At 61.1% G+C, this 112,043-nt stretch carries 104 protein-coding genes and 11 pseudogenes (2 of these 115 running past the window's edge); 54 read left to right on the forward strand and 61 right to left on the reverse strand.

Annotation, left to right across the window (positions count from 1 at the left end):
* From ACZZZP_RS13915 to ACZZZP_RS13925, 3 genes are all read right to left on the reverse strand, one after another.
* Positions 1–855, reverse strand: the 5' portion of a protein-coding gene (locus ACZZZP_RS13915; protein ID WP_463383112.1) for an amidase. Its footprint begins 849 nt before the window's first position; only the first 855 of its 1,704 coding nucleotides appear in the window; its start codon is at positions 853–855; the stop codon falls past the left edge of the window.
* Between the two features lie 105 nt (positions 856–960).
* Positions 961–1,173, reverse strand: a complete 213-nt coding sequence (locus ACZZZP_RS13920; RefSeq protein WP_463383113.1) for a DUF6434 domain-containing protein — start codon at positions 1,171–1,173, stop codon at positions 961–963.
* A 175-nt stretch (positions 1,174–1,348) separates the two neighbouring features.
* Positions 1,349–2,167, reverse strand: a complete 819-nt coding sequence (locus ACZZZP_RS13925) for an alpha/beta fold hydrolase (protein WP_463383114.1) — start codon at positions 2,165–2,167, stop codon at positions 1,349–1,351.
* 239 nt (positions 2,168–2,406) lie between these two features.
* On the opposite strand from ACZZZP_RS13925, the gene ACZZZP_RS13930 reads away from it, so the two are divergent.
* Positions 2,407–3,465: a putative urea ABC transporter substrate-binding protein gene (locus ACZZZP_RS13930; protein ID WP_463383115.1), complete on the forward strand. Its 1,059-nt coding sequence runs from the start codon at positions 2,407–2,409 to the stop codon at positions 3,463–3,465.
* On the opposite strand, the gene ACZZZP_RS13935 is transcribed toward ACZZZP_RS13930, so the two are convergent.
* From ACZZZP_RS13935 to ACZZZP_RS13950, 4 genes and pseudogenes are all read right to left on the reverse strand, one after another.
* The gene (locus ACZZZP_RS13935) at positions 3,466–3,714 is read right to left on the reverse strand and encodes a DUF1145 domain-containing protein (protein ID WP_463383116.1); all 249 of its coding nucleotides are present in this window, start codon (positions 3,712–3,714) and stop codon (positions 3,466–3,468) included.
* 89 nt (positions 3,715–3,803) lie between these two features.
* Positions 3,804–4,721 (reverse strand): DUF1254 domain-containing protein, encoded by a 918-nt coding sequence (locus ACZZZP_RS13940; RefSeq protein WP_463536600.1) that lies wholly within the window; start codon positions 4,719–4,721, stop codon positions 3,804–3,806.
* Between the two features lie 58 nt (positions 4,722–4,779).
* Positions 4,780–5,184: pseudogene (locus ACZZZP_RS13945) on the reverse strand (DUF1254 domain-containing protein); the annotation flags it as partial.
* 1 nt (position 5,185) lies between these two features.
* On the reverse strand, positions 5,186–6,973 hold the full coding sequence (locus ACZZZP_RS13950) for an alkyl/aryl-sulfatase (protein ID WP_463383118.1): 1,788 nt from the start codon (positions 6,971–6,973) through the stop codon (positions 5,186–5,188).
* A 96-nt stretch (positions 6,974–7,069) separates the two neighbouring features.
* Here ACZZZP_RS13950 and ACZZZP_RS13955 point away from each other — a divergent pair, with 96 nt between their 5' ends.
* Entirely contained in the window at positions 7,070–7,978 is a 909-nt protein-coding gene (locus ACZZZP_RS13955) for a LysR family transcriptional regulator (protein ID WP_463383119.1), read from the forward strand.
* Between the two features lie 279 nt (positions 7,979–8,257).
* Here ACZZZP_RS13955 and ACZZZP_RS13960 read toward each other — a convergent pair whose 3' ends face one another.
* A complete protein-coding gene (locus ACZZZP_RS13960) occupies positions 8,258–9,106 on the reverse strand; it encodes a cache domain-containing protein (RefSeq protein ID WP_463383120.1) in 849 nt (282 codons plus the stop codon).
* Between the two features lie 127 nt (positions 9,107–9,233).
* Between ACZZZP_RS13960 and ACZZZP_RS13965 the strand changes: the two genes are divergently transcribed.
* A complete protein-coding gene (locus ACZZZP_RS13965; RefSeq protein ID WP_463383121.1) occupies positions 9,234–9,662 on the forward strand; it encodes a hypothetical protein in 429 nt (142 codons plus the stop codon).
* 4 nt (positions 9,663–9,666) lie between these two features.
* On the opposite strand, the gene ACZZZP_RS13970 is transcribed toward ACZZZP_RS13965, so the two are convergent.
* Positions 9,667–10,200: a cytochrome b gene (locus ACZZZP_RS13970; RefSeq protein WP_463383122.1), complete on the reverse strand. Its 534-nt coding sequence runs from the start codon at positions 10,198–10,200 to the stop codon at positions 9,667–9,669.
* On the reverse strand, positions 10,197–11,276 hold the full coding sequence (locus ACZZZP_RS13975; RefSeq protein WP_463383123.1) for a catalase family peroxidase: 1,080 nt from the start codon (positions 11,274–11,276) through the stop codon (positions 10,197–10,199). The genes ACZZZP_RS13970 and ACZZZP_RS13975 overlap by 4 nt, the downstream gene beginning before the upstream one ends.
* Positions 11,277–11,445: 169 nt before the next feature.
* On the opposite strand from ACZZZP_RS13975, the gene ACZZZP_RS13980 reads away from it, so the two are divergent.
* Entirely contained in the window at positions 11,446–11,958 is a 513-nt protein-coding gene (locus tag ACZZZP_RS13980) for an RNA polymerase sigma factor (RefSeq protein WP_463383124.1), read from the forward strand.
* A complete protein-coding gene (locus tag ACZZZP_RS13985; RefSeq protein ID WP_463383125.1) occupies positions 11,955–12,713 on the forward strand; it encodes an anti-sigma factor family protein in 759 nt (252 codons plus the stop codon). Before ACZZZP_RS13980 ends, ACZZZP_RS13985 begins: the two co-directional genes overlap by 4 nt.
* 142 nt (positions 12,714–12,855) lie before the next feature.
* On the opposite strand, the gene ACZZZP_RS13990 is transcribed toward ACZZZP_RS13985, so the two are convergent.
* Positions 12,856–13,743, reverse strand: coding sequence for a LysR substrate-binding domain-containing protein (locus ACZZZP_RS13990; protein WP_463383126.1), 888 nt, complete (start codon positions 13,741–13,743; stop codon positions 12,856–12,858).
* A gap of 142 nt (positions 13,744–13,885) precedes the next feature.
* Between ACZZZP_RS13990 and ACZZZP_RS13995 the strand changes: the two genes are divergently transcribed.
* From ACZZZP_RS13995 to ACZZZP_RS14010, 4 genes are all read left to right on the forward strand, one after another.
* Positions 13,886–15,139, forward strand: a complete 1,254-nt coding sequence (locus tag ACZZZP_RS13995; protein WP_463383127.1) for an NAD(P)/FAD-dependent oxidoreductase — start codon at positions 13,886–13,888, stop codon at positions 15,137–15,139.
* A gap of 147 nt (positions 15,140–15,286) precedes the next feature.
* The gene (locus ACZZZP_RS14000; protein ID WP_463383128.1) at positions 15,287–15,499 is read left to right on the forward strand and encodes a hypothetical protein; all 213 of its coding nucleotides are present in this window, start codon (positions 15,287–15,289) and stop codon (positions 15,497–15,499) included.
* A 142-nt stretch (positions 15,500–15,641) separates the two neighbouring features.
* Entirely contained in the window at positions 15,642–16,232 is a 591-nt protein-coding gene (locus tag ACZZZP_RS14005; protein ID WP_463383129.1) for a hypothetical protein, read from the forward strand.
* 180 nt (positions 16,233–16,412) lie between these two features.
* Positions 16,413–17,663: an FAD-dependent oxidoreductase gene (locus ACZZZP_RS14010; RefSeq protein ID WP_463383130.1), complete on the forward strand. Its 1,251-nt coding sequence runs from the start codon at positions 16,413–16,415 to the stop codon at positions 17,661–17,663.
* Between the two features lie 9 nt (positions 17,664–17,672).
* Here the strand turns inward: ACZZZP_RS14010 and ACZZZP_RS14015 are convergent, their stop codons facing one another.
* From ACZZZP_RS14015 to ACZZZP_RS14035, 5 genes and pseudogenes are all read right to left on the reverse strand, one after another.
* Positions 17,673–19,451, reverse strand: a complete 1,779-nt coding sequence (locus ACZZZP_RS14015) for an ABC transporter ATP-binding protein (RefSeq protein ID WP_463383131.1) — start codon at positions 19,449–19,451, stop codon at positions 17,673–17,675.
* Positions 19,444–20,046 carry a DsbA family protein gene (locus ACZZZP_RS14020; RefSeq protein ID WP_463384718.1) on the reverse strand — a complete coding sequence of 201 codons (603 nt, stop codon included), beginning with the start codon at positions 20,044–20,046 and terminating at the stop codon, positions 19,444–19,446. The genes ACZZZP_RS14015 and ACZZZP_RS14020 overlap by 8 nt, the downstream gene beginning before the upstream one ends.
* 102 nt (positions 20,047–20,148) lie before the next feature.
* Positions 20,149–21,073 (reverse strand): annotated as a pseudogene (gene trhO / locus ACZZZP_RS14025) (oxygen-dependent tRNA uridine(34) hydroxylase TrhO); the annotation flags it as partial.
* Positions 21,074–21,370: 297 nt separating this feature from the next.
* Positions 21,371–21,664: a BolA family protein gene (locus tag ACZZZP_RS14030; protein ID WP_463383132.1), complete on the reverse strand. Its 294-nt coding sequence runs from the start codon at positions 21,662–21,664 to the stop codon at positions 21,371–21,373.
* Between the two features lie 12 nt (positions 21,665–21,676).
* A complete protein-coding gene (locus ACZZZP_RS14035; RefSeq protein ID WP_122495045.1) occupies positions 21,677–22,207 on the reverse strand; it encodes a DUF2059 domain-containing protein in 531 nt (176 codons plus the stop codon).
* Positions 22,208–22,526: 319 nt separating this feature from the next.
* Here ACZZZP_RS14035 and ACZZZP_RS14040 point away from each other — a divergent pair, with 319 nt between their 5' ends.
* From ACZZZP_RS14040 to ACZZZP_RS14050, 3 genes are all read left to right on the forward strand, one after another.
* Positions 22,527–23,540, forward strand: a complete 1,014-nt coding sequence (locus ACZZZP_RS14040) for a DUF2804 domain-containing protein (RefSeq protein WP_463383133.1) — start codon at positions 22,527–22,529, stop codon at positions 23,538–23,540.
* 109 nt (positions 23,541–23,649) lie between these two features.
* Entirely contained in the window at positions 23,650–25,044 is a 1,395-nt protein-coding gene (locus tag ACZZZP_RS14045; protein ID WP_463383134.1) for a class II fumarate hydratase, read from the forward strand.
* Complete coding sequence (locus tag ACZZZP_RS14050; RefSeq protein ID WP_122495039.1) at positions 25,037–25,657, forward strand: NAD(P)H-dependent oxidoreductase; 621 nt, start codon at positions 25,037–25,039, stop codon at positions 25,655–25,657. The genes ACZZZP_RS14045 and ACZZZP_RS14050 overlap by 8 nt, the downstream gene beginning before the upstream one ends.
* Before the next feature lie 109 nt (positions 25,658–25,766).
* Here ACZZZP_RS14050 and ACZZZP_RS14055 read toward each other — a convergent pair whose 3' ends face one another.
* Positions 25,767–26,720, reverse strand: coding sequence for a DMT family transporter (locus ACZZZP_RS14055; protein WP_463383135.1), 954 nt, complete (start codon positions 26,718–26,720; stop codon positions 25,767–25,769).
* Positions 26,721–26,992: 272 nt separating this feature from the next.
* Here ACZZZP_RS14055 and ACZZZP_RS14060 point away from each other — a divergent pair, with 272 nt between their 5' ends.
* Entirely contained in the window at positions 26,993–27,229 is a 237-nt protein-coding gene (locus tag ACZZZP_RS14060; protein WP_463383136.1) for a DUF6316 family protein, read from the forward strand.
* A gap of 157 nt (positions 27,230–27,386) precedes the next feature.
* Here ACZZZP_RS14060 and ACZZZP_RS14065 read toward each other — a convergent pair whose 3' ends face one another.
* Both ACZZZP_RS14065 and pap read right to left on the reverse strand, forming a co-directional pair.
* Positions 27,387–28,571 carry a thiolase family protein gene (locus ACZZZP_RS14065; protein ID WP_463383137.1) on the reverse strand — a complete coding sequence of 395 codons (1,185 nt, stop codon included), beginning with the start codon at positions 28,569–28,571 and terminating at the stop codon, positions 27,387–27,389.
* Positions 28,572–28,722: 151 nt separating this feature from the next.
* Positions 28,723–30,209: pseudogene (gene pap / locus ACZZZP_RS14070) on the reverse strand (polyphosphate:AMP phosphotransferase).
* A gap of 86 nt (positions 30,210–30,295) precedes the next feature.
* On the opposite strand from pap, the pseudogene mnmC reads away from it, so the two are divergent.
* Positions 30,296–32,315: pseudogene (gene mnmC, locus ACZZZP_RS14075) on the forward strand (bifunctional tRNA (5-methylaminomethyl-2-thiouridine)(34)-methyltransferase MnmC2/FAD-dependent 5-carboxymethylaminomethyl-2-thiouridine(34) oxidoreductase MnmC1).
* Between the two features lie 95 nt (positions 32,316–32,410).
* Positions 32,411–33,952, forward strand: a complete 1,542-nt coding sequence (locus tag ACZZZP_RS14080) for a sensor domain-containing diguanylate cyclase (RefSeq protein WP_463383139.1) — start codon at positions 32,411–32,413, stop codon at positions 33,950–33,952.
* 31 nt (positions 33,953–33,983) lie between these two features.
* Here the strand turns inward: ACZZZP_RS14080 and gstA are convergent, their stop codons facing one another.
* On the reverse strand, positions 33,984–34,589 hold the full coding sequence (gstA, locus tag ACZZZP_RS14085; protein WP_122495025.1) for a glutathione transferase GstA: 606 nt from the start codon (positions 34,587–34,589) through the stop codon (positions 33,984–33,986).
* A gap of 145 nt (positions 34,590–34,734) precedes the next feature.
* Between gstA and ACZZZP_RS14090 the strand changes: the two genes are divergently transcribed.
* Positions 34,735–35,136 (forward strand): winged helix-turn-helix transcriptional regulator, encoded by a 402-nt coding sequence (locus ACZZZP_RS14090; RefSeq protein WP_463383140.1) that lies wholly within the window; start codon positions 34,735–34,737, stop codon positions 35,134–35,136.
* Complete coding sequence (locus ACZZZP_RS14095; protein WP_463383141.1) at positions 35,133–35,759, forward strand: HD domain-containing protein; 627 nt, start codon at positions 35,133–35,135, stop codon at positions 35,757–35,759. Before ACZZZP_RS14090 ends, ACZZZP_RS14095 begins: the two co-directional genes overlap by 4 nt.
* On the opposite strand, the gene ACZZZP_RS14100 is transcribed toward ACZZZP_RS14095, so the two are convergent.
* On the reverse strand, positions 35,748–36,224 hold the full coding sequence (locus ACZZZP_RS14100) for a GNAT family N-acetyltransferase (protein WP_122495019.1): 477 nt from the start codon (positions 36,222–36,224) through the stop codon (positions 35,748–35,750). The two genes, ACZZZP_RS14095 and ACZZZP_RS14100, sit on opposite strands and share 12 nt — an antisense overlap.
* A gap of 1,167 nt (positions 36,225–37,391) precedes the next feature.
* Between ACZZZP_RS14100 and ACZZZP_RS14105 the strand changes: the two genes are divergently transcribed.
* Positions 37,392–38,555, forward strand: coding sequence for a methyl-accepting chemotaxis protein (locus tag ACZZZP_RS14105; RefSeq protein ID WP_463384719.1), 1,164 nt, complete (start codon positions 37,392–37,394; stop codon positions 38,553–38,555).
* A gap of 50 nt (positions 38,556–38,605) precedes the next feature.
* Here ACZZZP_RS14105 and ACZZZP_RS14110 read toward each other — a convergent pair whose 3' ends face one another.
* From ACZZZP_RS14110 to ACZZZP_RS14120, 3 genes are all read right to left on the reverse strand, one after another.
* Positions 38,606–40,153, reverse strand: a complete 1,548-nt coding sequence (locus ACZZZP_RS14110; protein ID WP_463383142.1) for a TerC family protein — start codon at positions 40,151–40,153, stop codon at positions 38,606–38,608.
* A gap of 211 nt (positions 40,154–40,364) precedes the next feature.
* The gene (chrA, locus tag ACZZZP_RS14115; RefSeq protein WP_463383143.1) at positions 40,365–41,696 is read right to left on the reverse strand and encodes a chromate efflux transporter; all 1,332 of its coding nucleotides are present in this window, start codon (positions 41,694–41,696) and stop codon (positions 40,365–40,367) included.
* A 1,406-nt stretch (positions 41,697–43,102) separates the two neighbouring features.
* Positions 43,103–43,345, reverse strand: coding sequence for a DUF3077 domain-containing protein (locus ACZZZP_RS14120; RefSeq protein ID WP_463384720.1), 243 nt, complete (start codon positions 43,343–43,345; stop codon positions 43,103–43,105).
* Between the two features lie 687 nt (positions 43,346–44,032).
* On the opposite strand from ACZZZP_RS14120, the gene ACZZZP_RS14125 reads away from it, so the two are divergent.
* From ACZZZP_RS14125 to ACZZZP_RS14185, 13 genes and pseudogenes are all read left to right on the forward strand, one after another.
* On the forward strand, positions 44,033–45,586 hold the full coding sequence (locus ACZZZP_RS14125) for a DUF6531 domain-containing protein (RefSeq protein WP_463383145.1): 1,554 nt from the start codon (positions 44,033–44,035) through the stop codon (positions 45,584–45,586).
* A 15-nt stretch (positions 45,587–45,601) separates the two neighbouring features.
* A complete protein-coding gene (locus tag ACZZZP_RS14130) occupies positions 45,602–48,415 on the forward strand; it encodes an RHS repeat-associated core domain-containing protein (RefSeq protein ID WP_463383146.1) in 2,814 nt (937 codons plus the stop codon).
* 7 nt (positions 48,416–48,422) lie between these two features.
* Entirely contained in the window at positions 48,423–48,842 is a 420-nt protein-coding gene (locus ACZZZP_RS14135) for a hypothetical protein (protein WP_463536601.1), read from the forward strand.
* Between the two features lie 351 nt (positions 48,843–49,193).
* Positions 49,194–50,009, forward strand: coding sequence for a hypothetical protein (locus ACZZZP_RS14140; RefSeq protein WP_463536602.1), 816 nt, complete (start codon positions 49,194–49,196; stop codon positions 50,007–50,009).
* The gene (locus tag ACZZZP_RS14145; RefSeq protein ID WP_463536603.1) at positions 49,990–50,613 is read left to right on the forward strand and encodes an RHS repeat-associated core domain-containing protein; all 624 of its coding nucleotides are present in this window, start codon (positions 49,990–49,992) and stop codon (positions 50,611–50,613) included. Before ACZZZP_RS14140 ends, ACZZZP_RS14145 begins: the two co-directional genes overlap by 20 nt.
* Before the next feature lie 29 nt (positions 50,614–50,642).
* A complete protein-coding gene (locus tag ACZZZP_RS14150; RefSeq protein ID WP_463536604.1) occupies positions 50,643–51,002 on the forward strand; it encodes a DUF4279 domain-containing protein in 360 nt (119 codons plus the stop codon).
* A gap of 176 nt (positions 51,003–51,178) precedes the next feature.
* A pseudogene (locus tag ACZZZP_RS14155) lies at positions 51,179–52,563 on the forward strand (IS4 family transposase).
* A 345-nt stretch (positions 52,564–52,908) separates the two neighbouring features.
* Complete coding sequence (locus ACZZZP_RS14160) at positions 52,909–53,715, forward strand: DUF6531 domain-containing protein (protein WP_463536605.1); 807 nt, start codon at positions 52,909–52,911, stop codon at positions 53,713–53,715.
* A gap of 93 nt (positions 53,716–53,808) precedes the next feature.
* Entirely contained in the window at positions 53,809–54,252 is a 444-nt protein-coding gene (locus ACZZZP_RS14165; protein WP_463536606.1) for a hypothetical protein, read from the forward strand.
* A 259-nt stretch (positions 54,253–54,511) separates the two neighbouring features.
* A complete protein-coding gene (locus ACZZZP_RS14170; protein ID WP_463383150.1) occupies positions 54,512–57,214 on the forward strand; it encodes an RHS repeat-associated core domain-containing protein in 2,703 nt (900 codons plus the stop codon).
* A 529-nt stretch (positions 57,215–57,743) separates the two neighbouring features.
* Complete coding sequence (locus ACZZZP_RS14175) at positions 57,744–58,109, forward strand: hypothetical protein (protein ID WP_463383151.1); 366 nt, start codon at positions 57,744–57,746, stop codon at positions 58,107–58,109.
* Positions 58,110–58,282: 173 nt separating this feature from the next.
* Positions 58,283–58,450: a polymorphic toxin type 33 domain-containing protein gene (locus ACZZZP_RS14180; protein WP_463384721.1), complete on the forward strand. Its 168-nt coding sequence runs from the start codon at positions 58,283–58,285 to the stop codon at positions 58,448–58,450.
* A gap of 24 nt (positions 58,451–58,474) precedes the next feature.
* A complete protein-coding gene (locus ACZZZP_RS14185; protein WP_463536607.1) occupies positions 58,475–58,720 on the forward strand; it encodes a hypothetical protein in 246 nt (81 codons plus the stop codon).
* 133 nt (positions 58,721–58,853) lie between these two features.
* Here the strand turns inward: ACZZZP_RS14185 and ACZZZP_RS14190 are convergent, their stop codons facing one another.
* A complete protein-coding gene (locus tag ACZZZP_RS14190; RefSeq protein WP_463383153.1) occupies positions 58,854–59,552 on the reverse strand; it encodes a hypothetical protein in 699 nt (232 codons plus the stop codon).
* Between the two features lie 155 nt (positions 59,553–59,707).
* Positions 59,708–60,622 (reverse strand): SDR family oxidoreductase, encoded by a 915-nt coding sequence (locus ACZZZP_RS14195; protein WP_463383154.1) that lies wholly within the window; start codon positions 60,620–60,622, stop codon positions 59,708–59,710.
* A 136-nt stretch (positions 60,623–60,758) separates the two neighbouring features.
* Here ACZZZP_RS14195 and ACZZZP_RS14200 point away from each other — a divergent pair, with 136 nt between their 5' ends.
* The gene (locus tag ACZZZP_RS14200; protein ID WP_463383155.1) at positions 60,759–61,640 is read left to right on the forward strand and encodes a LysR family transcriptional regulator; all 882 of its coding nucleotides are present in this window, start codon (positions 60,759–60,761) and stop codon (positions 61,638–61,640) included.
* On the opposite strand, the gene ACZZZP_RS14205 is transcribed toward ACZZZP_RS14200, so the two are convergent.
* From ACZZZP_RS14205 to ACZZZP_RS14235, 7 genes and pseudogenes are all read right to left on the reverse strand, one after another.
* The gene (locus tag ACZZZP_RS14205) at positions 61,637–62,794 is read right to left on the reverse strand and encodes an arginase family protein (RefSeq protein ID WP_463536608.1); all 1,158 of its coding nucleotides are present in this window, start codon (positions 62,792–62,794) and stop codon (positions 61,637–61,639) included. The two genes, ACZZZP_RS14200 and ACZZZP_RS14205, sit on opposite strands and share 4 nt — an antisense overlap.
* 10 nt (positions 62,795–62,804) lie before the next feature.
* The gene (locus ACZZZP_RS14210) at positions 62,805–63,956 is read right to left on the reverse strand and encodes a M24 family metallopeptidase (RefSeq protein WP_463383157.1); all 1,152 of its coding nucleotides are present in this window, start codon (positions 63,954–63,956) and stop codon (positions 62,805–62,807) included.
* A 75-nt stretch (positions 63,957–64,031) separates the two neighbouring features.
* Complete coding sequence (locus ACZZZP_RS14215) at positions 64,032–64,886, reverse strand: ABC transporter permease (RefSeq protein ID WP_122494984.1); 855 nt, start codon at positions 64,884–64,886, stop codon at positions 64,032–64,034.
* Positions 64,883–65,746 carry an ABC transporter permease gene (locus ACZZZP_RS14220; protein ID WP_463383158.1) on the reverse strand — a complete coding sequence of 288 codons (864 nt, stop codon included), beginning with the start codon at positions 65,744–65,746 and terminating at the stop codon, positions 64,883–64,885. Before ACZZZP_RS14220 ends, ACZZZP_RS14215 begins: the two co-directional genes overlap by 4 nt.
* A gap of 1 nt (position 65,747) precedes the next feature.
* Positions 65,748–66,863, reverse strand: coding sequence for an ABC transporter substrate-binding protein (locus ACZZZP_RS14225; RefSeq protein WP_122494980.1), 1,116 nt, complete (start codon positions 66,861–66,863; stop codon positions 65,748–65,750).
* 79 nt (positions 66,864–66,942) lie between these two features.
* Positions 66,943–67,566 (reverse strand): ABC transporter ATP-binding protein, encoded by a 624-nt coding sequence (locus tag ACZZZP_RS14230; protein ID WP_463536609.1) that lies wholly within the window; start codon positions 67,564–67,566, stop codon positions 66,943–66,945.
* Positions 67,567–67,631: 65 nt separating this feature from the next.
* Positions 67,632–68,042 (reverse strand): annotated as a pseudogene (locus ACZZZP_RS14235) (ABC transporter ATP-binding protein); the annotation flags it as partial.
* 172 nt (positions 68,043–68,214) lie between these two features.
* On the opposite strand from ACZZZP_RS14235, the gene ACZZZP_RS14240 reads away from it, so the two are divergent.
* A complete protein-coding gene (locus ACZZZP_RS14240) occupies positions 68,215–69,066 on the forward strand; it encodes a LysR substrate-binding domain-containing protein (RefSeq protein ID WP_463383160.1) in 852 nt (283 codons plus the stop codon).
* Between the two features lie 52 nt (positions 69,067–69,118).
* Here the strand turns inward: ACZZZP_RS14240 and ACZZZP_RS14245 are convergent, their stop codons facing one another.
* From ACZZZP_RS14245 to ACZZZP_RS14265, 5 genes and pseudogenes are all read right to left on the reverse strand, one after another.
* A complete protein-coding gene (locus ACZZZP_RS14245) occupies positions 69,119–69,268 on the reverse strand; it encodes a cupin domain-containing protein (protein ID WP_463536610.1) in 150 nt (49 codons plus the stop codon).
* Positions 69,269–69,293: 25 nt separating this feature from the next.
* The gene (locus ACZZZP_RS14250) at positions 69,294–69,485 is read right to left on the reverse strand and encodes a hypothetical protein (RefSeq protein ID WP_463536611.1); all 192 of its coding nucleotides are present in this window, start codon (positions 69,483–69,485) and stop codon (positions 69,294–69,296) included.
* 25 nt (positions 69,486–69,510) lie between these two features.
* A complete protein-coding gene (locus tag ACZZZP_RS14255) occupies positions 69,511–70,626 on the reverse strand; it encodes an NAD(P)/FAD-dependent oxidoreductase (RefSeq protein ID WP_463536612.1) in 1,116 nt (371 codons plus the stop codon).
* Positions 70,627–70,669: 43 nt separating this feature from the next.
* Positions 70,670–70,789: pseudogene (locus tag ACZZZP_RS14260) on the reverse strand (FAD-dependent oxidoreductase); the annotation flags it as partial.
* Positions 70,737–70,910 carry a hypothetical protein gene (locus tag ACZZZP_RS14265; protein ID WP_463536999.1) on the reverse strand — a complete coding sequence of 58 codons (174 nt, stop codon included), beginning with the start codon at positions 70,908–70,910 and terminating at the stop codon, positions 70,737–70,739. The gene ACZZZP_RS14265 and the pseudogene ACZZZP_RS14260, both read right to left, overlap by 53 nt.
* A gap of 162 nt (positions 70,911–71,072) precedes the next feature.
* Here ACZZZP_RS14265 and ACZZZP_RS14270 point away from each other — a divergent pair.
* Positions 71,073–71,873: pseudogene (locus ACZZZP_RS14270) on the forward strand (helix-turn-helix domain-containing protein); the annotation flags it as partial.
* Positions 71,874–72,192: 319 nt separating this feature from the next.
* Here ACZZZP_RS14270 and ACZZZP_RS14275 read toward each other — a convergent pair.
* The 4 genes and pseudogenes from ACZZZP_RS14275 to ACZZZP_RS14290 form a co-directional block, all read right to left on the reverse strand.
* Positions 72,193–73,035, reverse strand: coding sequence for a methyl-accepting chemotaxis protein (locus tag ACZZZP_RS14275; RefSeq protein ID WP_463384722.1), 843 nt, complete (start codon positions 73,033–73,035; stop codon positions 72,193–72,195).
* A 63-nt stretch (positions 73,036–73,098) separates the two neighbouring features.
* Positions 73,099–73,230: pseudogene (locus ACZZZP_RS14280) on the reverse strand (hypothetical protein); the annotation flags it as partial.
* A 158-nt stretch (positions 73,231–73,388) separates the two neighbouring features.
* Entirely contained in the window at positions 73,389–73,742 is a 354-nt protein-coding gene (locus ACZZZP_RS14285) for a hypothetical protein (RefSeq protein ID WP_463536613.1), read from the reverse strand.
* Positions 73,730–74,185, reverse strand: a complete 456-nt coding sequence (locus tag ACZZZP_RS14290) for a hypothetical protein (protein ID WP_463536614.1) — start codon at positions 74,183–74,185, stop codon at positions 73,730–73,732. The genes ACZZZP_RS14285 and ACZZZP_RS14290 overlap by 13 nt, the downstream gene beginning before the upstream one ends.
* Before the next feature lie 234 nt (positions 74,186–74,419).
* On the opposite strand from ACZZZP_RS14290, the gene ACZZZP_RS14295 reads away from it, so the two are divergent.
* From ACZZZP_RS14295 to ACZZZP_RS14325, 7 genes are all read left to right on the forward strand, one after another.
* Positions 74,420–74,566, forward strand: a complete 147-nt coding sequence (locus ACZZZP_RS14295; protein WP_463536615.1) for a hypothetical protein — start codon at positions 74,420–74,422, stop codon at positions 74,564–74,566.
* Positions 74,559–75,125 (forward strand): DUF6630 family protein, encoded by a 567-nt coding sequence (locus ACZZZP_RS14300; protein ID WP_463536616.1) that lies wholly within the window; start codon positions 74,559–74,561, stop codon positions 75,123–75,125. The genes ACZZZP_RS14295 and ACZZZP_RS14300 overlap by 8 nt, the downstream gene beginning before the upstream one ends.
* 193 nt (positions 75,126–75,318) lie before the next feature.
* A complete protein-coding gene (locus tag ACZZZP_RS14305; protein ID WP_463536617.1) occupies positions 75,319–75,693 on the forward strand; it encodes a hypothetical protein in 375 nt (124 codons plus the stop codon).
* Positions 75,694–75,720: 27 nt separating this feature from the next.
* Positions 75,721–76,290: a hypothetical protein gene (locus ACZZZP_RS14310; RefSeq protein WP_463536618.1), complete on the forward strand. Its 570-nt coding sequence runs from the start codon at positions 75,721–75,723 to the stop codon at positions 76,288–76,290.
* Positions 76,291–76,321: 31 nt separating this feature from the next.
* Positions 76,322–78,451 carry an autotransporter family protein gene (locus tag ACZZZP_RS14315; RefSeq protein WP_463536619.1) on the forward strand — a complete coding sequence of 710 codons (2,130 nt, stop codon included), beginning with the start codon at positions 76,322–76,324 and terminating at the stop codon, positions 78,449–78,451.
* Positions 78,439–79,098 (forward strand): alpha/beta hydrolase, encoded by a 660-nt coding sequence (locus ACZZZP_RS14320; RefSeq protein ID WP_463536620.1) that lies wholly within the window; start codon positions 78,439–78,441, stop codon positions 79,096–79,098. The genes ACZZZP_RS14315 and ACZZZP_RS14320 overlap by 13 nt, the downstream gene beginning before the upstream one ends.
* Positions 79,099–79,103: 5 nt before the next feature.
* Complete coding sequence (locus ACZZZP_RS14325) at positions 79,104–79,343, forward strand: hypothetical protein (RefSeq protein WP_463536621.1); 240 nt, start codon at positions 79,104–79,106, stop codon at positions 79,341–79,343.
* On the opposite strand, the gene ACZZZP_RS14330 is transcribed toward ACZZZP_RS14325, so the two are convergent.
* Both ACZZZP_RS14330 and ACZZZP_RS14335 read right to left on the reverse strand, forming a co-directional pair.
* The gene (locus ACZZZP_RS14330; protein ID WP_463383166.1) at positions 79,303–81,366 is read right to left on the reverse strand and encodes a hybrid sensor histidine kinase/response regulator; all 2,064 of its coding nucleotides are present in this window, start codon (positions 81,364–81,366) and stop codon (positions 79,303–79,305) included. The genes ACZZZP_RS14325 and ACZZZP_RS14330 overlap by 41 nt on opposite strands.
* Positions 81,367–81,516: 150 nt before the next feature.
* Positions 81,517–81,876, reverse strand: coding sequence for a MerR family transcriptional regulator (locus ACZZZP_RS14335; protein WP_463383167.1), 360 nt, complete (start codon positions 81,874–81,876; stop codon positions 81,517–81,519).
* Between the two features lie 72 nt (positions 81,877–81,948).
* Between ACZZZP_RS14335 and ACZZZP_RS14340 the strand changes: the two genes are divergently transcribed.
* Positions 81,949–82,356, forward strand: coding sequence for a hypothetical protein (locus ACZZZP_RS14340; RefSeq protein WP_463383168.1), 408 nt, complete (start codon positions 81,949–81,951; stop codon positions 82,354–82,356).
* On the opposite strand, the gene ACZZZP_RS14345 is transcribed toward ACZZZP_RS14340, so the two are convergent.
* The 6 genes and pseudogenes from ACZZZP_RS14345 to ACZZZP_RS14370 all read right to left on the reverse strand — a co-directional run bounded on the left by ACZZZP_RS14345 (position 82,334) and on the right by ACZZZP_RS14370 (position 88,196).
* Complete coding sequence (locus ACZZZP_RS14345) at positions 82,334–83,119, reverse strand: MmgE/PrpD family protein (protein WP_463536955.1); 786 nt, start codon at positions 83,117–83,119, stop codon at positions 82,334–82,336. The genes ACZZZP_RS14340 and ACZZZP_RS14345 overlap by 23 nt on opposite strands.
* Positions 83,016–83,708 carry an MmgE/PrpD family protein gene (locus ACZZZP_RS14350; RefSeq protein WP_463536622.1) on the reverse strand — a complete coding sequence of 231 codons (693 nt, stop codon included), beginning with the start codon at positions 83,706–83,708 and terminating at the stop codon, positions 83,016–83,018. Before ACZZZP_RS14350 ends, ACZZZP_RS14345 begins: the two co-directional genes overlap by 104 nt.
* Before the next feature lie 30 nt (positions 83,709–83,738).
* A pseudogene (gene leuD, locus ACZZZP_RS14355) lies at positions 83,739–84,348 on the reverse strand (3-isopropylmalate dehydratase small subunit).
* 1 nt (position 84,349) lies between these two features.
* Positions 84,350–85,774, reverse strand: coding sequence for a 3-isopropylmalate dehydratase large subunit (gene leuC, locus ACZZZP_RS14360; protein WP_463383171.1), 1,425 nt, complete (start codon positions 85,772–85,774; stop codon positions 84,350–84,352).
* Between the two features lies 1 nt (position 85,775).
* Positions 85,776–86,798: a phosphoglycerate dehydrogenase gene (locus tag ACZZZP_RS14365; protein WP_463383172.1), complete on the reverse strand. Its 1,023-nt coding sequence runs from the start codon at positions 86,796–86,798 to the stop codon at positions 85,776–85,778.
* Between the two features lie 114 nt (positions 86,799–86,912).
* Positions 86,913–88,196 carry a CitMHS family transporter gene (locus ACZZZP_RS14370; protein WP_463383173.1) on the reverse strand — a complete coding sequence of 428 codons (1,284 nt, stop codon included), beginning with the start codon at positions 88,194–88,196 and terminating at the stop codon, positions 86,913–86,915.
* A 234-nt stretch (positions 88,197–88,430) separates the two neighbouring features.
* Between ACZZZP_RS14370 and ACZZZP_RS14375 the strand changes: the two genes are divergently transcribed.
* From ACZZZP_RS14375 to ACZZZP_RS14405, 7 genes are all read left to right on the forward strand, one after another.
* The gene (locus ACZZZP_RS14375; RefSeq protein ID WP_463536623.1) at positions 88,431–89,363 is read left to right on the forward strand and encodes a citrate/2-methylcitrate synthase; all 933 of its coding nucleotides are present in this window, start codon (positions 88,431–88,433) and stop codon (positions 89,361–89,363) included.
* The gene (locus ACZZZP_RS14380) at positions 89,327–89,632 is read left to right on the forward strand and encodes a citrate/2-methylcitrate synthase (RefSeq protein WP_463536624.1); all 306 of its coding nucleotides are present in this window, start codon (positions 89,327–89,329) and stop codon (positions 89,630–89,632) included. Before ACZZZP_RS14375 ends, ACZZZP_RS14380 begins: the two co-directional genes overlap by 37 nt.
* 278 nt (positions 89,633–89,910) lie before the next feature.
* Positions 89,911–91,689, forward strand: a complete 1,779-nt coding sequence (locus tag ACZZZP_RS14385) for a DUF1302 domain-containing protein (protein WP_463536625.1) — start codon at positions 89,911–89,913, stop codon at positions 91,687–91,689.
* 10 nt (positions 91,690–91,699) lie between these two features.
* Positions 91,700–93,058 carry a DUF1329 domain-containing protein gene (locus ACZZZP_RS14390; RefSeq protein ID WP_463383176.1) on the forward strand — a complete coding sequence of 453 codons (1,359 nt, stop codon included), beginning with the start codon at positions 91,700–91,702 and terminating at the stop codon, positions 93,056–93,058.
* A gap of 121 nt (positions 93,059–93,179) precedes the next feature.
* Positions 93,180–93,935 carry an acyclic terpene utilization AtuA family protein gene (locus tag ACZZZP_RS14395; RefSeq protein WP_463536626.1) on the forward strand — a complete coding sequence of 252 codons (756 nt, stop codon included), beginning with the start codon at positions 93,180–93,182 and terminating at the stop codon, positions 93,933–93,935.
* Entirely contained in the window at positions 93,841–94,563 is a 723-nt protein-coding gene (locus ACZZZP_RS14400) for an acyclic terpene utilization AtuA family protein (protein ID WP_463383178.1), read from the forward strand. The genes ACZZZP_RS14395 and ACZZZP_RS14400 overlap by 95 nt, the downstream gene beginning before the upstream one ends.
* Positions 94,563–94,871, forward strand: coding sequence for a DUF4387 domain-containing protein (locus ACZZZP_RS14405; protein ID WP_463383179.1), 309 nt, complete (start codon positions 94,563–94,565; stop codon positions 94,869–94,871). The genes ACZZZP_RS14400 and ACZZZP_RS14405 overlap by 1 nt, the downstream gene beginning before the upstream one ends.
* Before the next feature lie 147 nt (positions 94,872–95,018).
* Here ACZZZP_RS14405 and ACZZZP_RS14410 read toward each other — a convergent pair whose 3' ends face one another.
* Positions 95,019–96,458: an HD domain-containing phosphohydrolase gene (locus ACZZZP_RS14410; protein WP_463383180.1), complete on the reverse strand. Its 1,440-nt coding sequence runs from the start codon at positions 96,456–96,458 to the stop codon at positions 95,019–95,021.
* A gap of 88 nt (positions 96,459–96,546) precedes the next feature.
* Between ACZZZP_RS14410 and ACZZZP_RS14415 the strand changes: the two genes are divergently transcribed.
* From ACZZZP_RS14415 to ACZZZP_RS14425, 3 genes are all read left to right on the forward strand, one after another.
* Entirely contained in the window at positions 96,547–97,317 is a 771-nt protein-coding gene (locus ACZZZP_RS14415) for an alpha/beta hydrolase (protein WP_122450345.1), read from the forward strand.
* A gap of 143 nt (positions 97,318–97,460) precedes the next feature.
* On the forward strand, positions 97,461–97,949 hold the full coding sequence (locus tag ACZZZP_RS14420) for a hypothetical protein (RefSeq protein WP_122494938.1): 489 nt from the start codon (positions 97,461–97,463) through the stop codon (positions 97,947–97,949).
* Positions 97,946–99,151: a hypothetical protein gene (locus ACZZZP_RS14425; protein WP_463536627.1), complete on the forward strand. Its 1,206-nt coding sequence runs from the start codon at positions 97,946–97,948 to the stop codon at positions 99,149–99,151. The genes ACZZZP_RS14420 and ACZZZP_RS14425 overlap by 4 nt, the downstream gene beginning before the upstream one ends.
* A gap of 208 nt (positions 99,152–99,359) precedes the next feature.
* Here ACZZZP_RS14425 and aauR read toward each other — a convergent pair whose 3' ends face one another.
* The 6 genes from aauR to ACZZZP_RS14455 form a co-directional block, all read right to left on the reverse strand.
* Positions 99,360–100,685, reverse strand: coding sequence for a two-component response regulator AauR (gene aauR / locus ACZZZP_RS14430; protein ID WP_463536628.1), 1,326 nt, complete (start codon positions 100,683–100,685; stop codon positions 99,360–99,362).
* Positions 100,682–102,583, reverse strand: a complete 1,902-nt coding sequence (gene aauS / locus ACZZZP_RS14435) for a two-component sensor histidine kinase AauS (RefSeq protein WP_463383182.1) — start codon at positions 102,581–102,583, stop codon at positions 100,682–100,684. Before aauS ends, aauR begins: the two co-directional genes overlap by 4 nt.
* Before the next feature lie 248 nt (positions 102,584–102,831).
* Entirely contained in the window at positions 102,832–103,566 is a 735-nt protein-coding gene (locus ACZZZP_RS14440; RefSeq protein WP_463383183.1) for an amino acid ABC transporter ATP-binding protein, read from the reverse strand.
* Positions 103,563–104,234, reverse strand: a complete 672-nt coding sequence (locus tag ACZZZP_RS14445; protein WP_122494929.1) for an ABC transporter permease subunit — start codon at positions 104,232–104,234, stop codon at positions 103,563–103,565. Before ACZZZP_RS14445 ends, ACZZZP_RS14440 begins: the two co-directional genes overlap by 4 nt.
* 3 nt (positions 104,235–104,237) lie before the next feature.
* A complete protein-coding gene (locus ACZZZP_RS14450; RefSeq protein WP_463536629.1) occupies positions 104,238–104,981 on the reverse strand; it encodes an amino acid ABC transporter permease in 744 nt (247 codons plus the stop codon).
* Positions 104,982–105,094: 113 nt separating this feature from the next.
* Positions 105,095–106,009, reverse strand: a complete 915-nt coding sequence (locus ACZZZP_RS14455; RefSeq protein ID WP_122494925.1) for a glutamate/aspartate ABC transporter substrate-binding protein — start codon at positions 106,007–106,009, stop codon at positions 105,095–105,097.
* Between the two features lie 403 nt (positions 106,010–106,412).
* Between ACZZZP_RS14455 and ACZZZP_RS14460 the strand changes: the two genes are divergently transcribed.
* Entirely contained in the window at positions 106,413–107,585 is a 1,173-nt protein-coding gene (locus tag ACZZZP_RS14460) for a hydroxymethylglutaryl-CoA reductase (RefSeq protein ID WP_463383185.1), read from the forward strand.
* Between the two features lie 74 nt (positions 107,586–107,659).
* Here ACZZZP_RS14460 and dctA read toward each other — a convergent pair whose 3' ends face one another.
* Both dctA and ACZZZP_RS14470 read right to left on the reverse strand, forming a co-directional pair.
* Positions 107,660–108,970, reverse strand: a complete 1,311-nt coding sequence (gene dctA / locus ACZZZP_RS14465; protein ID WP_463383186.1) for a C4-dicarboxylate transporter DctA — start codon at positions 108,968–108,970, stop codon at positions 107,660–107,662.
* A 110-nt stretch (positions 108,971–109,080) separates the two neighbouring features.
* A pseudogene (locus ACZZZP_RS14470) lies at positions 109,081–110,244 on the reverse strand (mandelate racemase/muconate lactonizing enzyme family protein); the annotation flags it as partial.
* Positions 110,245–110,345: 101 nt separating this feature from the next.
* Between ACZZZP_RS14470 and ACZZZP_RS14475 the strand changes: the two are divergent.
* On the forward strand, positions 110,346–111,215 hold the full coding sequence (locus tag ACZZZP_RS14475; protein WP_463383188.1) for a LysR family transcriptional regulator: 870 nt from the start codon (positions 110,346–110,348) through the stop codon (positions 111,213–111,215).
* A gap of 48 nt (positions 111,216–111,263) precedes the next feature.
* Here ACZZZP_RS14475 and ACZZZP_RS14480 read toward each other — a convergent pair whose 3' ends face one another.
* Together ACZZZP_RS14480 and ACZZZP_RS14485 are read right to left on the reverse strand one after the other, a co-directional pair.
* Positions 111,264–111,989: a ferritin-like domain-containing protein gene (locus tag ACZZZP_RS14480; protein WP_463383189.1), complete on the reverse strand. Its 726-nt coding sequence runs from the start codon at positions 111,987–111,989 to the stop codon at positions 111,264–111,266.
* On the reverse strand, positions 111,986–112,043 hold the 3' portion of the coding sequence (locus tag ACZZZP_RS14485; RefSeq protein ID WP_463383190.1) for a hypothetical protein. The gene runs 1,118 nt beyond the window's last position; the window shows 58 of its 1,176 coding nt (coding positions 1,119–1,176); its start codon lies beyond the right edge, outside the window; its stop codon occupies positions 111,986–111,988. Before ACZZZP_RS14485 ends, ACZZZP_RS14480 begins: the two co-directional genes overlap by 4 nt.

A 112,043-nucleotide genomic window follows, 5' to 3' on the forward strand; every position in this document is an offset into this window, starting at 1 on the left:
GCCCAGGCGTTTGCCGGCCAGGGCTTGGGGGCTAGCAGCGAGCGCCGGGTAAGACGCCGGACGCACTTCGGCGACGCTGGGGATTGGCACCCACGGTTGCAGACGCCAGAGGTCGCCACGGGTGTCGGGGTCTTCGGCGACGATTTGCTCGAGCACTTCCAGCAGGTCGGCCATGGTGCGGGCGTAGGGCACCACCACGTCCATCGTCGGCGTCAGCGGCCAGTTGCCGCGCACGGAAATCAGCCCGCGCGACGGCGTGTACGCGCACAGCCCATTGTTGGAAGCCGGGCCACGGCCGCTGGACCACGTTTCTTCTGCCAGACCAAACGCGGCAAAGCTGGCTGCCGTCGCGGTGCCAGCGCCATTGGAAGAGCCGGAGGCGAACGGCGCGGTCAGGTAAGCGGCGTTATACGGGCTTTCGGCACGGCCGTAGACGCCGCGTTGCATGCCGCCGTTGGCCATGGGCGGCATGTTGGTTTTGCCCAGGCAAATGGCGCCCGCTGCACGCAAGCGCTCGATGGTGAAGGCGTCGCGCTGGGCCACCAGGCTGGCAAATGCCGGACTGCCGGAAGCGGCGGTCAGGCCTTTGACCAGGTAGCTGTCTTTGGCGGTGTAGGGAATGCCGTCGAGCGGGCCGAGGGTTTTGCCGGCGGCGCGGCGGGCGTCTGAGGCGTGGGCTTCATCAAGCGCGGCTGGGTTGCGCACGACGACGGCATTAAGGGCAGTGGCGGTGTTGGCGCCGTCGTAGGCGTCGATGCGTGCGAGATACGCCTGCACCAACTCGACGGCAGTGGTGCGGCCGCTTTCGAGCGCGGCGCGCAGGTCGGCGATGGACGCTTCGGTGACTTCGATCATGCTGGCCTCATAGCGTTGGCAAATGAGCGCGCGGCGCAGGGGCCTCGTGCTTAGGCTGCCTATTCTGCCTCAAGGCCAGGGGATGACAACTCTGTGGAATGTCGGCTATCGCTTGCCGAACCGCTGGCTCCATTCGGTGACGACTTCGCCCAGGGTCAGCGGCGCGCCGCTGCGGATCCAGGCTCGGAATTCGCGATTGAGGGTGAATTGTTCCCCGCAGTGCTCAATGAAAAAACGGCGGACGTTTTGCGTAACGCGAAAGTTTTTGCGCAACGGGGTTCCGGTGGTGAGGGGTTCGGAGTGCCAGTCGAAAGCCATGGTGCTGCTCTGCAAAATGAAGGGGCGCTCGTTGTACCGCAAAGCAGATACGCGCTAAAGGCTCCGGCCTGTTTCCAGCGCATTCTCAGAACGGACGGGCGCAGCGCACGGGCAGCGTCCGTAGGCTAATGCCCCGTATGGGGGCGTTAGCCTACGGCAGGTGCCTGTGCGGGAATCAGCCGGCGATAAAGCTCAGCAGATCTTCGTTCAACTGCTGCGTGTGGGTCGCGGCGAAACCGTGGGGCGCGCCTTTGTACACTTTCAGCTCAGCGCCTTTGATTTGCTGCGCGGCCAGCTTGCCGGTGGTTTCGAACGGCACAATCTGGTCGCCGTCGCCATGAATCACCAGGGTCGGCACGTCGACTTTGGCCATGTCGGGGCGGAAGTCGGTGTCGGCGAACGCGGTTACGCAATCCACGGTGCCTTTGAGTGAGGCCAGCAAGGCGATGTTCAGGGTTTGCGTCAGCACACCCTCGGAAACCACTTGGCCCTGGTTGGTGCCGTAGAACGGGGCGGCGAAGTCGGCGATGAACTGCGCGCGGTCTTTAAGCAGGCCGGCTTTGATGCCGTCGAATACCGAGGCGTCCACGCCTTCAGGGAACGAGGCACTTTTGCCGAAGATCGGCGTTACCGCACCGAGCAGCACCAGCTTGGCGACACGGGCGGTGCCGTATTTGCCGATGTAACGGCTGACGTCGCCGCCACCCATGGAGAAGCCCACCAGGGTGATCTCTTTAAGGTCCAGGTGTTCGATCAACTGGGCAATATCGTCGGCGAAGGTGTTGTAGTCGTAGCCGGTCCACGGCTGGCTCGAACGCCCGAAGCCGCGACGGTCGAAGGCGATGGTGCGGTAGCCACGGGAGCTCAGGTACTCCATTTGGTATTCCCACATGTCGGCGTCCAGCGGCCAGCCGTGGCTGAACAGCACCGGCTTACCGCTGCCCCAATCTTTGTAGTAAATCTCGGTGCCGTCTGTGGTGGTGAATGTGCTCATGCATCTCTCCTGAAGGGTCCGTTTTTCATCTGAACAAGGCGCCGGTAGCGCCTGTACCGCCAGCTACTATCCGCCTGCAATGTGACGACGAATTGCACGGCTGTGCTGGGTTGCGTTTGGCCTGTAGAGGTAAGCACGTGTTCGCAATTTTTGCGTTGCGACCAACGTCGATGATGGCCCTGCGATAAGCTCGCGGCGCGGCCGAGTGGCCCACCCTTTTTCTGCTGCTGGAGCTTTTCATGCGCCCTTCCCCTTCCCTGGCCACGGCCTTTTTTCTGCTGCTGGCCGCGCTGGGCAGCAGCACCAGCGCCGTGGCAAAGGACCACTTTCGCGTGTGCTGGAGCGACTACTCGGGCGCGTTGCCCTGGGGCTATGCGGCGCAGCAAAACGTGCTGGCGCGCTGGGCGAAGAAGTACGGCATCAGCATTGATGTGGTGCGCGTCGACTCCAGCAGCGATGCCGCCAAGCAATACGCCGCCGGCCAGTTCGACGGCTGCACCATGAATGCCCTGGAGGCGCTGACCGTGCCTGCTGCGGCCGGCATCGACACCACCGCGCTGATCCTCAGCGACTTCTCGGCTGGCAATGACGGCGTGCTGCTGCGCGGTCGCACTCAACGCGCGCAAGACCTCAAAGGCAAAACCGTGCAGGTGCAGGAAAATTCGGTGGCGCATTACGTGTTGGTGCGCGCGCTGGAGTCGGTGCAGTTGAGCGAAGAGGACGTCACCCTCACGCCGCTGACCGACGAAGGCGCCGCGTTTGCCAGCGGCAACGGCGATGCGCTCGCCCTGTCCAACCCGGCGTTGGCGCCGCTCCAGGCCGGCAGCAACCGCACGTTGGTGTTCAGCTCGCACCGCCTGCCCGGCGAAGTGGTGCACCTGTTCGCAGTGAATACCGACACCTTGCGCGCCAACCCGGCGCTGGGTCGTGCGCTGACCGGCGCCTGGTTCGAGCTGACCAAACGCATGAGCGCCAGCGACGACAAAGGCGCCGCCACGCTGGCGGCCATTGCCAAAAGCGCCGGCACCGACCTGCCCGCTTATCAGGACCAACTGAGCAAAACCCGCTCGTTCTACACGGCGCGCAGCGCCGTGGCTTTCGCCGAAAGCCCGGCCCTGCCGGCCGCCATGCAGCGCCTGGCAGACTTCGCCTTCAGCCACGGCATGCTCGGCAAAGCCACCAGCGCGCAGAGTATCGGCGTGTCGTTCGCCAACGGCGTGGTCAACGGCAGCCCGGCCAATATCAAGCTGCGCTTCGAGCCGGCGTTTATGCAGGTGGCGGCGGACGGAAAGCTGTAACTAGCGCGCCAAACCGCGCAAATGCAGAAAGCCAAACAGCAGCACCTGCATACGCTCCAGCCAGGGAAACGCCTGCTGCTTGAGGCGATTGTTGAACAGCAGCGCCTCGCCGGCATGGGCCAGCAGCAACACGCCGGTCAGCAGCAACAGCGGCCGATGCAACGGTTCGCCGAATGGGTAAATGACATTGAGCAAGGCCATCAGCCAGAACATGGCGAGCGCGCCTTTGAGAAACGACAGTAGGTGCATGGGGGACTCCTTTTATTTGAGTTGTCCCCATCAGTTTGCCGGCTGAGCCGCCCTTTGCTCTCCCGCACTTTTGATTAGCCGACTGGCCGCTACGGCGCCACCCGTTCAATGGCCGGCATGTTCCAGGCGCCCGACAGAATGGTCGGGTTCGGCCAGTACAGCCGCGCAGTCAGGGCGAACCCACCGCTTCGAGGGATGGGCAGCCAGTTGCCTTGCCAGGGCTGCGCCGGGGCATCGCTTTGCAGATACAAATCGAGCGAGCCGTCGGCGTTGCGCTGCAGGGCATCGCGGTCGCCGAGGGCGTAGCGGTTCAGCGGGTTGTCCACCAGGTAGCCGTCCATGTCGTAGACGGTGACCGACCAGAACGCCCGCACCGGCGGCAACTGCCCAGCGGCGAAATGCAGACGGTAGCGCTGGCCGCCTTGCAGCGGTTGGCCATCGGCGTCTTGCATGGCGTTGGGGTAGATAGCGTCTTCGGCCAAGTTGGCGCCGAAGCCAGCCATGGCCACAGCGGCCCGCAGCCCATAGTCGCTGCCGTAACGGCCCACTTCGGCCGGCGGCACGCGCCAGCCGTTGCGCAGTTCACGGGGATGCTCCACGGCGCGTTGCAGCCCACGCTCGGCCAGCCAGGTGCCCAGTTTTATCGCCGGGCCCTGTAACCCATTCCACTCGGCCACCGGCTGCCCCGGCTGGACGCCTAGCCGGGCCAGGCTTTGTAGCGCTTGCTGGTCGGCCGCCGCCGGCGGGTTGTCGGTCATCAGCCGGGCCAGACGCTCGAAGAAATCACGCGGTGGCATGGCGCGCATTTGGTACAGCGGCGGCGTGCCCCGTTCGCTGCGCGGCGGCGGCACGAGCGATTCCTGGCGGATGCCTTGCTGCCAGTCGGCCAATGGTGTCAGGCGCACGCCTTTCTGAATGCCGTACACGGTGGCGTAGTCTGCCGCGCCGTTGGTTTGGATGCGGCCCAGCAGCCAGGCCAATGCGGTGGGCGAGCGCAGCAGGTGCATGCCGGTGGGCACCTCGCCCGCCCAGTTCGGCCCCGCCAGCAGGTAAATGCCCGCCCCCCGTTCCCGTGGTGCGGGGGCCGAGGGAGGCATAGACGTTGGTCCAAGCGTCGAGAAACTGCATCACGTTGTAGCGCTCGGTGGCGGGCAGCTCGAACACCAGCGCCTGCTCGCGCAAGTCGAGCCAGGCCACCGAGTACAGGGTGTCGACGTTGGGCCGAACGATTTCGCGAAAGTGCGCGTCGGGAAATTTCTGCACATGCACCAGGTGTTGCAGCGGCGCCAGGCCTTTACTAAAGGCGTCGCGGCTCAGCTCGCTGATCACCAGCGGATAGCCGTACAGATAACCCTGGGCCGCATCGCGAATCACCTGGCGCTGGCTGAACAGCGCGCCAGCGGCCAGCAGCAGAACCGCCAGCAACGCCAGCACTACCCGCACCCAGCGGCGGGACAGGAGCGCGCCCATCTCAGCGCACCGTCAGGTTGATGGGGCTGTCGGCGAAGTCAAAGCAGCCGAGGAAGGTTTTGATGTCGAGCAGGTCGCCGTCCACCTTCACGTCGCCCAACACCGCGCCCTTGAGCAGGCTGTTCTGGCCGCTGATTACGGTGTCCAGGTAGGTCTTGTCGAGGGTCAGTTTCAGCGTGGTGCCGTCTGGAATACCGCTGTGCAATTGCACCACGCCACGGCGAATTTCCAGCGCCCATTGTTCGTTGATGTCGGGGAAACTGAAGCCGAGGGTGAGGTTTACGTCGTCGGCTTTGTCCGGGTCGATGCGGGTGACCCAGTTTTGCAGGAACACTTTCACCGGCAGGTTTTTCAACATGTCGGGCGAGAGGAAGGTGCCGCGCAAACGCTTGGCCATTTCCGTGAGTTGGGTTTCGCCCAGGGTGCCTTCCAGTTCCATGGCGCTGGTGAGGTACCAGTTGCGCCAGTTGATGTTCATTTGCGCGTAGCCCAGTTTGCGGAAGCTGCGGGCCTTGATGTCCCGCGCCAGTTTGTCGTCGTGGTCGATGCGGATTACATAGGTGGCCAGCTCGGCAGCCCATTGGTAATCGCCTTTCAGATACGCATCGCCAGCGGCCAGCAGCACCTTGTCGTGGCCGCCCATCAGCTCGACCATGCGCGTGGCTTTCTCTACCGGAGGTATCGGGTTGAGGTCGACCGGGTCGCCTTTGAACCAGCCCAGGTAACCCTCGTAAATTTGCCGAACGCTGTGGCTGACGGTGCCGTAGTACTCGCGCAAATACGGGGTGTAGCCGGCCAGGTGCGGCGGCAGTTTGACCTTCTCCACCAGTTCGTCCGGGGTCAGGCCTTTGTTCATCCAGCGCACGGTTTGGTCGTGAATGTAGGCAATGCCATCGCGGGTCATGCGCAGCACTTCTTCGACGTTTTCAGCGCCGCTGACCGGGCGGCCGTGGGACGGCACCATGAAGTCGGCGTGGAACTCGCGCAGTAAATCGAGGCTGTTCACCCACGCCACCGGGTCGCGGAATTTCGCCCCACGCAGGGTGTGGATGTTAGGCAGGGTCGGGCCTTGGTCCACTTCAGCGCTGAGCAGCACGCGGCTGTCGGGCAGGTACATGACAATCTCGTCCGGCGCCTCGCTCGGTGCCCAGCGCAGTTGCACGCGCAGGCCGGCAATGGTGGTGTCGAGCGTGTCTTTGAAGGTGATGGTCGGCGCAATAAAGGTGCTCTGCCCGCCCACGGCAATCGGGCCGATGCCGCCGTTCATGTCTTTACGGTCGGCCTCGTTCAACGCCGCACCAAAGGTGTAAGCCGAGCGCATGGCCAGAATCGGGCCGACCAGCGCACCTTGGGTTACCACGTTTTCCAGCAGGGTTTCGTGGGCGTAAATCTGCACCTCGCCGCTTTTCACCTGCTCTTCCGAGACGAAGCCTTTCACGCCGTTGATGTGGTCGGGGTGGAAGTGGCTGTAGACGATGGCCTTCACCGGTTTGTCGGTGATTTTGCGGAATTCGGCGAACACCTTGGCCGACTCTTCCGGCGACTCGCCGGCGTCGAAAATGATCAAGCCTTCGGGGGCGATCACCATCACGCTGTTGGCGATACTCCAGCCTACGGCTGAGTAAACCGAGTCGGTGACTTTGTAGATTTGCTTGTTGAAGACCTTGGTGTGCTCGGCCAGCTCGGTATTGATCGACGGCTGAATGGTTTCGGCAGGCAGCGCTGCCAGGGCAGACAACGGCAAGGCGGCGGCCAGCAGCAGGCCGCTGAAGCGAGTAAGTGCGCGCATGAGAAATGTCTTTTGTTGTTATGGACGCATGCACCTTGGCAAAGGCAGACTGATAATTCCAATGCAAAATTATCCACTTTCCGATGCGAGAACCGCATGAACGATCTGCGCCAGCTTCGCCATTTTGTTGCCGTTGCCGAACACGGCCACTTCGCCCGCGCGGCCGAGGCGGTCAACCTCAGCCAGCCAGCGTTGTCGCGTAGCGTGCAAGCATTGGAAGCCAGCCTGGGCTGCCAACTGCTCGACCGTGGCCCACGCCAGGCGGTGCTCACGGCCCATGGCAAGTTGGTACTAGAACACGCGCGCCGGTTGTTGGAAGCCAACCGCTCGCTGCACAACGCCGTTAGCCAGTTGGGCAACCTCGAAGCCGGCGAGCTGCGCCTGGGCGCCGGCCCCTACCCTGCTGCGCACTTGGTACCCCGGGCGCTGGGCAAGCTGGTGAGCCAGTACCCGAAAATCCGCGTACAGCTGGCCATCGGCGATTGGCGCAGCCTGCGCCAGCGCCTGCTTGATGAAAGCGTGGAGCTATTTGTAGCCGACTGCCGCGAACTGCAAGGCGACCCGCTGCTGACCATCGAACCGCTGAAACCGCGCACCGGCGTGTTCTTCTGCCGCCCCGGTCACCCGCTGCTGCAACAGCGCGACCTCACGCCCGAAGCCCTCGCCGCCTACCCGCTGGCGGGCACGTTGTTGCCCGAGGAAGTTAAAACCGCCCTGCGCCAAGTCAGCGGCCGAGAGCAATTGCTGGGCATCGAGTGCGACAACTTTATGGTGCTCAAAGCGCTGGTGGCCTGCAGCGACGTGATCAGCCTGTCGCCCTGGGACGTGGTGGCCGAAGACGTCGCGGCCGGGCGCCTCGACATTTTGCCGCTGGCCAGCGATCGCCCTGCCCAGCAATCGGCCTACGGCGTAGTCATGCGCGCCGGGCACAGCCTGTCGCCGGCCGCGCAAGCGATGCTGGAAGAGATTCGTAGAGAGGATGAAGTGGCACAAGCCGCCACCTAAAAGCGCCCCGACTTGCCCAGCTCAGCCCTGTAGGAGCTAGCTTGCTAGCGAACCCTGCAAACAACATTTTCGAATACCGTTCGCAGGGTTCGCCACCAAGGTGGCTACTACAAAATGCAGATCAAGCACTCTGTAGGAGCGGCTTTAGCCGCGATGCGCTTGGGCGGATATCGCCATTTTCAGGCCCGGCCAATCGCGGCTGAAGCCGCTCCTACAGAAAGCGGATCAAAAATTCGTTTTGCAGGGTTCGCCACCAATTTGGCCCCTACAAGTCGTCGATCAGCGCGAGTAATACCCCACGGCCACCAGGTAGTTGCCGACCTTTTGCAGGTACGCATGTTTGTGTTCGTTGCGTTCGGTCACGGGGTTGCGCCAGAGGTATTCCAGTTCGCCGTGGCCGTCGGCGTTCACGGCATCGAGCATGCGTTGGCCGATGGCGGCACCGTCGGGGGCTTTCAGGTTGGCGAAGTCGGTGCCGATCAGGCGGCGGTTGTAGCCGTGGGCGACGAAGCGCTTGCTGGTGAGGTCGACCACAAAGACGTACAGGTCGTCTTGCAGGTAGCGCGGGTCCAGGTCGTTGATGGCGGTGAAGGTGGTTTTCGCGTCTTTGTCGATGGCGGCCGCCGCTTCGGTGAGCAGTTTTTTCGCTTCTTCTGGCTTGGCCCGTGGCAAGTAATAACCGACGGCGAGAATGCGGTCGTTGATGCGTTGGAAGTAGGTGTGTTTGCGCTCCACTTTGCCGTCCTGGCGGTTGACCCAGCGGTATTCGGCTTCGTGAATTTCGCCTTCCGGCTCGCTGATGGCGCGGGCGAAGGCGGTTTTGGTGTCGGCGTCCAGGGTGGCCGATACGTCGCGCCCCACCAGCATCACCGACGGGCCACCACTGGCGAGCATCACGCCCTGGGTGTTGACCACGTACACGTACAACTGGCCGGTGACGAATTCTCCCTGGCGGCTGAAGGCGGCCAGCGCGGCGTCGCCGTTTTTCTCGTAGTAGTCCACCGCTTTGAGCAGCAGCGCCTTGGCGTGTTGGGCTTCTTGTTGGTACGCCGCATCGGTCTGCGCGAACGCCTGATAGCCAGGCACCAACAGCGACAACACCAACAGCACACGGGTGAGCAACGTCATGGAAGAACTCCGCAGGGTTTGAATGGCTTGCAGTGTAGACGCGCGCCCGACCATTCATCCAACCCGCTGAACCAAAGCGCGACGGCTGTTTCACAACTCAACACCACAACAACAAAGGCCGCCCGCCATGAAAGCCCGACTGCTTGCCCTGCTCTTTTCCAGCGTTGCCTCCACCGGCGTGTGGGCCGAAGCCTGCATGGTCGACACCCGCGCACAGAGCGCGGCGGTGCCGATGGTGGAAGGCAAAACCTGCTACGAATACCAAGGCGCACCGGCCGGCAGTCTCGACTGGTCGTGCAGCAACGAAAGCAAAGAGACCCTGGCCACCAACAAGCACAAAGTCGCTAGCTGCCCGGCAAAACCCAGCGGCACCTGCACCGCCACGCTCACCCAGGAAGCGCTGGCGAACCAGCGTTCGAGCAGCAAGGACAAAAATGCCGACTCGGTGAACATCCCCAAAGGCGCCAAGGTACTGACCTATTACTACGACCTCAAAGACGCATCGCAGGCGCGCACCGATTGCGAAAAAGCCGGCGGCCAATGGGGCATTGAATAGCCGCCTACTTCGGGCCGCGCGCCATGCTGTGAAGCACGTGGTCGCGCCGCACCCAAGCGTGAAACAAGGCGCCGGCCAAATGCAGCAGCACGGTGGCGAACAGCAAATACGCGAGGTAGCGATGGGCCTTGCGCAGCACGGCGAAGGTCGGCGCGTCGGCGGGCAGCAAGGCCGGCAATTGCAGCGCGCTGCCCAGCATGACCGGATCGCCCGCTGCCGAAATCATCGCCCAGCCTACCAACGGCAAGGCCAGCATCAGCGCATACAGCAGCACGTGCGACAGTTTGGCGGCCAGCGCCTGAACAGCGGGCAAATCGGCTGGCAATGGTGGCGTGGTCGAGCTGAAGCGCACCACCAGCCGCACGATCACCAGCAGCAAAATGGCGATGCCCAACGGCTTGTGCAAATTGATCAGCCACTGATGCCGTTCCGACACCGAGGCCACCATGCCCACGCCCACAAACAACATGGCCAGGATCATTACGGCCATCAACCAATGCAGCACGCGCGCGGGCAAAGAAAAATGTTGAGCGCTCATGGGCGGGACTCCTGCGAAGCACTGGCGGGCAAGGAATTGACTTCACCCGTGCGGCGTTTATACGAAGCCGCGTAGGCGGCGGAACGGGCGGCGAGCAACGGGTCGTCGGAGCCTTCGATGCCGCTGGGCAAAATCAGCGGGTCGTAGTTGATGTCGCGGCACTCGCCGTTGTCTTGCGCTTGCTCGCGTTCGATTACCAGCGTGCCGGCCGTGACGGTGCGGTGTTCGCCGCTCCAGGCTTTGCTGGCGTCGTTGCTCGGGTCGCCGGGGTTGGCGAGCGTCAGCACTAAGTCCCAACGCTGCGCGCCCGCCGCCAGGCGCTGCTGCAAGTCGGCGAGCAAGTAGTTCTCAGCCTGCGGCGCCACGCTGTCCGCCGGGGTGGTGGCGACCATGCTCCAGCGCACGGTCTGGCGTTGGCCGGCGGCGTTGGTGAGGTAGAAGGCGTTCACGCTGTTGTAGGTTTCGGTGACGAAACTGGCGGCCGGCTTCGCGGTTTTCGCCCAGGCCAGAAACGCACCGGTTTCCGGGTGCGAGGCGAAGAAAGCGCCGGCCTTTTGTGGGTCGGGTTTGCCGGTAGCCGGATCTGGCGCGGTGGCTTGCAGCAAGCCAAAAAATGCCTCCGGCGTACCCACCGGAAACACCGGCATGCTGTTCATGCCGGTGCGCCATTGCTGACCGTTGGCCTGCTGGAAACGCAGCGCCATGCTGCGTAACGCCGCTGCGCTGTCGGGTGAATAAGGGTTACCCGTCGGCAAGGAAAACCGCCCCTGCACCGGCGTGCGGGTGGCGCTGAACACCTCGGCAGACGACAGCGACGCCGCCGCGCCGCTGCTCTCGAAGTAGCCCGTTACGCACACGCCTTTGGGGTGATTGCGGCGAAAGCCGGGATGCTCGCCGTTGTTCTTTTCCAACACGTCGACCACCCGGTCGGGGGTCAGGCGCTCGGGGCTGAAATAGCCGCCGGTATACGCCAGCGCGCCCACCAGCAGCAGCGCCACCGCGCCAATGGCGCCGAAGCGCAAGGCCAGGCTGAGCGGGCTGAGGGGCGGCCGCGGTTGAGGGTCGTTTGGTGCCATGGGGAACTCCAGAATCAGGCGAAGGTGCAGTCAGACGCCCCGCCTTCGGGTTTATTCCCTGGCAACGAATTATTTATTTTTGTGGGGTGGCGGGAATAAAGTCGGCCCTGCGTCGTCTCCCGTTCCACACGCTATTTTTCTAACGCCACGTTCTGGAACCTGCACCGCCATGCACGGTATCGATGACCAACTGCGCGACCTGCTGCCTCGACTGCGGCGCTTCGCCCAGTCGCTGACCCGCAACCCCACCAGCGCCGATGACCTGGTGCAAGCCAGCCTGGAAAAAGCCCTGGGCGCCTGGGCCGGCAAGCAGCCTGAGGGTGACCTGCGCGCCTGGCTGTTTGCGATTGTGTACCGCCAGTTTCTCGATGCGCACCGCAGCGCCAGCCGTTACAAGCGCGTGCTCGAACTGTTTACGGGCAGCCAGGACGACCATTACGCGCCGTCCGCCGAACGTACGGTTGTGGCGCAAACCACCCTCGCTGCCTTCGAACGCCTGCCCCATGAGCAGCGGGCGATTTTGTTGTGGGTAACGGTGGAAGGCCTGCGTTATCAGGAAATTGCCGAGATTCTCAATGTGCCGATTGGCACCGTGATGTCGCGTTTGTCCCGCGCGCGCCAGGCGTTGCGCCAGCTCAGCGACGGCGAAATCACCTCACCAGCCTTACGGGTGTTGAAATGAACGAGTTGCCTCCATCCGAACACGAGCTGCACGCCTACGTTGACCGCCAGCTCAACGAGGCCGACCGCGACCGCGTCGCGCGTTACCTCAGCGCCCATCCGGAACTGGCCGAGCAGGTACGCGCCTGGCAACTGGATGCGCAGAACCTGCGCGCCGCCCTGAGCGGCGGCCTGCACCTAACGCCCAACCCGCAGCTGGACCCCGCCGCCATTCGCCACAACCAGCGTCGGCAGCGCGGCCGGCAGTGGGCGACGGCCGCGGCGCTGGTTGTTGCCGTCAGCCTGGGCGGCTTTGGCGGCTGGCAGGCGCGCACCGTCAACTTGGCCAGCCATATGCTGCCTATGGCCGACGCCGTGCAGGCTTACCGCATGTTCGCCCTTAAAGACGGCATGGCCAACGACTGGACTCTGGCGACCAGCACCGATGCGCAAAGCTGGCTGGACCGCCATTTCGCCCGCGCCGACCGCATTCCCGACCTGGCCGGCGCCGGGTTTACGCCCGTGGGCGGACGAATGATCAGCACCGAACAGGGCGCGGCGGCGATGTTGGTGTATGAGGATGCCGATGGCCGCAAGGTGAGTTTTTACATTCGCCCGCCGGGTCCGCAGCATTACCTGCTCGACCGTGGCGCGCGGCGCGATGGCGAGTTGCAGGCGGATTATTGGTCCAGTGATGAGTACAACTACGCGCTGGTGGCGCCGGCGGATGATCCGGCGGTAGAGCCGGTTCGGCGGGGGTTGGGGCGGGCGATTTGATGTTTTCTTGTGAGGATCAAGGGCCCCTCACCCCAGCCCTCTCCCGCAAGCGGGAGAGGGGGCTGACCGCGTGCGACGGTCGTACAAACGCCACCCCTTCTCCGCTACGCCGGCCGGGCTGGGGGCGAGGGGCTTCTAATCGTCAGCACTGCCCCTCGAACCACTCCAGAATCACCTCCCGCGCCGGATGCGCCGCCCCCTGCGCACTCAACCACAACGCATACACGCCGCCGGTCTTTAGCGGCTGCCCAAACGGCACCATTAAACTCCCCCGCGCCAAGGCATCCTGCGCCAGCACCTGATCACTCACCGCCACGCCCAATCCCCGACTCGCCGCGTCCAAGGCCAGATCGTCCAGATTGAACTGGAGATGCTGAAAGCCCTGCCCCGCCTCTTCGCCGTGCGCCTGCAACCAGGTGGTCCACTCGAAGCGGCTCGGCGAACCATGAATCAGCGGATGGGCTGCCAACTCGGCCACCGAACGCGGCGCTGGCAGTCCTGTGGCAAGTGTCGGCGCACACACGGGGATCAGGTATTCGTCAAACAGTGGCAACAATTTCCGCTCATCCAGCCCGTCGCGCAGGTACAGCACGTAGGCGTCGCAGTCGCCATCGGTGGCCACCGCTTCACCGCCCACGGTTTCAATCGATAGCGCCAGGCGCGGGTGCGCGGCGTAGAAGCTGGTCAGCCGGGGCAATAACCAGCGCACGGCCAACGACACAAAAATGCGAATTCGAAACGGCCGCTCGGCGGTGGCCGGCAGCAGTGAACGCTCCAGCGCGGTCAGCTCGGCGAGTAGGCGTTGCGCCACGGCCAGCACCTGCTCGCCGCTGGCGGTCAGTGCGACTTGTCGGCTGCTGCGCTCGAACAACGCCACGCCGTAGTGTTCTTCCAGTTGTTGAATCTGCCGGCTCACAGCGCTTTGCGTGAGGTGCAGGCGCGCCGCCGCGTCAGTGAAGCTGCGGGTATCGGCGACGTGTACCAGGGCGTTTAGCGCGGGCAGTGAGGGCACTCGGCGGATCGGTTCCATGGCGCGTCCATCTATGCGTTGAGTGAATAGCTGCATGAATTCTTAGCGTTGGAGTGTACCGCTGCTTTTGCCTATTTTCGCTGCTTTTGCGGCCATTCACGCTCAGGTCGAGCATGCGAGCGGCGCATAACGGGAGAGTGACATGACAGAGTCGCGCGGAACGGCGTTGGTGGTGGGCGCGGGTGTGGTGGGCATCGCCACGGCCTTGTGGCTGCAACGGTTTGGCTGGCAGGTAACGCTGCTGGATCGACAACCGCCCGGCACCGCCACCTCCTTTGGCAATGCCTGTACGTTCGCCACCTACGCCGTAGAGCCGGTGGCGACGCCCGGCATTTGGCGGCAGGCGCCGGCGCTGTTGTTCAAGCCGAATTCACCGTTGCGGGTGCGCCCGGCCTACTTGGGCAAAATCGCGCCGTGGCTGTGGCAGTTTATCCGCCACTCCAGCGAGCAGCGTGTGCACGCAATCAGTCACGATTTGCGCACCTTGCTCACGCCCTGCATGCAGGCCTGGGCCACGTTGTTTGATGACGCGCAGACGCACGATCTGATTCGCCATGACGGCTCGCTGTATGTGTTCGAGGCCCACGAGCGGCCTGTTGCCCAGGAAATGGTGGCGTATCACCAGGCGTTCGAGGTGCCGATTCGCCTGGTCGAGAATTCGGAGCTGCATGCTTTGGAGCCGGCACTGAATGCTCGCGCGGCGTTGGGCGTGGAGCTGCCGGGCGTGAGCCGCACGCTCGACCCGTATGCACTGAGCGTGCGGTTGTTCGAGCGTTTTCTTCAGCACGGCGGCCGCTTTCTGCGCGGCGAATTGCTCGCGGTTGAACGCAGCCCCGCCAGCGCCGAGCAGATGGTGGCGCGGTTGGCCAGTGGCGAAACGCTGACAGTAGACCGCCTTGCCCTGTGCACCGGGGCTTGGTCCAAACAGCTTGCCGACACGCTCGGCGACACATTGCCGCAAGACACCGAGCGCGGTTACCACGTGCTGTTCGAGCAAGCCGGCGCGCTGCTGAACCGGCCGGTGTGCTGGGGCGCCGGTGGCTTTTACCTGACGCCCATGGCGCAGGGGTTGCGGGTGGCCGGCACGGTGGAATTTGCCGGTACGGCGGCGCTGCCGGATCCGCGCCGCTATCGCTACCTGGCCAATGGCGCGCGGCACTTTCTCAATTTGCAGCACGAGCCGAGTTCGCAGTGGATGGGCTTTCGCTCATCGATGCCCGACAGCAAACCGGTGGTGGGCGTGGCGCGGTTGATGCCGCAGGTGTTTTACAACTTCGGCCATGGCCACGTCGGCTTAACGCTGGCGTCGATCACCGGCAAACTGGTGGCTGAACAGGCCAGCGGCGTGGCCCCGTCGGTGCCCTTGGCGCCGTTTTCGCCGCGTCGGTTTGCGTAAGCATTTGCGCCGCAGCGCTCTGGCGCACGGCATGTAGCCTCCATCAATTTCAGCGATATCAACTACCAACACCATGCGTTTCTCAAGGCGGCGGCGAGCACGGAAACTTGGCCCCGAAGTCACTCACAACCCTTTGAGGAACACACCATGAAAACCATCGTTACCGCGTCTTTGCTCACCGCGTTGTTAACCGGCACCGCCTTCGCTGGCGCCGACATTAACCACGATTATCAAGCGGCCACTGCCAAGCAAACCACCGAGCAAAGCAAAACCACCAAAGCCGATGACACCACCCAAGCCGTCGACAAAAAACTCGATAGCGAAGAGCAACGCTGGGGTCAGCCACGCTGGTGGCATTGATTGATCCGTTACATCACCGGGGCGCCAATTGGGCGCCCCGGTCGTTTCTGCGGGGCCGGTTGACCATTGGTCCTGTTTATCGAACATCGGCGAAACGCCACCACTCCACTTCTAGGTAACTCACAGAAATGGAGCATCAACGATGAGCAAATTACCTTTTACTGCCGTGTTACTCAGCGCAATTATGGCCGCCTCCTCCGCCTCGCTGGTGATGGCAGCGACCGTCACCCCGGGCAACGGCGTGGGCGCACCGGAAGCCGGCACCACTGGTGAAGGCACCGGCAACTCGGCAACCGGCGCCAACGCACCGGGCACCGGCACCGGCACGGGCGCAACCGGCCAAGGCACCACCGGCACCGGCACTGGCGCCCCGGGTGGCGCGGCAGGTGCGACCGGCAATGGCACCTCCGGCACGGGCACCGGCATTGGTACCGGCACCGGCACCACCGGTTCAGGCGCAGGCGCCACCGGCACAGGTGGCACGGGCATCGGTACGGGAACCGGCGCGACTGGAACAGGCACCGGCACCGGCTCGACCGTACCCGGCGGTAGCGGCGGCAGCGGCGGCAGCAGCTCGGGCAGTGGCGGCACTGGCTCCGGCGGCACCGGCACAGGCGGCACCGGCACCAGCGGCACAGGCGGCGGCATGGGCGGAAGCTCCGGCGGAACCGGCGGTGGCGCTGGCGGCTCGGGCGGCGCAGGCGGTGGCGGCGGCGCCGGTGGCGGCAGCTAATGCCGCAACGCAGTAGAAAATGGCCAGCGGGGTTCGCCCTTCTGGCCAATTTTTTTGCCTGTGATTAAGTCGCCAAACCCCAGGCTTACCCCTTAGGCGGTTTACCGGTATAACGGCAGCGCTGCCGTGCAGCTCCCCTTTCCAAGGACAGGCCCACCGTAGTCGGGCCGGAGACTTACCGTGATCAAACCCCTGCGTATTGCCATTGTCGGCGCTGGCCCTGCTGGTCTTGCCGCCGCCTTGTATCTGCATCGCAGCGGCCATCAGGTGACGGTGTACGAACGCTTCGAGCACGCCTCGCCCGTGGGCTCGGGGCTGATCTTGCAGCCCACCGGGCTGACCGTTCTCGACGACCTGGGCTTGTTCGACGCTATCTCGCAGCTGGGCAGCCGCATCGACCGCTTGTACGGCGCCGACGCGCTGACCGGGCGCACGGTGCTCGACGTCGGTTACGCCGCCATTAAGGGCGACCGCCATGGCATTGCCGTGCACCGCGCCGCCCTTTTCCATGTGTTGTTCCAGGCCGTCACGGCTGAAGGCATCGCCGTCGAAACCGGGCTGGATGTGCAAAGCCTGGAAACCCGAGGCGACTTGGCCTGGCTGGTTGGCGCCAACGAGCGCAAGGCAGGGCCGTTCGATTTAGTCGTTGATGCCAGCGGTTCGCGCTCCCGGCTCAAGGCGTTTTGCCTACAACCGAGCGAACCCAAGCCGCTGCTGTATGGCGCGTTCTGGGCCTCGCTGCAAGCCGACGCCGCCGCGCAGACCAGCACGGCGCTGGTGCAGCGTTATCAGCGCGCGACCACCATGATCGGCGTGCTACCGATTGGCAAAGCGGAGCCGGCAAGCGCGCCGATGAGTGCGTTTTTCTGGAGTACCAAGCCGGATCAGGTCGACACGTTGAAGCGCGCAGGCATTGAGCGCTGGAAGGACGGCATCGCCAGCCTGTGGCCCGACTGCGAGTCGTACCTGAAGCAGATCAATGGTTTCGACGACATGACCCTCGCCCGCTACGGCCATCACACCTTGGCCATGCCGGTGGGCCGCAGCCTGGCGATCATCGGCGATGCCGCGCATTCCACCAGCCCGCAACTGGGCCAGGGCGCCAACATGGCGCTGCTCGATGCCCGCGCGTTGGTGCATGCCTTGAATACCAGCGACGACCTGGCCAGCGCCCTGCCCCGTTACGCCGCCTCGCGCCGCCGCCATGTGCGCACGTTCCAGGCGCTGTCGGCGGCGTTCACGCCGTTTTATCAGTCCGACTCACGGGTGTTGCCGATGCTGCGGGATCAGGTGCTGTTCGGCCTGTCGAAAATTCCGCCAGCGCCGCAGATTCTGGCGGCCATGGTGGCCGGCACGCTGGTGGATCCGTTCAAGCCCATCGGCTTGCGCGAACGCACCTGGCAGCCGCAGGCGCAACCGGCGCCGTTGTAAACCCGGCGCTCAGTGCTGGAGGTGGCCGTAGAGCTTGGCGTACAGGCCGCCCTCGGCGATCAGTTGCTGATGGTCGCCATCTTCGGCAATGCGCCCGCCGTCAAACACCAACACCCGATCCGCTTGCTTAACGGCGGATAGCCGGTGGGCGATGATCAGCGTGGTGCGCCCTTGCAGGAACTGGCCAAGGGCCTGGTGCAGGGCGTACTCGGTGGCGGCGTCGAGGGCGGAGGTGGCTTCGTCGAGAATCACCACACTCGGCTCGGCCAGCACCATACGGGCGATGGCCAGGCGCTGACGTTGGCCGCCAGACAAGCGCACGCCGGAGCGGCCGACGATGCTGTCCAGCCCTTTGGGCAAGGCTTGAATGGTGTGCGCCAGTTGGGCGATTTCCAGCGCGCGCCAGCAAGCGTCGTCGCTGCGCTCGCGACCCATGGTCAGGTTGGCGCGCACGGTGTCGTTGAACAGCGCCGGGTGTTGCAGCACCACGGCCACGTGTTCACGCACGGTTTCCAGGCCGATCTCTTCCAGGCTTTTATCGCCGTAGCGAATGCTGCCGCTTTGCGCGGTATACAGGCCCAGCAGCAATTGCACCAGGGTGCTTTTGCCACCGCCGCTGGCGCCGACAATGGCCACTTTTTCGCCGGGCGAAATATTCAGGTTGAGGCCATCGAGCACCGGCTCATCGTTGTACGCAAAGTTCAGCCCACGCACCTCGACGCCCACGGTGGGTTTGCCGGCAAAGGGATTAGCGCCGCCGGCGTATTGCGGCTCGTCGGCGCGCGCCAGCAGCTCGTTGATGCGCGTTAGCGCGCCACCGGCGGCGTAGTAGGCGTATTGCAGGTTCAGCAGTTGTTCGACGGGGCCGATCATGAACCACAGGTAACTGAACACCGCGAGCATCTGGCCAATCGACAAGTCGGAAAACAGCACGGTGAGCATCGCTGCCGCGCGAAAAATGTCGATGCCGAACTGGAACAGCAACCCGCTGGCGCGGCTGGAGGCGTCGCTTTTCCATTGCGAGGCCACGGCGTAATCGCGCACTTCCTGCGCACGCTGGCCGAGGCGGCCAAGGAAGAAACCTTGGCGGTTGCCGGCGCGCACTTCCTGAATGGCTTCCAGGGTTTCGGTGAGCGCCTGGGTGAAGCGCGAGGTGCTGTCGTTCTCCAGCTTCTTCAGGTGCTTGACCCGTTTGCCGAGCTGCACCGTGGCGTAGATCACCAGCGGGTTGAACAGCAGAATCAGCAGCGCCAGCTTCCAGTGCATCCACATCAGAATGCCGGCGGTGCCGGTCAGGGTGAGCATGGCGACCAAAAAGCGGCTGAGGGTTTCGCCGACAAATTTGTCCAGGGTGTCGAGGTCGGTGACCAGGTGCGTGGTCACCGTGCCGCTGCCCAGGCTTTCATATTCGCCGAGGGAAATGCGCTTGAGGCGTTCGATCAGGCGCACGCGAATGCGGTACACGATGTCTTTCGACAGCCGCGCGAACAGTCGGGCCTGCAGCACGTTGAAGATCAACGCCGAACCGCGCAGCATCAGGGTGATCGCCACCATCAGGCCGATGTAGCCGACCGCGCTCTGCCAGGCGCTAGGTAGCGCGTGGTTCATTACCTTGAGCGCCGCGTCGCCCTGTTTGAGCAGCACTTCGTCCACCAGCAATGGCAGTAGCAACGGGATCGGCACGCTGCACAGGGTGGCGAATACGGCGACCAGGTTGGCGAGGATTAACGACTTTCTATGGCGCAGGGCCAGACGGCGGATTTCTTCCCAGCTCAGGCGATCAAGCATGGGCGCCGTGCTCCAACCAGCGCGCCAACAGCGGCGCCAGTTGTTCCAGCGGTTGATAGCCATTGGTGAGCAAGGCCAGCTGCCCGTTGCGCTCGGCCAGCACGGTGGGAAAACCGGCGATGCCGAGGTTTTGCGTCCACTCGAAATCGGCGGCGGTGGCGGCCTGCTCGGTGGCGCTGTCGAAGGCGGCAGCAAACTCGATGCGCGGCAGCCCGGCCTGTTCGGCCAGTTCCACCAGCACGGCGGCCTGGGTGACGTCGCGGCCTTCCACATAGAAGGCGTGTTGAATCAACTTCACCAGCGGCCAGGCGCTTTCTGCATCCAGATTGCGCGCAGCCACCAAGGCGCGGCAGGCGGGTTCGGTGTCGTACACGAAGCCGTCGGGCAGCGCCCCGTCAAAGGTGAAGGCCTGGCCGGTGCTAGCGTGCACCGATTGCCAATGTTCGAGGATGTAGCGTTTGGTGGTCGGTTCCAGCGCGGCGGCCGTGCCAGCGCGCAAGCCGCCGGCCACCAGATGACTGCTGACACCAGCCGCCAGCGCTTGCTGGGCCAGCGCGTCGAATACCGGAGCGAAGCCCCAGCACCAGGAACACATCGGGTCCATCACATAGATCAGACGTGCGTGCATGCGTGGGCTCCAATTACCGGGACGATCTTGATTGAGAGGCGCGGGCCGCGCGTTTAGTCGCGGCCTTTTTTCCCGTGGGTTGTAGCCCAAAGGATGGGGTTGGTTGCGGGCTTTTGCCAGCTCGATCTGCTTTTTGCCGCTCACGTGCGCCGGCCCGGGTTTTCTCGCTGAGGCTGTCCCAGCAATGCGGGCAGCTGACGCCAGGCACGTAATGCGGTGATTCACGGTCGGCGATGGAAATGGGAATGCGGCAGGCGTGGCATTGGTCGTACTCGCCTTCGCTGAGGTCGTGGCGCACGGTGACGCGGTTGTCGAAGACGAAACAGTCGCCCTTCCACCGCGTTTCTTCCTGCGGCACTTCTTCCAGGTACTTAAGAATGCCGCCCTTGAGGTGAAACACTTCGTCGAAACCTTGGCTGAGCATGTAGCTCGAGGCCTTTTCGCAGCGAATGCCACCGGTGCAGAACATGGCGACTTTCTTGTGCTTGGCCGGGTCGAAGTTGGCTTCGATATAGGCCGGGAAATCGCGGAAGCTTTTGGTTTTCGGGTCTTGCGCGCCTTCGAATGTGCCAATGGCCACTTCGTAGTCGTTGCGGGTGTCGATCAGCAGCACTTCGGGATCGTCGATCAGCGCGTTCCAGTCTTGCGGCTCTACATAAGTGCCCACTTGCTGGTTTGGGTCGACGCCAGGCACGCCGAGGGTGACGATTTCTTTCTTCAGCTTGACCTTGGTGCGGTAGAACGGCTGCTCGTCGCAGAACGATTCTTTGTGGTCGATATCGACAAAACGCTCGTCGCGCTTGAGCCAGGCCAGCAAGCCGTCGATGCCTTCGCGGCTACCGGAAACGGTGCCGTTGATGCCTTCGAGGGCGATTAACAAGGTGCCTTTGATGCCGTTGTCGAGCATGGCTTGCAACAGCGGTTCACGCAGCGCTTCGTAGTCAGTCAGGGTGACGAACTTGTACAGCGCCGCCACGACGATGGGGTGGGTCATGGGGATTCTCCAGGTGGTCACCCTCGCAAAGGGCGGACCGGATTTTGTGTCAAAAATGGCGCCGGCTGGCGCGGCGCGCATTTTATGCGAGTTTCGGGGCGTCGGCCATGCTGCGTTGCGCACGGCCCCTGTAGGAGCGACTTCAGTCGCGAAGGCCGTTATTCGGTCGGGCATTAGAGCGGCGTTTCCGGGAATCGCGACTGAAGTCGCTCCCACAGGTAGTTTGCGAGCGGCCATAAAAAAACCGCCGCTTGATCACTCAAGCGGCGGTTTCTGGTTCCGGGAACTGCGCGGGGGTTAGTGCCCGCCTGCGCAGGTCGGCGAAGCTGGGGCGGCACCGGTGGCGGCCCATTCTTCGGGTGTATAGGTATGCAGCGCCAGCGCGTGGAATTGGCCCATCAGGTCGCCCAATGTGGCGTACACCTTCTGGTGGCGCTTGACCGCATTCAGGCCAGCAAACGCTGGCGTCACCACCACGGCTTTGAAGTGGGTTTCCAGGCCACGGCTGTGCATGTGGCTTTCGTCCTGCACGTCGACGAACGAAGGGTCGAGCGCCGCCAGGGTGGTTTGAATGCGTTCACGCATAGTCATACAAGGCTCCGATTACGGCTTTTTGGCTGGGGCTGGCGCGGCTTTGGCGTCGGCCGGGGCAATTTCTTTGGTCATGTCGGCCAGCAGTTTGTTCACTTCCGGAACAGCACCTTCCAGCTTGGCTTGGGCCATTTGCGCGGACTGTGCGGTTACGCGCGGCATGGTTTCCTGCACTTTCTTGCCCAGTGGCGACTGGTAGAAGGCGATCAGGTCTTTGAGTTCCTGCTCGCTGAAGTTGGTGGTGTAGAGCTTGACCATGTCGGGCTTGAGTTTGTCCCAGGCGACAGCTTTGTCGAGCGAAGCCTTGGCTTTTGCTTTGTAGGTTTCGAGAAGGGCTTTTTTGGTTTCTGGCGCTTGGGCCTGAACGAAGCGTTGATCGAAGAGTTGATCAACTTGGGCGTAGATCGGGGCGGTGAGTTTGTCGGCGTGGGCCAGTTTCAGGAAGGTTTCAGCGTTGGCGGCGTGGCTTTTAGCGTCTGCGAATACGTTGGCGCTCAGGCAGACCATAAAGGCGGCAGTGCAAAGGGTACGAATCGGGGTCATTGGGTGTTTCCTTGGTTTTGAAAGCGGATAGAAAGAGAGAAGTAAAGGCAAATCCCGGAGGCTGGGCATTCTGCGCGTTGCTTGGACACGGCTCAAGCGCAGCGGTTGCACTGCGCTTGCCGGCGGGAAAATCCTGACAGCGGTTGAGGAGATTCCTTTGGTCCGCAAGCGAATTGCCAGCACTTGCAGCACGCCCCTTCGACGGTGCATTCTTCGCGCCAACAAATTGGCTACCCGCCGCGACACGCGCCAGAAAATGCGCCCCGTTTCCCCGGCCCGGTTTCGCCACACCCCATTGAGCAACACACGGACGTGTTCGATGAGCAACCTCAGTACCGCCCTCGTCTCCGACCCTTGGCAACCTTTATGCGATGCCAAGGGCAGGCTCCTGCCGAACGCCGTCGGCTGGTCCAGCCGCCCCCACCTGAACTGCGCCCTGCCCGGGCACTATGGCCGCCGAAAGCGCTGGAACCACTGGTGCATCACCACGCCGGATTGGATGATGGCGCTCACCGTGGCGGACCTCGATTACATCGGTTACGGCGCCGTCTATTTTCTCGACCTGCAAACCGGTCATGCCGTCGCCCACACGCAGCTGCGGCCCCTGGCGCGCGGCTGCGAGATGCCTGACACACCCTTGCAGGGTCACGTCTTCCAGCACTCGCGCCTGCAAATTCGCGTAGACGAGCACCCTGGCCGCGCCCGTCTGGTTGCCACGGTGCCGGACATTGGCGGGCAAACCTTGCAGGTGGCGTTGGACGTGCAACGCCCCGGCCACCTCGACTCAGTGAACCTGGTGGTGCCGTTTGCTCAGGGCGGTTTCCACGCCACGTCCCGGCATGTGGGGCTGCCGGCCAGCGGTGACGTGCAGTTGGGCAGCACGCAATACCACTGCGTACCCGGCAACAGCTTTGCCGCGCTGGACTTCGGCCGCGGCGTGTGGCCGCTGAACACCCACTGGACCCGCGCCGCCTTCGCCGCGCCGGGCGGTATTGCCGGCAACTTCGGTTCTGGTTGGACGGACAACACGGGCCTGTCGGAAAACGCCCTGTGGTTTGGCGGCGAGCTGCAGCATGTCACCAGCCCCATGACGATCACCGGCAACCTGCACAATCCCTCCGCGCCTTGGCAGTTAACTACCGACGATGACCACGTGGCCTTGGTGTTCACCCCGCGCCAGCAACATGTGGCGCGGCCGAAGGTGGGGCCCTTCTATGCCGAAACCCGCCAATGGTTCGGCCAATTCGACGGCGTACTGCGCGGCCCAAAAGGCGAGCGCGTGCCGGTAGACGGCGCCCTGGGTTGGCTGGGCACCACCAACGCGCGGTGGTAGCCCGCCACAGCCGCGAGCAGCGAAGCGCTGTAACGTTTTATGCGCGTTACAGGGAACCTGCCCGCCAGAGCAACGCCTAAACTGCCGGAACAGTCCGCGGAGAAGAACCATGAATCGCATTGAAACCGACAGCATCGGCGCCATCGACGTTCCTGAAGCGGCGTACTGGGGCGCCCAGACGCAACGCTCGTTGATCAACTTCGCCATTGGCCAGGAACGCATGCCGCTGGCCGTGCTGCACGCCCTGGCGCTGATCAAGAAGGCCGCCGCGCGGGTGAACGACCGCATCGGCGACCTGCCGCCTGACATCGCTCGCCTGATCGAACAAGCCGCCGACGAAGTACTCGCCGGCCAGCACGACGATCAATTTCCATTGGTGGTGTGGCAAACCGGCAGCGGCACGCAAAGCAACATGAACGTCAACGAAGTGATTGCCGGGCGCGCCAACGAGCTGGCCGGTAAAGGACGTGGCGGCAAGGTGCCGGTGCACCCGAACGACCACGTGAACCGCTCGCAAAGCTCCAACGACGCCTTTCCTACCGCCATGCACATTGCCACCGCGCAAGCGATCACCCACGACCTGCTGCCGGCGATTGCCGAGCTGTCCGGCGGTCTGGCCGAACAGGCAGCGCGGCACATGCACCTGGTGAAAACCGGGCGCACGCACATGATGGACGCCACGCCCGTCACCTTCGGCCAGGAGCTTTCCGCCTTCGTCGCCCAGTTGGGTTACGCCGAACGCGCCATCCGCGCCGCGCTGCCCGCCGTTTGCGAGCTGGCCCAAGGCGGCACGGCGGTGGGCACGGGGCTCAACTCGCCGCACGGTTTCGCCGAAGCCATCGCCGCCGAGCTGACCGCCCTTTCCGGCTTGCCGCTGGCCTCTGCGCCGAACAAGTTTGCCGCCCTCGCCGGCCACGAGCCGCTGGTGACCCTGGCCGGCGCGTTGAAAACCCTGGCCGTGGCCTTGATGAAAATCGCCAACGACCTGCGCCTGCTCGGCTCCGGCCCGCGCGCCGGGTTGGCTGAAGTGCGCCTGCCGGCCAACGAGCCGGGCAGCTCGATCATGCCCGGCAAGGTCAACCCGACGCAGTGCGAAGCGCTGTCGATGTTGGCCTGCCAAGTGATGGGTAACGACACCACCATCACCTTCGCCGCCAGCCAGGGCCATTTGCAGCTCAACGTGTTCAAGCCGGTGATCATCCATAACCTGCTGCAATCCATTCGCCTGCTGGCCGACGGCTGCCGCAACTTCCAGAAGCACTGCGTGGAAGGCCTGGAGCCGGACGCCACGCAAATGGCCGCGCACCTGGAGCGCGGGCTGATGCTGGTGACCGCGCTGAATCCGCATATCGGTTACGACAAATCCGCGCAAATCGCCAAAAAGGCCTACGGCGAAGGCACTACCTTGCGCGAAGCGGCGGTAGCGCTGGGCTTTGTCACCAACGAGCAGTTCGACGAATGGGTGCGACCAGAAAGCATGCTTGAGGCCGGTAGCCATGAGTGATGAGGTCAGGAGCGGCGCCACGCCATTGGAGGGCGACGGCAAGCGAATACTGCTGATTTTGGGCACGCCCAAGGGCAACAGTTTTTGCAACGCCTTGGCCGAGGCTTACACCGTCGGCGCCCGTGGCCAAGGCCACGTGGTGCGCCAACTGAAACTCGGCGAGCTGCAGTTCGACCCGATCCTGCGCGACGGTTACGACCAAAGCCAGACCCTGGAAGCCGACCTGCTCGAAGCCCAGCGCCAGATTCACTGGGCCGAGCATTTGGTGTTCGTTTATCCGGTTTGGTGGGGTGGCATTCCGGCGCTGCTCAAAGGCTTTTTCGACCGCACCTTCCTGCCTGGCTTCGCCTTCAAATACCGCAACCGCTCGCAGCTATGGGACAAACTGTTGACCGGCCGCACGGCTGATCTGCTAGTGACCATGGACACGCCGCCGTGGTATTTCCGCTGGATCTATGGCGCTCCGGCGCACCGGCAAATGACCCGCACCATTCTCGGCTTCTGCGGCATCAAAACCCGCCGTCTGGCGCAGTTCTCACCCATTCGGCCGTCCACCGAAACGCAGCGCCAGGCTTGGCTGCGTAAGGCCGAGTTGTTGGGTTCGAAGATTTAAAGATTTGAAGATTTCACACACTCTGTGGGAGCGGCTTTAGCCGCGATGCTTTTCGAGAGAGCATCGCGGCTAAACCGGATCGCCGGCCGGCCGCTCCGGCAGAAAGCAGTTATTCCCCCGTCGCCCGCCGCGCCCGCAGGTTGGCCATCAGCGACGGCCCAATGGCCGTCACCGCCGAGCCCAACACCACCAGCACCGCACCGACATAGGCCAGCCAATTGATCTGCTCGGGATGAACATGCTCGGGCCATAGCTGCGCGGCGGCGGCAACCGACGCAAAGGTCACCAGCGGCGTGATGGCCAGCGTTGCACTTACTCGCGAACCTTCCCAATGCGCCAGCGCTTCGGCAAACGCGCCGTACGCCACCAACGTGTTCAGGCAGCAGGCAATCAATAACCAGAACTGCAACGCGCTCAGTTGCAACACCTGCGCCGGATGCGCCCACGGCGTGAGCAGCGCTGCGCACGCCAGGTAAATCACCATCATCACTTGCATGGAATTCCAGCGGGTCAGCAACTGCTTCTGCGCCAGGCCATAAAACGTCCAGACGAAAGCAGCGAGCAAAACGGTGAGCACGCCGACGGTGTAGGTGCCCAGCGACGTCAGCAACTCATGCAAGCGCTGGTTGAAGAACAGGCCGAAGCCGAGAATCAGCACCGCCAGGCCAATTGCCTGGCCGACGCTAAAGCGCTCATGGAACAGCCACACGCTGCCCAGCAGAAACAGAATGGGCGCCACCTGAATCACCAATTGCGTGGTGCCGGGGCTGAGCACTTTCAGGCCGATCAGATACAGCACGTAATTGCCGATCAGACCCAGCACGGCCACCGCCAGCAGCACCCGGCCATTGCCGCCGAGCAATTTGAAATCCGGCAGGCGACGCGTCAACGCCAGGTACACCAAGAGCAACGAGCCGGAAACGATCAGGCGATACCAGGTCACGGTGATGGGGTCCATCACCTCCAGCACTTCTTTCAATTTGATAGGAAGAACACCCCAGAGCACGGCGGTGATCAGGGCAAGCGTCAGGCCGTAAACCCAACGGCCGGAAGAAGTGTGCATGGCAGCCTCAAGTGAGCAGAGCGCAGCAAACGCTGGCAAAGCCCGCATTTTAGGCAGCCGCTCACCCGCAAACACAGAAACAGTTGAGCGCCGTAACTGTACGGCTCGCCGCCTCTACTTGGAAAACGCCATTACGCTGACGTCAATTAAGTGGAAATACCCGTAGATGGTGGCGATCTACTTGGAAAAGGCCACCATTTATCGGCTAACGTGGCGAACAGGCAAAGTGTGATTACACTCACACAATCCGACTCGCCTATGGAGCCACACCCATGTTCAGCCAACGTACGCAGGATGCCGCCGCCGCTACCCATTACCGCAGTGAGCGGGTGAGCGCGGTGAATGGTCAGTATTTTTTCGCCACCCGCGAAGGCACGCTGGAAGGGCCGTATTTCACTCGCGTGGATGCTGAGCGGGAGATTGCGATGTACGTGCGCCGGCAGTTGCAAGGCGACGAGATTATTGAGAGCCGCACGTTTATGGATCGGCATGGGACTCTTGATCACTAGGCCTCAAGATCACCGTTGTCGTCGGGAGAATCGAGGCTAAAGCCTCTCCTACAGGACGTACGCTGACGGAGAGAATGGCGTCAGTCTTGATTGACCCCCACGTATCAACGCATAAAAAAACCGCGCCGAAGCGCGGTTTTTTGTGGGCGGCGAAACCTTATTTGTAGGTTTCGAACAGGCCTGTAGCGCCCATGCCACCGCCTACGCACATGGTCACGATGCCGTAGCGCTTGCCACGACGACGCAGTTCACGCACGAGGTGGCCGACCTGGCGCGAGCCGGTCATGCCGAAGGGGTGGCCGATGGAGATCGAGCCGCCGTTGACGTTGTATTTTTCGTTGTCGATTTTCAGGAAGTCACGGGCATACAGGCACTGCGAGGCGAACGCTTCGTTCAGTTCCCACAGGTCGATGTCGTCCACTTCCAGGCCACGGGCTTTGAGCAGTTTGGGCACCGAGTACACCGGGCCGATGCCCATTTCGTCTGGCTCACAACCGGCAACGGTGAAACCGCGGAAATATGCCAGCGGTTCCAGGCCCAGTTCCTTGGCTTTATCCAGGCTCATCACCAGGGTCATGGAGGCGCCGTCCGACAGCTGCGAGGCGTTGCCGGCCGTTACCGAACCGTCTTCGGCGAACACTGGTTTCAGGCCTTGCAGGCTGGCCAGGGTGGTGTCGGCACGGTTGCAATCGTCGCGATCGACCACGCCTTCAACGATGGATTTTTCGCCGGTGGCTTTGTCTTCCACTTGGTACTTGACGGCCATCGGCACGATTTCGTCGTCGAAAAGGCCTTCAGCCTGGGCGCGCGCGGTGCGTTGCTGGCTTTGCAGGGCGTATTCGTCTTGCTGTTCGCGGGTGACGTTGTAGCGGCGAGCAACGATTTCAGCCGTCTGGCCCATCGGATAGTAGATGCCCGGCGAGCTGACTTTCAGCAGCGGGTTGATCAGGTTGTCGGTGTTGACGCTTTTCAGGGTCATGGTGATCGACTCAACACCGCCGGCGACGATGATGTCGCTGCAGCCCGAGGCAATCTGGTTGGCGGCGATGGCAATGGCCTGCAAGCCCGAGGAGCAGAAACGGTTGAGGGTCATGCCGGCCACCTGAGTGCCCAGGCCCGACAACACGGCCACGTTGCGGCCAATGTTGTAACCCTGCGCGCCTTCGTTGGAGCCTGCACCGACGATGCAGTCTTCTACCGAAGCCGGGTCGATCTTGTTGCGTTCCAGCAGGGCATTGACGCAATGCGCGGCCATGTCGTCCGGACGGGTCAGGTTGAACTTGCCGCGAAAGGACTTGGCCAGGCCAGTCCGCACGCTGTCGACGATCACTACTTCACGCATCACGCACCTCGTTTTTATTCGGGAAAGATCAGGGCTGGAGTGCAGCTGGCCGCTAGGATAAAACCGCCGCAAGCGCCACGGCGATGATTATTCATCCCGTGTATGCGCGGCGATCCTGCCCTTTTCGACGCCTCTGGCGGGTCGTCGCTGTTCAGTCCTTGTTCAATGCGCGTTCAAGGGCGTCGTTGATCGTGCGCAGCACTTTTACCCGGGCGAAGCGTTTGTCGTTGGCCTCCACCAAGGTCCAGGGCGCCAATTGCGTACTGGTGCGGTCGACCATGTCTTCCACGGCGTCGGCGTACTGCGGCCACTTTTCCCGGTTGCGCCAGTCTTCTTCAGTGATTTTGAAGCGTTTAAAGGAAATTTCCTCACGTTCCTGGAAACGCTTCAGTTGGGTTTCCGAGTCGATGGAAAGCCAGAACTTCACCACCACCACGCCCGCGCGGGTCAGCTGTTCTTCGAAGTCGTTGATCTCACCGTAGGCGCGCAGCCAGTCGGCCGGGGTGCAAAAGCCCTCAACCCGCTCGACCAGCACGCGGCCGTACCACGAGCGGTCGAACACGGTGAATTTGCCGAGCGCAGGAACGTGCCGCCAGAACCGCCACAAGTACGGCTGCGCCCGTTCTTCTTCGGTGGGCGCGGCGATTGGCACGATGCGGTATTGGCGCGGATCGAGCGCCGCCGCCACGCGGCGAATGGCGCCGCCCTTGCCGGCCGCGTCGTTGCCTTCGAACACGGTGACCAACGAATGCTTGCGAAAGCGTTTGTCGCGCATCAGCCCAGCCAGGCGTGCCTGCTCGGCTGCCAGTTGTTTTTGGTACTGCTCTTTTTCTAGCTGTTGCGTGAGATCGAGGCTGCCCAGCAGGCTGCGGTTGTCGATGCTCACCGAGGCCGGCCCGGCGTGCGGATGGCGTTGCGTGCTTTCTTTGACCTTGAGCGCGGCTTGCAGCCCTTCCAGCAGAATTTTCGCCACCGTCAGGTTGCGGTAGTTCTCGTCGGCGCCTTCCACCACATACCAGGGGGCGTAATCGCGGCTGGTTTTGTGCAAAACGCGTTCACCGAAGCGCACGAAACGGTCATAGGTTTCCGATTGCTGCCAATCCAAAGGGCTCAGCCGCCAGCTGCGTTCGGGGTCGTCTTTCAGATTCTTCAGGCGGGCTTTCATCTGTTTCTTCGACAGGTGGAACCAGAATTTAAAAATCAGCGCGCCCTCGTCGCACAGCATGCGCTCCAGGTTTTCCGCGCCGATGATGGCCTGGTCGAGCACCGCGTCTTTGAAATGACCATGCACCCGGCCCTGGATCATCTGGCTGTACCAGTTGCCGAAAAGATGCCCATGCGCCCTTTGGGTGGCAGTTGCCGCCAGTAGCGCCAGGCCGGCGGATGGGCCAGTTCCTCGTCGGTTTGCTGGTCGAAGGTATTCACCTGAATAAGCCGAGGGTCCATCCATTCGTTGAGCAGTTTGACCGTCTCGCCTTTGCCAGCACCCTCAATGCCATTGATCAGCACGATCACCGGAAAGCGCGCCTGCTGCTGCAACTCGAATTGCGCTTCGAGCAGCGCCTCGCGCAGCGCAGGGATGGCCGCCTCGTAGTCTTCCTTATCGATGGCGTGGCCAATTTCGGCGGACTCAAACATAAAACCTCGCTCCATTCGTTAACGTGATGGGCACAGCCTAGCGGATTGCGCCGCGCTAGCCATGCCCCGCTGCCGGATCGGCTAGAATGCGCGCCTTGCCGCGCCAGAACCGATCATGTCCGACAGCCCCTCTTTCCCCCGCCACCAGCACCGCCCAGCTCGATTGGGATGAACTCGGCCAACCGCATTCGCGGGCCTATGGCGATGTGTATTTCTCCAACAGCGCCGGGCTTGATGAGCCGCGCTATGTATTTCTCGATAACAACGACCTGCCCGCGCGCTTCGCCGCCCTGCCGGAGCACGGCAAGCTGGTGATTGGCGAAACCGGTTTTGGCACCGGCTTGAATTTTCTCTGCGCCTGGGAGTTGTTTGCGCGCACGGCGCCGGCCGGGGCGCAGCTGCATTTCGTCAGCGTGGAAAAACACCCGCTCAGTCACGCCGACCTGCAACGGGCCTTGTCGCTGTGGCCGGCGTTGCAGCCGTTTGCCGAGCAGTTGTTGGAGCAATACGTGGCGCTGCATCCCGGTTTCCAACGCGTGTTATTCGATGGCGGTCGCGTGGTGCTGACGCTGTTGATCGGCGATGTGATGGAGCTGCTGCCGCAACTCGACGCTGAAATAGACGCCTGGTTTCTCGACGGTTTTGCGCCGGCAAAAAACCCGGACATGTGGTCGCCGGAACTGTTTAGCGAACTGGCGCGGCTGTCGACGCCGCGCACGACCCTGGGCACATTCACCACGGCGGGGGTGGTGCGGCGGGCGCTGAAAGCGGTCGGATTCAAACTCAAGCGTGTGCCTGGCCTGGGGCATAAATGGGAAGTGCTGAAGGGTCATTTCATTGGCCTGGAAGACGCGCCTGCTACGCCACCCTCGCCCGCCTGGTACGCCCGCCCCGCGCCGCTCAGCGGCCCGCGCACGGCTTTGGTGGTGGGCGCCGGGCTGGCCGGCTGCGCCACCGCACAAAGCCTGGCAGTGCGCGGCTGGCAGGTAACGCTGCTGGAGCGCCATGGCGAGTTGGCGCAGGAAGGCTCGGGCAATCCGCAGGGCGTGCTGTACCTCAAGCTGTCCGCCCACGGCACCACGTTGTCGCGGCTGATCGTGGCGGGCTTCGGCCATACCCGTCGGCAAATTCAACGGTTGCAGCGCGGGCAAGACTGGGATGCCTGCGGCGTGCTGCAACTGGCCTTCGACGATAAAGAAGCCGCGCGCCAGGCCAAGCTTGCGACCGCGTTTCCCGCCGACTTGTTGCATACGCTGAACCGGGAACAGGCCGAGCAACACGCGGGCATCGCATTGGCCAGCGGCGGGCTGTTCTATCCGAACGGCGGTTGGGTGCATCCGCCGGCGTTGTGCCAGTTGCTGGCCGAACACCCTGGCGTGCAATTGCTCACCCACCACAACGTGCTCGAACTGCATCAGCACAACGGCCAGTGGCACGCGCGCGATGGCGAGCGTGACGTCGCCAGCGCCAGCGTCGTGGTGCTGGCCGGCGCCGCCGATGTGCGCGCGTTTGCGCCCACCGCATCGCTACCGCTTAAACGCATTCGCGGCCAAATCACTTCGCCTGCCACAAACACCGCAGAGCCGTTCGCTGAGCACTGTGGTGTGCGCCGAAGGCTACGTCGCGCCAGCCCGCCACGGCGAACACACCCTTGGCGCCAGCTTCGACTTTCACAGCGATGACCTGACCGTGAAAGCAGCTGAGCACGTGAGCAATTTGCAGCTGCTTGACGACATTTCCAGCGACCTGGCTGAGCGATTGAATGCCCGCCAATTGCCGGTGAACGAGCTGCAAGGCCGCGCCGCTTTTCGCTGCACCAGCCCGGATTATTTGCCAATCGTTGGCCCGGTCGCCGACGCTGAGGCCTTCGCCAGCGCCTACGCGATACTGCGCAAAGACGCCCGGCAAAATCCCGACACCGCCTGCCCGTGGCTGCCCGGTTTGTATGTGAACAGCGGGCACGGTTCGCGCGGGCTGATCACCGCGCCGCTGGCCGGCGAGCTGCTTGCCGCCTGGCTGAACAACGAACCGCTGCCGGTGCCGCGTGATGTCGCCGAGGCCTGTCATCCCAACCGTTTTGCGCTGCGAAAATTGGTGCGCGGTTAGGCCGCTTCATGCCCGCGTGTGCCGAGCGCGTCACGAATGCCCGCTCGCTGGGCTACGCTTGCATCACTCACCCCTAGAACAGGCAACTCCGTGCTATGCAGCGCACGCAAACATTACACATCGATCGGCTACGCGGCCTCACCTACGGCCTGGTGTGTTTTGGTTTGACCGTGGTGCTGGCACTGGAAGGCTGGCAGCTTTATCAGTCTTATCGCCAAGCGTTTTTCCAGGCCCGTCAAGCGGCCACCAACCTGACGCGGGCCACCGAAACCCATGTAAGGGGCGCCATTCGCCAGGCCGACACTCTGGTGCTAGGCATTGTCGAACGCAGCGAATGGGAAAGCCTTTCCAGCCTGAATGCCGCGCGGATGCAGCTGTACCTCAAAGGCCAGATGACCGCCCTGCCGCAACTGCATGGGCTATTTATTTACGGCCCCAGGGGCGAATGGCTGGTGACCGACAAAGACAGCATCCCGCCCAACGCCAACAACGCCGACCGCGAATATTTCGTCTACCACCGCACCCATACCGAGCGCGGCGTGCACGTCGGCAAGGTCATCACCAGCCGCTCTACCGGCGAGCTGATCATTCCGGTCTCGCGGCGCATTAACAACCCGGACGGCAGCTTTGCGGGCGTCGCGCTGGCCACCCTCAAGCTCAGCTATTTCAACGACTTTTACGCCCAGTTTCGCACCAGCAAGGAAGACGCCTTCACCCTCACGTATGCCGACGGCACCATCCTGGTCCGTCGCCCGTACGTAGCTGAACTGATCGGCACCAGCATTGCCCATGGCCCCATTTTTACCGAGTACCTGACGCGGCAGAGTTCAGGCTCGGCGCTTATCGAATCGTCCGTCGACGGCAAGGAACGCATGTACAGCTATCAACGTTTCAGCGACTTCCCGCTGGTGGCGATTTCCGGCATTTCCGCCAAAGCCATTCGCTTGCCCTGGTGGCGGCAACTGATCGTTTCCAGCGTGGTGTTCGCACTCATTGGCTTGAGCATGTTGGCCTTTGCCCGCGTGCTGCTGCAGCAGATTTCACGCAGCGAAGTGGCTGAAAAAGAACGCCACGACGCCCACGAAGCCCTGCAGAAATTCTCGATAGAAGATGCCCTCACCGGTCTGGCCAACCGCCGCCGGCTGGACGAAGTATTGCCTCAGGAATTGGGTCGCGTGCGCCGCACTCAGGCGCCGCTGGGCGTGATCATGTTGGATATCGACCACTTCAAGCTCTACAACGACCGCTACGGCCATGTCGCCGGCGATGCGTGCATTCAGGCCGTGGCGAAAGTGCTGGCGGCCTGGGCCCGCCGTGCCGAAGACCTACCCGCTCGCTATGGCGGCGAAGAAATGATGCTGTTGCTACCCGGCTCTGACCAGGCCAACACCTTGAAAATGGCTGAAGGGATTCGCAAGGCCGTGCAGGAGCTGGCCCGCGAACACCTGGCCAGCCCACTGCAAATCGTGACGGTGAGTCTCGGCGTCACGGTGGTGTACGCCCAACAAGCCGAGCAAGACAACGTGCCCAATTTGATCAAGCAAGCCGACACCGCGCTGTACGAGGCCAAGCGTGGCGGACGCAATCAGGTGTGTGTCTACCAGGCGCCTGAGGCGGCCACCCGGCACGGCAGCTAATCACAGCGCGCCCGGCTCTTTACCGTCGCGCTTACACCAACCCTTCGGCCTTTAGCGCCTCGACCACTTTTGGCCGCGCCGCAACGCGTGCCGAAAACGCTTGTACCGCCGGCCACGGCGCCAGGGAAAAACCGACGACGTTGGCCCAGTTGAGCACGGTGAACAGGTACGCATCGGCCACGGTGAATTGGTTGCCGAGCAGGTAGTCGTTATCGGCCAACTGAGCGGTGACGTAGTCCAGGCGCTTGGTCAGCGTGGCGCTGACGGCGGCTTTCCAATCAGCCGATTGCGCCGGGTTGAACATCGAGCCCATCGGCTTGTGAATTTCCGAACCGATAAAGGTCAGCCACTCTTGCAACTGATAGCGCGCAAAGGTGCCGGCCGCCGGTGCCAAGCCGCTTTGCGGGCTTTGGTCGGCGATGTACTGCAGCAACGCCGCGCCTTCGGTCAGCAACTGGCCGTTATCCAAGGTGAGGGCCGGCACGTAGCCTTTTTTGTTGATCGCAGTGAAGTCGGCGCCGCTGGCGGTGACCTTGGCTTTAAGGTCGACCTTCTCGGTCTCGAACGCCAAGCCGGCTTCCAGCAAGGCGATGTGGGGCGCCAACGAGCAGGCGCCTGGGGAGAAATACAGTTTCATAAGCAATCCTTCACTCAGTAATGGAGCGTGGCAGGCGCGTGGGAAGCACGCGTGCACTGAGCTTAGCGATTGCTTTCTCTGGCACAAGTACCCACCTTGCGGTAAGTATGCATTTGATATCTCTGACTAATTTGGGAGCGCCTTTATGCTCGATCAGCACGACCACGCCGCCTGCCGTGCCGGCAATGTATTCAGCGTCACGTGCCCGGCACGCTACGTCCTCGATGTGCTGGCTGATAAATGGGCACTGTTGCTAATTCACACCCTGGCCCACGGCACACGCCGCACCGCTGAATTGCGGCGGCAAGTGGACGGCATTTCCGAAAAAATGCTGATTCAGACCCTGCGCCGGCTGGAGAAATTCGGCCTGGTGACGCGCACCGCGTACCCCGAAGTACCGCCGCGCGTGGAGTACTCGCTGACGGCGTTGGGTTTGTCGCTGAGCGAACCGATTCGGGCACTGGATCACTGGGTAGAGCGCAACATCGACGCCCTTAACCAAGCGCAAGCCGCCTTTGAAGAAAAGACCGTCGAGGCCTCGGCATGACAGACGCCACGCTCTCGGCCCAGCGCTGGCAAACGCTGTGGCAGCGCCTCGGTGCCAGTGCGCCCGAAGGCAGTTTCGCCACCCTCGCCGCGCATTACGCCGAACCGCAGCGCCACTACCACAACGGCGCCCATATCAACGCCTGCTTGCAGCACCTCGAGCGTTTCAAGCACCTGGCTGGCGACCTGCCCGTGGTGGAATTTGCTCTCTGGACACACGACGCCATCTACCACACCCAGCGCCAGGACAACGAAGCCACCAGCGCCGACCTGGCCGAAGCCTGGCTGCGTGAGGCCGGCTTGCCCGAGCACATCGCCAGCGTGCGCCGGCACATTCTCGCCACCGCTCACGTTGAGCCCGCCGACGCCGATGATGCGGGGCTGGTGGTGGATCTCGATTTGTCGGTACTCGCCCTGCCCGCCGACGCCTACCACGCCTACACCCAAGCCATCCGCGCCGAGTACGACTGGGTGCCAGAGGCGCTGTTCAACGCCGGCCGCGCCAAGGTGCTCAACACCCTGTTGGCTATGCCCGACCTTTACAGCCACGAAGAAATTCGCGCGCTGTGGGAAGCCAAAGCTCGGGCCAACCTGCAAGCAGAACTGGCGCGGTTACTGGCCTGACGCCGCCCGCAGGTCGCGGCTCATTAACGACTGCGGCTTGCCCCAGCGCTCGAACTGTTCAACCGTCACCCAGCCGCGTTTGGCGTAATAGTCGGCGCGGTCCTGAGTGTGCAAATACAACCGTTCCACACCCTCGGCCCGCGCCCGCTCACAGACCTTTTCCACCAGCGCCTCGGCGATGCCTTGCCCGCGCGCCTGCGGGGTCACGAACACACAGGCCAACCAAGGCCCGAGGTCGTCACGGCCGGGCAAATCGTCGGTCGCCAATGCCGCGCCGCCCAGCAGTTGGTCGTTATCGACAGCCACCACACTCGGCCAGTCGCCATTGTGCTGGCCGGCAGCAAATTCGTGCTGCCACTCAGCCAACGACTGACCGACGTACTCGTAGCTGAACTGCTCGTACAGCCAGGCGGCCATGGTGGGGCAATGTTCCATGTGCTCGTGCAACCAGAAAAACTGCGGCATGAGTAACTCCCTGAAAATGAGGTGCTGAGGGTAAAGCGCGCCCGCCGCTGTGTCATTCAGTGACACAAACGGGTGCACGGCTGCGCTTCGTTTTCGCCCGTGCGCACCAAAACAACGCGCCAGCCTGCGCCGCACCGTTGGCCGCGCCGTGCATCGACACCCCGGCCGCCCGGTCCGGAACTTGCTAGCCAAATGGCTCATTGCCAGCACCGGCAGCCCGACAGCGTTCTGTACAACGGAACGCTGGCAAGATCCTTTGAGGAGTCGTCGTTCATGCAGTCCGTGTTATCCCCTGGGATCCATCTTCTGAGCCGCTTCGGCTTTGCGCGCAAATTCCAACTGCTGTTCCTGCTATTCGCCCTGCCGCTGGCGGGCAGCTTGTGGATGGTCAGCCAAACCTTTCAAGCCAAGCTGGCGGTGATCGCCAAGGAACACAGCGGCGTGCGCCAATTACTCGCACTGGATGCGGTGGACCAGCAGTTGTCAGCTCGCCGCAACCTGGCCGCGCGCTGGAAAGCTGTCGACACCGCCCGCGTGCCCGGTGCCGATGCGCAACACGCCATCACGCAGCTCGACAATTCCATGCCGGCGTTGCGTTCGGCCATGGACAGCTTCGCCGAAACGCTGCGCGCAGAAGGCGCCAGCGACGATGTGCAAAAGCGCCTGCAAGAGCTGCTAACCGGCGCCGCACAATTGGAGTTAGCGAGCCTGCGCACGGTCGGCTGGTGGCCCGATGCGCTTGACCGTTTCACCGCCATGAAGGCGAGCTTGCAAGGCCTGCGCGACCAGATCGCAATAGACAGCGGCCTGACGCTGGACCCGTCGGTAGAAGGCTATTTGCTGATGCAGATCGCCACGCAACAGTCCCCCGAAATGATCGAACGCGTCGGTCGCCTGGCGAGCATGGGCGAAGCGTCGGTCGCGGCGGGTCAGTTCAGCCTGCAAAGCCGTTTGCAACTGCGCGACCTGCGCGCCCGCATCAATGACGCCCGCGCGCAGTTGGACAAAACCGGCGCCACCTTGCAAGCCAAGCTGCCGGCCGCACTCAGCGCGTGGGCCGACCAATACGGCGCCACCCAGCAAACCCTTAACACCGAACTCAAAGCCCTGGACGACGGCCTGTTCGGCGACACCATCAGCATGAAAGGCCCCACTTTCCAGCGCACCATGGACAGCCTGCTCAGCACCCTGTCGGCATTGCGCCAGCAGTCGCTGCAATCGCTGGACGCGCGCCTGGATTTCTACCACAACCGCGCCATTGCCCAAGCCATTCCAGTGGCCGTGGCGTTTGGCCTGTTGTTGCTGGCGGCCGTGTATTTGTTTGTGTGCCTGCAAAGCTCGATTCGCCGCAGCGCCAGCGGCATTACCACCCTCGCGCAGTCGCTGCGCGACGGTAATTTGTGCGTGGAAGTGGCGGTGCAAGGGCGCGATGAACTGGCCGCCATCAGCACCGCGCTGAACGCCGCCGTGGTGCAACTGCGCACCAGCTTGCTGGGCGTGAACCACGAGACCTACCAGCTCAGCGACGCCGTCATCACCTTAAACTCCCACTCCACCGACACCCTCGGTGAAGTGGAAGCGCAGCAACATCAGATCAGCCAGATCGCCACCGCCGCCACGCAATTGGCCGCCACCTCGCTCGGCGTGGCGAAAAGCTGCGAGCAAGCCTCGGCCAGCGTGCGCCAAACCCGCGCTATCGCCGAAGCCAGCAACCGCGACAGCGAACGCACCACCGCCAGCATTCAGGAACTCAACCAACGCCTGAGCGACACCGCCGAAGCGTTGGGGCGCGTGAGCGATCAGGGCCAGCAGATTCATTCAGTGGTCGACAGCATTCGTGGCATCGCCGAGCAAACCAACCTGCTGGCACTGAACGCCGCCATCGAAGCCGCCCGCGCCGGCGATCAGGGCCGCGGCTTTGCCGTGGTGGCCGATGAAGTGCGCAGCCTGTCGCAACGCACCCAAGCCTCCACGCTGCAAATCGCCACCACCGTGGAAAGCCTACGCAGCACCGTGCGCCAGGCGGTGGAACTAATGGAAGCGGCTTGCGGCCAAGCGCAGAGCGATGCCACTGCCGTGACCGGATTGGGCGTCAGCCTCGGTGAAATCGCCAGCGCGGTTCAAGGCGTAAGCGACACGCTGGCGCAAATCGCTACCGCCGTGGAAGAACAAGCCACCACCGCCGACGCCGTCAGCGGCAGCATTCAGCAAGTGGACCAAGCCGCCATCCGCCTGCTCGACGGCGCCCGTGCGGTCAATCAGGCAGCCGACCGTTTGAGCCAAGGGAGCCGCGCGCTGAACGACAACACGGCGCGCTTTAGTCTCGGCTAAAACAAACGAGCCCCCGCGTTTCGGCGGGGCTCGTTCTGGTTTCATTGCGGTTACTGACGAGCCAGGCGCACCCGCGTCACCCGGCGCTCCGACACCTCGATAGCCGAAAGCGTCCATCCGCCCCACTGCACCTCATCGCCAATCACCGGCAAGCGATCCAGCAGACTCATTACCAGGCCGGCCACGGTTTGGTAGTCGTCGGTGGCGCTGGCGGCAAAGCCGATGCGTTCCTGCACCAGGCTGAGGTTAAGCGCACCGCTGACCAGAAAGGCATCGCCATCGGCGACGATGTCCGGGCCGTCCACTTCGCTGGCATCGGGCAGCTCGCCGGCGATGGATTCGAGGATGTCGGTCATGGTCAAAACGCCCATGAAATCGCCAAACTCACTGACCACGAAGGCGATGTGCGTCGACTCTTTGCGCATCTGCTCCAGGGCGTTAAGCACGGTGAAGTGCTCCAGCACGTTGATGGTTTGGCGCGCCATGGTGTGCAGGTCCGGCCAATTGCCGGCCAGCAATTCCTTGAGCAACTCCTTCTTGTGCACAAAGCCCAGCGGCTCGTCGACGTGGCCTTCACGCACCAGCGGCAGGCGCGAGTACGAGGAGTTCATCAACTTCTGGCGAATGGCTTCCGGGCTCTCGCCTACGTCGAGGTACAGCACCTCGGTGCGCGGCGTCATCACCGCGCGCACCGGGCGCTCGGCCAGTTGCAACACGCCGCTGATCATCACCCGCTCGCGGCGGTTGAACGCTGGCTGCGCATCGTCGCCCTGCACCAGATCGGCAATATCTTCGCCCACTTCGTCCACCGTCAACTCACGCCCGCCAAGCAAACGCATCACCGCGTGGGCGGTGCGCGCGCGGCGCGGCAATGTGCCTTGCGCCGAGCGCTGGCGACCCCGGCGCGCCAACTGGTTAAACAGCTCGATCACAATCGAGAAACCGATGGCCGCGTACAGGTAACCCTTGGGAATGTGAAAGCCCAACCCTTCGGCCGCCAGGCTGAAACCGATCATCATCAAAAAGCCCAGGCACAGCATGATCACCGTCGGGCGTGCGTTAACAAACGCGGTCAGCGGCTTGCTCGCCACGATCATCACGCCGATGGACACCACCACCGCAATCATCATCACGCTCAGGTGTTCCACCATGCCGACGGCGGTAATCACCGCGTCCAACGAGAACACCGCATCAAGCACCACAATCTGCGCCACGATAGGCCAGAACAGCGCGTAACCGGCGCCGGCCGAGCGTTCGGCAATGTGGCCTTCGAGGCGCTCATGCAACTCCATGGTCGCCTTGAACAGCAGGAAGATACCGCCGAACAGCATGATCAGATCACGGCCCGAGAAGCTCTTGTCGAACACCTCGAACAGCGGCTCGGTGAGCGTCACCATCCAGGAAATACTGGCCAGCAAGCCCAGGCGCATGATCAGCGCCAGCGACAGGCCGATCAGCCGCGCCCGGTCGCGCTGCTCCGGCGGCAGCTTGTCGGCGAGGATGGCGATAAACACCAGGTTGTCGATGCCCAGCACCAGTTCCAAAACAATAAGCGTGAGCAGGCCTAGCCAGGCCGTGGGGTCAGCTATCCATTCCATGTTTAGAGAACCTGCATCGAAGAACGGCGAGGGTGAGCGGCGCGATGGCGCGGCGGGGCAGAACGAGGCGTTAACGGGGAGCGGCTAAAACTGGGAGGTTCCTGAAGCGTGTTCATAAAGGCCAAGTGTGATTTCGGGCGGCCATCCTACCCAATAAGAAACCGTCGCACCGCTGGCCAAGTATTGCGGAATTTGTATTGGCTCCTTGGCGTTAATGGCGCAGCAAGTAAACCCCTAACCCCACCACTGCGCAGCTAAACAGCACCCGAATCACGCCCCACTTGAAGCGAAACAACGCCACCGCCGCCGCAACCGCGATCACCGCCGACGGCCAACCCAGCGAGCCGTCAAAGCCTGTGGGCCACAACACGTGGTAAGCGAAAAACACCGCCAGGTTAAGAATCACGCCCACCACCGCTGCGGTAATCGCGGTTAACGGCGCGGTGAATTTCAGCTCGTTGTGCGTCGATTCCACCAGCGGCCCGCCCGCCAGAATGAACAGAAACGAGGGCAGAAAGGTAAACCAGGTAACCAGCGCAGCTGCCACGGCGCCCGCCAAAAACGCGTGCTCGGCACCAAACACCGGCTGCACATAAGCGCCGACAAACCCGACAAACGCCACCACCATAATCAGCGGACCCGGCGTGGTTTCGCCGAGCGCCAGGCCGTCGATCATCTGCGTCGGCGTCAGCCAGCCGTAATGGCCCACCGCGCCCTGATACACGTAGGGCAACACTGCGTACGCGCCGCCAAATGTCAGCAGCGCCGCCTTGGTGAAAAACCAACCCATCTGCGTGAACGTGCCGTGCCAGCCATACAGCGCAGTCAGCAGCCCCATCGGCAACGCCCACAGCCCAGCGCCCACTACCAGCAACACGACCAGGCGCGACCAGCGAAAGCGCGCGTGCTCGGGCGTGGGCGTGTCGTCATCAATCAGCGCCGGCCCGAACGACTGCTTCGCCGCCCCATGCCCGCCACCGACAGTGAACACGCCCGGCGCTAGTTTGCCGCCCACATAACCCAGCAACGCAGCCGACAGCACGATCAACGGAAACGGCACGCTCAGGGCAAAAATCGCCACAAACGAGGCGGCCGCGATGCACCACAGCCAATTGTTCTTCAACGCCCGCGAGCCGATGCGATGGGCCGCCTGCACCACAATGGCCGTGACCGCCGGCTTGATGCCATAGAACAAACCGGCCACCACCGGCACCTCACCAAAGGCGATGTACACCCACGACAGCGCGATCAAAATAAACAGCGACGGCAACACAAACAGCCCGCCGGCAATCACCCCGCCCCAGGTGCGATGCATCAACCAACCGATATACGTCGCCAACTGCTGCGCCTCGGGGCCGGGCAGCACCATGCAGTAATTCAACGCATGCAAAAACCGCCGCTCGGAAATCCAACGCCGACGCTCTACCAATTCCTGATGCATGATCGCGATCTGCCCGGCCGGGCCGCCGAAACTGATGAAGCCGAGTTTTAGCCAGAAGAGCAGGGCTTGGAATAGGGGGATGGTGGGCGCTGGGTTGGTCATGGGAGCGTCGGGATTGGGGCGGTGTGAGGTGGCTGAAGATAACGCACTAATAAGGCAGAAATGTAGCGTGGGGGTTGGGTCGGTTTGAGGAGTCTGAGGCGCTGCTGGTTTCGGTGCTCGGCTCGCAACTCTGGATTCCGAAGTGTCGGACCACCGCCTGCGCGGGAATGACGGAGTATCGATCAAGCACCTCCGTCATCCCCGCGCAGGCGGGGATCCAGAGTCTTTCAGGAGACGCAGATACCTCCGCGAGCCTCGATCCCAATCGTCGGACCGCCGCCTTCACGGGGGATAACGGAAAACTCAATAAAACCTCCGCCATCCTCGCAAAGGCGAAGCCCCATCCCCATCCACGCTGCTACGCTACGCCCACCTCGGCCACCGCCCGTTCCCCCAAATGCCCAACCCCCTAGCCCACTTCCACACCCCAAGCCCCACCCCTACCCCCACGCGACACCGCGCCCATGCTTCCGGAAGAACGCGCCCGGGCCCAGGAGTGCGCCGCCAGCGAGCGCTTCAGTTGGCTCACCGTCTGCGTAGCGCCACTGTGCTTCGGCCCGATACTGCCCTTCCTCGTCTACATCGTCGGCCTGTTGCTCTACCGAACCCTGTTCGACGCACGCCTGGACATCGACCACATCCTCGAAACAACTTACGTCTGGCTAGTGCCGGCCACCCTGCTCTTCACCGCCGCCTGGTTGCTGCTCAACATCCGCCATGCCAAGCGCGACGCGACCAAACGCTACTGGCGAACCTTGCCCGAGTGCGGCGAGGTTGAACTGGAGCGCCACACGTTAGTGACCGCCACCAATCTGTGGTCCAACGCCTACGACCCGGACTGCAACACGCTGTCCATCTGGAACGGCGAACGCCTGGAAGACGCCTACGACAGCGGCATCACCCAATGGCTGCTCGCAACCACAACCGCCGGCCACTGGCTGGTGCTGAAAAAACACTACCCCGGCACCTTCACCTACGCCCGCGAAGCCAAACAGCCTGCACCCGAACACCACTTGCAACCCCACACCGAGGTCGCTATCGCCTTCGCCCCCAGAACCAACCTGACCCTCGGCCAACGCTTCGATGGCGCGCCCATTCCCGTGCAAAACACTGCCTACTGGCTGAGCACCGACGAGCTTCAGCGCCTTACCGAAGCAGCACACCACTGGGCCTTCGCGCCGCCCGAGCAGTACGGCGTTGTTAATGCGCAAGACGCCGCGTGGCTGCAGCAACTGGTCGACAAGGCAAAAAGCTTCCTAACCACGCGGTACGCACCCCACCACCCTGGCTCACCCGCCTGCGCAAACAAGACGCCAACCGACCAAGCTGGACATTCACAGCGGCCCCAAATCCGGGGCACTAAAAAGGGGAACACCTCGTTCCCCCTCTTGCACGCAACGAAAACCCTACGCCGCCCTTCTACCCTGGCAAGCCTTGGTGAGCGCCTTAGCCATTTCACTCAGGGTTTGCACAATGGCCGACTCCTGACTTCTGTCGATAAACGCATCGGCAGCCGACAGGCGTTCGACGTACAGCATCAAATCCGCCGCACGCTCCAGGGCATTTTCAACCGGCACGCCGGCATTGACCGCGAACAGCGGAATGTCATCGAGATTGTCGAAGGGTTGGTGGGTGGTGACTTTTGACATGTCATTCAATTGTGAAGCTCCTGCTGTCTAGTGGAGCCGCCACAAATCGTCGCCAAACAATTAGGGTGGCAGCTGTACGCAGGTTGGCGAACCGGGGACAGAGGAACCCGGCATACCCGAAGGTATCCCGCGCACAGCCGCCATAAACACCTAGCAACAGACACAAAAAAAGCGCTGCTATTAGGTGAGAGCGCTGTGCGCCTCATATCTACTCGGATCGCCAAACCCGGTCGCTGAATTGGCAGCGACGGCGGGACTATAGAAGCCACTTCCCTACCCTGCAACGGGTTTTTCCGGCGCCGCCGCCTTGCAGGACATATCCCTCACGGAATGCGTAAAGAGGATGAGCGAGAATTCTGTTGGTCGTTCACAGAATTGACGCGACAACTCGTTCCACCGTGGACAGCGAAGCGGGCGTTCATTAATGTCCGAAGGGTCACCCGGCCACTGTCTAAATTGCCGGTTACAGGGAATGTGTTCGACGTGGAAAAGGGAGTTTTCTGATGGCGTGTTTGGTTCACATGGGCGCGTTAATCCCGAATTGCGAACGTTCAACCCCCGTCATAGAAGCCGCAGGCTCGGACTCGCATCGGCGTAGCGCGGCGCGGGCCTCATCGGCAGAAAAAATCCCCTTGCCCAGCGGAAATGCTGGCGCTCATTACCCCGATTAATTGAAACGGAATTCGTATGAATATTAAAAGAATTTTCGCGTGTGCCGCGACGGCGCTTTTTTGTAGCGTTTCTGCAGAAGCATCGCTTCCCACAGTTCCGGTTATTTACGGAGCGCCCTATCAAATAAACTCTGCGTATAACCACAGCGTAAGCAACGAACCCACAGTGGATTCGGCGATCGCCCACTGGTGGGTAAAATACAAGGCTTACTGGGGAAAGACTGACGCGCAATGCTCTTATACGGTAAAAAATTATTCTAACGTCAACCCCGGCGGAATGCTGGCGCTTATTACGTTAGGAGGCCAATGCGGCGGCGGTGACGGGGTTTTCGGAACCGTGAAATGCCCATCGGGTTATTCGCTCTCCGCTAATACCTGCGTGCTGCAAAACACTGAACAACTGGATAAAGCGAAGGGCACCAGTTGCAATAACGCCGGCGGACCGATTAATTCGGCCAACGGCAATAAAAACAAAGTTCAATTCGACTTTACAGGTCCAGCGCCATTCCCCGTAATTATTTCAAGAACTTACAACTCCAATGATGACAGTTCAATAAACAGCGGTCTTTTCGGTCATAACTGGAGCTGGAACCACGGAGGAACCCTTACAAAGACTACGTTATTGGGAAAAGAATTCATCACTATCGACACGGAGGGTGGAAACAAAATCCGCGCGATACTCGAAAATGGCCAATGGCGCACTGACGAAGATGTGCATATAAACGTTGTAAAGTCGTCATCAGACTATTCGATTACCTTCCCTAGCGGAAGAAAAGACACTTACAACCTTTCCGGAAACTTGGTGCAGAGCGAAATATCGCCTGACTACAAACTAATCTATACCTATAATACAAGCGGTCTACTCGCAAAAATATGCAACCCAACAGGTTATTGCCTACAACCCATATTTAACCTAAAAGGAATGGTTTCAAGCTTTAAGGCCGGAGCCGTGACGGTTCTTTCTTACGAGTATGACGACTCAAATCGACTGACAAAGGCGAGCGATCAATTTTCTAACGCTCGGGAATACCTTTATGAGGACATTCGTTTCCCTTTTGCACTCACCGGAATCCGCGACGAGCGCGGCATACGGTATTCGACGTATACGTATGACGAACATGGAAAAGGCATTTCCACTGAATTGTCTGGCGGTCAGGAGAAATATAGTTTCGCTTATAACAATGACGGAAGTACGACGGTCACCAACCCTCTGGGCAAGACGACCAGTTATACGTACCAACTTATTCATGGCATAAAGAAAGTCGTCGCTGTGCAGGGGCACCCATCAACTAATTGTGCAAGCTCTAACAAATCATATTCCTACGACGCTAACGGGAATCTGGCGAGCGCCACCGATTGGAAAGGAAACGTAACGAATTACACGTACAACGAGCGGGGCCTCGAAACCAGCCGTATTGAAGCCGCCGGTACGCCTCAAGCGCGAACTGTTACAACGACTTGGCATCCCACGCTCAACTTACCGCTAACCGTAACGGAAGGCGGCCAAGTCACCACGTACACCTACGACGCGCAAGGTCGCCAAACCAGCCGCACGCAGAGTGCGCTTTAAGCCAAGGACGGACTTATGAATAACCGTTTTTCCCGCGCGAGCCTGCTTTCGCTCGCCCTCAGTAGTGCCCTGTTTGGTGGCCAGGTTCAGGCTATAGAACGTAGCGTTTCCTACACCTATAACGCGCTCGGCCTGGTGGAAACCATCGACGGCCCCCGCACCGATGTGTCGGACGTAACCACTTACGCCTACGACGCCCAAGGCCATCTCACCTCCGTCACCAATGCCCTCGGCCACGTCACGTCGCTGAGCAACTTCGACGTTCTCGGTAACCCGCAAACCATCACCGATGCCAACGGCGTGGTCAGCACCCTCGCCTACACGCCGCAAGGCTGGCTGAGCAGCGTGACCCACGGCGGCTTCACCACCACCTACGCCTACAACGCGGTAGGCGACATCACGCAACTTACCCAAGGCGACGGCAGTTCTCTGACCTACACCTGGGACGATGCGCGGCGATTGGTTGCCGTTACCAACAACCTCGGCGACAAGGTGGAATACGACCTTGACGCCATGGGCAATCGCACAGCCCAACGTCTGAAAGATGCCAGCAACAACCTCACCCAACAGCACCAGTGGGTGTACGACGAACTCGGTCGTTTGATGCGCTCAGTGGGCGCTGCAGGTCAGAACAATCGGCAGCAATACGACCTGAACGACAACCCAACCCTTAGCACCAACCCGCTGAACAACAGCAACAACAAAGCCTACGACGCCCTCAATCGTCTGGTGCAAAACACCGATCCATTGAACGGCGTAACCGGCTACGAATACGACGCCCAAGACAACCTCACCAAAGTGCAAGACCCGCGCGGCGTCACCACGCAATACCGCTACGACGGTCTGGGCAACCTCACCCAACAAATCAGCCCCGACAGCGGAACCAGCACGTTCGAGCACGACCCCGCCGGCAACATCACTAAGAAAACCGACGCCCGTGGCGTGGTCACCACTTACACCTACGATGCCCTCAATCGCATCACTGCCAGGCGCTATCCAGCCAAGCCCACGCTGGACGTGACCTACGCCTACGACATGACCGCCGAAGGCAACAAAGGCATCGGGCATCTCACTGCGCTGTTGGATTCATCCGGCCTGATCGGTTTTATGTACGACGCGCGCGGCAACCTGGTCAGCCAGTCCCGCTCGGTGAAAGTGAACAACGTCGACCGCTTCGAAAACCTGGCTTACAGCTACGACGGCGCGAACCGTTTGAGCGGTATCGGTTATCCGGGGTTTGTGGTGACGTACCCGCGCAATGCAGCGGGCCAGGTAACCGGCGTTAGTTTGGCTATCGGCAGTCAGCCGGCCACCAGCATTGCCAGCAACATCAGCTATCTACCGTTTGGGCCGTTGAAAAGTTTGACGTGGGGCAATGGCATTCAGCTGAGCAAAAAATACGACCTCGACTACCAGCTCACTCAGCAAGATGTGGGCGTTTGGCAAACCAAACTACCGTACGATGCAAACGGCAATATCACCCGCCGCGACCACACGTTCTTCGGGCCGATGCGGTTTGAGTACGACGCGCTTGATCGTCTAACGGTGGAGAAAACTGCAACCAACCGCCGCCTATACAGCTATGACGCCACCGGCAACCGCACCCAACGTCAAAGCTTCACCGTTAACGCCAACGGCGCCGAAACGCTGAACGCTACGCAAGCCTTAAGCATCTCGTCCAACAGCAACCGTTTGCAGCAGTTGGACGCAACCACGGTAGCTCTTGACGCGTCTGGCAATACCCTCAAACAAAACACCACACGCACTTACGTTTATGACGAGCAAGGCCGCTTAACCCAAACCCTCAACCCCACCGTTGTGTATGCAGACTACCGCTACAACGCCCTCGGCCAACGTACAGTCAAACGCGCCTACCTAAACGGAGCACTGGATTACACCGTCACCTTTCTTTACGGCGCAGACGGGCAACTGCTGGGACAAGTGCGCTACAACAACCAAGGTAAAATTTCGCTCGCGCAGTACTGGATCTGGCTCGACGGAATGCCCTTGGCCGGGCTCGAGTTTAGGTACAGCACCACCGGTGCGGTAACGAGCACTAGCCAGTATTACCTGCACAGCGATCACCTCAACGCTCCCCGTATGGCGACAAACCAAGCGCAAACGTTGTTGTGGACATGGAACAGCGACGTGTTTGGGGTGGGGTTGCCAAACAGCGACGCGGACGGTGATGGCATCCACCTGGATATCCCGCTGCGGTTACCAGGGCAACAATATGACGGGCATAGTGCTCTGAACTACAACTACTTTAGGGATTACGACCCCGATACGGGGCGGTATGTGCAGAGTGATCCGATTGGGTTGCGGGGTGGGTTTAATACGTATGGGTATGTGGAAGGTAACCCGATAGTTTATTCCGATCCTTACGGCCTCAGCGCTAACCTGTTCGATATTCCAACAGTTTGGTGGTTGCCAGAAATAGTTATTCCTGGGATCAGCAGCGGTGCGGCGGCGATTGGTTCTGGTCTCGCCTGTATGGTCTATTCAGAGAAGCTGGGAAATGGTGAATGCCCAACCGGAGGCTGTTATTACGCGAAAGACAGAACAGATAAGCCGAAAACCAAGGCCTCTAATTCCGACCCTGAAGACATCGTAAGAACACCATCCACTCACCCGGACGATTTCGTTTCAGCAGGAAACGGAGACAAAAAGAACACTTTAACTGGCGAGATATGGTCGCCAAGTAACACCAATCACTCCGGCTCAGAAGGTGGAGAATGGAAAGTAGGACCTAAACCCGGAGTACCACCGAAGCCAGGCAACAAAATAACTGTTTCGGCAGGCGGAAAAATTATAAAAGTTGACAAGTGAGCGCAAAATGGAAATTACCAAACAAGTAGATCTAAATAGCTACACCTACTCCAAAGGATATTGCGGATTCTTCGCATATAAAAACAAGAACATCAAAAGAGGAGCTAACATCGCGCTGAATTTCCTATGGTCTCGTTTTGAAGACCAACCTTTCCCCGTTGAAATCTTTAGCACCCTGTGGACGAGTTGCAACGATTCTGATCTAAAAATAAATTACGAATATTCAGCCGATGAAATAAGGCAAATTTTATCTCCAGCGTTAACTTCTCTTCCGCCGTTTGTGCTAAGGAGAGACTGCGAACCTGAAACTTTCCAAAAAATCGCTCTGTCCCCCACGACGGAGAAAGGACTTTATGGGGCATGCTTTTCGGTAATGGCCTTAGGTGGTATTCGGGGCCATCTTTTTTATCCATTTGAAGCACGATGAAGTCTTACTCTATCCTCACGACGACGTTGGATTTGGTGTGATATCTACCACTCCAAACACAGACAGAGCTGTTAGCTTTCTTGAGTCTGTAGACTTATCAGAATTTGAAGTCACAATGAGACAAGCGAACAATAAAAATGAAGCTTGAACAGCTACATCTCAGTGCAAAAAAGGGGACGAATTTATTTAACTGCCCTAAATACCTTCGGTTAATAAACCCACCCCTATTCCGCTGACAAAAAAGTAAATTTATCTGGATCGTTCTAACTCAGAGTCGCTAATTGATTTTCTTCTTCGCTCTTTAACAGTGCCAGCAACATCAGCTATCTGCCGTTCGGCCCGCTGAAAAGTATGACGTGGGGCAACGGCATTCAGCTAAGCCGCCAATACGACCAGGACTATCAACTTGCCCAGCAAAACGTCGGCTCCTGGCAAAGCACCTACAGCTTCGATGCCAACGGCAACATCAAAGGCCATCAACACAGCCTTTTCGGTTCGCTCAACTACAACTACGACGCCCTTGACCGTCTCACTGAAGAAAAAGCCGCCACCCAGCGTAAAACATACAGCTACGACGCCACTGGCAACCGCCTGCAGCGCCTGAGCTACACCACCAACGCTTCAGGCGTGGAAAGCAAAACCGCCACCCAAACCCTGGTAACCGCCACCGACAGCAACCGCCTAAAAACCAGCAGCGGCGCTGCCATTACCCTGGATGCCGCCGGCAATACGCTTCAACAAAGCACCAGCCGCGTGCACGTGTACGACGAACAAGGCCGACTCAGCCAAGTACTCAACCCCACCGCCCTGTACGCCGACTTCACCTACAACGCCCTCGGCCAACGCACCAGCCGCCGCGCCTACCTCGGCAGCGCGCTGGACCAAACCATGACCTATCTCTACGGCGCCGACGGCCAACTGTTAGGCCAGGTTCGCTACAACAACCTCGGCAAAAAAGCCCTGGCGCAATACTGGATCTGGCTGAGACGGCATGCCCCTGGCTGGCTTGGAATTCAGATACGACACCAACGGCGCAGTCACCAGCACCAACACCTATTACCTGCACCCCGACCACCTCAACACACCCCGCTTGGCCACCAACCAGGCGCAAGTGCTGCAATGGAGCTGGAACAGCGATGCCTTTGGCGTGGGCGCACCGAATGGTGATGTGGATGGCAATGGCGTAGTGCTGGATATCCCGCTGCGCTTTCCAGGGCAGATGTTTGAGGCGTATAGCGCGCTGAACTACAACTACTTTAGGGATTACGACCCCAACACCGGGCGGTATGTGCAGAGTGATCCGATTGGGTTGCGGGGAGGGTTGAATACATATGGATATGTTGGCGGGAATCCTATTAGCCGTATTGACCCCACCGGGACATTCTATTTTTGTTTAGTACCAGGTGTTGGTTGGACTATATGCGCAGCAGCAGCTGAGGCAGTAGGATCCGCATGCGGCTATGTCGCCACTGCCGTAGGCGGAGCGCTGCTTGGTGGCTATTTTGCTCAGGAGTTTGGTCGCGAGAAGAAAGGGCAAACCAAACCCGAAGTCGGAACATGCCCTGACTGCGGCGGGGATACTAGTAATAAACCCGGGAAAATTGCTTCAGATCACGGGCTTAGTAAAGGCGAAGTGAACGAACAAATACACGACTTAAAAGGTGGTGGACTCAATAACAATCCTGACGTAGAGGTTTGTCGAGATTGCGGAGAGGTTTTCCCCCAAACTGGTAGCGGCGGCCTCGGCGATAGCATTGGGAACATAAAGTAATCATGTTAAAAATAAAATTGACTCTACGAGTGTTTTCCGAACATCACACTCTTTCCGAGCTTTCTCAAGCATTGGGAGAACCCGACAAGGGTTTTTCTATAGGCGATGAATACGGCAAACCTAATAAAAAAGAGAAGCCACCTTGTGGTCAAAAAAAAACATCTCTCGCAGAGACGGAAACCCTAGAATTGCATATAGGCGAAATGATCTCTCTTATATCTGCAAAATCCCAAGACTTGGATCCCCTACGCCAGAACTGCAAACTTGATTTTTTTTGTATGCTGAGAAGTGATAACGGTCAAGGCGGGACATCCCTATCTCCCCAGATCATGGGGGAGCTTAACAGACACGGAATTGGAATAACCTTCGATATATATTGCGACGAATAGAGACATTCCCGAAAAAAACCGGACAGGTTTATTCAATCACTCAAATCCAGAGCCGATTAATAACCCTGTCCCGAATGGCACTTACTTAACGCTAACCATCTGATTAGAAACAGAAAGGCCGCTCTTGGTCTACGGTGATAGTTGCGAACACACACCAAGACCAAGGAGCAGCCCACATGAATCGTAGGCGCCAAAGCATCATTCATCAACAGCAAAAAGCGCAGCGGCACTCGACTAATACCGATGCTTACGCCTTCTTCAATTTGCTCACCGGCCCTGATCTATTTGACTGCGTTGACTCCTTGTTGCCATTTCATCGGGAGCGTCAGTTCCCGCCCACCGAAACACTTTCAATGCTTATGGCCCAAGCACTGAGCGCGGATCGTTCCTGCCAAAAGGCCGTTAACGACATGGCTGTGAAGCAAATGATCGGCGGCTTAACGCCGTGTAGTAGGCACACCGGAGGCTACTGTCGAGCACGTCAGCGGCTGCCGGTGGAGATGGTTTCGACCTTGCTGCGAAGTATGGAAAGCATGATTAGCGCATACTCCGCGAAGGCTTGGCGCTGGATGGGCCGCCCAGTAAAACTCGTCGATGGCACGACAGTATCGATGCCGGATACAGCAGCAAATCAGACGGCTTATCCACAATCGCGGGGGCAGAAACCAGGTCTCGGTTTTCCGATTTGTAGAGTGGTTGGGCTTATCTGTCTTTCCAGCGGTGCGGTCCTAGATGCAGCACTGGGGCGTTTCCGAGGTAAAGGCGGTGACGAACAAACGCTGCTGCGCTCGATGCTCGACACGTTGAATGAGGGCGATGTCTTAATGGGCGATGCGTATTACGCGACTTACTTTCTACTGCATGAGTTGCAGCGCAGAGGTGTAGATGGGGTCTTCGAGCAGTACGGTGCACGCCGGCGCAGCACCGACTTTGAGTTAGGTAAAACCTAGGCACATGCGACCACCTGATTACGCTAGAAAAGCCCAGAAATCGACCCTGTTGGATGAGCCAAACGTACTTCGAAAAAGTACCCGACAGGCTAGAGGTTCGGGAGCTGAAAGCGGGCGGAAAAATACTGGTCACAACACTGCGCTGCCCGAATCAAACACCCAAGGCAGCCCTGAAAACGCTATACAAAGACCGTTGGCACGTCGAGCTAGATTTGCGCAATCTCAAGAGCACGATGGGCCTGGAAATGTTGAGCTGCAAAACACCAGCGATGGCTGTGAAAGAGCTCTGGGTTTATCTGCTGGCTCACAATCTGATCCGCTTGATCATGGCTCAGTCGGCTTCGTTAGCCGACTGTATGCCCCGTGAGTTGAGCTTCAAACACAGTCTTCAGTTGTGGCTGGCGTGGCGGCAATTTGATGAAGCAAACAGGTTCGACGACCTGCTCGGCTTGCTGACTTTAATTGCTCAACAACGCGTTGGTAGGCGGCCCGGGAGGGTCGAGCCCAGGGCACTGAAGCGAAGGGCTAACGCCTACCCGCTATTGATCCGACCACGTCATGCTGCACGCGCTGAGGTTAGGAAGAATGGGCATCCAAAAGCAGTTAAGTAAGTGCCATTCAAATCTGTCCCCTTTTCCCTTATATTTGTTTAAGACCGTCACAAAGTCTCGGCGGTGGGCTTGTGGTCGTCGATGCGATGATGGAAAACAGAGCGCTCTAGGATGGACATCTCAGTTACGGATGCGCTTTTTTATGATCAAGGCTGATCTTCAGATGGTTTTTGGCCAATACCACCTTCAAGTTCTCGATAATCCCCCCATGTCGGGACGTATCGAAGGCACGGCGATGGTTTTTCAAGACAACGAATAACCTCGTTTTGTACTTAGAACATCGTTCGTTTTTTAGAGAGTTTGAGTCGGAACTCTGGGCGTTTAATTTTTGCATATGGATTTGATATGAAACGACAAAACCAATTATTGGCTGGGCTTTTCGCTTTTATCAGCCTTGGCTATTGTTCAAGCGTCCTAGCGGCTCCGTATACCTGGTACTGGGACGGAAATTGGTCTGATCCCCACGCAAAAAATGCCACTCCTGAGGTCGCATGCGATACTTTCTTGAAGTATATAAATGATCGTGGGACTGGTGGGGGGCTGTATGAATATAAGCTGCACTATTTAGTGAATGCTACAGAGGGAAATGTTCCGCAATACGAATGTCATTACCAAAGTTTTTCGACAAGTACCGGGCAGGCTGTTGGGCATGGCGGCACACGGATATTCAGAGAAGGAGATGAGTGCCCTTCAGGCACCAGCCTAAATCCTGCTAGTAAAACATGCCAAGACGACTCTATTTCTCAGGTTGAAAAGCAGCAGGGTAACCCGGATAACCCTCAGATATGTAATTCAACGGCCGCCAGTAATACCCCGACCAAACTCGTGAGTGACCCGATCAACTTCGCGATAGGCAATACATTCCAGGAAGAAACCGACTTTGCTCCCACGGGCGCCTCACCTATTTCTTTTACTCGCTACTACAACAGTGTCAGCGGTCTCTGGAGCCATACCTACTCCGCCCATTTAGAGATAGATGGATCCGCAGTTACGGTGGCGCGCGCCGATGGCAGCCAAGCAGCCTTTGTCGTTGCAAATAACGTCGGTGTGCCTAAGGGGAAGAATTGGGTAAGTTGGTGCGATCTGGAGGTAACTGGCTTTACAAATCGGCAGCCAACCAAAGCCAGACGTTTGATAGCAGTGGTCGGTTAATCGCTATAACCAACTCTAACGGCAATACCCAGACACTCACCTACGGCACGGCAACAAGCGTCACTCCAGTAACTGTGACAGACAACCTCGGTAATGCCTTGGCATATTCTCAAGACAGTCAACTTCGCCCAGCGGGAGCTGCATGCTGCCGGCCTCGATATTACATATGCGTATAACAGCGCCGGCCAGTTTTATCGACTCAACAGTGTTCGAAACGGCCAGACTGAAAGTCGCACTTATCACTATGAAGCAGCCGGTAAACCTAACCTGCTAACCGGCATTACTGATGAGCGCGGAGTACGCTCCGTGACTTGGGCTTACGACGATCAGGGTCGCGCTATATCCAGTGAAATGGCCAACGACATTGGCAAGATTTACATCAGCTACGGAACCGACGGATCGTCGACTGTAACCAACGAGTTAGGCAAAAGAACGCTGTATCGCTATCAGGTAATCCGGGGAGTTAAATACATTGTGTCTGTTGGGGGGGGAACCCTCCGCCAATTGCCCCGCCAGCAACGCTACCTTTACCTATAACGACCGAGGACAAGTCCTCACGAAAACCGATGCCAAAGGCTTCATCACAACCTACACCTACAACGACCGAGGCCTCGAAACCACCCGCACCGAAGCCACCGGCACCCCCCAAGCCCGAACAACCACAACCACTTGGCACCCAACCTTCTTTTTACCGCTAACCGTCACCGAAGGCGGCCAAGTCACCACCTACACCTACGACGCGCAAGGCCGCCAAACCAGCCGCACGCAAACTGCGCTTTAAGCCAAGGACGGACTTATGAATAACCGTTTTTCCCGCGCGAGCCTGCTTTCGCTCGCCCTCAGTAGTGCCCTGTTTGGCGGCCAGGTTCAGGCTGTAGAACGTAGCGTTTCCTACACCTATAACGCGCTCGGCCTGGTGGAAACCATCGACGGTCCCCGCACCGATGTGTCGGACGTAACCACTTACGCCTACGACGCCCAAGGCCATCTCACCTCAGTCACCAATGCCCTCGGCCAAGTCACGTCGTTGAGCAACTTCGACGTTCTCGGTAATCCGCAAACCATCACCGACGCCAATGGTGTGGTCAGCACCCTGACTTACACCTCACAAGGCTGGCTCGCCTCGGTAACCCGCGGAGGCTTTACCACCACCTACGCCTACAACGCCGTTGGTGACATCACGCAACTCACCCAAGGCGATGGCAGCTCTCTGACCTACACCTGGGACGATGCGCGCCGATTGGTTGCCGTGACTAACAACCTCGGCGACAAGGTGGAATACGACCTCGACGCCATGGGCAATCGCACTGCCCAACGCCTGAAAGACGCCAGCAACAACCTCACCCAGCAGCACCAGTGGGTGTACGACGAGCTCGGTCGTTTGCTGCGCTCAGTCGGCGCGGCGGGCCAGAACAATCGTCAGCAATACGACCTGAACGACAACCCAACCCTTAGCACCAACCCGCTGAACAACAGCAACAACAAGGCCTACGACGCCCTCAATCGTCTGGTGCAAAACACCGACCCATTGAACGGCGTAACCGGCTACGAATACGACGCCCAAGACAACCTCACCAAAGTGCAAGACCCGCGCGGCGTCACCACGCAATACCGCTACGACGGTCTGGGCAACCTCACCCAACAAATCAGTCCCGACAGCGGAACCAGCACGTTCGAGCACGACCCCGCTGGCAACGTCACCAAGAAAACCGACGCCCGCGGCGTGGTCACTACGTTCACCTACGACGCCCTCAATCGCATCACGTCCAAGCGCTATCCAGCCAGCCCCGCGTTGGACGTGACCTACGCCTATGACATGACCGCCGAGGGCAATAAGGGCATCGGGCATCTAACAGCGCTGCTGGATTCATCCGGTCTGATCGGCTTTATCTACGACGCGCGCGGCAACCTAGTTAGCCAATCGCGTTCAGTGAAGGTAAACAACGTCGACCGCTTCGAAAACGTCGCCTACAGCTACGACGGTGCGAACCGTTTGGGCGGTGTTGGTTATCCGGGGTTTGTAGTGACGTATCCGCGCAATGCAGCGGGGCAAGTAACCGGCGTTAGTTTGACCATCGGAAACCGACCGGCCACCAGCATCGTCAGCAACATCAGCTACCTGCCGTTCGGGCCGTTGAAGAGTCTGACGTGGGGGAATGGTGTCCAACTGAGCCGCCAATACGATCTCGACTACCAGCTCACGCAGCAGGACGTTGGCATTTGGCAGACCAAATTACCGTACGACGCCAACGGCAACATCACACGCCGCGATCACACGTCTTTCGGGCCGATGCGGTTTGAGTACGATGCGCTTGATCGCCTTACCGTCGAGAAAACGGCCACCAACCGCCGTGTCTACAGCTATGACGCCAACGGCAACCGCACCCAACGTCAAAGCTACACCGTGAACGCCAACGGCGCCGAAACGCTGAACGGCACGCAAGCCTTAAGCATCTCGTCCAACAGCAACCGTTTGCAGCAGTTGGACGCAACCACGGTAACCCTCGACGCGTCCGGCAATACCCTCAAACAAAACACCTCGCGCACCTACGTTTATGACGAGCAAGGCCGCCTAACCCAAACCCTCAACCCCACCGTTGTATATGCAGACTACCGCTACAACGCCCTCGGCCAACGTACAGTTAAACGCGCCTACCTAAACGGAGCACTGGATTACACCGTCACCTTTCTTTACGGCGCAGACGGGCAACTGCTGGGGCAAGTGCGCTACAACAACCAAGGTAAAATTTCGCTCGCGCAGTACTGGATCTGGCTCGACGGAATGCCCTTGGCTGGACTCGAGTTTAGGTACAGCACCACCGGTGCGGTAACGAGCACTAGCCAGTATTACCTGCACAGCGACCACCTCAACGCTCCCCGTATGGCGACAAACCAAGCGCAAACGCTGTTGTGGACATGGAACAGCGACGTGTTTGGGGTGGGGTTGCCAAACAGCGACGCGGATGGTGATGGCATCCACCTGGATATCCCGCTGCGGTTACCAGGGCAGCAATATGACGGGCATAGTGCGCTGAACTACAACTACTTTAGGGATTACGACCCGAATACGGGGCGGTATGTGCAGAGCGATCCGATTGGGCTTGAGGGAGGGCTGAATACGTACGGATATGTCTATCAGAATCCTATCCTGTACAAAGACTTGGACGGCCTCAAACCTTGCCCTGCGGGAATGGTGCCAGAGGGCACTCCATGCTATTTAGATGATGGTGACGGACAAGGGAGTGGCTATCACTTCGAGGGTAAATGCGCCACCGGCGACTGCTCAGCAGGTCTCGAACCTACTCCGCCAGATATCCGAGGCGAAGAGCAAATGAAATGCGACAATTGCCAGTTTACTTGCAGTGTTGCGACGCTACTTGCCCCTGGTCCTACCATTCCGAAGACCATTCAAGAATTTGTTAAATATGGTGCCTCCTACGGCGCGACCACCACTTATTGCAATTGGCTATGCAGTGAAGAATGTAAAAACTGCAAATGACTTTAGGAACGCGGCTTGGAGGGTTTTAGATTGGAATCGAATAGCTTTAGATTTAAGGTGATAATTATTATTGCAGGGATTTTTCTTCTTCCTGTTTTTTGGTGGATTTCGACAAAAAATAGGAGGGGTAATTGGCTTAAAGGATGGTGATTATGTCGAGTATAGATATTTGCTAGGGGCAGTTTACTTTTTGTATTTGGTTGTCGTAACGGGTATTTATAAATGGTCTAGGTCTTTCAGAGGTTCTGGTTCGAGTTGATTGAGGTCGGTACTTTTTTACTTCTGAAAGTCAAGCCCTGTTGTTAATTAAATAACAACAGGGCTGAATGGCACTTACGTAACGCTAAACACCTGATTAAAAACAGAAAGGCCGCTCTTGGTCTACGGTGATAGTTGCGAACACACATCAAGACCAAGAGCAAAAAAAGGGGACAGATTTATTAAACCACTCTAAATTAGAGCCGAATAATAAATCCGTCCTCTTCCCCCCTTGCCATTAAATACAATGCCTCCTACAAGATGAGGCCGGATGATCATGATAATTAATGAACAAGATTTGGCAGAGATCAAATCCGCAATACTTTCCGGTGTGACTGTCGGAGTTGGATCGCTAGTACTTATATTTGGTGAGAGAGCCTCTATTATAATTCAATGTGGCTTTATAGTTGAGGAGGCTGAGGATACGCGCTATGGGCACGGCGAGCAGACTGAAACAAGTTTGCTACTTTTTGCCTTTTTGAATTCACGAGTTTTGCATGTGTCAATTAATAATGATAAAACCTTGATTTTAGCATTCGAAGGTGCGAAAACTTTGATCCTTATACCTGAGCGAAGTCGCCTTGAATCATACGTGCTGGCCACTCGACTGGGAATTTGCCCAGTTGCTTTGGACTAGATGAACAAAAAAGGGGACAGTTTTATTAAACCACTCTAAATTAGAGCCGAATATTAAATCTGTCCCCTTTTGCTCACATTGGCGCAGGTCTGGGGGCAGGACTTGGATGGTATCTAGGCGACAAGGTTTTTAACGAGTCTTCTGATGACATCGTATCGCCTGGGGATAAAAAGCTGTCACCCGGAGAAATCGACAAGCTCAAAGAGGTTGGCATTGACCCACATGACTTGAAACCCTCGAAGAATGGCTCAAGATACGATCTCTTTAAAGATAAAGATGGGAATATTACTGTCAACCGAAAGCTGGAAATGGCCCAGGCGAACCAACTGGCATCAATATAAACAACTACTAACCTGGAGGAAGCAATGAAAAATCATGTTCGATTAATAGTCACCAGCAAAGAATTAACTCCGAGTGAAATAAAGCTAATCACTGGAGCATTAGGAGGCAGGTGCTGGGCTGCCGGCGACAAAAGGAATAAATCTAATATAATAGAACGTGACAACGGAGTAATTATAAACTCCGAAATAAATGGCGCGATGGACATTAACTTGCACATCGAAGATATAGCAGAAAAAAGGGGACAGATTTATTTAACTACTCTAAATTAGAGTCGATCAATAAATCCGTCTCCTTTTCCCGATTAAATTTCTGTCAGTCCTTTAATTGATGCGACAAGCTGGGGCCGCGCGGAAATTACCTGCCCTCTCGAGAGCGGCCTAAAAGACCGCCCCCTTAACGCACTTACTTAGCCGCCGCCTGCGCACCAGCCGCCTTATTCAGCGCCAGGTGGTTAGCGATGCACATGTCAAACGCTTCCACCAAAAACAGGTTGGGTTTGCCGGTTACGGGCGGCACCAGGCAACGGCTGGCTACGCGTTTGCCGAGCATTTCGGTGTCGATGTAGATGACATTCACCGGCGACTTGCTGGGGTTTTCTTGCTCGGTGAAGTAGGCGCGGGTGTATTCCTCGTCGCCAGCGGTTTTTTCCAGTTGCCCGCTGTCTACCGGCGTCGTGACCACTTGGCTCGACGGGTAGTCAGGCGTGCCCATCACCGCCACACCAATCGGGCCGGTAAGGCCGGCGACGATTGAGGTTTTACGCAGTTGCGATTGCAGGTTGGCGTAGGTGACGAAGTGCAGCACTTTGATGGTGGGCTGGTTGGCCAACTCCGGGAACGACTGGTACGCGCGGTGCGCCAGAAGGCGCGGGCCGGTCGGTTTGGTCGCGTCGTCGGCAACGCGGTAAATGGCGTAGGCATCGCTGGTGATCATCAGGCTGAAAATTTCTTTCTCAGACTCGGTCTTGGGGCGCAGGTCTTCGATGGTGATTTTGTCTGACTGTTCGATGCCCGGGAACGTGGGCGGCGGCACGGTAGGACCGCTGGCGCAGCCGGCCAGGGCCAGTGCGGTAAAGGCGAGTAGCGTTTTGGTGGGGTGCATGAAGACGTCCTGTTGTCATGGGTTTTATCGGTACAGCGCGGGCGATGCTCGCTTAATCGCCCGTAATATTCAATTGCCATTACTGCGGCGAATTGACCGCTACATGGTGTCAGTCCGGCGTGGTCAAACACCCCCGCATCAACCCCTCGGTAAACTCAAACGCCGTCACCCGCCCTCTCCTCCCCGCGCTCAAGGTAAACGCCTGTCCCGCCCACAATTTCCTGCACGAAGCTTTCGTAGCGGCGCAGCGGTCGACCGAGGATGCTTTCCAGGCGTTCCAAAGCACCCGGCGCCGCTTGCATGCCATGGGTCTGGATGGCGGCCATCATCAGCCGCAGGTCGTAGGCCAGCCAGCCGGGCATAAAGGCGCCCATTTGCTGTTCGAAGGCGGCTACATCGTCGCCGCCGTAGGCGATCGGGCGGCCGAGGGCGTTGCTCCAGATGGCGGCCACTTCGTTGCCGGTAAACGCCTGCGGGCCGACCAGTTCGAGCGTCAGGCTTTCGAGCGCAGTGGCGGCGCGGTCGCGGCGCAGCAGTTCGGCGACGGCGATGTCGGCAATGTCACGGGCGTCGATCATGGCCACGCCTGCCGCACCGATGGGCATGGGGTACACGGCGTAGTGTTCGATGGCTTGCTGCACGGTGTATTCGTTTTGCATGAAGTACGCCGGGCGCAGCACGGTGGCGGGCAGGTGGTGGGTTTCGATCATTCGCTCCACGGTGTGTTTGCCGGTGAAGTGCGGCACCTCGGTGAAGCGGTCGGCGTGGATGACCGACAGGTAAACGATGCGTTCGATGCCCGCTTCCTTGGCCAGGTTCAGGGTAATCAGGGCTTGGGTCACTTCGTCCGGCGTGACGGCATTAAGCAGGAACAAGGTGCGCACCGAGGCCAGGGCGGCGCGCATGGAAGCGACGTCGGTGAGGTCGCCGACCACTTCTTTAACGCCCGCTGGGAATTGACCTTTGCCGGCTTGGCGAACCAGGGCGTGAACCTCGGCGCCCGCGTCGCTGAGGCGTTGGATGATCAGGGAACCGACGGTGCCGGTGGCGCCAGTGACGAGAATGCTCATGGTGTATCTCCGCTTGAATGAAGGGGTACGCGAGCAACATCGGCTGACCTTGCTGCGTTGACGCCACAGTAGGTCGTTGCGAAATCAAAACAAAGACGCCACCATCGAGACTCCTCGTTTCAAATATGGAACAAACATGGACCTTAACGCGCTTATCGATTTCGCTCTCGTCGCCACTAACGAAGGTCTGGGCAAGGCCAGCCGCGCCAGCGGACGGTCCAAGGCCACCTTATCGCGGCGCATCGCCGAGCTGGAGGAGCAACTGGGCGTTCGCCTGGTGGAGCGCAGCGCACGGGGGCTAAAGCTGACCGAGGCCGGCGCGTTGTTGATGGCGCGAACCGAGGGGCCGCTGGGGGAAGTGGCCGAGGCGATGACCGCCGCGCGCGAAGGTTTGTCGACGCCACGGGGACGCTTGCGCGTGGCGGCGCCGGCACTGTTTTCGCAGTTGGCGATGGGCCGCATTGGCGCCGAGTTCTGTGCGGCTTATCCGGAAATCACGCTGGACGTGGTGGCCGAAGACCGCCTGGTTGACCTTGTCGAGGAGCAGTTTGATGTGGCCATCCGCATCAACCCCAGCCCGGACAGCAACCTGGTCGGCCGCTGCTTTGCCAAGGATCGGCTAGTGGTGGTGGCGGCGCCGCACATTGCCATGCCCGCGCCAACGGCCGGCGCGGTGCAGCCGGTTGCCAGTGTGGTGTTCAGCAATTTTCAGCCGACGCAGTGGAATCTCGACGATGGCCGCTTACTGCTGGAGCCGATTCCACGGCTGAAGTTTTCTTCGTTTCTGATGATCCGGGATGCGGCGATTGCCGGCGCTGGCGCGGCGTTGATTCCGCAGTCCATCGCGTGGGAGCAGTTGGCGCGCGGTGAGTTGGTGCAGTGGGGAATTGTGTCGCGCGCCGACGCCGAGTTATGGGTGCTGCACACGTCACGGCGGCTGGCGGCGCCAAAGGTGCGCGCGTTTGTGGACTTTATTTGTGCGCGCTACCCGGACCTCTCCCTGGTGTTGCCGGGTTAAACGGCTCGGCAGGCAACGCTCCGCCGAGCCGTTGTCGTTGTCGCTACAAAGGAAAGTCCCACCCCTGCCCCGTTCAATGCCACGGCCAAGGCCTGAATATCGGCCCCACTTCGCGCCGCGAATTCCGGCATATAGGCCAGCGGGTCCGGCAGGCTGCTGGGCTGGCCAAGAAACCCTTCGCTGGCAGCATGCAGGCAGTAGGCGCTGTAGGCCGGGTTGTAGCCGCCCTCTTGCACGACCAGCAAGCGCCCGCCGCACAGTTCATCGGCCAGCACCCGCGCACGCTGGGCCAGGTGGTTGAAGCCTTTCATGGTCAGCAACTGGCGGCCGTTGGGGTCGAATTGCGAGGCGTCGAGGCCGTTGGCGATGATCAGCAGCTGCGGCGCAAACGCGCGCACGGTGGGCTCGACAAAGCGCTCGAACGCCGCCGCATAGCTGGCATCGCCGGCGCCCATGGGCAACGGAATGTTGAGGTTGCTGCCCTCGCCCGAGCCTTCGCCGCGCTCGTCCACGCCACCGGTTTGCGGGTGGCTCGGGCCCCAGGCGCCGTGGTCCATGTGCAGGGAAACGGTGAGCACGCTGGGGTCGGCGTAGAACCCGGCCTGGGTGCCGTTGCCGTGGTGCACGTCCCAGTCGATGATCGCCACCCGCTCCGCGCCGGCGGCCCGCGCGGCTTGGGCAGCAACCGCCACGTTGTTGAAGAAGCAGTAGCCGTCGGCCATGGCCGGTGCGGCGTGGTGGCCTGGCGGGCGCACCAGCGCCATGGCCGGGCGGCAACTGGCGAGGGTGCGTTCCAGCGCGGCAATGCTGGTGCCCGCCGCTGCCAGCAAGCCGGCCAGGCTACCGGTGTTCATCAGCGTGGTGCTGCTGAAGCGGCGGCCGTCGGCGTCGGCGCTTTGGATGTCACGCAGGTACGCGGCGGTGTGAAAGCGCAGCAGTTCCTCTTCGCTGGCGTGGCGGCCGGCGTGCCAGGCCAGCTGTTTTGCCACCGGGCCGTTGCGCAGCACCGCGCGCATGTTGACCAGGCGCGGGCTGCTTTCGGGGTGTTGGGTCTGGTGGTCCAGCAACGCGCTGGGCGGCGCCTCGAACACCCCGAAACCGGTGTCGTGGCGCAGCACATCGTCGTGCCAGAACACGTCCATGGTTGCAGTCATGCCGGGCTCCTCAGTCGATCACGTGCAGTTCAGGTGGGATTTCCGACAGGCTCTGCGAGCCGTCTTTGCCGCACAACACCGTGTCGCCGAGTTTCAGGCCAAAGCCTTCGCTGTACAGCGACAGGTTGGGTTCGATGGAGAACGACATATTGGGCTGAAACACGTGGTCGTCGGCCTCATCGACCATCATCGCTTCCAGCCAGGTTGGAGGGTAGGCCAGGCCCAGGCTGTAACCGATGCGGTGCACGCGGGTGCGCGAGAGGTCGATGCGGTCGAGAATTTCGTTGCACACGCGGTTGGCCTCGCCCACTGGCGTGCCGGGTTTGGCGATGTCGATGGCGGCGTTGAAGGCTTCGGTGAGCAGGGTCGACACTTCGCGCACCCGCGCGGTGGGTTTGCCGATCACAGCGCTGCGCATGAGGATCGCGTGGTAGCGGTTGCACACGCCGGCGTGTTCCAGAATCACCACGTCGCCGGGGCTGATGGTCAGGCGGTGCGGCATGGCGTGGGTCATGGTGCTGCGTCGGCCGGTGGCGCACATCGGGCTGATGGCCGCATATTCGCTGCCCGCATCGCCGAGGGCTTTGGCGACGATGCCGGAGATTTGCACTTCCGACATGCCCGGGCGCAGCGCTTCAAAAGCGGCGCGCATGCCTTGGTCGGCCATGCGCGCGGCGGTGCGCTGGTACTCGATTTCTTCGGCGGTTTTGATCAGCCGTTCTTCGGCCACCACCACGGAGGCGTCTTCAAAATGGGCGTTGGGCATATGGCCGAGCAGCGTGGTGTATTGCAGCGCGCTAAAGGTCGAGGCCTGCATTTCCAGGCCGATACGGCCCTGGCTCAGGCCCAGTTCTTCCAGCGAGTCGGCGACGATACGCAGCGGGTCTTGCTTGGCGATGTCGTAAAAAATGCCTTCTTCCAGGCACGACAATTCAAAGGTGCACGGCTCTTCACTGGTGCGGGTCAGGAAGATCGGGTTGGCCAGCTTTGGCGAGATGATCAGCGCCTGATACCAGAGGAAACCCAGGCTGTCGAAACCGGTGAGGTAGTTGATGTTGTCGGGGTAGTTGATCACCAGCGCGTCGAGCCCGCGCTCGCTCATGCGGCGTTTTACCGCCTCCATACGTTGGCGGTAAGTGCGCAGTGGAAAAGCAGTCATCATGGCGAATCCCTCCTTAGGGAAAAGGTGCTCGTTTGTTTGGGTTGTCTGAAAGGCTCGACGCGGAGCCTGGGCCGGCTAGCGACCCGGTGAGGCGGTGTGGTCGTGGCGGTACAGGCGCACCAGCAAGACCACCAGGGTGATCAGCACCATGACCGTGGACAGTGCGGCGATGGCCGGGTCGAGGTTGTAGCGCAAGCCGTCCCAAATGCGTTTGGGCACGGTGATTACGTGCAGGCCGCTGGTGAACAAGGTCACCACCACTTCTTCCCACGACATGATGAACGCCATGAAAAAGCTGCCCGCCAGACCGCCGCGCACGTTGGGCATCAGCACATGGCGCATGGTGGTGCCCAGCCCGGCGCCGAGGGAGCGCGAGGCTTTGTACAGGCTGGTGTCGAGCCGGCTGTAGGCCACCAGCATGGCGATCAGCGAGTACGGCAGGGCCATCAACAGGTGGCCGTAGCCGACGCCGATCAGCGAGTCGAGTTGCTTCACCTTGGCGCCGAGGTAGTAGATCGACATGGCCGACACCACCTGCGGCACGATCATCGGCAGCAGCACCACGGCGCTGAGCAGCACGCGATACCGCGGCTCCAGCCAGATGCCAGTGGCGAACAGAAACGACAGCACGGTGCTCACCACGCCGACCGCAATGGCCAGGCCCAGGCTCTGCAGAATCGAGCTGAGCCAGGCGGTGTCGAGCAGCGTCAGGTAATGGCGCAGCGACCAGGCGCCGTCGGGAAAAGCCAGGTAGCGCTGGTCGCCAAATGACAGCGGCACAATCACCAGAATCGGCAGCAGCAAGAACAGCGCGGCCAGTAGCAAGCCGACAATCGACAGCCCACGCGCCAGGTTGAGGCGCGGTTTCACCGCCCGTGGAACCGCCAGCACCGGCGTTGCTGCGCCGCTAATTACGCGCCCGCTGTTCATGCGCTTCTCCCCGTAAACCGTGCAAAACCCACCAACTTGCCGAACACCACGGCGCACACCGCCACCATCGCCATCAGCACAATGCTCAAGGCCGCGCCGAGGCCCCAGTTGGAGAGTTGGAACATCTGGATGTAAATGCTCTCGGCCAGCATCGCCGCCTTGCCGCCGCCCAGCAGTGCCGGGGTGACGAAGCAACCGAGGCTGAACACAAACACCGTGGCCGACGCCGCCGCCACGCCCGGCACGGTCAGCGGCACAAACACGTCGCGCAAGGTCTGCCAGCGCCCGGCGCCCAGGCTGCTCGATGCCCTGAGCAGGCTGTCGTCCACCTGCCGCATGGACGACAGCAGCGGCAGCACGGCATACGGCACCATGAAATGCACCATGCCAATCAGCGCGCCCAGTTCGTTGCGCACCAACGCCAGCGGTTCGTCTACCAGGCCAAGGGTCAGCAGGCTCTGGTTGATCAGGCCATCGTTGCGCAGCAGCACCAGCCAGGCGAAGGCGCGAATCAGCATCGACAACCAGAACGGCAGCAGCACGAACAGCTCGATCAGCAGCCGCCCCCGTGCCGAGGCGAAGCGCCAGCGAAAGGCAATCAGGTAGGCAATTGCCACGCTGATTACCGTCGTCAGCAGACAGATGCGCAAGGTGCGCCAGATCACCGTCTGAATCGCTGCGCTGTCGAGCACGGTGGCGTAGTTCTGCAGGCCAACTTTCGGCAGGCTCACGCTCCAGCCGAGCACGCCGAGGGTCGGCAGCAGGTAGCCGAGCACGATCAGCAGCGGCAACGGCAGTATCAGCAGCGCATAAATGCGCAGCGTGCCCTGGCTGCTTTTGGGGGCGGTTGTGGCGTGCATATCAACCACCAATCAGCGCCAGGTAACGGTCGAGGGTTTCGCTGTAGTGGTCGGCGTACCAGAGGTTGTTCATGGATACCTGCTTGCTCAGGTTGGCCGGTGCGGTGGGGTTGATACGCTGCAATTCGGCCGACAACAGGCTGTTCGCCTTGGCGTCTACCGGGCCCATGTTGTAGACCTCCATGAGCCGCGCCTGCACTTCCGGGCGCAAGGCGTAGGCGATGAACTTCATGGCGTTGGCGGCGCCGGCCGGGTTGCCCTTTGGCACGAACCACACGGACGGCGCGACGATGGCGTTATCGAACGTCCAGTCGATGGCGCCACCGGTGTCCTGCTTCACCAGCTCGGCGCGGGTGTGCCACATCTGGCCCATGCTCACTTCGCCGTCACGCAGCAGTTGCTGCGACTCGGCGCCGGTGGACCAATGGGTGACCACATGGGGCATCAGCTCTTCGATTTTGCGCAGGGCGCGGTCGACATCCAGCGGGTACAGCTGATCGGCCGGCACGCCGTCGGCAAGCAAGGCGCATTCGAGGTTGGCGCTCATCCATTTGTACAAGGTGCGCTTGCCGGGGAATTTCTTCACGTCCCAGAAATCGGCCCAGCTTTTGGGCGGGTTCTTGCCGAATTTCTTCGCGTCGAAACCGATCACGTAGCTGTAGGTGTAGTTGGCCAGGCCGAACTCGTGGATGTCGCCGTAGCCGATCAGCGACTTGTCGATCACGCTGTAATCCAGCGGCGTCAACACACCCTCTTTGCCCAGGCGATACGACGAATACATTTCGCCGTCGCACACGTCCCAGCGCACCGCGCCGCTGTTCACTTGGGTTTTCACCGCGCCTTCGGTGGGGCCGCTGCCGTCGATCATCAGCTTCAAGCCGCTGTCGGCGTTGAAACCGCCAAAGCTTTTCTCGAACGCCGGCACCGCGTCGCCGCCCCAGTTGGCCACCACCAGCGAGCCGCCGTCGGCAAAGGCGTGGCGCATCGGGCCCATGCCGGCTGCGGCCGCCAGCACCATGAGCATCTGGTTGAAGCTGCGGCGACTGAGGCTGCCCGCCTCCACGCGCTGCTGAGCAATGTCTACGGCGTCGTCGATAAAGCGCTGTTTGTCTTTCATCCCAGGTTCCCCTTCGAGAGTGGCGGCAGGTGAGCAAACTGTTGTTGTTATAAAGCAGCTGTTGTTGTGCGGTGTGCGGTTACGTGGAAATCAGATGCCCATGTTGGCGCGACCACGCGCACCAGTAAGGCTGGCCCGGTTCGAGGCTGTTCAATAGCGGATGGCTGACCGGAATGCGCAGCGCGATGGCTTGGGCATTGGCGGTGCGCAAGTCCACATTCACGTGGGTGCCGAGATAGGTGAGGTGTTCCATCTGCGCCACCACGCCGTTGCCGTTACCGGCCTGGGCGAAGGGTTGCAGCTCCACGTGTTCCGGGCGAATGGCCAGCCAGGTGTCGCCGCTGGCCGGCGGCAGCGGCTGTTGAATGCCTTGGGTCACCCACAGCGGGCGGTCGTGATAACTGCACACCAGCATGTCGTCGCGGCGGCTGACGTTGCCGACCTTGAGCGAGTTGGTGTCGCCGAGAAAGTTGGCGACAAAGCGACTCGCCGGGCGCTCATACACTTCTTGCGGCGTACCCAATTGTTCCAGGCGCCCGTGGTTGAACACAGCCACGCGGTCGGACAATGCCAGGGCTTCTTCCTGGTCGTGGGTAACGAATACAAAGGTGGTGCCGAACTCTTTGTGCATGCGCGCCAGCTCGCCTTGCATCTCCTGGCGCAAGCGGCGATCGAGGGCCGACAGCGGCTCATCCAGAAGCAACAGGGGCGGCTCAAAACCAGAGCGCGAGCCAGGGCCACGCGCTGTTGTTGGCCGCCGGAAAGCTGTTTGATCTGACGCTGGCCTTTGCCCGCCAGCCCTACCCGTTCGAGCATGCGGCCGACGCGCTCGTTGATCTGCGCGGTGGGCACTTTGCGCACCTTCAAGGGGTAGGCGATGTTCTGCTCGACGGTCATGTGCGGGAACAGCGCGTAGCCCTGGAATACCACGCCGAAATTGCGCTGGTCGGCGGGCAGGCCGGTGATGTCCTGGCCGTTGCACAGAATGCGCCCTTCGCTCGGCTGCTCGAAGCCGGCGAGCATCATCAACGTGGTGCTTTTTCCTGAACCGGAGGGGCCGAGCAAGGTGAGGAATTCGCCGCGCTTGATGTGCAGCGTCAGGTCGCTCAGGGCGCGGGTTTCGCCGTAGGTTTTACCCAACTGTTGCAGGTCGACGAAATGTTCAGGGGAAACGGCCATGCACCTTACCTCTCGCTCGCGGCGCTCGAAGCGCCTTCTTGTGACCCTATCGTCAGGGCAAATTAAATTGACATCAAATGATTTGTTTTCTAGCGTTCATGTGAATTTAACTAACCAAAAGCGCGAGAAAATGCCCCTAAAAGCGACACGCCGACTGCCGTCTCTCATAGCCTTGCGCGCTTTTGAGGCATTGGTTCGCCAGGGCAGCACGGGCGCGGCGGCGCTGGAGCTGCACGTCACCCATAGCGCCGTCAGCCATCAAATAAAGAAGCTTGAAGAAGAGTTGCAAGTGGCGCTGGTCGAGCGCCACGCCAAGGGCGTGCACCTGACCTCGGCGGGACGAAAACTCAGCCAACTGGTGAACGGCGCGTTCGAGCAATTGCGCGACATTCACACCGCCCTGCCCACTGCCACGCCGGCCGGCGACTTGCGCATCGCCTGCGCACCGGCCTTGCTGGCGCGCATCTCCGGCATGCTTGAGCGCTTTTTGCGCGACTACCCCGAGGTGTCTTTGCATTTGCTCTCCATTGACCAGGCCAATCAGGACGTGGACATGGTGATTTCCTTCGGCGACAGCGAAGTGGAAGGCCAGCGCATTGCCGCCCTCGGCGACATTCTGTACTTCCCGGTGTGCAGCCCGCGCCTGCTCAATGGCAGTGAACCTTTGCGCAAACCCCGCGACCTGGCGCGCCAGGTATTGCTGCACGAAGACGACGGTTACGACTGGAGCCGCTACTTCCTCGCCGCCGGCATTCCCAGCTTGCGCGGCCGGCAGAACATCTACCTGCCCGATGCGTCGCTGACCATTGCGGCGGCGATTGCCGGCGGCGGCGTCACCATCAGCGACCATATTCTGGCCGGCGAACAACTGGACCAGGGCACGCTGATTCGCCTGTTTGATATCGAATTTCCGGCGCCCCATCCGTACTTCATCATCATGCCGCCGCGCGGCGCCAACGACCTGGCCAAAGCGTTTGCCGATTGGTTGGTGCGTGAGCTGGAATTGATTGAGCGGGTGGGTTAAGAGCATCGCGGCTAAAGCCGCTCCCACAGGTCCAACGATTTAGGGAGCGACTTCATCCCCGCAAAATCATAAATACCTTGCGCACTTTGGTGAGGTTTTCCCAAGTGCCTTTGAACCCTGCCGCCACCACAAAGGTATCGCCGGCAGCGAACTGCTGGCTTACGCCCGCGCTGTCGGTCAGGCGCACCTGGCCTTCGAGCAAATGGCACAGTTCGTCGTAGTCACATTCACAGCGTGTCCAGGTGCGGCGGCGCTTCCCAGATGCCGCCGGTGGCCTTCTTGCTCGGCTCCACCAAGTGCCGCCAACTGCGCGCGGTGTACGGCGTGTCGACGGCCTTGGGGTCGTCGGTGATGAACTCGACGGGCGCCAGCTGCGGGTTGGCAAAGTCGATAACGTGTTGTGGTGCAGGCGTACTCATGGTCGCTCCTGTGGATCAGAGAAAGTCAGGAATCAAAGCCGACGCCCAGGGCATCGAAGCCCTTGAGCAACAGGCTGCGCTCGCCCGTACGGTCTTCATGGGCCAGCGCGCGCTGGGCCAGGCGGATGCCGGCGTAGCGCAACGGTTCGGGCGGAAAAGGAAATGGCGCGGTGGCGGTCATGGCCAGTTGCGTGCGCTCGTTGCGCAGGCCTTCGAGCAGGTCCAGCACGGTGAGCGCGGCAAACCGTGTGGCCGACACGCCCTGGCCGGTAAAGCCCTGGGCGTAAGCAACCTGGCCGTTGGCGGCGGTGCCGCAAAACAACGTGGTGCGCGCCGAGGTGTCGATGATGCCGCCCCAGGCGTGGGTGAATTTCACCCCTGCCAGCGCCGGAAAGGTGGCCTGGAACTGCTCGGCCAGGCGCTCAAAGCTTTCCGGGCGTTGGGTAAGCGCCTCATCGCGGCGGCTACCGAAGTGGTAGATGGCGTCGTAACCGGCCCACAGCATGCGGTTGTCGGCGGTTTTGCGCAGGTAGTGGAATTGGTTGCCGCTGTCGGCAATGCCGTAGCGCTCGCGCCAGCCGATGGCGGCCAGTTGGACGTCGCTCAGCGGTTCGGTCACCAGCGAATAATCGTAAATCGGCACCACGGCGGATTTGAGTTTGCCCAACAACGGCGGCGCGATATTGGTGGCCAGCACCACTTTGCCGGCGCGCACCGAGCCCAACCGGGTTAGTACGCGCTGCTGATGACCGTCGGTGTGCAGCCCCGTCACGGGTGAGTGCTCAAACAGCGCCACGCCGCGCGCCAGGCAAACGCGCCGTAACTCGGCGACCATTTTGGCCGGGTTGATCAAGGCGTAATTGGGCTCGAACACACCGGCGACATAGGCCGGCGAATTGAGTTTTTCGCGCAGCGCATCGCCTTCAAGAAATTCACACGCCACACCAAAGCGTTGGTAATTGCGCTGCATCGAACGCAAGCCTTCAACTTGCCACGGCTGGCTGGCGACGTTGAGTTTGCCGGCCAGCTCGAACTCCACGTCGAGGCCAAAACGTTGCACGTCTTCGGCGTACGCCGTGAGGTTGTCGCGGCCGATGCGAATCCAGTTGTTCGGCTTCGTTTGGCCAGCGGCGCAGGGCATTGGACACACCGTGGGAAATGCTCGGCGCGCAAAAGCCGCCGTTGCGGCCACTGGCCTCGGCGCCGCATCTGCCGGCTTCGATCACCACCACGCTGGCGTTCGGCCAACGTTCAAGGGCCTGCAAAGCCGACCATAAACCGAGAAACCCGCCGCCGACGATCACCAGGTCGGCCTGCATGTCGGTCGTAAGTGGCGGTGCCGCTGGCGGCACGCTGGCAGGTGTCTTGCCAAAACGGCTGTGGGCGGGCTTCAGCCAGCGCCTGGCGGGGAGAAAGGACGGACATGGTTGTGCTCCATCGCGAAAAGATGTGCACGTTCTAAAGCAAAGACCGGCCACCATGCTTCCCAGCGGGCACGGGCGGAAAAGCGGCCGTTCTGGAATACTCGGGCTCTGGCGTGCCGGGCGCCTGGTGCGCCGGGTTTAATTCTGTGTGCTGGAGCTTGCAGTGAACGTCCCGGATTTGCCCACCACTCCCGTGTTCCAACCCGACCCCGCTGGCGCGGCCACGCACGCGGTGATTCTGGCCTACCACCGCGCCTGGCAAAACCGCGATCTGGACGCCCTGATGGCGCTGTACGACCCGGCCATCGACTACCACGACAAACTGCAAAACCGCCGCCTGGGCCATGCCGATTTGCGTGATTACCTGGCCGCCAGCATGCCGGTCGGCGCACAGGAATTGCAGCGGTACACCGAACGCTTACTCATCGATGGCGACACGGCGGTTCTGCAGTACCAGGTCACGCTCAATGGCAGCGATGGGTTGGTGTCGCTGAACGCCATCGAGGCGCTGTCGGTGCGCGATGGGCTGATTTTCAAGGTCAATGAATACGCGGTGCTGATCAGCAACGTGGCCAGCAAACCGGCCGCTCGTGAAGGCGCCGATCCAGTCAGTCGCCTGGGCTTGTCGGCCCGGCAGGTGGGTGCGCTGGCCAATGACCTGCAAGAGTATTTCCGCCAGAGCAAACCGTACCTAAATCCCTTGCTGGACCTGGCGCAGGTGGCGGCGGCGACCGGCTATACGCGCAACCAGATTTCGTTTTTTCTCAACCAGGTGCGCGGGCAGAGTTTTTACGCCTTTCTCAACCAATTGCGGCTGGATGAAGTGCTGGAACGGGTGCACGCCAACAACGCAACGGCGCGTGTTGATGAGGTGGCGTATGCGGCGGGATTCAACTCGCTGTCGACGTTTTACCGCTGTTTCAAAGAACGCACAGGGATGACGCCCAAGCAATATTTGGGCCAGTTTGTAAGCGGTTGGGGGAATGGCAGGCTAGTCGTGCGCGCTGCTTGCCCTCACCCTAGCCCTCTCCCCGCACGCGGGAGAGGGGACGGATTGCGACATTTGAGAGTCACGCGATCCCGCTGGTCTCCCCTCGCCCGCTCGCGGGAGAGGGGCTGGGGGTGAGGGAAAGGCCGTGCGGCGCTGCTTGCCCTTCTCCCTAGCCCTCTCCCGCACGCGGAGAGGGGACGGATTGCGGCGTTTGAGAGTCTGGCGATCCCGCTGGTCTCCCCTCGCCCGCCTGCGGGAGAGGGGCTGGGGAGAGGGCCGGGGCCCTGAGCCCTTACACCTTAAAGCGCCGCACCACGGCAATCAGCTTGTCGTTCGATGCCGCCAGCGCCGCCGTGCTGCGCTCGCTTTCGGTGCCACCGGCCACCAGTTCTTCAACGATATGCCGCACAGCCACCATGTTGCGGTTGATCTCCTCGCTCACCGCGCTCTGCTCCTCGGCAGCCGTGGCGATCTGGGTGCTCAGGTCGTTGATGCGCACCACCGACTCGGCCATTACGTCCAAGCCCTCGTTCACCTTCGAGGTTTTGTCGACGGTGGCCTGACAGCTTTGTTTGGTTTTCTCCATGGCGACCACGGCAGCGCCCACGCCTTGTTGCAGGCGGGCGAGCATTTCGTTGATTTCCGAGGTGCTGGTTTGCGTGCGGCCAGCCAGCGCGCGTACTTCGTCGGCCACCACGGCAAAGCCTCGGCCCTGCTCGCCGGCACGGGCGGCTTCGATGGCGGCGTTAAGCGCCAGCAGGTTGGTTTGCCCGGCAATTTCACCGATCACGCCCAGCACCGAGTTGATGCGCTCGGCGTCCTGTTCCATGGAGCGAACCTTGGCAGTCGCCAGTTCCACTTCGCTGATCAGCTCGCGCACGCTGTTCGAAGCATCGTCCACCACCACTTTCGAGTGACGGGCGTTTTCGTTGGCGGTTTGCGTCATGGCGGCAGTCTGCGCCGCGCTGCGGGCCACTTCGTCCGCCGTGGAGCTCATTTCGGTGATGGCGGTTACAGCCTGATCGGTCTCGCTAGCGTGACGAATCAGAATCTGGTTGGTGCCACGCGATTGACCGCGCAACTGCTCAATGCCTTGGGCGATGACCGAGGACGACTCCGACACCTCGCCCACCATCTTCTGCAGATAGACGATAAAGCGGTTCACCGAATGGCCCACCGCGCCCACTTCGTCTTCGGCACGAATGACGATGCGCTGGGTCAGGTCGGCATCGCCGGCCGACAGTTTGTCGATGTTGGCGCGCAGCACATTCAGGCGGTTCATCAACTGGCTGAGGGCGAATACGGTGACCAGCAGCAGCACGATCACCATGGGAATTTGCAGCGCCGCAAGGGTGGTCAGCACTTTGCTGCTCTGCTCGGTCAACAGGCTGGTTTTCTGCGCCACGGCCAGCGACCACGGCGTGCCTTCGATGGGTTGCAGGAACAGGCTGAAGTCGTCGCCGCTGGTTTCCTCGTAGTTGCTCTGGCTCACGCCGTTCGAGGAATTGCCTTGAAGCGCGCGCGTTGCACGGCCGCCGCAAACGGGTATTGCTGGGCCAGATCGGAGACGTTTTTCAGCACGTTGTTGCCCGAAATCTCTGGCTGGTTGCTAAGCACCTTGCCGTCTTTCTCGACGATCATGATCAGCGCCTGAATCTCGCGCTCTTTCTGCGCCACCAGGTCGTTGAAAAAGCCCAGGGTCACGTCGATGGTCGACACACCAAACGCCGCGCCGTTCTTGCTGATGGCCATGGCGCAGTTGGTGCGCGGCTCGGGGCTGGCATCGTCGCGGTAGGCGTTGGCCCAGTTGCACTGACCGGCCGGAGCTTTCAGGCCACCCAAAACCACGGCTGCTCGAAGTAGTTGAGCGACTCGGGCGAGTTCCAGTGGGTGTTGACGATGAGTTTGCCGCTGCTGTCGCGGTGGTAGAACGTGCTGTATTTGGCCCGCCCTTCCTCGCGCTTGTTGGGCAGCGGCCAGATGCCGCCGCCAAACACTTTGGCTTCGCCGTACTGGTTGACCAGATTCGGCAGCAGGCGGTCGATGCTTTCGTTATCCAGTTGCGGCACGGTTTCGGTGATTACCCGTTGCTGCGCCTGCACACGGGCCAGTTCGGTTTTGATCACATCGCCAATCTGCGCGGCCTGATCGACCAACTGGCGCTGGTCGATGGTGGTGAGGTCCGGCTTGATCCATAGGTTGATACCCACGGCTGTGAGTGCGCCGATCAACAAAACAAAGAGGACGAGCGTGGCCGTGTAACGCGCCTGGATAGTTTTTAGCATGTGCCGATTTCCGCGAGTGCTGGGTGGGTTTACGGCTATCGGCATGGGCGCAAATTACTTGATGGAGCCAAGCTGAACTGTTGCGCTACCGTGCGCGTCATAACCATTCCCGCCCTTTTCCCTAACGTGCTAGCGCCATGAATCCAGTCGACTTGTCCGCCTTTCAACGCATTATCTCGGCCCACGGCAACACCGAGGGCGCAGCGTATTTCGATGCTGAGGAAAGCATCGTTCATGACATCTACCCCTGAGCGCATCGTGTTCCAGACCAATTTCATGGACAACCGCAGCTACGCCGTCGACATCGCCGACGGCGCGCTGCGCGTACAGATGACCCGGCTGGACAACTACCACCGCGGCCACAAAGCAGCAAGTGATTGACGACGACATGGACGAGGACGACTGGGAGGAGTTAGCCGCCCTGTGGCAGCGCCTGAGCCAGGACCTCGACCCCGAGACGCCAACAGAACCGTTCGACCCAGCCGACACCCTCGCCGACCTGTTCTTCACCCTGTTCGACGAAGACCGCGCCGAGGCGCTGGTGCAACAGTTACCGCCCGCAACCGGCGCCTGGGACTGGGCCTGGAGCCAGCTCGCCGCCGCGCTTGCCCAGAGCAACCAGTTGGCCGAATTCGAATGGAAAGAATGGGCGACTTACGGCATCGCCGCCGTCAACGCCCTCGCCCCGCTGCGCGAGTTGGGCATCGAAATAACCCCACCGGATAGCAAACAGATCGCCGCTATCAACCGCGCCAACGACTGGGAACGCGCCCTGCTCCACTACTTCAACGCCCAGCTCGATGCCCACGACCTGAAACTGCTGGCCCTCGGCACCCATCTCGACGAATACCAGGCCTTCGCCTGCCTGCCCATGAACGGCCTGGGGCTGGCGAATGCGCTGGAATTGATGGGCAAACTGAAGCTTGTTTACAGGTTTTAAGCCGGGCCGCACGCCGCTGCGGTAAGCCACGGAAAAAAACGTATTAGACGGCGGAACATTTACGCTACTCTGCGGTCAGCGCGAGCCTGTGGGGAGGGAAGCGGTCGGTGTGGTTTTGCCATGACCACGCCAGAACAGGACCAGCTTTTCCCTCTAGCGCATCCTTAAATGGAGTTGCGCCTCAAGGACGTTTATGGCCACTCCGTTCGCTTTCCCCAAGAAATCCCTTGCTCTGTTGATCACTGCCGCCGCGTTAAGCGCATCGAGCGGCGCATGGGCCGTGGCTTGTCCGTCGCCCAGCGGCGGGCAACTGTTGGTGGATAATCTTTCGGTTGATAGCACGTGCACGGTGGGCAGCGGCGAGAGCGTCGAGGTGACCGGCAGCGGCGAGATCGTCACGGCTTCAACCCCGGCGCTCGTCATCTCTAACGTCGGCAGCAGCGGTCAAGTGCTTAACAACGGCCGCATCGAGTCCACCGATACTGCACTGCTGGTAGAAGGCACGGTAAACGGCGATATCACCAACAATAAAACCATTGCCGCCACCGGTAATTCCGCCAGTTCCTGAGCCATCAGCCTGGATAACGGCACGTTGTTGGGCAGCCTTATCAACAACAAAGACATTTCCGCAGTCAAGGGCAATGCCATTGATGTGTCGACAAGCTTGGTCACTGGGGCCATCCAGAATTCCACTGGCGCTTGGATCAGCGGTGGCGGCGGCATTGCGGCCGAAGGTATTGGCATTAGTGTTCAAGGCTCCACGGTGCAAGACGGCATTCGAAACCTGGGCCACATCAATGCGTCCGAAGGTATTCATGTAAACAACGCCTCGATCGGCGCTGGCGGCATCCTGAACGCCAATACTGGCAGCCTAATGGGTGATTACGGATTATGGGCATCGGGCGGGACGATCACCGGCAGCCTGGAAAACCGCGGGCTGATTCTCTCGAACGTCTCGGCCATCCGCCTGGATAACGACGCTTCGGTCGCCACGATCAAGAACTCTGGCACCCTCGAAACGCTCCAGGAGAGCATCTTCCTTTTTTGCCACGGCGAACGCCGGCAATATCGAAAACACCGGCACGGTCACCTCGCATTTCACCCACGCATTGCACGTAAATGTTTCAACCGTAACCGGCGACATTCACAACGGCGCCAGCGGTGAATTGCTCAGCGGCCAAGGCCAAAATGCACTGATGATTCAGAACACTGCGACCCTCAACGGCGACGTGTTCAACGAAGGCTATATCGGCGCTATAAGCGGCGAAAACGGCAGCGGTTTGCATGTCATCGGCTCGACCGTAAACGGCAACGTCCGCAACACCGGCAACATCTTTGCCAACGCCGGCCTTATGGCGCTACGATTCGATAACGCAACGATCACTCAGGATGTGATCAACAGCGGCTCGATTGGTGGCGTCGATGCCGACACGGCGATCAGCCTTGAAAGCGTCTCGAGCATCCGCAACATCGTTAACAACAGCAACGCCAACATCACCGCAAACCTGGTGGGTGTGAGCGTGACGAGCGGTTCGACCCTCACCGCCCTCAGCAACAGCGGCACGATTACCGCCAGCAAAGCGCTGGAACTGGCCAACAGCGCCAACGCCTTCGTCGTCAGCAACAGCGGCGCGCTCAATGGTGACGTGTTGCTGGGCATCAACCAGCTCGACCTGCTGAGTGGCGGCACGGTCACGGGCAACGTGGTGGGCGGGGCCGGCAGCATTCTCAACATCGGGACTGGCGTTAACCTCAACACCTTCACTGCGCAGGGCGACTTCCTCACGCTGGATCAGCTCAACATTCGCGCCGGCAGCCAGCTGAATGCCCGCAGCGGCATGCAAATCAGCAGCAACACGTTGACCAACGCCGGCACGCTGTCCATCGACGCCGGCGATACCCTCAGCCTCACCGGCAACTACGTGCAGGCCACAGGCGGCGTGTTGCGTACCGGTCTGGCCAGCGCCAACAGCTACGGCAAGCTGGCAGCCAGCGGCAACGTCAACCTGACTGCCAGCGGCGCCATCAATGTGAACGTGGTCGGCGCACCAGTGATTGCCGTCGGCACAGTGATGGCCGATGTGATCACCGCAGGCGGCACCCTGACGGCGGGCACCCTGACTGTCACCGACAACAGCTTTCTGTTTGACCTCGGCGCCGAACAACGTGGCAATGCCATCGACCTGCGCATTCTTGGCGCCACCGCCAATACCGCCGATGACGCGGTCATCAGCACCGACAACAAATCGGCCGAAGGCGCAGCGGCGGTGTTCAGCCAGTTGATCGCCAATGGCGCCACGGGCGACATGCAAACCGTGATCACCGCGCTGGGCTCCCTGGGCAGCGCCGAAGAAGTGTCCGACGCCATCACGCAAACCGTGCCGCTTAGCGCAGCAGCCGGTTCGCAGGCGATTCTGAGCAGCCTCAACGGCGTCAACAACGTGATCGGCTCGCGTCAGGAAGGCGACACGGGCTTGTCGTCCGGTGACGGCTTTCTTGGCAATGAAGTGGTGTGGCTGAAACCGTTCGGCTCATGGGCCAACCAGGATGACCACGACGGTGTGTTCGGCTTCGACGCCAGCTCCCACGGTTTGATCGTGGGTGTGGACGGCCAGAAAGACAAAACCCGCCTCGGCGCTGCATTCGCCTACTCCACCATCGACGTCACCAGCAATGCCGCACACCAGAGCGCCGATGTCGATGGCTACAACGCCGTGTTCTACGGCGGCTACGACCTTGACGAACGCACCAGCATCAACCTGCAAGCCGACGCCGGCTTCTACAAAACCGACGGCGAACGCACCATCAACTTCGGCGGCCTGGACCGTAAAGCCAAGTCCGATTTCGACAGCTGGAGCGGCCACCTCGGCGCTGAACTGGCCCACGACTTGCCGTTGTCCGAAGCCACCGTGTTCACCCCGTCGGTACGCGCCGATTACACCTACCTGAACACCGACTCCTACAAAGAAGACGGCGCCGGCGCGCTTAACCTCGACGTCGACAGCAACAGCAGCGAAGCCTTCGTGCTCGGCGTGGACGGCAAGGTGGCGTATGCAGTGGCCACCCGCACCAAAGTGGTGGGCAATCTGGGTGTGGGCTACGACTTCATCAACGACCAGGCCAGCATTACGTCGGCCTATGCCGGCGCGCCGTCGGCCAGCTTTTCCACCCGCGGTATTGATCCCAACCCATGGATTACCCGTGGCGGGCTCGGCGTAATCGGCCAGGTGACCGACACCCTTGAATTAAGCGTGCGCTACGACGCCGAAGTGCGTGAAGACTTCGACAACCAGACCGCATCGGTGAAGGTGAGTTGGCTGTTCTAGTCGGAAACGCCGAGCGCGCCACGGTGCTTGCAGCGCGTGGGTTCGCTCGACTGTTCACGGTGCTGTGCCTGACAGTGCTTGGCGCGTGCAGCAGCGTGCCGAGCCACGAGTCGCGCGTGAAGAACGCACAAGCCCTGGCCGCTGCCCAGCACTGGCAACCCCTGCAAATTCCTGGCGGGCTCGATGTGATGGCCTGGGTAAAACCAGACCTGCAACCCGGCCAGCCGCTCACGGTGTATATCGAAGGGGATGGCCTGGCTTGGCTGACCGCCACCCTGCCCTCCGCCGACCCCACGCCGATAACGCCCATCGCACTGCAATTGGCCCTGGCGCAACCGGGCGGTAATGCCGCCTACCTTGGCCGCCCGTGCCAGTACCTACAGGACGCGCGCTGCACCCCGATTTTATGGACCAGCCAGCGCTTCGCCGCGCCGATTATCGACAGCATGAACCACGCGCTGGACGTGCTGATTAAGCAAGCCGGCACGCAGGGCGTGGTGTTAGTGGGGTATTCAGGCGGAGCGGCTGTGACCGCGTTGCTGGCCGAACGGCGCAGCGATGTGGTCGGCTGGATCACCGTAGCCGGCAATATCGACCACCGGGCATGGACGCGTTTTCATCGCATCAGTCCCTGCGCGAATCGTTAGATCCGATGGACAACCCAGACGCGTTGCGCAGCTTGCCGCAAGTGCACTTCGCAGGCGACGAAGATGCCATCGTGCCGCCTGTTCTGACGCAGCAATTCGCGGCCGCTATTGCCCCCGACACCGTGCAGGTTGAGCCGGGTTTCGACCATCACTGTTGCTGGCAGCAGGCATGGCCACAGCTGTTTCGCCAGGCCGAGACAGCGCTTAAGCGCCGCGCTCAGCCGACGACCGCACCAACGCCTTGACACACGACAGCAGCGTTTCCAGCGCAAACGGTTTGGTCAGCACTTCGGTGCTCGCCTGTAGATGACATTCGTCCAGCACATGGCTTTCGGCGTATCCGGTCATAAACAACACCGGCAAACCCGGCCGGTTGCGTCTGGCCATATCGGCCATCTGCCGACCGTTCACGGCGCCAGGCAGGCCGACGTCGGTGATTAGCAGGTCGATACGCGCATCGGAATTGAGCAGGTTCAAGCCGGCGTTGCTATCGGTCGCTTCGATGACATCGTAGCCAAGGCCGGTGAGCAGTTCGGTGACCAGCAGGCGAATGGAGGACTCGTCCTCGACCACCAGAATCGATTTGCCCGGCGCCACCTGCCCGGCTTGCAACAAGGTCGACGGCGCTTCGGGCACAGCGGCCGCGCCGACATGATGGGGCAGGTACAAGCGCACGGTGGTGCCCTGCCCGACCGTGGAATCCACACGAATCTGCCCGCCCGATTGCTGGGCGAAACCGTAGATCATCGACAAGCCAAGCCCGGAACCTTCGCCGGTGGTTTTGGTGGTGAAAAACGGTTCGAAGGCGCGCGCCAACACGTCTTCGTGCATGCCCACGCCGGTGTCTTTGACGCAAATGGCCAGGTACTCGCCTTCGGCTAAACCGGGGTCCAGCTCCGGCCCCGACTTGAGCAGGCAGTTGTGGGTTTCGATGGCAATGCTGCCGCCATCCGGCATGGCGTCGCGGGCGTTGAGGCACAGGTTGAGCAGCGAGTTTTCCACCTGAGCCGGGTCCACCAGCGCCGCCCACAGGTCCGGAGCCAAGCGCACCTTCACCTCAATTTCGGGCCCCACGGAGCGGCGGATCAGTTCTTCCATGCCACCAATCAAGCCGTTCACATCGGTTGAAACCGGCGCCAGGGTTTGCCGGCGCGAGAACGCCAGCAAGCGATGGGTCAAGGCGGCGGCCCGTTGGGTGGCGCCCTGGGCGATGGCGATATAACGCTCCATGTCGGCGACGCGGCCCTGGGCCACGCGCATTTTCATCAGTTCCAGACTGCCGCTGATGCCGGCCAGCAGGTTGTTGAAGTCATGGGCGATACCGCCGGTGAGCTGGCCCACCGCTTCCATCTTTTGCGACTGGCGCAACGCGGCTTCGGCGATTTCCCGTTCGCTCACCGCTTCGGCGACGCGCTGCTCCAGGGTGCGGTTAAGTTCTTGAATCGCGGCTTCGGCGTTCTTGCGCGCGGTGACATCGATGGACGAGCCGATTAAGCCGATCACCTCACCGATCTCGTTTAGCAACGGCGCCTTGACCGACAGCCACACGGTTTTAGAGCCGTCCGGCATGTCGACATATTCTTCGATCTGCTCAGCTTTGCCGCTGCGCATAATCCGCCGGTCGTTCTCCATCACCTGGCGGGCCTGTTCTTTGTCTTCGAGAAACTCGAGGTCGGTTTTCCCCAGGTAATAAGCCGGCGGCTTGCCGATCAGTTCGGTCGTGCCCTGGTTGGCCACCAACATTCGGCCGTCGAGGTCTTTGGCATACACCACGCCGGGAACGGCGGCGGCAAACACTTCCAGCAGGCTCGACACCCTATCGCGCTCTGCCTCAGCGCGGCGGCGCGGTTCGATATCGATCAGCACACCGGGAAAGCGCACTGCATTGCCGAAGGCATCCAACTGGGCGTGGCCGCTGGCTTCCACCCAGCGGTACGAGCCGTCGCTGTGCATCACGCGGTATTCGCACCGGTAGGGCCCGCCACGCGCCATGGCGTCGGTGATGGTGCTTCCAACGCGGGCACTGTCGTGGGGGTGGATCGAGGCAAACGCCTGATCCAACGACAGGCCACTGGCGCACTGTTCTAAAGGAATACCAAAGGTTCGGGCAAAGCGCTCATCGGCATTGATCTGGTCGTTGGGAATGTCCCACACCCACGTTCCAACAATTGCCCCCGCATCCAGGGCCAATTGCAAACGCTCTAGCGGATCAAGTGCCGATGCCGGCTCGTCGATGGTTGCTGGCGGATGAGACGAAGAGATGTTCATGGACGACTGCACACCTGAAGCTGCCCATTAGGGCACAGGAAAAAGGATTAAATCGGGAGGCGTTGAGGCTCCGACAGTCACCGCTGGAAAAGGTTACGGAATTTTGTGATCACATGTCGAAACGCGAATGAAGTCAACCGCTTAAAGCGTTCACGCCTTCGTGAGCAGCGGGCAAACCTGGGCAGCGCGGTCGGCCAGCAGACTGCGCAAGGTGTGCATTTGGGCGATGCGCTCATCAAGCAAGGCGATTTTCTCGCGGAACAAGTCGGCCAACAGCTGCGCCGATGCCGACTCGCTGTTCCATAACAGCGGCAGGTTCTCGCCGATTTCTTTCAGGGAAAAACCGAGCTGCTGCGCCAGCTTGATATAGCCCACCAGCTCCAGCGTTTGCTCGGGATAGAAGCGGTAGCCGTTGGCGGCGCGCTGCGGCTTGATCAGGCCTTTGTCTTCATAAAACCGCAACGCATCCACCGACACCCCGGTACGCGTCGCCACCTCTCCGATTTTCATAGCACGTGCCCGTATTGACTCTGGACCTAGGACCAGGCTTTAGCCTGCGGGCTCGAACTGTGAGGGAAGGCCATGATTAGCGTAAAGAACAATCTGAACATCGTGCGCGCCAGTGCCGGCTACGACTTGCTGGTGATGCTGGCGTTCGTAACACCCTGGACGGCCACCTGGCTGTTTGAGGTGTTTGCGGCGCTGTCGCACGCGCTCGCACTCACCCGGCCCACGCCGACCCTGGCTGGCGACGCCATGTTGCTGGCCAACCTGCTCGGCAGCGTGGTGGTGGTGTGGTCGCTGTGGCGTCTGCGAAACCCCAGCCGCAGCGTCGGCTTGTACGACGCACTGGCGCGGCTGTTGTTTACCGTGTGGCAAGTGGTTGCCGTGGCGCATGGCGCGAGCTTTCTGGTGCTGGGTTTTACCGTGATGGAAGTGGTGTTCGGTATTGCCCAGGTGCTTCCGATCAGGCAACCGCCATCGCGCTGAACAGCGGAGCGTAGTCGGTCTGCGACTGCAGACTGGCGACAAACCCCAGCACACGCTCCTGGGCGGCGGCGTCGATATGCAGGTCTGCCATGCGGCGGAATTTGCGCTCGAAGTCAGCATCGCTCATGGGCGTCTCCAGCGAGCCGGGGCCGCTGAGCATTTCGCTGACGCGCTGTTCGCCGCAGGCCAGCGTCACCGTTACCCGGTTGGCCAGGTACTGCGGAAACAGCGCCGTCAGGGCCGCATCTTCGCTGACCGTGGTGCACCTCATCAGGGCGATGGCGCGCGGGTCGGCGATCTGCTCCGGTGAGTACGAATTCAGTGTGATGTCCCCATCGAGCAACGCCCGCGCCACGTTGTACGGCAAGCTGTGGTCGGCGGTTTCGCGGGTTTGCGGTCGCCACTTGTCTGGCGAGTCGGCCAGCACGCGGCGGTTGAACTCCGAGGTTTCGATATGAATGGCGGCAATCGAATTTACGTCGGCAATCTGCGCCCGCAGGTCGATACCCGCCCACACGGCAGTGTGCAGTTCGCCATTGGTGGGAAAGGTTTTGGTCAGCGACCTGAGGATCGCAAACTGGCCGTTGTCGGCATTGCCGAAGCTATCGACATCCAGCTCGAATTCGCCGGTCACCTGTTTGAACAAGCCCATGTCGCCTTCAAAAACCGGCGACGGGCCGGTCATGCCATGGCGCGCCAGGCTCGCGGCGAATATGGCATTGCGCGCGGCATTGGCGGCCGAACAGCCTTTCCAGTCCGACAGCGAACCCGAGCGTACCTGACGCATGGCCAGGTGGCCAGCTAAGGGCAATATTGATCGCCTGCTCGGTACGCGCCTCGTCGAGTTTCAGCAGCCGTGACGCCGCAGCAGCCGTGGCCACGTTGATGTAATTCACATGGTCCCAGCCGCGTTTGTTGAGGCTGGCGGCATCCTGCAGGCGCATCTGTATTTCGTAGGCCAGCACAATGGCCGCCATCAGCTCGCGACCGCTGGCGCCCTGCGCTTCTGCCAGGGCCAGGCAGGCGGGAATGTTGTCGCTGGGGTGGCCCGGTTCGCGGCCCATGTAGCCGTCGTTGTAATCGAGAAAACGCACCATGGTGCCGTTGGCAAAAGCCGCCAGCTCCGGCGTGGTTTTCAGTGCCGTACCGAACACGCTGGAAGATGCTTGCGGCGTTTGCGCTGCGAGGGCTATCGCAGCCTTGACCGGGCCGGCGTCATAGGCCCCAAGGGCGCAGGCCAGACTGTCCAGAACCCGTTGGCGCACGCAGGCCAGTACCGGCTCGGGCAGCTCATCTGCTTGCAGTTCACAGGCATAACGCGCCAGGCGCCGGGCCAGGGTCGGGGTGTTCATACACGTCTCCTTTTTCATCGGCGAAGGCGCTCAGGCCAGCCACGGATTGGCGCTCAGGTGCGCGGCTTCGAACTCACGTATTTGCGCAGTGCGTTGCAGGGTGCTGCCGATGGCATCCAGGCCCAGCAGCAGCGCCTCTTTGCGCAGGGGATCGATGTCGAATGCGACACAGGGAGCCGTCGCTCAGCTGAATCTGCTGATGGGCCAGATCCACGCTGAGGTGTGCACCCTCGGGCTTGCTGACGGCTGCGCCGATGCGCTGCACGTCACCCTCATTGAGTTCAATCAGCAGCACGCCATTGCGCTGGCAGTTATCGAAAAAAATGCCGGCAAAACGGCTGCCGATCAGCGCGCGAAACCCCAGCTGTTTGAGGCCCCACACCGCATGCTCGCGGCTGGAGCCGCAGCCAAAATTAGGCCCGACCACAAGAAAGCTGGCCCGATTCCACGGTGCCCGGTTAAGCACGAATTCCGGGTTCGACTGGCCGTTTGGAAGAAAGCGCAGGTCGAAGAACAAACCGCGATCCAGGCCGTTGCGGTCGATGCCTTTGAGAAACTGCTTGGGCATGATCACGTCCGTGTCGATATTGGCGGCAAGCAGCGGCGCGGCAATGCCGCTGACGATGGTGAACGGTTGCATATCAGGCCTCGGCAATAAGCGAACGAACGTCGGTGAGGTGGCCGCAAATGGCAGCCGCAGCCACCATCGCCGGGCTCATCAAATGGGTACGCGCGCCGGCACCCTGACGGCCCTCGAAATTACGGTTGGTACTCGACGCGCAGCGGTCGCCGGGGGCGAGTACGTCATCGTTCATGGCCAGGCACATGGAGCAGCCGGACTGGCGCCACTCGAAGCCGGCGTCGCGAAACACCTGGGCCAGCCCTTCGGCTTCGGCCTGATCGCGCACCAGCGTCGAACCCGGCACGATCATCGCCCGCACATGGCTGGCGACACGGCGACCGCGCACCACGCGCGCCGCGTCGCGCAGGTCTTCGATGCGGGCGTTGGTGCACGAGCCGATAAAGGCGTGGCTGATGGCTATGTGCGCCAGGGGCTGCCCGGCTTTCAGGCCCATGTAGCGCAGGGCACGCTGCAAATCCTGGCGGCGAATAAGGTCCGGTTCATGGGCCGGGTCCGGTACGTGCTCGCCAATGGTGGCGGCCTGATCGGGGCTGGTGCCCCACGTCACCATGGGCTGCAAGGCACTGGCGTCAAGCAGCACCTCTGCGTCGTACTGCGCACCGGCATCACTGAACAGCTCACGCCACGTGAGCAGGGCGCGCTCCCACAGCTCGCCGCGCGGCGCCCGTGGTTTGTCTTGCAGGTAGGCAAACACCTTGTCATCCGGCGCCATAAAGGCGCCGCGGGCGCCGGCTTCGACGGCCATGTTGCAGATGGTCATGCGTGCCTCGACGCTGAGCGCGGCAATGGTCGGCCCGCAGAATTCGATGGCGAAACCGGTGGCGCCGGCAGCGCCGATACGCTGGATCAGCGCCATGATGATGTCTTTCGAGGTAACGCCGGCGCCCAGCTTGCCTTGCACCGTCACGCGCATGCTGCGCAGCTTTTTGTAGACCAGCGTCTGGGTGGCGAGCAGGTGTTCGATTTCCGAGGTGCCAATGCCGAAACCAAAGGCGCCCAGCGCGCCGTACGTGGTGGTGTGGCTATCGCCTGCGGCAACCACCATGCCCGGCAGAATAAAGCCCTGCTCCGGCGCCACTACGTGCTCAATGCCCTGACGCTTGTCGAGCACGTCGAACAATTCCAGGCCGAAGTCGCGGCAGTTTTCTTCGAAGTACGACACCTGCCGCGCGCCGCCGGCATCCGGCATGGTGGCGATGCGTTCAGGCGCTGTCGGGTTCACGTGATCGACCACACCGAGCGTCGCCGTGGGCCGCCACACGGCTCGCCCCGCCTCGCGCAAGCCGCTGAAGGCTTGCGGGCTGGTGTACTCGTTGGCCACCTGGCGGTCGATATACAGCAGCACGTGGTCGTGGTCGTCGAGGCGGCACACGGTGTGGCTGTCGATGTGTTTTTCGTAGAGGGTGCGCGGGCGCGTGGTCATGTCATTGCCCTCGCGCATCGCTGCAACGACCATCGGCGATCACACAGGCCGGCAGCGGCGTGTCGCCATCAAGCACCGCCACCACGCATTGCGCCGCCACCCGGTTGGTGCGCTGCAGGCCTTCGTGGGTAGAGGCGCCGCTGTGGGGCGTGGCCACCACATTGGGCAACGCCAGCAGCGCTTCGGTGATGGGTCGATAAGTCGGGTCGTTTTCGCTGAGAAATACATCCAGCCCGGCGCCGGCAATGGCCCCGTCGAGCAACGCCTCCAGCAGCGCGCGGTCATCGACCAGGCCGCCGCGTGCGGTGTTGATCAGAAAAGCGCCCGGTCTCATACGATTGAGCGCCTGGGCGTCGATGAGCAAGCGGGTCTCTTCCACCAGCGGCGCGTGCAGGGTCACGTAGTCGCTCTCGGCCAGCAGCGTGTCGAGGTCGACAAAGGTCACGCCGGTTTCGTTTGCGTAACGCCAGTCCAGCGTTGGCGAATACGCCAGCACGCGGGCATCGAAACCGGCCAGGCGTTTCGCGACGCCACGGCCGATACGCCCAAGGCCGATGATGCCGACGGTTTTGCCGTACAGATCGCTGCCCAGCACGATGGTCCACTCGCCATTGACCATGCGCGCCTTCGACTCGCCCAGACGCCGGCCCAGCGCCAGCATCATCGCCAGTGCGTGGTCCGCGACGCTGGCGTCATTGCCGCCAACGGCGATGGTCGCCACCTTGCCGCTGGCGCGCACGGCATCGACATCGACGCGTTCGTAGCCCACACCGCGCCGGGAGATCACTTGCAAGCGTGGCAACTGCGCCAGCAACCCGGCGGTGATATGGGCGTGACCGACAATCCAGCCATCGGCCTCGGCGAGCAGCGCAACCAGTTGCGCCTGGCTCAGGTCACCGTCGCCCTGCCCTTCGCAGAGCTCGGCAATCTGCACCGTACAGCCCTGGCTGCGCAGCCAGGCCAGACTTTGCGGGTCAAAAAAGCGCTGGGTAATGACGACGTTACGAGAGAGATGTTCGGGCATGGTTATCGCCTCATTACAGGACATTCGCCGCCTCGACAGCGGCCTTTCGCGGAGCAAGCCGCCCTCGACTCCCCGCCCGGGCCGGACGGGGAATGGCTAAGCAAGGGAGAAGAACTAGAGAATTGCGCCGGTAACCAGCGCCGAGAGAATCAGCACCGCCGAACAGCCCAGCGCCCACAGCAGGCAGTAACGCTGCAGCTCGCCCATGTCGCGCTTGAGCAGGCCGACCAGCAGATACGGCGCGGCTATCAAAGGACTCAATGCGTGCACCGGCTGGCCGAGTACCGAAGCGCGGGCGATCAGCAGCGGGTCAACGCCATGCTGCTGCGCCGCGCCATTGAGGATCGGCAAGATGCCGTAGAAAAAGGCGTCGTTAGACATAAAGAACGTAAACGGAATCGCCGCCAGCGAGGTGATCACGCTCATGTACGGCCCGGCGTTGGCCGGCACCACATCGAGGAACGCCTTGGACATGGCATCGACCATGCCCGAGCCGGCGAGAATGCCGGTGAAGGCGCCGGCCGCGAAGATCAGCGCCACCACGTTGAGCACGTTGTCGGCATGGGCGGCGATGCGTTCTTTCTGATCGGCCAGACGCGGGTAGTTGATCACCAGCGCCAGGGCCAGGGCGATCATCATCAGCACCGGGAGTGGCCCGAGGCCCATGCCCATACTGACCACCAAGCCTACGGTCAGCGCCAGGTTCACGCAGAACAGACGCGGGCGATGGCTGTCCTTGACCTTGCGCTCCAGGGCGGGCGCCGTGTCGTCGGTTTGCCCCGGCTGCCAGCCCAGACGCCGCCGCTCGCGCTTGCCCAGCCACCAGGCGGCAGCGAAGGCGTACACCAGGGCGATAAGCATGGCCGGAATCAGGCCGACGAACACGTCCATGGCATCCACGTGCAGCGCGCTGGCCGCACGGGCAGTCGGCCCGCCCCACGGCACAATGTTGATCACGGTGTTGGTCAGCAGCAGCATCACCGCCAGAATCAGCGGGTTCATGCCCAGGCGCAGGTACACCGGCAGAAACGCCGTCACCACCACCAGCACCGTGGTCGCGCCGTCGCCATCCAGGGAAATGACAGTCGATAACGCCGCCGTGCCGAGGGTGATGCGCAGCGGGTCGTTGCCAACCCAGCGGATGATGCGCTTCACCGCCGGCTCGAACAGCCCGGCGTCAAACATCACCGCGAAGTACAGCAAGGCGAACATCAACATCATGGCAGTGGGCGTGACCTTGAGCACGCCGTCCAACACCATGGTGCCCATCTGCGAACCGAGCCCCAGCGCCAGGGCAAACGCCACCGGCACTAGAATCAAGGCGACAATCGCCGACAAGCGCCGCGTCATGATCAGCGCCATGAACACAGAAACCATCGCAAAACCAACCCAAGCCATTCTCTTATCCTTGTTATGTAGAGCCTTCAGGAAGGGAACGTGCACCTTGTGCAGGCAGCGCCAGATGCAACGTTGGGCAAAACCTACACATTGATTTTTTACGAGTAAATCTGTATTTGTTTTGTACACCCTCGTACAGGTGGGTCACTCGCAAAGCTGCGGCAAATCCCCGCAAGCCGAGAACGCCGACCTAGACGCCTCACCCCCTTCACCGCACCGTCAAACAAGGCCGCCATGACTCAACCCGACGAGCTTTATCTTTCCGCCGAAGAGGCTGCCGCCCTGCTCGGCGTCAACCTGCCCACGCTGTACGCCTACGTTGGCCGCAAGAATATTCGCTCGCTCAAGGTTGAAGGCTCGCGCAAGCGCCGCTACTGGGCGGCGGACATCCAGCGCCTGGTCAAAGGCCCGGAAAATGGCGAGCCGGGGGCCAAGCGCAGTGTCGATTCCTACAGCTCGCTGACCCTGCTCACCGAAGACGGCCTTTACTACCGCGGCCGCGACATCCACGAGTTGGTGGAAACAGCCACGGTCGAGGAAGTGGCGGAAATGTTCTGGCAGGTGCCCGGCGCGTTCGGCACCACGCTGCCGCACATGCCGGCCGGCATTGACCAGTTGCTGGCGTTGTATGCCCATACCACGGTGATCGAAAAAGCCATTGCCCTGTTTCCGCTGGTGGAGCGCGCCAACCCGAAAGCCTTTGATCTTTCGCCCGAAGGCTACGCGCGCACCGGCGCCGACGTGGTGCGCTGGTTCGCCGCCCTGGTGGTGGGCAGCAATGTGCCGGACACACGGCCGCTGCATGAATTCATCGCCTCGTCATGCGGCGTTGATCAACGCTTTGCCGACCTGATCCGGCGCATGTTGATCTTGTGCATTGACCATGAACTGGACCACTCCACCTACAGCGTGCGCGCCGCCGCCAACACCGGAGTCACGCCCTACTACGCCGCCATTACCGGCCTTGCCACGGCGCGCGGAAGACGAGTGGCCTATGGCCGGAATGAGGCCGTTAGCCATTTGCTCGACGATATCTGCAATGCCAAGGACCCGGCCGAGCCGATTCTTCAGTACTACAGCCAGGGCGGCGACATACCGGGTTTTGCGCCAATGCCCACACCGCCCATTTGGTGCATACCACCGCTGACCCACGCGCCATCAGCCTGAAGAAAACCCTCGACTCGATGTTCGCCGACGACGCCGAATACCGCAGCCTGCTCAAGGCCATGGCCGTAGCCGAAGAACTGGTGCAGCGGCCGGTGGAATTCATCCTGCTGGTGAGTTTTGTCGGTCGCAAACTGAACCTCGGCGGCCAGGAACTGGCACTTGCCGCCGTCGCCCGGCTGATCGGCTGGTTTGCCCACGCCAGCGAGCAATACAACCAACAACCGCTGGTGCGCCACCGCGCCCGCTATACCGGCGCATTGCCGGGGTAAGTCCCTTCACTCGCCTCGCCTGAAAAGCCCCTCTCCTCAGCCCCTCTCCCACTCGTGGGAGAGGGGTGACGTTTGCTTGCGAGCGCCCACCGGCCGACGCATGCACAAAATCCGTACAGATTTACAACGTATTGGCGTACGTATAGCGTCTTCATGGAGATCAGCTTGTATATGTAGATTATTTCCGTACATATATGACGATCACCAAGCCTAAGTGATGTCTCGGAACACGGCTCTGCCGCGCTCCGCATCGAAAACAAAAACAAAGGTGAAGAGACGTGAAAGCAACCATCAAGCGGCCTGGCTTGCCTGGCGCAGCCGTTCTGGCAATGGCATCGGCGAGTTATACGGCCGGCGCCCACGCGGTCAATTTCAATATCGGTGAAGTGGAAGGCCAGCTCGATTCTGCCCTTTCCGTCGGCGCCAGCTGGGCGGTACGCGCGCCAGACCCGGATTTCATTGCCCAGGGCAACGGCGGCCAGGGCGACTCGCGCACCTCCGACGATGCCCGCCTGAACTTCAAGAAGGGTGAAACCTTCTCGAAGATCTTCAAGGGCATTCACGACCTCGAACTCAAGTACGGCGACTCCGGCGTGTTTCTGCGCGGCAAGTACTGGTACGACTTCGAGCTCAAAGACGAAAGCCGCGGCCTGTATGACATTCGCGACGACAACCGCAAACGCGGTGCGCAATCTTCCGGCGTGGAATTGCTCGATGCGTTCGTTTACCACAACTACGAACTCGGCGATCTGCCCGGCTCCGCGCGCGTCGGCAAGCAGGTGGTCAGCTGGGGTGGCAGCACTTTTATCAGCGGCGGCATCAACAGCATCAACCCGCTGGATGCCAACGCCCTGCGCCGCCCCGGTTCCGAGCTGAAGGAAGGCTTGCTGCCGGTGAACATGATTTACCTGCAGCAAACCCTGGCTGAAGCAGTCAGCGTCGAGGCGTTTTATCAGTTGGAGTGGGACCAGACCGTCGCCGACAACTGCGGCACCTTTTTCGCCAGTTCCGACATCGTTGCCGACGGCTGCGATGACCGTTACGTGGTGCGCGGCATGGACATCGAGCCCGGTCAGTCGGACAACAGCGGCCTTAACGGCAACACCATTTACCTGCCACGCGGCGGTGATCGCGACGCCCGCGACAGCGGCCAGTTCGGTGTGGCCCTGCGCTGGTTTGTGCCGGAGCTGAACGACACCGAAATCAGCGCCTACTACCTGAACTACCACAGCCGCACGCCGGTAGGCAGCTCGGAAATCAGCACCGCGCCAAACCCCTTCGCGGCGCCAGGTTTCGGAGCGGCCAACGCCAAGTACTTTCTCGAATACCCGGAAGACATCCGTCTGTACGGCCTGAGCTTCAACACCACCTTTGGCACGGCCTCGGTGGAAGGCGAACTGAGCTACCGGCCGAACATGCCGCTGGCCATCGATGACCTCACCTACGCCACCCTGCGCCTGGCCCCGGTGGTGCCAAGCGTGATTCCCAACTCCGGCGTTCCGGGCGATGAGATTCATGGCTACACCCGCGTGCCCATGACTCAGGGCCAGACCAGCATCACCCAGACCTTCGACCAGGTTCTGGGCGCCAGCCGCCTGAGCTTGCTGGGCGAAGTGGGTTTCACCCACCTCAACGGCATCAACGAAGGCGACTACGGCGAGTACCGCTTCGGCCGCGCCAGCCATTTCGGCCCCGGTGAGTACTTCGATGAAGACGGCAACGACTTGTGCCGAACCCTGCTCAGCAGCCGCCCGGAGTACTGCAACAACAAAGGCTTTTTCACCCGCAATGCCTGGGGTTACCGCCTGCGCGCCGGGCTCACTTACCCCGGTGTGATCGGCGGGCTTGATCTGAGCCCCAGCCTGGCCTGGTCCCACGATGTGGACGGCAACAGCCCGACCTTCACCGAAGGCAGCAAAGCCGTGAGCCTCGGCCTCAGTGCCAAGTACCTGAACAACTACGAAGCCAGCATCAGTTACACCGACTACTTCGGCGGCGATTACACCACCAACGGTGATCGGGATTTCGTCAGTGCCAGCTTTGGCGTGACGTTCTGAGGACTTACCCATGACAAAAAACTATCTATCGCGCTACGCGCTCTCGCTCTGCCTGCCCCTGCTGATCAACCCGGCGTTTGCCGCCGTCGACGCCGCGCAAGCCGGTCAGCTCGGCAGCACGCTCACTCCGGTAGGCGCCGAACGCGCCGGCAATGCCGCCGGCACCATTCCGGAATGGACGGGCGGCCTGCCGAAAAATGCCGGCACCAGCACCGACGGTTTTCGCTCCGATCCGTTCGCCAGCGAGAAGCCGCTGTTCACCATTACCGCGCAGAACCTCGACCAGTACCGCGCGCAACTAACGCCCGGCCAGCAAGCGTTGTTCGCCCGCTACCCGAGCACTTACAAGCTGCCGGTTTACCCGACCCATCGCAGCGTGGCGTGGCCGCAAAAAGCCTATGACGCCGCGGGCAAAAACGCGGTAACCACCACCGTGGTGGAAGGCGGCAATGGTCTGGAGAACTACACCAGTCCGCTGGCGTTCCCGATTCCAAAGAACGGGCTGGAAGTGCTGTGGAACCACATCACGCGCTATCGCGGCGGCAGCTTTACCCGCGAAACCACGGCGTTCATGACCACGCCCAACGGCGAATACACTTGGAAAACCGAGCGTGACCGCCTGGCCTACAGCGAGGAACTGCTGGACTACGACCCGAGCAAATCGAAAAACATCCTCTACTACTTCACCTCCGAAAACATCGCCCCGGCGCGGGACGTAGGCGGCGTACTGCTGGTTCACGAAACCCTCAACCAGGTAAAGGAACCGCGCATGGCCTGGCAGTACAACTCCGGTCAGCGCCGAGTGCGGCGCGCCCCGCAAGTGGCGTACGACAGCCCCGGCCCGGGCAACCTGCGCACCACCGACCAGACCGACATGTTCAACGGCTCGCCCGATCGTTACGACTGGAAGCTGGTGGGCAAGCGCGAGCTGTACGTGCCCTACAACAGCTTCCGCCTGGCCGACCCCAACAACAGCTACGACGAGCTGATCACCCCCGGTCATCTCAACCAGGACAAAACCCGCTACGAGCTGCACCGGGTGTGGGAAATCATCGGCACGCTGAAAGAAGGCCAGCGTCACGTGTATTCCAAACGCCATCTGTTTATTGACGAAGACAGCTGGACCATCGTCGAGGCCGACCACTACGACGCACGCGGCAACCTGTGGCGCGTATCGGAGAACCACATCCTGCCGTTCTACGACGTGCAGACGCAGATCTCCGCCGGTGAGCTGACCTACGACCTCATCTCCGGGCGTTACCTGGGCAACTACATGTTCAACAAAGTGAAAAACGCCTACCAGTTCGGCCTCAAGGCCAAGACCTCCGACTTCACCCCCGCCGCCCTCAGGGCCATGGGCATCCGCTGAGGTTGGCAATGCGCTCCGTATCTCTGGCGCCTTCATCGACCTGACGCCAGAGACTTTGCCGCCCGCCCCGGGCGGCTTTTTCAACGCGCGCACCGACGCGCAGAGACCTTAGGAAGCAGTGATGGAAAACCCAGTCAAGATTCTGATCCCGTGCGGCTCGCTCGGCTCCGGTATCCGCGAAGAAGAAGTGCGCCTGGGCATCGCCCTCGGCGCCCAGGCCATCGCCAGCGATGCAGGCTCCACCGACAGCGGCGCGGCCTACATGATTCAGGGTGTCGGCAAATACCCGCGCGCCACCATCAAGCAGGAACTGGAAATACTGATGAAGGCTCAGGCCGAGGCGAACATCCCGCTGATCATCGGCTCGTGTGGCCAGTCAGGCACCGACGCGGCACTGGACTGGATGCGTGAAATCGTTGTGGAAATTGCCCGCGAAAAAGGCCTGACCCCGAAGATCGCCGTGCTCTATTGCGAGCAAGACAAAGCCACCCTGAAAGCCAAACACGCCGCCGGCAAAATCACCGAACTGCCGCCGCTGGGGCCGATTACCGATGAGTTGATCGACTCGTGCGAACGCATCGTCGCCTCCATGGGCGTGGAACCCTACATCGCCGCGCTGCGCGAAGGCGCCGACATTGTGCTCGGCGGGCGTACCACCGACACCGCCGTGATCGCCTGCTACGCCCTGCTCAAGGGCACCGGCCGGCCCGGCCTGGCACGCTGCAAAAATTGCCGAATGCGGCGCGCAGTGCACCGTCGACCCCACCAATGGCAACGGCATTTTGATCACCATCGACGCCGACGGCTTCGAGGTCGAACCGCTGCAAGCGAACAACACCTGCGCGCCGGAAACCGTGTGCGCCCACATGCTCTATGAAAACTCCAACCCCTTCCTGCTCACCGAACCGGGCGGCGTGCTCGACGTGACCGACGCCAAATACGTGCAGAAGAATGAGCGTGTGGTGCGTGTCACCGGCTCGCGCTGGATTGAAAAGCCCTACACCATGAAGCTCGAAGGTGCGGCGGCCGGCCGCTTTCAGACCCTGATGCTGATCGGCATCGAAGACCCGGAAATTCTGGGCCGCCTCGACGAATTCCACGACCGCATGCACGCCGCGCTGACCGGCCGTGTGCACGCCGTAATGGGTGACGAAGCAGGTGACTTCAACATCTCCTTGCGCGTGTATGGCTGGAACGCGGTGTCCGGCATGAAGCGCCCGGCCGGTACGCCAGCGCCGCTGGAAGTGGGCATTCTGTTCGTTGCCACGGCAGCCACCCAGGCCCTGGCCACGCGCATCGCCAAAACCTGCAACCCGTGGTTCTTCCACTGGCCGCTGGAGCGTAACCGTGAGCTGCCAAGCCACGGTTTCCCCTTCTCCCCCGCCGAACTCGAACGCGGCGCTGTGTACGAATTCAAACTCAACCACGTCGTTCACACCGACGACGGGCACGAGTTGGTACGCAGCAAATGGATCGACCTCGCCCACTCAGCGGAGACCAACTAATGGCCACCCTCAACGACGTAAGCCGCCACGTACGCTCGAAAAATGCCGGGCCATTCTGGGTCACCGTCGACATCTTCTTCGACAGCAAAGAAAGCTTCAGCAAATACGCCACCAGCGAAAAACTGGCGCCCCAAGCGTTCGCCGAACTCTACGGCGCCAACCCCGAGCAGGTGCAGCACCATCTGGTGCCCGACCTGAACATCCTGAAAATCTCCTACCCGCGCACCTGGCCGCAGGGCGGAGAACTGGAGCGCGACATGCACGCGGGGAACCAGTGCAAGCGCTTGCTGGGCATCGAGCTGGATTGAGGTGGAAGCGAAGCACCTGCGGGCCGTGCAGGTGCTTCATCCAGAGGTTTACGCCGTTGGAACCGTACCGCCATCGATGGTGAATTCCGTGCCGGTTTTGATCCCTGCGCCGCGCTCAAGGCTTTTATCGCCATGGCGCCGCCCTGATCAGGCGATCAGACCCAGCGTCAGCCCTTTCAAGGTCGCCGCTGCCCGGGTGGAGCAGCCCAATTTACGGAAGATGCTTTCCATGTGCGTGCGCACGGTGCTCGGGCTGATGTCCAGCAAGCGCGCCACTTCCTTGTTGCTGCCGCCTTTGCTGATGGCCAGGAGGATGTCGCATTCGCGCGGGCTGAGCAGCGCGCTTTTTGCCTGTGCAAATTTGCGTTCGCCACGGGCGGCGGCGATGACCGCGTCGCAGATTTCGCCGTCGAACAAACCCCGTCGAGCTTCGTCCTTGAGCAGCGCGGCGGCGTCGCTTTCACTATGGGCGGCGCGCCACGGCCGGGCGCCGCGCAATGCCACCCAAGCCACGGCGGCGGCAAACAAACGGTTCTCCGGGCACAGCGATTCGGCCGGCGCGCCGCGAAAATAACCGCTGCCGTCGAGGCGCTCATAGGCATGCGCGGCGATGTTGCCCGGTACGCGCAGTTCGTCGATCTCTCGCGTGGCTTTCTGCGTCCAGTACGGCACCAGATGAACACGCTCCGTCGCCCCATAAGGCAGCGGCCCCGCCGTGTTCCACACATGGTTGGCCACCGCTGCCCGCCCCAGCCCGTGAATCAGCGCGGCCCTGCCCAGGTCCGTGAGGCTTGGCTGGGACAAACCCCACAGACGCCCCGCTTCCACGGCTACATGGGCCACTTGCCGTGAATGGCCGGCGAGAAACGGCAACTTGAGATCGATCATGTCGCCCACCAGCGTCATGCACACCGGGCGCTGAGCCCCGGCATGGCGGGTAGCGCCCGGCGGCGTGTGCAATTGGCTCAACCACTGGGCACCGTTTTCCACCACCACGTTCGCCAGCGCGGCCGGATAACGTTTGTCGGCTTGCTGACCGATCCAGCGCAGCGCATGGTCCACGCCATGCGCCCGACTGAGAATCTCGAGGTCGCCGGCCAGCACCACCTGATACGCCGCCTGCGGAGTCTGCTCACGGCTCAAACCCAGCGGCCGACCGCTGCCGTCGTAGGTTTCGAAAACCCGGCGCAAGGCGGTTTCCACCTCGCTGCCAAGTTCGAGGGTTTTGCCGATTTCGCCGGCCACTTCGCAATGCACCACGGCGAGCGGCGCGGCCTGGTGCACAGCCTGCATGTCGTCGGCGCTGAGCGTGTTGTCGAGCATGGCGCGGCGACCGGCCACGTCATCGCCCAGCAAATGGGTGAAATCTTCGGCGTTGGCGGTGCAGCCCGACCAGCGCAGCAGCGCCACCTGTTCCACGGCGGCCAGTTGCGCCCCCGCCTCACCTGCGGCCTGCGCCAACTGCCGCGCCAGGCGACCTACGCGCTGCGAATGGCCCAGGGGCTGGCCCATGCTGAGGTCGCCGACCTGCGAAATGGCATCGAGCGCTGCGCCCAACGAAATGCCGAACTGCCCTGCGCTTTCCATGAAAAAACTCCCTGGGTCGGATAAATGACCGATACCTGACAACCGGGTCGGTCAGCAAACTGGAGCTACCCAAACAGGAGATCACCCCATGAAAACGTTCAAGCTGAAATCCGCCATCGCCGCCTTCGCTATCGCCGGCGCCTTCGCCACCGCAAGCCACGCCGAGAATACCGCGCCTTCGGTGGTCATCGTACACGGCGCATTTGCCGACGGTTCGGACTGGGCAAAAGTGGTTCCGTTGCTGCAAGCCAAAGGCGTTGCCGTGACCGTGGTACAGAACCCGCTCACCTCATTGACCGACGACGTGGCCGCCACCCAGCGCGTGCTGCGCAACCAGCCCGGCAAGGTGGTGCTGGTGGGCCACTCTTGGGGCGGCACGGTTATCAGTGAGGCCGGCAATCAGAGCAACGTCAGTGCACTGGTTTACGTCGCCGCGTTTGCGCCGGATGCCGGCCAGGCCACCGGCGAACAAGGCAAAGGCGCGCCGACGCCACCGGGCATCAGCCAGATCAAGCCAGACGCCAGCGGCTACCTGTACCTGACCCCCGAAGGCATGGCCAAAGACTTCGCCCAGGACCTGCCGGCCGCGCAAACCGCCATCATGACCGCCACCCAGGGGCCGATCAAAGCCTCGGCCTTTGACGAGCGCACCACCGTTGCCGCGTGGAAAACCAAACCGTCCTGGTACGTGCTGGCTACCAGCGACCGGATGATTCACCCCGACGTTCAGCGCTCTTCAGCCAAGCGCATCGGCGCCCAGCTGAGCGAACTGAACACCAGCCACGTGCCGCAGCAATCGCAGCCTGCCGAGGTGGCCGAGGTGATTCTCAAGGCGGTGAAAAGCGTAGAGAACCAGTAAGCGCTGGCCGCGATTGCCGGGTGCAAGCCTGACAATTGCGGATGCGTTTTTCAGCTTCGGGGCAACAGAAGGCGCCAGGATTAATTACACTGAGCGCCTTCTTCTGCCACTTCGGTGGCCGCCCCAGACAGGAACTCGCCCCCATGGCCTCAGCCGACAAACAACAGAAACGTGCCCAGCGGGCCAAAGCCAAGGCCAAACAGAACCGCTCGGGCAAGGGCAAACCTTCAGTGGTGCACCCGCTGCTGGCTAATCCGGCGATCAACGAGCCGTTCGATGATGTGGAAATCGACTTGAGCACCTTTGATTTCGCCGACATTGAAGAAAACGGGTTCGACCCGGCGCTGTTCGATGATCTGTTCCAGACTATGAAGGCCGCAGAAGGCATCAGCTTGTTGGCGATGTGTCTGGTGTTCTTGCAGTACCCGGTGCTGGAACTGGTGGTGGCTGAGGAAGCTGAAGAGCCAGCAACGGATTTCATGATGGGCTTGCTCATTGTTTATCGCGGCCTGTTCCACAACGAAGAAGAAGACGCGGCGGTGGAATGGGTGGGCGGTGAAACCTTTCAGGCGGCGTTCACGGAAGCCTCGCAGATTCTGCAGAAACGCGACGCCCGCAGCGCTCGCCCTTGAAGTCATTTCCTCTGCTGCGCCTGGCGCTGCTCACGGTTATTGCCCTCAGCGCCCCGGCACTGCACGCAGCCACGCCGGTAGCCCCCGAAAACCACCGCATCACCTTGCGCACCCTGGACCCCAACGCCGTGCCTGTCGGCCAATGGCGGCTCAAGGTGTGGGCGAGTTACGCGCCCTTGGAACGAGGCGCACCGAATACCACTGAAACCACCACCTCGAGCGATAACTGCAAAAGTTCAGGCGCCTTCAACTCGGGGTGGACATTGCGGCGCTGCACCCGTACGTACGACCGAAGCGTGTCCAGAACACTGCCGGCCGCACAGATGCGGGCAGCCGATGCGCGCACGCTGAACCTGGATTTCCCCCCAGTGGTTGAGGACAAAGGCGGCGTCTTTGGTATCGAGGACGTGGTGCTGGAATACACCACCTGTGCCAAAGGCTGCGCGATGGAGCGTTTGGACGTGCGGCTGTCGTGCTGGGATGAGCAAGTGGAAGCGGGCGAAGTGCTGGCCGAAGGCATGGTGTTCAGCTATTCACGCGGCGCCAAAGCCAACCCGGCCACCGCGCAGTGCGGGCTGCATGTGGGCGACGAAACGACGTGGGCCAACCAGGCCACTGTGATGCAACGGGTGCGCGGCCATTTCGGTGATGACCAGCAGATGTTTAGCAGTGAGATGCTCAACGTATTTACCGCCATTCCCACCCGCGACCACGGCTGGCAATGGAACCCCGCACGCGGCAACCACACCACCCTGTGCCGACTGCCCGATAACCAGCAGTACCTCAGCCGCGACCTGCTCGCCACCCTGCCCGTCTCGCTCGGCTGGCCGTACCGCCACGAAGTAGAGATACGGGTGACCAGCAAGCCAAACGGCGAGGTGTGCACCATTTGGCTGAGCGGCACGGACGATGAAACCTACCTGCGCTATTTCTACACCTTTGATAACGGCCAACTGGTGATGGTCTCCACCGACGACGAACCGGATGACGTCGAGCGCGAATGGCGCTGGGCCAACGGCGAGCCATGGGAATACACCCGCAGGCAAATGCCCGACTCGGTGGCCGGGCATGACGCGATTTTGTATTGGCACAAGGTGGCGGCTGAGCAGTGGCCGAAGCAGATGGATTATTCGCCGGATTTTAAGGAGTTTGCGGGGTTGAAGGCGTTTGCTGGGGAGTTGGTGGAGCGGTTTGGGAAGTGAGGGGTTTGGTTTTGTGCGGCTTGCGCGTTCCCCTGCACGACTCTGGATCCCGAATCGTCGGACCGCCGCGTTCGCGAGGATGACGGTGGATTGGTTGCAGACGCGTGTTTTCCTACACCAGTCGCGCCAAAAACCTCCGTCATCCTCGCGAACGCGGGGATCCAGAATTTCAAGCCCTACGCCCGACTACCCCCCACCCCGCAAGCCCTCACTGCCCCAACCCATACTTCCTAACCTTGTCAAACAACGTCGTCTTAGCCATCCCCAGCTCCAAACTCGCCTGACTCAAATTCCCCCCGCTGCGCTGCAACGCATCGCTCAACAAATTGCGCTCAAACGCTTCCACCGCTTCAGAAAACGCCAACGGCTGCGCGCTCCCCGCTCCGGTTTTTTTGAAAGCGGGCAAACCCAGGGCAAAGCGCTCGGCGACGTTGCGCAGTTCGCGTACGTTCCCGGGCCAGTCGTGGCTCATGAGGTGCGACAAGGTCTGGTTGTCCAGCTCTGGCACCGCGCGATCAAAGCGCAAGGACGATTGCTGCAGGAAATGTTCGAACAGTTGCAGGATGTCTTCGCGGCGCTCGCGCAGCGGCGGCAGTTCCAGGGTCACGACATTGAGGCGGTAGTACAAGTCGCTGCGAAATTCACCGGCTTTGCTCGATTCGTCGAGGTCCGCTTTGGTCGCAGCAATTACCCGGCAATCCACCGCCACGCTCTGGTTTGAGCCCAGGCGTTCCAGGGTGCGTTCTTGCAACACGCGCAGCAGTTTTATTTGCAACGCCAGCGGCATGCTTTCCACTTCGTCGAGGAACAAGGTGCCGCCGTCGGCGTGTTCGATTTTGCCGATGCGGCGTTTACCGGCGCCTGTGAAGGCGTTGGCTTCGTGGCCGAAAATCTCGCTTTCGAACAGGTTCTCCGGCAGCCCGCCGCAGTTCAGCGCAACGAACTGTTTGCTGTGCCGACGGCTGAAATCGTGCAGGCAGCGTGCGACCAGTTCTTTGCCAGTGCCGGTCTCGCCTTCGATCAGCACGTTGGCCGAGGTGTCGGCGACGTTGGCGATCAGTTCGCGCAGCTGCTGCATGGCCGGCGAGCGGCCGATGATCCGTCCTTCCAATGAATTGCGTTCGGCCAGTTGCCGACGCAATGACGACACCTCGCGCGCCAGGCTGCGTTGCTCCAGCGCCCGGCGAACCACGTCCACCAGGCGCTCTGGCGAAAACGGTTTCTCCATAAAGTCGTAGGCGCCCTTCTGCATCGCGTCCACGGCCATGGAAATGTCGCCATGACCGGTGATCAACACCACTGGCAGGCTGCGGTCGCGGGCTTTGAGCTGGGTGAGCAGTTGCAGGCCATCGATGCCCGGCAGACGGATATCGCTGATGACAATGCCGGCAAAGTTGTCGCCCACCTGCGCCAGCGCTTCCTCGGCGCTGCCGACGCCGGTGCAGGGGATGTCTTCCAGGGCCAGGGCCTGCTGGCAGCCGAGCAGGACGTGGGGGTCGTCTTCAACAATCAGCACGCTAAGTTCAGGGTTCATAGAGGCTCGCCAAGGTGGGGGCTCGCTAACGCTAAGCTGAGAACGAATGTGGTGCCACCGTCGGCCGGGTGTTCAACGCCCAGGTGCCCGCCCGTTGCGGCGGCCAGGCTGGCCGACAGCGTCAAGCCAAGGCCCAGGCCCTGCTCGCCGGGTTTGGTGGTGAAGAAGGGTTCGAATAAATGTTTACGCGCTTCGGCATCGATGCCGTGGCCATTGTCGCGCACGCGCAGCAGGTATTTGCCGTCCTGTGTTTCGCCTTCCAGCCACAGCTCGGGCTGCGGTTGCGCCTGCATGGCGTCGAGGGCGTTGCCGATCAGGTTGACCAGAATCTGTTCCAGGCGCGTCTGGTTGATGAGCAACTGCACATCGGCGAAGTCGCGGTGCACGGTCAGGCGCATGTCGTCCAGCCGGCCACCGAGCAATTGCAGCGCGGCGTCTACGGCTTTGCCGAGCGAGGCCTGGCCCTTGTCGTCGCCGCGTCGGGCGAAGGAGCGCAGGCTGGCGGTGATGCGGCCCATGCGGTCGATCAGTTCGTTGATGGTGGTGAGGTTGGTGCTGGCCACGTCCAACTGCCCGCGCTGCAGAAAGCGCACGGTGTTGCCCGACAGCGTGCGCAGCGCCGCCAGCGGCTGGTTCAATTCGTGGGCGATGCTGGTGGACATCTGTCCGATGGCAGCGAGCTTGCCGGCCTGCACCAGTTCGTCTTGATAGCGTCGCAGCGTTTCTTCGGCCTGGCGCCGCTCGCGTATTTGGCCTTTTAGCCGCTCGTTGCTGGCGCGCAGGTCGGCGGTGCGTTCGGTAATCCGACGCTCCAGTTGATTGTTGGCTTCCTGCAAGGCTTCGCGGGCGGCGAGCCGGGTGGCGATGACCTTGCGCCGCTCGTTCCAGGCGATCAGCAGAAACGCCACGAAGGCAAACCCCACCGCCAGCAGAATGCCCTGGTTAATGGCTTGGCGGCGCAGGTCCTGCAGGGGCGTGAGCAAGGTGAAGTTCCACGGCGTGTCACTGAGCGGCCGGGTTTGCGCCAGGTAGCTGATGTTGCCGTCGTCGCCCTCTACTTCGGTGTTGGCAGGAAAGGTGAGTTTCTCTTCGCCTTCGGCCAACTTTTCGCGGTCCAGCGGCTGCAGCTCGTTGAGCGGAAACCAGTAGTACTGCAGGCTGCGGGCGAGTTTTTCTTTGATCTCGTCAGTGAGCGGCAGCACCGACTTCAAGCGCCGCGCCGGATCGCTGGACAAGATGATGATGCCGTTTTCATCGCTAACAAAGGCTTCCAACCGCGCCCGCTGCCAGCGTTCTTCCAGCGGTTCCAGGCGCACTTTCACCACCGCTACGCCAATGACTTTGCCGTGTTCTTCAAGGCCATGGGCCAGGTAATAACCGGGTTCGCCGTTGGTGCTGCCGATACCGTAGAAACGCCCCGGCTGGCTGCGGATGGCGCTCTGGAAATAGGCACGAAACGACAGGTCTTCGCCCAGATAGCTATCGACATCGCGCCAGTTGCTGGTGGCCATCACGCGGCCGGTGGTGTCCATCACGTAAATGGCGCGGCTGCGGCTGCGGCGGTTCAGGCCTTCGAGGTAATCGTTGACGGTTTGCCGATGCTCTGGCGTTGGATCGGCCAGCAGCTCGGAGACGCTGGACTCAAGCTCCAACAGGCTGGGCAAATAGGTGTACTTGCTGATCTCGCTTTCAACCGCGCGGGCATGCAGTTCCAGCTGCCGCTGGCCGTTTTCGCTGAGGCTGCGAATGCCCACGTGCTCGCTGGCCCAGAAGCCGACAAAGCCCAGGCTGATCATCAGGGCGATGACCAGTGGCGGCAGAAAGAGGTGGCGGATCAGACGGGGTTTCACGGCGAGTGATGGCGACACGGCGCGATGGAGAGAAGAGTCGCATTTCATCACATAACCTTTTCTTGCACCTAGCTACGGCTACTGCGCGAACGCCATCCGCACCCGGGCAGTGCTCGGAATCCTCACGTACTTGAGTACGCTGCGGTTCCTGCGCGCTGGCCGGCTACGGCTGACGTCCGCTCGCTACGCCTCTTACTGTGGGAAAAGCAGAGCGGTGCAGGGGTGTCTCCGCTGCTCTGCTTGCATCAACGCGTAGCAAGCGGATGTCGCGATTATCGGCCAGCCCGCAGATAGCCTCAGTGCTGCAAAATCTTGTTCAAAAAGTGCTGAGTCCTTTCGGCGCGCTGGCTGATGTCGCCGAAGAATTCTTCCTTCTTGCAGTCTTCAATGATTTTGCCGGCGTCCATGAAGATCACGCGGTCGGCCACTTTGCGGGCGAAGCCCATTTCGTGGGTTACGCACATCATGGTCATGCCTTCCTGGGCCAGTTGCACCATCACGTCGAGCACTTCGTTGACCATCTCCGGGTCGAGGGCCGACGTCGGTTCGTCGAACAGCATGACGATGGGGTCCATGGCCAACGCTCGGGCAATCGCCACGCGTTGCTGCTGACCGCCGGAGAGCTGGCCCGGATGCTTGTGTGCATGCGCCGACAGGCCAACCCGCTCAAGCAATTGCAGCCCCTTGGCGGTGGCCTCTTCCTTGCTGCGGCCGAGCACTTTGATCTGCGCGATGGTCAGGTTTTCGGTGATGGTCAGGTGCGGGAACAACTCGAAATGCTGGAACACCATGCCCACGCGCGAGCGCAGTTTGGGCAGGTTGGTTTTCGGGTCGGCAATGGAGGTGCCGTCGACCACGATGTCGCCCTTTTGAAACGGCTCCAGCGCGTTGACGCATTTGATCAGGGTGGATTTACCCGAGCCCGACGGCCCGCACACCACGATCACTTCGCCTTTCTGGACTTCGGTGCTGCAATCAGTCAGCACCTGGAAGTCGCCATACCACTTGTTGACGTTCTTGATGGAGATCATACGGCGAACCTCTTTTGCAGACGCTTGACCAGCAGCGAGGCGGCAAAGCTGATGGTGAAATAGGTAACCCCGGCGAAAATCAGGAACTCGTTCGAGCGCCCGATAATGTCGCCACTGGCGCGCGAGGCGTTGAGGAAGTCGACCAGGCCAACGGCGTACACCAGCGAGGTGTCCTGGAACAGGATGATGCTTTGCTGCAACAGCAGCGGGGTCATCTTGCGAAAAGCCTGGGGCAGAATAATCAGGCGCATCACTTGGCCGTAGCTCATGCCGAGTGCTTGCGCCGCGCCCATCTGGCCCTTGGGAATCGACTGCACGCCGGCGCGGACGATTTCGCAGAAGTACGCGGCTTCAAACATCATGAAGGCCACGATGCATGAGGCGAAGGCGCCGATGGGCGTGTCTTCGCCCGTGATCCAGCGCAGCACGAACGGCACCGCCAAGTAGAACCAGGTGATGACCAGCAGCAGCGGTATCGAACGGAAGTAGTTGACGTAGGCGCCAGCCAAGTTGGCCAGCAGCTTGTTGTGCGACAGGCGCATCAGCGCCAACACGGTACCGAGAATAATGCCGCCGACCACGCCTAGCGCCATCAGTTGCAGGGTCAGAATCATGCCGTTCCACAAGCCCGGCAAGGCCGGAACGATGCCCGAGAAGTCGAGTTCCATCACTCACCCCCCTACGGAAATCAGGCCCGGCACCGCGACTTTTTTCTCCACCACGCGCATCAGCAACATCAGGCTCATGTTCAAGGTGAAATAGATCAGCGTGGCGAGGGTAAACGCCTCAAACAGGTTGGCGGAAAACTCGGCGGTCTGTTTGGTCTGCGCGAGCAGTTCCATCAGGCCGATCAGGGAGGCAACCGAAGAGTTTTTGAACACGTTCAAGAACTCGGAGGTAAGCGGCGGAATAATGATGCGGTAAGCCTGCGGCAGCAGCACGTTCCAGTAGATTTGCGCCAGGCTGAAGCCCATGGCTCGCGCGGCGGATACCTGGCCACGGGGCAGCGCCTGAATGCCGGTGCGCACTTGCTCGCACACCCGCGCGGCGGTGAACAGGCCCAGGCAAACGACCACGCTCAGGTAAGCCGAGGTGGTGGGATTCAAGTCTTGCTTGTACCAATCCTGCAGGTTTTGCGGCAGCAGATCGGGCACCAGGAAGTACCAGATAAACAGCTGCACCAGCAGCGGCACGTTGCGAAACAGCTCGACGTAGCAGGTAGCGATGCCGGCCACCAGCCGGTTTGGCACGGTGCGCATAATGCCCAGCACCGAACCCAACAGCAGCGCGACAATCCAGGCCACGACGGCAATGGCGATGGTCCAGCCCAGCCCGGAAATGAACCAGTCGAGATAGGTCTCGCTGCCCACGCCGGTGGACCTGAAGAACACATTCCAGTCCCATTTGTAATTCATTCGGGTCTCCCCTCAGATCGTTCGAAAGACACAGGCTCGCCGCGGTCCGCGCAAACGGCACGCAGCACTCTCCCGAGCGCTTGGCGCACTCGGGAGGTACGGTCAGAGAGGGATCAGGACTTTTTGTCGTCAGCCGCTTTGTCGGTCGGGTTGGCGATCAGGGCCTTGAGTTCTTCGCTCATTGGGAAGTTCAGGTTGAGGCCTTTTGGTGGGATGGGCTTCATAAACCATTTGTCGAAAATGGCATTGATTTCGCCCGACTTGTAGACACCGACGATGGCGTCATCGACGGCCTTTTTGAACGGCTCGTCGCCCTTGCGCACCATGCAGCCGTAAATTTCGTACGACTGCGGGGTGCCGGTGACGGCCCAATCATCGGCGCGCTTGGCCTTGGCGGCTTCGCCGGCCAGCAAGGCGTCATCCATCATGAACGCCACGGCGCGACCCGACTCCAGCATCTGGAACGACTCGCCGTGGTCTTTGGCCGAGATCACGTTCATGCCCATCTGCTTGTCGGCGTTCATGGACTTGAGAATGCGCTCGGACGTGGTGCCGGCGGTGGTCACCACGTTCTTGCCTTTAAGGTCGGCGAAGTCTTTGTACACCGAGTCTTTCTTGGAGAGCAGTCGGGTGCCGATTTCGAAAATGCCCACGGAGAAATCAACTTGCTGCTGGCGTTCCACGTTGTTGGTGGTGGAACCGCATTCCACGTCGACGGTGCCGTTTTGCACCAACGGAATACGGGTTTGCGAGGTAACCAGGTTGTACTTGACCTTGAGGTCGGGCATGTCGAGGTCTTTCTTCAGCGCTTCGACAATTTTCAGTTGCAGGTCGTGGGAGTAGCCCATCGGCTTGCCGCTGGCGTCGGCGATGTAGGAGAAAGGGATCGAGGCGTCACGGTGACCGAGGGTGATCACGCCGGATTCTTTGATTTTTTTGAGGGTGCCGGTCAGTTCGGCAGCAACAGCGTGGGGAGCAAGCAGAGCGGCGGCCATGGCTGCGCCCAGGAGATGGGGGACGATGCGCATCAAATTTCCTCAATGTTGTTTTTTTTATGGAGCCAGTTCGCTGGCCCTTTTGTGCGTTGCCGGCTCGCCACCGTCGAAGGGGTTGGCGTAACGAGCAGTCATTGGGGATAGAGCATGTCTTGTGCCAAGGCTGACTAAAACCAGTAAGCGACTGATCCATAAGACTTTTTATGCTTAACCGGCAAGACCAACCTGACGGCAATGTCCGGTTTCCCGAACCGACCAGCAAGTCGCGTTCGGAAAACCGAGCGCCGGACGCTGTGCAGATTGACGCGCTGGATCACCTGATTGGCGCAGTCGGGCAAGCCGGTGCGCTGGCCGTTGGGCACACTGCGGGGCATGGATTTTCACCTAGGCTGATTCGACCGACCGTGCCGTGAGCACGACTATGCAGGAGAGCATGATGTCCAGAGGCGTTCCGATTCCCCGTCACCCCGACAACGATTACTCCACCGAACAGGCCACCGTGCGCCGCGAGTTCATCAAGGCGCAAACCGGTGCCTCGCTGGATACCGTCGGCCAGTACGCCATCGACCCAGAAGTCACGCGCGGCAACATCGAAAATTTTATCGGCGTGGTGCAAATGCCCCTCGGCCTGGCGGGCCCGCTGCGCATTGAGGGCGAACATGCGCGCGGCGATTTCTACATTCCCATGGCCACCACCGAAGGCACGCTGCTGGCCAGCTACAGCCGTGGCATGCGCGCCATCAGCGCCTCGGGTGGGGTGAAAACCACCGTGGTCAAACACTCCATGCAACGCGCCCCGGTGTTTATGTTCAACGACGCCCTGCAAGCCCGCGAGTTTGGCGCCTGGCTGGTGAGCGAGTTCGAAACCATCAAGGCCGTCACCGAAACCACCACCCGCAGCGGCAAGCTGTTCGAGATCGAGCAGTACCCGGTGGCGAACATGCTCTACACCCGCTTTTGCTACACCACGGGCGATGCCGCCGGGCAGAACATGACCAGCAAAGCAACGTACGCTGCCTGCGAGTGGATCAAGGCTAACCATCCGCTTCAGCCGCGCTACATTCTTTCCGGCGCCATCGACACCGACAAAAAACACTCGGCCATGAACATGATCCAGACCCGTGGCAAACGGGTGATCGCCGAGTTCACCCTCAAGCGTGAAGTGGCCCATGAACTGCTGCGCGTTGACCCGGCCAACCTGTATCGCTACCGGCAAATTGCCGCAGTGGGCGCCATTCAAGCCGGTGCCGCGTACAGCGGTGCGCATTCGGCCAATGGCTTGGCGGCGCTGTTTATCGCCACCGGGCAAGACGCCGCCAACGTGGCTGAATCCCATGGCGGCATTACCTACGGCCAACTGTTGGATAACGGCGATTACTACTGGTCGGTCACCCTGCCCGCCGTCATTTGCGCCACCCATGGCGGCGGCACCAGCCTGCCAACCCAGCGCGAGTGCCTGCAAATGCTCGACTGTTACGGCGCCGGCAAGGCCGACAAGCTGGCGGAAATCATCGCCGCCGTGGTGCTGGCTGGCGATGTGTCATTGACCTCGGCGATTTTGGCTGGCGATTGGGTGAGCAGCCATGAGGCGCTGGGGCGTAACCGCTAAGGCGCTGTAGCCAAAGCAAAAGATCGCGGCTGAAGCCGCTCCCACAGGTTGCGTGGGAGCGTGCTTGCTGGCTGCTACAGAGACTTGGCAGTCATTTCCTTGGCCCGCGCCGACTCCTGTTTCTGCGCCGCCACTTCACGCTGGGCGGTGGCCAGGTCAAACGCGTTGTCCCATTTGGCGATGGCGATGGTGCCGATGCCGTTGCCTATCAGGTTGGTCACCGCCCGCGCTTCGTTGAGGAAGCGGTCGATGCCCAGCAGCAGCACCAGCCCTACCAGTGGAATGGAGTGAATCGTGGTCAGCGTCGCGGCCAAGGTCACAAAGCCGGCGCCGGCTACCCCGGCCGAACCTTTGGAGGTCAGCAGCAATACGCCCAGCAGCACCATCTGGTCCCACATGGTCAGCGGCGTATTGGTGGCTTGCGCGACGAAGATCGCCGCCATGGTCAGATAAATGCAGGTGCCGTCGGCGTTGAAGGTGTAGCCGGTCGGCAGCACCATGCCCACCACTGATTTCTTGCAGCCGAGTTTTTCCAGTTTGACCATCATGCGCGGCAGCACAGCTTCGGTTGAACAGGTGCCGAGGGTGACCAGAATTTCATCCTTGAAGTAGCGCAAAAATTGCAGCAACGGCAGCCCCGACCACCTGGCCACGGTGCCCAGCACTAGCACCACAAACACTAACGTGGTCAGGTACAGCGCGACCAGCAATTGGCCCAGCGACAGCAAAGTGCCAATGCCGTATTTGCCGATGGTGAACGCCATGCCGGCACCGGCACCCAGCGGCGCCAGGCGCATGACCATGGCGACGATTTTGAACAGCCCTTGCAGGAACAGGTCGATGGTGTTGATCAGCGGCTTGCTCACCTCGCCCATCTGCACCAGCGCCACGCCCATCAGCACCGAGATCAAAATCACCTGCAGCATGGAGCCTTTGGCGAAGGCGTCGATAAAGGTGTGCGGAATGATGTTGAGGAAGAAATCCACCGCGCCGCCCTGCTCGCTTGCGACCTGGGTGTACTTGCCGATGGCGCTGCCATCAAGCGATTCGGTGTTGATGTTCATGCCCACGCCGGGCTTGAGCACGTTGACCACCACCAGGCCAATGACCAGGGCGATGGTGGACAGAATTTCAAAATAGATAAGCGCCTTGACGCCGATGCGCCCCACTTCCTTGATGCTGCCCATTTTGGCGATGCCGACCACCACGGTGCCGAAAATGATCGGCGCCAGGAGCATTTTGATCAGCTTGATAAAGCCGTCTGCCAAGGGTTGCAGGCGGGCTGCGAATTGCGGTTCGACGTAACCCAGTACCGCGCCGATGGCGATACCGATCAGGACCTGAACATACAGCTGGCCATACCAGCGCGTTCTGGACGTTTGCATCATGCACCTCGTTTTATTGTTGTGTTCGGTGGGTGTGACCGGGCGCCTGTGCGGCGCGCTAAAAACGCCACTGCCCCGCATGTGGCGAGGCAGTGGAAATGCTCAATCAGCCCCTCGCCCAGTTCGCGCATTACCGCGTACAGCGCCGACTTGGCCTCAAAGCCCACGCCTGGAATATCCGGCAGGCCGACGTAACCGTCTTGCACCTGAATGCCGTCGGCGAAACCGCCGAAGGGCTGGAACACATCCGGGTAGGATTCGTTGCCGCCCAGGTGCAAACCGGCAGCGATGTTCAGCGACATCTGGTGGCCGCCGTGGGGCACCACGCGGCGCGACGACCAGCCCAGTTCCTCCATGACCTTGAGCGTGCGCATGTACTCCACCAGCCCGTACGACAGCGCGCAGTCGAACTGCACATAGTCGCGGTCGGCACGCATGCCGCCGTGGCGCAGCAGGTTGCGCGCGTCCTGGTGAGAGAACAGGTTTTCGCCGGTGGCCATCGGCAGTTCGTAGTGATTGGCCAGCTCGGCTTGCAGGGCGTAGTCCAGCGGGTCGCCGGCTTCTTCGTACCAGAACAGGTTGTACGGCTTGAGCGCCTCGGCGTAGGCAATTGCCGTGCGTTGATCGAAGCGGCCATTGGCATCCACGGCCAACCGGCTGCCGTCGCCCACGACTTTGATCACCGACTCGATACGGCGAATGTCTTCGGCCAACGGCACCGCGCCGATTTTCATCTTCACCACGTTGTAGCCGCGGTCGAGGTAGCTGCGCATTTCGTCTTGTAGCTTGGTGTCGTCTTTGCCGGGGTAGTAGTAACCGCCGGCGGCGTACACCCACACTTGTCGTCGGCCTGGCCGTTGCGGTAACGGTCCGCGAGCAGGCGGTACAGCGGCTTACCTTCAATTTTCGCCACAGCATCCCACACCGCCATGTCGATGGTGCCGACTGCCACCGAGCGCTCGCCGTGGCCGCCGGGCTTCTCGTTGGTCATCAGGGTTTTCCAGATGGCGAACGGGTCGAGGTTGTTGTGTTCCTTGTCGATCAGCGACTCCGGGTCGGCTTCGGTGATGCGCGCCAGGAAGCGGTCACGCATCAGCGCGCCCTGACCGTAGCGGCCGTTGGAGTTGAAGCCGTAACCGATTACCGGCTTGCCGTCGCGGATCACATCGGTAACCACCGCCACGACCGAACAGGTCATTTTCGAGAAGTCGATGTAGGCGTTGGCAATGGGCGAGGCAATGGAAACGGTTTTCGCGGATGTCGACGATACGCATGGCGCGTTCCTCTTGTTGTTGAGGAGGTCACCGTAAACTTGGCTCCGGAGCGCGCCCAATGCTATTAATGCGGCACCCCATGCACAAACGGCATTGCCCCGATGGAACTCGTCTGGCTCGAAGATTTTGCAGCGCTGGCCACCTATGGCAGCTTCGTTCGCGCCGCCGAAGCGCGGCACATTACGCAACCGGCATTTAGCCGCCGGGTACGTTCACTGGAAACCTGGCTGGGTGTCGAGCTGTTCATTCGCACGCCCCAGGGCGCCACGTTGACCGAGGCGGGCAAGCACATTCTGGCCAGCGCCCAAGACGCCGCCAGCCGGCTGTACCGCATTCGCGCCGAAGCCCAGGAAGTGGCCGGCAAAGCGGCGAAAACCCTGCTGTTTGCCGCCACCCATTCGCTGTCGTTTACGTTTTTCCCGCGTTGGATTCGCAGCGCCGACAAAGGCGCGCCCATTGAAGCAGTGCGCCTGGACTCCGGCAGCATGGCGGTGTGCGAGCACATGCTGGTGCACGGCCAGGTGCAGTTTTTGCTCTGCCATCGCCACCCCGACGTGCCGCCGCTGCTGCCGCCGGAGCAGTTCGTTAGTAAGGTGATTGGTCACGATGTGCTGATGCCGCTGATGGGCGCTTCGGCCGAGTTTGGCAACGGCGCCGACGCCCTGCCCTACCTCGCCTACACCGAAGAGTCGGGCCTGGGGCGAATCGTCAGCCACCGCTTGCTGGGCGAGCAAGCGCCGCCGTTGGAACCGCTGTTCAGCAGCCCGTTGGCCGCCGTGCTGATGTCCATGGCGCTGGAAAACAAAGGCATCGCCTGGTTGCCCAAAAGCCTGACGGAGCAGGAAATCGTCGACGCGCGGCTCAGGCGCGCCCTCGATGAGCGCTGGGATATACCGCTGGATATCCACATCACCCGCCCTGTCGCGCCCATCAGCCCGTCGGCTGAAGCGTTTTGGGAGAAGCTGGGTTAGCTGGTGGCTTCACGCCGTTGCGGCATGAAACCACCCCGTGCGCACGGCTCAGCTCACCTGATCGAGCAGGTCGTTACGGACAAACTCGCGCACCATCGCCAGATGGTTTTCCTCTTGCTGAAGGGCCTTCTCGAACGTATTGGCAATCAGCGGGTGACCGCCCTTTCGCGCCAGCTCTATCAGCAACTCCCACGCGGCGTTGTCTTCCAGTTCGATGGTCAGAATCGCGCTCATCGACTGCGACACGGTGGTGCGTGGGTCGGTGATCACTTGCAGCACGCCCATGGCTTTGACCCCGGCCACATCAGCGCACGGCGTCATGGCAGTCGGGTCGCCGCCTAGGGTTTCGATGGCTTCGCGCACCAGGTTCATGTGCTCGGCTTCCTCGCGCTGAATGTGCCGCAGTGTGTCGACCAGGCCAGGATCGGCGCCCGGCGCGGACGTGGCCTTGGCGATCATGGCTTCATACAAGCGCACGCCGGAACGCTCGAAGGCCAGGCGTTCACCCAGCTTGTCGATCAGCACTTCGGGCGCCTTGCCCATGGTTTTATCCAGCGCGGTTTTCACCATGCCTTTAGCGTTGCCGGGCGCGGGCACAGAGCCGATCAAATCCGCCTCACGAATCGCCCGTTCACGCTCGGCGGTGTACGCGCTGATGTCGCCAGGCACGTCGGCGGGAAACAGGCGAGTCGCTTCCAGTTGCCGGGCCGTGTGCTCCGGCGAGGTCTGCACGCCAGTGCGGTTGCTGCCGATGATAACTTGACGCTCTGTCATAGCTTTTCTCCCACTGGGTTGAGTTCCGTGCCGGGTTTAAAGGTGTAGCCGGCC

The organism is Pseudomonas sp. AC211, from assembly GCF_979258055.1.

Bases quoted from the DNA above. Each gene is read 5' to 3' on its own strand.
- ACZZZP_RS13920 (WP_463383113.1), bottom strand. From the start codon at position 1,173: ATGGCTTTCGACTGGCACTCCGAACCCCTCACCACCGGAACCCCGTTG.
- ACZZZP_RS13925 (WP_463383114.1), bottom strand. From the start codon at position 2,167: ATGAGCACATTCACCACCACAGACGGCACCGAGATTTACTACAAAGAT.
- ACZZZP_RS13930 (WP_463383115.1), top strand. From the start codon at position 2,407: ATGCGCCCTTCCCCTTCCCTGGCCACGGCCTTTTTTCTGCTGCTGGCC.
- ACZZZP_RS13935 (WP_463383116.1), bottom strand. From the start codon at position 3,714: ATGCACCTACTGTCGTTTCTCAAAGGCGCGCTCGCCATGTTCTGGCTG.
- ACZZZP_RS13940 (WP_463536600.1), bottom strand. From the start codon at position 4,721: ATGCACCTGCTGCGCTCGCCCACCGCATTGGCCTGGCTGCTGGGCCGC.
- ACZZZP_RS13950 (WP_463383118.1), bottom strand. From the start codon at position 6,973: ATGCGCGCACTTACTCGCTTCAGCGGCCTGCTGCTGGCCGCCGCCTTG.
- ACZZZP_RS13955 (WP_463383119.1), top strand. From the start codon at position 7,070: ATGAACGATCTGCGCCAGCTTCGCCATTTTGTTGCCGTTGCCGAACAC.
- ACZZZP_RS13960 (WP_463383120.1), bottom strand. From the start codon at position 9,106: ATGACGTTGCTCACCCGTGTGCTGTTGGTGTTGTCGCTGTTGGTGCCT.
- ACZZZP_RS13965 (WP_463383121.1), top strand. From the start codon at position 9,234: ATGAAAGCCCGACTGCTTGCCCTGCTCTTTTCCAGCGTTGCCTCCACC.
- ACZZZP_RS13970 (WP_463383122.1), bottom strand. From the start codon at position 10,200: ATGAGCGCTCAACATTTTTCTTTGCCCGCGCGCGTGCTGCATTGGTTG.
- ACZZZP_RS13975 (WP_463383123.1), bottom strand. From the start codon at position 11,276: ATGGCACCAAACGACCCTCAACCGCGGCCGCCCCTCAGCCCGCTCAGC.
- ACZZZP_RS13980 (WP_463383124.1), top strand. From the start codon at position 11,446: ATGCACGGTATCGATGACCAACTGCGCGACCTGCTGCCTCGACTGCGG.
- ACZZZP_RS13985 (WP_463383125.1), top strand. From the start codon at position 11,955: ATGAACGAGTTGCCTCCATCCGAACACGAGCTGCACGCCTACGTTGAC.
- ACZZZP_RS13990 (WP_463383126.1), bottom strand. From the start codon at position 13,743: ATGGAACCGATCCGCCGAGTGCCCTCACTGCCCGCGCTAAACGCCCTG.
- ACZZZP_RS13995 (WP_463383127.1), top strand. From the start codon at position 13,886: ATGACAGAGTCGCGCGGAACGGCGTTGGTGGTGGGCGCGGGTGTGGTG.
- ACZZZP_RS14000 (WP_463383128.1), top strand. From the start codon at position 15,287: ATGAAAACCATCGTTACCGCGTCTTTGCTCACCGCGTTGTTAACCGGC.
- ACZZZP_RS14005 (WP_463383129.1), top strand. From the start codon at position 15,642: ATGAGCAAATTACCTTTTACTGCCGTGTTACTCAGCGCAATTATGGCC.
- ACZZZP_RS14015 (WP_463383131.1), bottom strand. From the start codon at position 19,451: ATGCTTGATCGCCTGAGCTGGGAAGAAATCCGCCGTCTGGCCCTGCGC.
- ACZZZP_RS14020 (WP_463384718.1), bottom strand. From the start codon at position 20,046: ATGTGTTCCTGGTGCTGGGGCTTCGCTCCGGTATTCGACGCGCTGGCC.
- ACZZZP_RS14030 (WP_463383132.1), bottom strand. From the start codon at position 21,664: ATGACTATGCGTGAACGCATTCAAACCACCCTGGCGGCGCTCGACCCT.
- ACZZZP_RS14035 (WP_122495045.1), bottom strand. From the start codon at position 22,207: ATGACCCCGATTCGTACCCTTTGCACTGCCGCCTTTATGGTCTGCCTG.
- ACZZZP_RS14040 (WP_463383133.1), top strand. From the start codon at position 22,527: ATGAGCAACCTCAGTACCGCCCTCGTCTCCGACCCTTGGCAACCTTTA.
- ACZZZP_RS14045 (WP_463383134.1), top strand. From the start codon at position 23,650: ATGAATCGCATTGAAACCGACAGCATCGGCGCCATCGACGTTCCTGAA.
- ACZZZP_RS14050 (WP_122495039.1), top strand. From the start codon at position 25,037: ATGAGTGATGAGGTCAGGAGCGGCGCCACGCCATTGGAGGGCGACGGC.
- ACZZZP_RS14055 (WP_463383135.1), bottom strand. From the start codon at position 26,720: ATGCACACTTCTTCCGGCCGTTGGGTTTACGGCCTGACGCTTGCCCTG.
- ACZZZP_RS14060 (WP_463383136.1), top strand. From the start codon at position 26,993: ATGTTCAGCCAACGTACGCAGGATGCCGCCGCCGCTACCCATTACCGC.
- ACZZZP_RS14065 (WP_463383137.1), bottom strand. From the start codon at position 28,571: ATGCGTGAAGTAGTGATCGTCGACAGCGTGCGGACTGGCCTGGCCAAG.
- ACZZZP_RS14080 (WP_463383139.1), top strand. From the start codon at position 32,411: ATGCAGCGCACGCAAACATTACACATCGATCGGCTACGCGGCCTCACC.
- gstA (WP_122495025.1), bottom strand. From the start codon at position 34,589: ATGAAACTGTATTTCTCCCCAGGCGCCTGCTCGTTGGCGCCCCACATC.
- ACZZZP_RS14090 (WP_463383140.1), top strand. From the start codon at position 34,735: ATGCTCGATCAGCACGACCACGCCGCCTGCCGTGCCGGCAATGTATTC.
- ACZZZP_RS14095 (WP_463383141.1), top strand. From the start codon at position 35,133: ATGACAGACGCCACGCTCTCGGCCCAGCGCTGGCAAACGCTGTGGCAG.
- ACZZZP_RS14100 (WP_122495019.1), bottom strand. From the start codon at position 36,224: ATGCCGCAGTTTTTCTGGTTGCACGAGCACATGGAACATTGCCCCACC.
- ACZZZP_RS14105 (WP_463384719.1), top strand. From the start codon at position 37,392: ATGGACAGCCTGCTCAGCACCCTGTCGGCATTGCGCCAGCAGTCGCTG.
- ACZZZP_RS14110 (WP_463383142.1), bottom strand. From the start codon at position 40,153: ATGGAATGGATAGCTGACCCCACGGCCTGGCTAGGCCTGCTCACGCTT.
- chrA (WP_463383143.1), bottom strand. From the start codon at position 41,696: ATGACCAACCCAGCGCCCACCATCCCCCTATTCCAAGCCCTGCTCTTC.
- ACZZZP_RS14120 (WP_463384720.1), bottom strand. From the start codon at position 43,345: ATGTCAAAAGTCACCACCCACCAACCCTTCGACAATCTCGATGACATT.
- ACZZZP_RS14125 (WP_463383145.1), top strand. From the start codon at position 44,033: ATGAATATTAAAAGAATTTTCGCGTGTGCCGCGACGGCGCTTTTTTGT.
- ACZZZP_RS14130 (WP_463383146.1), top strand. From the start codon at position 45,602: ATGAATAACCGTTTTTCCCGCGCGAGCCTGCTTTCGCTCGCCCTCAGT.
- ACZZZP_RS14135 (WP_463536601.1), top strand. From the start codon at position 48,423: ATGGAAATTACCAAACAAGTAGATCTAAATAGCTACACCTACTCCAAA.
- ACZZZP_RS14140 (WP_463536602.1), top strand. From the start codon at position 49,194: ATGACGTGGGGCAACGGCATTCAGCTAAGCCGCCAATACGACCAGGAC.
- ACZZZP_RS14160 (WP_463536605.1), top strand. From the start codon at position 52,909: ATGAAACGACAAAACCAATTATTGGCTGGGCTTTTCGCTTTTATCAGC.
- ACZZZP_RS14165 (WP_463536606.1), top strand. From the start codon at position 53,809: ATGCCTTGGCATATTCTCAAGACAGTCAACTTCGCCCAGCGGGAGCTG.
- ACZZZP_RS14170 (WP_463383150.1), top strand. From the start codon at position 54,512: ATGAATAACCGTTTTTCCCGCGCGAGCCTGCTTTCGCTCGCCCTCAGT.
- ACZZZP_RS14175 (WP_463383151.1), top strand. From the start codon at position 57,744: ATGATCATGATAATTAATGAACAAGATTTGGCAGAGATCAAATCCGCA.
- ACZZZP_RS14185 (WP_463536607.1), top strand. From the start codon at position 58,475: ATGAAAAATCATGTTCGATTAATAGTCACCAGCAAAGAATTAACTCCG.
- ACZZZP_RS14190 (WP_463383153.1), bottom strand. From the start codon at position 59,552: ATGCACCCCACCAAAACGCTACTCGCCTTTACCGCACTGGCCCTGGCC.
- ACZZZP_RS14195 (WP_463383154.1), bottom strand. From the start codon at position 60,622: ATGAGCATTCTCGTCACTGGCGCCACCGGCACCGTCGGTTCCCTGATC.
- ACZZZP_RS14200 (WP_463383155.1), top strand. From the start codon at position 60,759: ATGGACCTTAACGCGCTTATCGATTTCGCTCTCGTCGCCACTAACGAA.
- ACZZZP_RS14205 (WP_463536608.1), bottom strand. From the start codon at position 62,794: ATGACTGCAACCATGGACGTGTTCTGGCACGACGATGTGCTGCGCCAC.
- ACZZZP_RS14210 (WP_463383157.1), bottom strand. From the start codon at position 63,956: ATGATGACTGCTTTTCCACTGCGCACTTACCGCCAACGTATGGAGGCG.
- ACZZZP_RS14215 (WP_122494984.1), bottom strand. From the start codon at position 64,886: ATGAACAGCGGGCGCGTAATTAGCGGCGCAGCAACGCCGGTGCTGGCG.
- ACZZZP_RS14220 (WP_463383158.1), bottom strand. From the start codon at position 65,746: ATGCACGCCACAACCGCCCCCAAAAGCAGCCAGGGCACGCTGCGCATT.
- ACZZZP_RS14225 (WP_122494980.1), bottom strand. From the start codon at position 66,863: ATGAAAGACAAACAGCGCTTTATCGACGACGCCGTAGACATTGCTCAG.
- ACZZZP_RS14250 (WP_463536611.1), bottom strand. From the start codon at position 69,485: ATGAGTACGCCTGCACCACAACACGTTATCGACTTTGCCAACCCGCAG.
- ACZZZP_RS14255 (WP_463536612.1), bottom strand. From the start codon at position 70,626: ATGCCCTGCGCCGCTGGCCAAACGAAGCCGAACAACTGGATTCGCATC.
- ACZZZP_RS14265 (WP_463536999.1), bottom strand. From the start codon at position 70,910: ATGTCCGTCCTTTCTCCCCGCCAGGCGCTGGCTGAAGCCCGCCCACAG.
- ACZZZP_RS14275 (WP_463384722.1), bottom strand. From the start codon at position 73,035: ATGGTGGGCGAGGTGTCGGAGTCGTCCTCGGTCATCGCCCAAGGCATT.
- ACZZZP_RS14290 (WP_463536614.1), bottom strand. From the start codon at position 74,185: ATGCTAAAAACTATCCAGGCGCGTTACACGGCCACGCTCGTCCTCTTT.
- ACZZZP_RS14295 (WP_463536615.1), top strand. From the start codon at position 74,420: ATGACATCTACCCCTGAGCGCATCGTGTTCCAGACCAATTTCATGGAC.
- ACZZZP_RS14305 (WP_463536617.1), top strand. From the start codon at position 75,319: ATGGCCACTCCGTTCGCTTTCCCCAAGAAATCCCTTGCTCTGTTGATC.
- ACZZZP_RS14315 (WP_463536619.1), top strand. From the start codon at position 76,322: ATGATTCAGAACACTGCGACCCTCAACGGCGACGTGTTCAACGAAGGC.
- ACZZZP_RS14325 (WP_463536621.1), top strand. From the start codon at position 79,104: ATGGACAACCCAGACGCGTTGCGCAGCTTGCCGCAAGTGCACTTCGCA.
- ACZZZP_RS14330 (WP_463383166.1), bottom strand. From the start codon at position 81,366: ATGAACATCTCTTCGTCTCATCCGCCAGCAACCATCGACGAGCCGGCA.
- ACZZZP_RS14335 (WP_463383167.1), bottom strand. From the start codon at position 81,876: ATGAAAATCGGAGAGGTGGCGACGCGTACCGGGGTGTCGGTGGATGCG.
- ACZZZP_RS14340 (WP_463383168.1), top strand. From the start codon at position 81,949: ATGATTAGCGTAAAGAACAATCTGAACATCGTGCGCGCCAGTGCCGGC.
- ACZZZP_RS14350 (WP_463536622.1), bottom strand. From the start codon at position 83,708: ATGAACACCCCGACCCTGGCCCGGCGCCTGGCGCGTTATGCCTGTGAA.
- leuC (WP_463383171.1), bottom strand. From the start codon at position 85,774: ATGACCACGCGCCCGCGCACCCTCTACGAAAAACACATCGACAGCCAC.
- ACZZZP_RS14365 (WP_463383172.1), bottom strand. From the start codon at position 86,798: ATGCCCGAACATCTCTCTCGTAACGTCGTCATTACCCAGCGCTTTTTT.
- ACZZZP_RS14370 (WP_463383173.1), bottom strand. From the start codon at position 88,196: ATGGCTTGGGTTGGTTTTGCGATGGTTTCTGTGTTCATGGCGCTGATC.
- ACZZZP_RS14375 (WP_463536623.1), top strand. From the start codon at position 88,431: ATGACTCAACCCGACGAGCTTTATCTTTCCGCCGAAGAGGCTGCCGCC.
- ACZZZP_RS14390 (WP_463383176.1), top strand. From the start codon at position 91,700: ATGACAAAAAACTATCTATCGCGCTACGCGCTCTCGCTCTGCCTGCCC.
- ACZZZP_RS14395 (WP_463536626.1), top strand. From the start codon at position 93,180: ATGGAAAACCCAGTCAAGATTCTGATCCCGTGCGGCTCGCTCGGCTCC.
- ACZZZP_RS14405 (WP_463383179.1), top strand. From the start codon at position 94,563: ATGGCCACCCTCAACGACGTAAGCCGCCACGTACGCTCGAAAAATGCC.
- ACZZZP_RS14410 (WP_463383180.1), bottom strand. From the start codon at position 96,458: ATGGAAAGCGCAGGGCAGTTCGGCATTTCGTTGGGCGCAGCGCTCGAT.
- ACZZZP_RS14415 (WP_122450345.1), top strand. From the start codon at position 96,547: ATGAAAACGTTCAAGCTGAAATCCGCCATCGCCGCCTTCGCTATCGCC.
- ACZZZP_RS14420 (WP_122494938.1), top strand. From the start codon at position 97,461: ATGGCCTCAGCCGACAAACAACAGAAACGTGCCCAGCGGGCCAAAGCC.
- aauR (WP_463536628.1), bottom strand. From the start codon at position 100,685: ATGAACCCTGAACTTAGCGTGCTGATTGTTGAAGACGACCCCCACGTC.
- aauS (WP_463383182.1), bottom strand. From the start codon at position 102,583: ATGAAATGCGACTCTTCTCTCCATCGCGCCGTGTCGCCATCACTCGCC.
- ACZZZP_RS14440 (WP_463383183.1), bottom strand. From the start codon at position 103,566: ATGATCTCCATCAAGAACGTCAACAAGTGGTATGGCGACTTCCAGGTG.
- ACZZZP_RS14445 (WP_122494929.1), bottom strand. From the start codon at position 104,234: ATGGAACTCGACTTCTCGGGCATCGTTCCGGCCTTGCCGGGCTTGTGG.
- ACZZZP_RS14450 (WP_463536629.1), bottom strand. From the start codon at position 104,981: ATGAATTACAAATGGGACTGGAATGTGTTCTTCAGGTCCACCGGCGTG.
- ACZZZP_RS14455 (WP_122494925.1), bottom strand. From the start codon at position 106,009: ATGCGCATCGTCCCCCATCTCCTGGGCGCAGCCATGGCCGCCGCTCTG.
- ACZZZP_RS14460 (WP_463383185.1), top strand. From the start codon at position 106,413: ATGTCCAGAGGCGTTCCGATTCCCCGTCACCCCGACAACGATTACTCC.
- dctA (WP_463383186.1), bottom strand. From the start codon at position 108,970: ATGCAAACGTCCAGAACGCGCTGGTATGGCCAGCTGTATGTTCAGGTC.
- ACZZZP_RS14475 (WP_463383188.1), top strand. From the start codon at position 110,346: ATGGAACTCGTCTGGCTCGAAGATTTTGCAGCGCTGGCCACCTATGGC.
- ACZZZP_RS14480 (WP_463383189.1), bottom strand. From the start codon at position 111,989: ATGACAGAGCGTCAAGTTATCATCGGCAGCAACCGCACTGGCGTGCAG.